Here is a 115343-nt window from a genome sequence, read left to right as displayed (position 1 = left end):
TCAGCCTCCGCAGATCGCGGGGTGGGGTCCTTTTTGTTGCCTGGCCAGGATATGAATTCTAACGCTTGCCACAGGTCTTATTTGGGCCAAAATCGCCGTATTGAGATTCTAACGCTTGGGACAGCGCTTATTCTCTCATTTCGTGGCCGAAAACTGTAGTTTTGACCGCAATAGCGTTGCTCATCGTCGTTAGAATCTCAACTTAGTCAGATTTGCCCAAATAACGTTCGTCATCAGCGTTACAGCCGGAATTGGATGCGGCTATTCGATGGGGCGCGCTAAATGGGAAAAGACGACGCAGGATATATTTCCCTACGTCGTCTTTGTGCTGTTTTAATCGAGTTCCTTGGCCGACATATCGCGGCGACGGAACTTCATCAGGAATTCGTAGACGATTGGCACGATGACCAGCGTGAGCAGCGTCGAGCTGATCAAACCGCCGATGACGGTGATGCCGAGGCCGCGCGAGATAATCCCTGCGCTGCGTTCCCAGCCGAAGACCAGCGGCAGCAGTGCGCCGATCGTCGCCAAGGCGGTCATCAGAATCGGACGAAGCCGGGTTGTTCCCGCTTCGAGCAAGGCTTCGCGGGTGGACAAGCCTTCGCGTTCCTTATGGATGACACGGTCAATCAAGACAATCGCGTTGGTCACGACGATCCCGATGAGCATGAGCACGCCCATCAATGCCGAGACGTTTAGTGTCTCTCCGCCGATCAGAAGGCCTACCATGGCACCGATCACGATGAACGGTAAGGAGAAGAGAATCGTAAATGGAGCCAAGCCTCCGCCGAAGGTGACGACGAGAACAAAATAGACGATGGCGATGGCCGCCAACATGGCGAGGCCGAGCTGGCCAAACGTATCGTTGATTTGTTCGGTGACGCCGCCGAATTTGACGGTAACGCCGTCCGGCAGATCCAGCTTGTCGATTTTCTCCTGCAGGCTGGTCGATGCCTTTTGTACGTCGGTAGAGGTGATTTTTGCGCTGACTTCAACGACCATCTTCCCGTCGATCCGCATGATGGAATCCGGGGAGGTGCCTTTTTCCACCTTCGCCACGTCCTTGATCGGGACTTGAATGCCCAGCGGCGAAGTCAGCGTTGCATTTTCGATATCGGTAATGCTGTGATAAGTCTCGCTGTCGGCTTCAATATATACATTGTATTTCTTGCCGTCGATGGCGACCTCGGTCAGAACCGGACGTTCCCGAACCGGGCTCAGCTTCATTGCCAGTTGGCCCGGCGTCAAGCCAAGGGAGCTCAACTTCTGTTGATCCGCAACCAAAGTGTATTGCTCATAGGTTTTGGATAGGCTGGTGTCGCCTTTTTCAAAGTTCTTCGTATCCTCTTGAATCAGGGAGAGGATTTGATCCGATACCGGCTTGATCTGCTCCAGCTCGTCTCCAAAGACATTAACGCTTAGCGTGCTGCCGCCCAGACCGCCGGTCATGAGCTCGGACATATCGTTCCATTCACCCTTCGGAAGCTCGGTCCGCAGGCCTTCGATCAGCTCTTCTTTGACATCGTTAAATTGTTTGGTATCTGGATCATAGGCGATATAGAACAAAGCTGAGTTCGAGGAACCCATCCCCAGCGGATTGTCGCCGCCAACGGAATATTGCATTCGATCGACGTTCGGCTGCTCCAGGATATATTTCTCAACTTGCAGCATATCCCTTTCCACATCCTCCAGTCGAGCTCCGGGTTCAGGGGAGTAGGTAACCATCACATATTTATCCTCTTGTTCCGGCAGGAAGCTGACGCCGACCAGCGGGTACAAGAACAAGCTGCCGATCAGCAGGACGACCGCAAGTCCGAAGGTGATCAGCTTATGGGACAGCGACCATTCTAGGATGCGGCGATAGCCGCGGGCCATGCCTCTTGGCTTCTCATCGTGGTCATGCTTCTTGTTAAGACCTTTGCGGAACAGCGTATGCGCCAGCGCTGGTACGAGGGTAATGGCGACCAGCAGCGACGCCAGCAGCGAGAAGACCATCGTGAGCGCAAACGGCTGGAACAATTCCCCGACCATCCCGCTGACGAAAGCGAGCGGCAGGAACACGGCGATCGTGACGATCGTCGAGGACATAATCGGGATGAACATCTCCCGTGTTGCTTCGATAATCAGCTTGCTTCCCTTTAGCTTCTCGCCCGTCAGGGACAAGCGCCGGTAAATGTTCTCGATGACGACGATTGAGTCGTCGACCACGCGGCCGATGGCAACGGTCATGGCACCCAGCGTCATCATGTTCAGTGTAATATCCATCTGCTTCAAAGCCAAAATGGCGATCAGCAGCGATAACGGGATCGAGATAATGGAAATGATCGTCGAACGAATGTTACGCAGGAAGATCAGGATGATCAACACGGCGAACAAGGCGCCAAACAACGCTTTGGACAGCATCGTGTTCACCGAGTCGGTGATCGGCTGACCTTGGTCCAGCAGGACCGTAAAGTTGATATGGTCGTATTGTTTGCTCAGCTCTTTGGCGGCTTCCTTGACCTTGTTGACAACGTCAACGGTGTTGGCATCGTTGGATTTGACGATCTGAATGCCGATCGATTCCTCCCCATTGGTCCGGGAGATCGATTCGGCTTTACCAACTGTTTCGATGTCAGCGATGTCGCCAAGTTTGACGGTCGGGAGGCCGGTTGGAACAGCTCCCATCGCTCCTCCAGCGTTAGCGCCGGCTGCTGCACCCGCACCGCCAGCCGCATCCGCACCACCAGCACCACCAGCTGCGCCAGCAGCAGTACCAGCCGCTGTACCAGCGCCACTAGCCGCAGCCATACCTCCTGCGGCATTGGCGCCAGCAGAGCTAGGTACGATCGGAATAGCTAAGTTTTTCAAATCATCTACGGTTGTGATGTTCCCGTCAACAACGACGGCCTTCTCGGATTCCTCAAGGCTAAACAACCCCAGCGGCACGCGGAGCGCGGAACCTTGCACGATTCCTTTTACGGTATCTTCCGTCAGGCCGAGCTCCTTCAGCTTGGCTTCGTCAAATTTCAAACTGACCTCACGGACGAACTGGCCGGCGATTTGCACGGAAGCGACGCCGTCCAAATCCTCGAGCACAGGTTTGATGTCGTTCTCCGTAATCCGGGTCAAATCTTCGAGACTGCCGGATTCCTTATCCGACAAGCTGAGGGAAACGACCGGCATGGAATTCAGACTAAACCGGGTGATCTGCGGCTTCTGGGCATCATCCGGAAGCTGCACATCGTTTAATGCCTCGCGAACCGCCGCGGTGGCATTGTCCAAGTTGGTGTCGTAATCAAATTCAATAATGAGCGAGGCAGCGTTCTCCATCGAAGTGGAGGTAATTGTCTTTACACCGTCGACATTATGCAGCCGCGTTTCCAGCGGCTTGGTGATCTCCTCGACTACGCCTTCCGGCGCAGCGCCTGGATAGACCGCGGTTACGCTAAGGTAAGGCACGTTAATGTTTGGAATGGTCTCCTGCTTCATCGTTAGACCGCTGTACAATCCCATGGCAGTCACGATGACCGTCAGAAGCCAAATCGCGAACTTATTGCGCAGGGAAAACTGGATGATACTCTTCATATGCGGGTTTCTGCTCCTCTCTTTCCTATGGGTACTTCCTCATTTACGTGTGCTGGATATAAACCTGCAGCAGCTGCTTTAAATCAGCAGAATGCTGAGCCAGCTCCGGGATGGCGGCCAAATTGGCCAGCATGCCCTTAATAATGGCGCGGCGCGGACGAAGCTCCAAAATTTCACGCTCCAGAATTTGCAGGGTTTCCAGCGCTTCCTGCTGTCTGTCTGCATCGGTGATGGCACTAAGGTGATCACGGAGGCGTTTGACTGCGATGATCGGATGCTGCTGCAAATCCAGGCTGCCTGGAGCCCCTTCGGTCATGAGCCGCAACGCTTCTTCAGAAATCAACGGCTCAGGACGGTTGCTTAACTGATGTTGGGCTGCCAAGTCGAGCAGATCCATCAAGTGGCTCGCCATCTGTTCCGGCGAGGCGGAAACATGGGGCTCGAACAGTAACCGGATGTACATGCCGACCATGCCGTAAGCGATCGTTAACAGATCGCCCGTGTACGGCTCGATCATCGGCCCGTAGATGGCCTCCAGCTTGTTCTTCCCGTGACGTAACAGCTTGGAATTGTGCGCCTTGACCGAAGCAGGTTCTTTGTAGGGCGTACCGTTTTTGTGCCAGTCCTGAAACTGCATGATCAAGAATTCACGCAGCTCAAGCACCAGTTCGAGCATGACAATGATCTGGCGCCACAGTTTCTCTCTTGGCGTCAATCCCTGCTGCAGTTCCACCTGCGTCAGATGGTCAAGCAGCATCTGGTAGCAGTAGTCGAACAAGCTCTGCTCCAGTTCCTCTTTCGATTTAAAGTGAAGGTAGAGACTGCCCTTGGACATCCCGCAAGCTTCGGCGATCTCCTGCATCGACGTGGCGGACGAGCCCTTGGTCGAAAATAGCTGCATGGCCGCACGTAAAATCAGCTTCTTTTTGTCGATGGATGGATGAGACAAATAAAAACTGAACCCCCTTCCTCTGACTCATGGGTTCTCGTTCTGACTCCATGGTCATTATCGATTATAGTATAAAGCCCAGGCGGATACAAATGAGCGTATGTACATTTTTCCTCCCACCAGTAGGAAGAATTCGAGCGTTCATGTAGAATATAATCACATGCATCAATAGGTAAAGAGGGAGTATAACATGAGACGGGGACTTCAAATCATTATCATCGCCGCAATATTATTTGCTTTCTATTATTTTGGATTTGGCGTCTTCGGTAAATTTGGGGGTACGCTCGTTAGTATCTTCCAAACGCTGACCGTCATTACGATCGGCTTCGCCATTTTTATGGAGAACCGCAATCCTTCCAGCACGGTGGCCTGGATTCTCGTGCTTGCTTTGCTGCCGGTCGTCGGGCTGGTGCTTTATTTTCTGCTGGGCCAAAATTACTTTAAGCGGCGTAAATTCGATAAAAAAGCGGAGCAGGATCGCCTCAGCTATGAGCGGATCGACCGCAGCGCTCACCCGCTGCCTCGGGATTTGTCGCAGTTTAGTCCCAGTCAACAGCGCTTGCTGCATCTGTCCCAGCGGCTGGCTCGCACGCCATTCTCAATGGCAACCCGCACGTACGTGTTGACCAACGGGGAAGAGACGTTTACGAACCTGCTGCGCGAGCTAAAGAAAGCCAAGCATCATATCCATATGGAATACTATATCTACCGTGCCGACGACATCGGACGGGAAATTCAGAAAACGCTGATAGAAAAGGCACGGGCCGGGGTTGAGGTCCGTTTTATGTTTGACGCGGTAGGCAGCATCGGCTTGCCCAAATCGTTTATCGCGGAGCTGCGCGCTGCAGGAGTGAAGGTTGGGATTTACGGGCCGATGCGTTTTTTGTCTTTGTCGAGCCGGGTGAATTATCGCAACCACCGCAAGATCGTCGTGATCGACGGCAATACTGGATTTATCGGCGGTCTCAACGTCGGCGACGAATATTTGAGCCGCAGCAAGACGTACGGCTTCTGGCGAGATACCCACATGCTGGTTAAAGGGGAGGCGGTCCGGTCGTTGCAAATCATTTTCCTGCAAGACTGGCAGTACGTCACCGGGGAGAAAATTATGGATCTCGCCTACCTGTCTCCTGAGCTGGAGCAGGGCTGCAGCGGCGCGGTGCAGATCGTGCCAAGCGGGCCTGACAACGAAAGCCGGACGCTCAAGAACATCTTCTTTGCGATGATCACATCAGCGAAGAAGTCGGTATGGCTGGCGACGCCGTACTTTATTCCGGATGAGGATATCCTGACCGCGCTGCGCGTGGCCGGCTTATCGGGGATCGACGTGCGTATCCTGTTCCCGGCCAGACCGGACAAATGGCTGCCGTTCCTGGCATCCCATTCGTACTTCCCATCGCTGCTGGAGGTTGGGGTGAAAATCTTCGAATACGAAAAAGGCTTTCTGCATTCCAAGCTGCTGATCGTTGACGGGGAAGTAGCCACGATCGGAACAGCGAACATGGATATGCGCAGCTTCCATTTGAATTTTGAGGTGAACGCACTCCTGGTGCAAAACGAAAGCGTAACTAAGGTTGTCAACAATTTCGAACGCGATCTTCTGTCGGCGAAGCTGATCGACAAGGACGAATTTATGAATAAGAAAATCCCGGTACGTCTGGCGGAATCCGCGGCCCGGCTATTATCTCCGCTGTTGTAACAGGGGTAATCCCTGTGTATTTCGCGGAAAAGGAGAGTGTACGGCATGGAACCCACATCGGAACGCAAAACCGAGCATATCCGGCTCTGTCTGGAGGAGCAAGTGAATGCGGAGGGCATCCTGAACGGCTTTGAAAAATACCGCTTTCGCCATAACGCCTTGCCAGAGCTGGATTTCGCCGAGATCAGCCTAAAGACGGCGTTTCTCGGCGCATCGTTGCGAACGCCGCTCCTGATCAGCTCGATGACCGGCGGCAGCCGGCTGGCCGGCGAGATCAATGCGCGCCTGGCCGAAGCGGCGGAGCGGCGCGGTTGGGCCATGGGCGTCGGCTCGGTCCGGGCCGCCGTTGAGCGGGACGAGCTAGCGCATACGTTTGCCGTGCGTCGGTTTGCGCCGACCATCCCGATCATCGCCAACTTAGGCGCGGTGCAGCTCAATTACGGCTACGGGCCGGAGGATTGCAAGCGGGCGGTGGAGATCGCCGGAGCGGACATGCTGGTGCTGCATCTGAACAGCCTGCAGGAGGTGTTCCAGCCGGAGGGAGATACGAACTTCGGCGGACTGCTGCGGCGGATCGAGGAGGTGTGCCGAGAGCTGCCGATTCCAGTTGGCGTAAAGGAGGTCGGCTGGGGCATCGACGGCGCTACGGCAAAACGGCTGCGCGAAGCAGGCGTCGCCTTCATCGACGTCGCAGGCGCCGGCGGCACCTCGTGGAGCCAGGTCGAGAAGTTCCGCGGCAGCGACCCCGTGCGCCGCGCGGCCGCGGAGGCATTCGCGGATTGGGGAATCCCCACCGCCGAATGCATCCGCGAGGTGCGGGCGGCGGTGCCCGACGCCGCCCTGATTGGCAGCGGCGGCCTGAACACCGGCGTGGACGCTGCCAAAGCGCTGGCGCTTGGCGCGGACCTGGCCGGGTTCGGCCGGGCGCTGCTCGAACCGGCAGTGCAGTCGGAGGAGCAGCTGGACGCGCTTCTGGAGCGCGTTGAGCTGGAGCTCCGCACTGCCATGTTCGGCATCGGCGCCGGGAGCATTCCGGCGCTGCGGAACACATCGCGGCTCGTGCGCCGCGAGTAGTGGGGGTGCATCGCGACCTTGAGGAAAGGGATGTTGGCCGATCGGCCGTTTTAATGGATTATCCCCCTTATTCAGGTATCCCTCTCATTCAGCTAGAAGTTGGTAGGGGATTACTTATCCCATGGGGTTCCGATTTGAACCGTGTGGGGTATCTTTGGGGGCTTTTTACGTAATTATCCCTTTCTGTCAGGGACGCCAGGAACATGGGAACCAAGGTTAAAACCCGCAACCCGACCGGCCCGACCAGTTAATGGTATCAAAAGAACGAATCTGATGTTCCGTGATGAGCGTTCCCTTCCTGAAGTTGTTTGCTCCCCTCTGGCTGATTCAGAGGGATAATGGTGAGAGGTCGGCCCAGGCAGGGGGCGTCCGCTGAACGGAGCTGGCCCGTCATGTTTCAAATCGTCCAAGATCATATTCCATCATCCCGTTTCATAATTCCAACTAATCTAGTAAGAATTTGTTGCAATCGGACGGAATCCCTATTATATTGAAGGAAACACCGGTCTGCGTGACGGCAACCTGACATCTTCCTTCGATAGGGAAACGGCGACCGGTAAATACATATCTGCTGCAAACCTGGGTTTGTTGCGGGCTTTGATGTAAAGGAGAGGGAGATGGATATGAAACCTTCATTGTGGAAGTGGAGCACGAGAACGGTGGTAACCATCGGGATTGGCGCTGCGCTCTATGGAGCGACCAGTTGGATTGGCATCCCGATTGCGCCGGATACGCAGCTTCGGCCGGCGATCGCTTTGCTGGCGATTTTCGGTGCGTTGTTTGGGCCGGTTGTTGGCTTTATCGCCGGATTTATCGGACACGTGATCAACGATTTGATTACAAGCGGCACCGTTTGGTGGGGCTGGGCACTTGGCTCAGGCATTACTGCGGCGTTTATGGGCCTGATTTATTTGGCTAAGGATTTCAACGCTCAGGAAGGGCAGATGAAGAAGAACCACGTGGCCTGGTTTGTGGTGTATGGGATTGTGGGGATCTTCGTTTCCCTGGCGTTTTCCGGGTATTTTGATATCTTCGTGATGGGGGAACCCAACGATAAAATTTTGGTTCAGGTCATTTCCGCTGGGCTGGCCAACTTAGCCGTGTTTCTCATTCTGGGATTACCGGCGGTGCTGGCTTATGTGAGACGCAACCGCAGCAACTCGAATTTAAGCGTGGATAGATAGGAGTTTACTGAAAAAATGCAGCCTGTCATAACTTTCCGACATTTCAGTTTTCGGTACAAAAATCAAAGCGAACCTACGCTAAAGAACATCCACTTAGAGATCGCACGCGGGGAGAAAATATGGATCGCCGGCCCCAGCGGCTCCGGCAAGTCGACGTTAGCCCATTGTATCAATGGGCTAATTCCCTTTTCATACGGCGGTGAAATTTCGGGGCAGCTGCTGCTGGAAGGCCAAGATGCTTCGGCGATGACGATCTTCGAGCGCAGCCGCCGGGTCGGTACGATCCTGCAAAATCCGGATGCCCAGTTCGTTGGTCAGACGGTTGGCGAGGATGTGGCGTTCCAACTGGAAAACGAGGTGACTCCGCAGGATGTGATGAAGGAGGCTGTTTTTTCGGCGCTGGATCTGGTGGGCATGCGAGCCTTTGAAGCCCGTGGACCTCATGAGCTTTCCGGCGGGCAAAAACAGCAGGTATCGCTGGCCGGTGTATTGTCGACGCAAGCGGATATTTTGCTGTTTGACGAGCCGCTCGCGAATTTGGACCCAGCCAGCGGCGCCAAAGCGATGCGGCTGATTGACGAGATTCACCGCAACCAAGGAAAAACGGTCATCCTTATCGAGCATCGCGCCGAGGATGTGCTGCTGGAGCATATCGACCGCGTCATTGTCATGAACGAGGGGGAGATCGCGGCGATTGGCATGCCGGACGAGCTGCTCGCTGCGGGGATCCTCCCTCAGTACGGCCTGCGCCAGCCGCTGTACTTGGACGCGCTGTGTCATGCGGGGCTGTCGTTGTCGAACTTCACCGGCTTGACTGACCCGGCGGCATTACGGCTCCAAGAACATGTGGTGATGCTGGATGGTAAGGGTGAAGGGAACGAGCAGGACGACAGTGAGCGGATGAAGGATGACAGACAGCGGACGGGTGGGAGTGAGCCTCAACTGCGGGAGCGGCTCGAGAGCTGGGCGGCTTCGGTTCCGCTGGTTGTACGGGGCGGCGTCGGAGAGCCGCTGCTTGAGTTGCGGGGTGTGTCGTTTGCCTACGAGCCGGGCACGAATGCGGTGGAGGACGTCTCGCTGACCGTCCGTGCAGGTGAGACTGTGGCTCTGCTTGGCAGCAACGGGGCTGGCAAATCGACGCTGTCAGGGTTGATCACCGGCTTGCTTAAGCCGAATAAGGGCGAGATGCGCCTGTCCGGCGAGGTGATCAATGACTGGTCGATTCGCCGACGCGGCGAAGCGATCGGCTATGTGATGCAACACCCGCATCACATGCTGACCCAGCACATCGTGCGGGACGAGGTTCGAATTGGCCTCGCGGCACGCGGTGTACCCGAACCTGAGCGAGGGCGGCGGGCGGATGAGGCGCTGCGGATTTGCGGGCTGTACCCGTACCGCAACTGGCCGGTTTCCGCGCTGAGCTTCGGGCAGAAGAAACGGCTGAGCATCGCGGCCATCCTGGCGCTTCAGCCGAAGCTCATGATCTTGGACGAGCCGACGGCGGGACAGGATTATCGGCATTATACCGAATTTATGGAATTTATTGCCCGGCTGGCCGCGGAGGGAATGGCGTTCTTGTTCATCACGCACGATATGCATTTGGCGTTGGAATATGCGGATCGGGCAGCAGTGATGGCCGGGGGCCGGATTATCGCAGAGGATACAGTGGCACGGATTCTCGCAGATGGAGATCTAACCGCTAGGGCGAACCTGCGGGAGACGAGTCTGGCCCGCTTCGCGAAGGCTCAGGGGCTCACCTCGCCTTCGCGCTTTGTGGAAGCTTTTATCGCAGCGGAAAAGAAGGTGAAACGAGCATGAACCAAACGAGCGGATTATACGTTGCCGGGGAATCTTTCTTTCATCGGATGGATGCCGCCGTTAAGCTGATCCTACTCTTGACCTGGACTGTCGTTACCTTCCTGTTCATGGATTTGCGTGTATTTGTCGTCATGCTGGCCGGCGGGGTTACGATGCTGTTGCTCGCCCGGGTTCCTTTCCGAAAAATGGCGCTTTTGTTTTGGGCTCTGATGGTTTTTACTGTGATTAACAGCATTTTTATTCTGCTGATTACGCCTCGCTTCGGCACGACGCTGACCGGAAGTGATACGCCGTTCATCCCGCTGGGCTATGATACGATTAATGCAGAAACGTTGTTTTACGTGTTGACGCTGTCGCTGAAATATCTCACGCTGCTGCCGATCACGCTGCTATTTATATTTACGACACACCCCAGCCGTTTTGCAGCCAGCTTAAACAAGTTAGGCGTGCCTTACAAGCTGGCATATGCGGTCAGCATTGCTTTTCGCTACATTCCCGATTTGACAAAGGAATTCCGCACGATTCTCAATGCGCTGCAGATGCGCGGGCTCGGCATCTCCCGCGGCGATGGCACACTGCTGCAACGGGCGCGGAATTTAACGCAGGCGGTTGTGCCGCTGCTGCAATCTTCGCTGCAGCGGATCGAATCGGTGTCCGATGCCATGGACCTGCGCGGGTTCGGCACGAAGCCGCGGCGAACCTGGTACATGGGCACCGTTATGACGGGAAGCGATAAGCTGATCGCGCTGCTGTGCGTCGTGTTGCTGGCGACCGGCGTAGGTCTGAAGCAAAGCTTGCTTCAAGGCTTTTGGTATCCGTTTGGATAGATGATCGTGAGTGAATTAGGGTTCGGATGATTTGGAGACGGAGGGGGCCTATCTGTTCAGTGTGAAGGAGAAAGAACAGCAAACGCCTGTGGGCCATCTTTGGTTTAATGTGCTGGAGCAGGAAAAAGGTCCGGTAGCTTTTATCCTCGATATCTTGATCTATGATGAATTCCAGGGCCAAGGTTACGGCCAAGCGGCGATGACCGTGCTGGAGGAAAAGGTGCGCGAATTGAGGTTGAATAGGATTGGCCTTCATGTGTTCGGACATAACCAACGGGCGTTTCGTTTGTATCAAAAGATGGGTTACACGGTCACGGACATACAGATGTTCAAAACCTTGGAGCGTTATCCTTGAAATATTCCCGGCGTATCGTTACTATGGTTGAAGGAAGTTGAGCAATTACACGAATGAGGAGTTGTCAATGATATGGCTTTGAAAGCAGGCATTGTGGGTTTGCCGAACGTGGGGAAGTCCACACTGTTTAACGCGATAACCCAGGCGGGGGCGGAATCCGCCAACTATCCGTTTTGTACGATCGATCCGAACGTCGGCGTCGTGGAAGTGCCGGACGAGCGGCTCGACAAGCTGACCGAACTGGTGGTTCCGAATCGGACGGTTCCGACAGCTTTTGAATTTGTGGATATCGCCGGGTTGGTCCGCGGTGCGAGCAAGGGGGAGGGACTTGGCAACAAGTTCTTGGCCCATATCCGCGAGGTGGACGCGATCGTTCACGTGGTTCGCTGCTTCGAGGACGAGAACATTACGCACGTGGACGGCAAAATCAACCCGATCAGCGACATCCAAACGATTAACCTGGAATTGATCTTGGCTGACGTGGAGAGCGTGGAGAAACGGATCGAACGCGCCAAGAAAAATATGAAGGGCGGCAACAAGCAATACGCACAGGAAGTTGAGGTTCTGGAACGGATCAAGGAGGCGCTGTATAACGATCAGCCGGCGCGCAGCGTAGAGCTGACGGACGAAGAGAAGTTGATCGTGCGCGATTTGCACCTGCTGACGTTGAAGCCGGTGCTGTATGCTGCTAACGTTAGCGAGGATGGCGTAAGCGATGCGGACAACAATCCTTTTGTGCAGCAGGTCAAAGAATTTGCTGCGGCTGAAGGCGCCGAAGTCGTTCCGATCAGCGCCAAGGTGGAGGCGGAGATCGCGGAGTTGGAAGGCGAAGACAAGAAGATGTTCCTGGAGGAGCTTGGTCTGAACGCTTCCGGTTTGGATCGCTTAATCCAGGCAGCATACCGTCTGCTTGGCCTGTATACGTATTTCACGGCTGGCGTTCAAGAAGTTCGCGCCTGGACGATCCGCAAAGGCACGAAAGCGCCGCAAGCCGCCGGCGTGATTCACTCCGATTTCGAGCGCGGTTTTATCCGTGCGGAGGTTGTCTCTTATGAAGACCTCGTTGCTGCCGGTTCGATGAGCGCGGCGCGCGAACGCGGCCAGCTGCGGCTGGAAGGGAAAGACTACGTCGTCCAGGACGGCGATATCATGCATTTCCGCTTTAACGTATAGTGCAACTCGAGTAACAGCGAAGGATCACTGCCTCAGGGGCGCAGAATTTATGCGAACCCTGGGGCAGTTTTTTTATTTGCATTTTTTTACTTTCGAATAGTAAGTGATTCACGAGGGAGTGTACGGTATACCTTCATAATAGAAAATGAATATATGGGAGAAAATTGCATTGTTTTCATAGATTGGGCCCTGTTTTTGCTTATCCCCGTCATATTGTTTGGGTTGGCGCTGACCGTGTGGGTCATTGTCGATGCTTGCTTGCTGCCTGGCATGGTCCGGAATTGGAACGCAAAGCTGGAGCAGTCGCTGATCGAACAAATCGCTGCCCTTCGCTCGCCGGCAGGCTTTACGAAGCCCGGCGCGGATGGGTTAGGGGAGGGCAGCCGCCCGCTTGACATCTAGGAAGCGGCGTTTCATCCATTTCATGAAAAGGCGCCCTTGCGGCGTCTTTTTTTGAGATGGAAAGTTCCAAATTGGAAGTTGGAGGTCTGGGCGAATGTGATCTAGCCAAAACATGACCTCCATGATATAATAAAAAGTCGTCTATCCCTGAAATAATAATCAGTGGATAAGCGGCTTTTTATAAGATCTTGTGATCGAATGAAGAGAGGTGATATCCCTTGTTGGACCGACTACAATCCTTGGCTGACCGTTACGAGAAGTTAAGTGAGCTGCTTTGCGATCCAGACGTGGCGAACGACTCGAAACGACTGCGGGATTACTCCAAAGAACAATCGGATTTACAGCCGGCTTATGAGGCGTACACCGAATATAAGAATGTAATCGGAGAGCTGGAAGCGGCCAAAGCGATGCAGGCCGAGAAGCTGGATGATGAAATGCGCGAAATGGTGAAGATGGAAATCGAGGAACTGACCGCGCGCCAGCAGGCTTTGGAAGAAAAAATTCGCATTTTGTTGCTGCCGAAGGACCCGAATGACGATAAAAACGTAATCGTGGAAATTCGCGGCGCGGCCGGAGGAGACGAAGCGGCTCTGTTTGCTGCCGACTTGTACCGGATGTACACACGGTATGCCGATTCTCAAGGCTGGCGCGTCGAAGTGATGGATATGAACGAAAGCGACCTGGGCGGATTCAAAGAGGTTATCTTTATGATTAACGGCAAGGGCGCTTACAGCAAGCTGAAATACGAGAGCGGCGCGCATCGCGTGCAGCGCATTCCGGCGACGGAATCCGGCGGACGGATTCATACATCGACCTCGACGGTTGCGGTGTTGCCGGAGGTTGAGGAAGTGGATATCGAGATTTTGGATAAGGATATCCGTGTTGATACGTTCTGCTCGAGCGGCGCGGGCGGCCAATCGGTTAACACGACCAAATCCGCCGTGCGGGTTACCCACATCCCGACCGGTATCGTGGCCACTTGCCAAGACGGCAAATCGCAGAACTCCAACAAAGAGAAGGCACTACAGGTACTGCGTGCCCGGATCTATGATATGAAGCGTCAGGAAGAGGAAGCGAAATACGCCGGCGAACGGAAAAGCAAGGTGGGTACTGGGGACCGCAGCGAACGGATCCGGACTTACAACTTCCCGCAAAGCCGGGTAACCGACCACCGGATCGGCCTGACCCTGCATAAGCTGGATCAGGTGATGAACGGCGAGCTGGAAGAGATCGTATCGGCGTTGACGATTGCTGAGCAAGCTGAACTGATGGAAAAAGGAGAATAACGTGTTGCACAATGAAGGATACCGGATGTCCGGTGCAATGACGATATGGGAAGCCCGTAAAGAGGCTTCTTCTTTTTTAGCGGCGGCGGGCGTGCGGGAGCCCGGGTCGAATGCGGAGCTGCTGCTCCGCCATGTGCTGGGCCTGACGGGCGCGGCGTATTTGGCCGCGCTGCGTGACCCGTTCCCGGCGGACAAGCGGGACGCCTGGGAAGCGGTGATCCGCCGCAAAGCGGCGGGTGAGCCAGCGCAGTATATTATCGGGGAGCAGGAGTTCTACGGATTGACCTTCCGGGTCAATCCGGCGGTACTGATCCCCCGCCCAGAAACGGAGCTGCTGGTGGAGCGCATCGCGTTGGAAGGCGATGCGCTGTGGCCCGGCGGCGCGCCGTACGCCGCCGACATCGGCACGGGCAGCGGCGCGATTGCCGCAGCCCTGGCCCACCTGCGCCCAGCATGGCGCGTCGCGGCGAGCGATATCTCGCCGGACGCCCTGACGGTGGCGCAGGACAATGTCCGGCGGCTCGGCCTCGCGGTGACATTCAAGCAGGGGGACCTGCTTGAACCTTTTGCCGGCGAGCCGCTGGACATCGTGGTGTCGAATCCGCCGTATATACCGGCGGAGGACATCCCGCACCTGCAGCCAGAGGTGCGGGACTATGAGCCGCGCGGCGCGCTGGATGGCGGTCCGGACGGGCTCGCGCCCTACCGGACCATGATGGCGCAGCTCGCGCTGCTGCCGCGGCCGCCTCGCCTGATCGGCTTTGAGCTCGGCCAAGGCCAAGCGGCCGACGTCGCGGCCCTGCTCCGCGCCGCCGGCCATTGGGACGAGATCGTGACCGTCCCCGATCTCGCCGGCATCGACCGCCACGTGCTGGGGATCGCACGAGGGTAATCCTCTTTGCCGCAACGTTGCGACGTGATGGCGGCCGCACCCGGGCGTTACCCTCTTCCGCTGATTCTATGAAAATGGGTGAATCTCCTCAACCAAAAGCCGCTGATTTTGGAAGGATAGTTTCATAGAATGTGGTATCTCAAGCCGAAAGGAGGGAGATATCACATGGCGTTTACTTTGACGTTTCCGTACGCGCAAACTGCCGGCGTCGGCCAAGGGTATTTCGTGGCCGCCGACCCGCTGGGCCCAACCGGGATCGTAACGGTTCAGGCTACAGTGGGTAACGTCGAACTCCGGATTACCCGGTATAACGCACCCGACTTTATCCAGACTGTAACGCAAGGCAGCACATTTTCCGTTCAGCTGAGTAACATTCAAACGATCGGTATTTATGCGCTGACGGCAGTGACGGGGACGATCACCTTGATCACTCCCGTATAACCTGCTCCCCCCTCCATTCCCTTTCTTATCCCGACCCCACTTGGGCGCCGGCGCACGCGTCGGCGCTCATTTTTTTGCGACATGTCTATCCGCCGCCCTCTTTTTAAGGATTATCCCGTTGCATCAGATCGTTGGGGACGCGAAACAATAGAGGCTGCGAGGAAAAAAAGGTTCGCTTCCTCTTTCTGAACGAGAGGGATAATCGTGCAGAGAGGCGTAAGGAAGAGTCCTCCTTTCTGAAGAAAAGGGATAATGGTACAAAGCGAGGCGAGGAAAATCTCTCCTATCTGAACGAAAGGGATAATCATGCAAAAAGGTGCCAGAAATGTACATAGGGGTACAATATAAGAGCCAGATTGGTGCTGGAGCCGGTTTAACCTGTGCGACGGCGTGTGCGTCGAGCTTTTGTGGCAAATGTGTCTATCTGCGCCCTCTTTTTATGGATTATCCCGTTGCATCAGATCGTTGGGGAACGCGTAACAATAATGACGACGAGGAAAACAACGCGTAACAATGGACGAAGAAAAAAATGTTTGGACCCCTCATTTCTGAGCGAAAGGGATAATTGGGCTAAGAGGAGCGAGAAAGAATCCTCCTTTCTGAACGAAAGGGATAATGATTCAAAGAGGAGGCGAGAAGGTGCAAAAGGGCAGGAGGAGACGTGAGAAATGCCGCCGCGGGGCAAAGTAAGTCTAAAAAGGTAACCTTTTGACGCTGTGACCCGTTATTTGGGTCGAAGGGCTCATTTGTAGTTGGGCCGGGTTTCTTTTAAAGTAAAGGTACGGGGTTTCTAGATCAAGAAAAGAGGATGTTCATGCTGAGCAAACTGAAAAAAATCGATTACTCCATCGTCGTGATCCTGCTGCTGCTCATGGCCATCAGCATCGCGGTGTTGTACAGCGCTACGTCAAACACCCAATATCATGGTTATCACCTTCGCATGCTTGTTTACTATGCGCTGGGGTTTGTTGCCTTTTTTGGAGTTTCGATTCTCGACTATCGGCTGCTTGTCAAATATGCGCCTTACTTGTACCTGTTTGGCTTCGGGCTGTTGATCGTCGTGATGTTCATTGGCAATACCTACTATAACGCAACTGGTTGGTTGACGATTCCGGTCATTAATCAGAGCTTTCAGCCGGCGGAGTTTTTTAAGCTGCTGCTGGTTCTTTTTCTTGGGTTTATGCTGCTGCGCAAGCGCAAACTTCGGTTAGCTTTCTGGCGGGACGTTGTGCCGATCTGCTTGCTGACCTTTATCCCGTTTGTTGCGGTAATGGCTCAAAATGACTTAGGAAATGCGCTCAGCTATGTCGTGATTTTGGCGGGCATGTTATGGATTGGGAATATTAAATATTGGCATGCGCTGATCGCGCTTGCGATCTTCGCCGGTTCGGTGATCGGAGGCATCACGGCGTACAAAGCGTATCATGATCAGGTGTATAACTTCTTTGTAGATATCGGCCGGGAGCACTGGATCAACCGGATCGATCCGTGGCTTATGCCGGAGAAAGCGTCCGAAGACGCCTCCTACCACACTCGGAACGCCAAGCTGGCGATTGCCTCCGGGGGCATGACCGGGGAAGGGTACATGAAAGGGGAGACGGTGCAGTCGGAACGGGTACCGCTCACCTACTCGGACTCGATCTTTGTGGTGATCGCTGAGGAGTTTGGTTTTATCGGGAGCTCGGCGTTGCTGCTGTTGTATTTTGTACTGATTCACCGGCTCATTCTGATCTCGCTTGAGACCCGCGAAACCAGCGGGCCGTACTTAATCGTGGGGATTGTGGCGATGCTGTTGTATCAGATTTTTGAAAATATCGGCATGTTCATTGGTCTCATGCCTTTGACAGGGATTACTTTGCCCTTCATCAGCTATGGCGGTACCTCGCTGCTGATTAATATGGCGAGCATCGGCGTGGCGATGAGCATCCGGATCTACGGGCAAGAGAAGGAAGAAGAGAAGCCCCCTGTGGCTTCGTCGGCACCTACGTCGCGTTATGCCTTGCTCAGATCTAAACGCCAGTCGGAAAATCGGGGATAACATTTTTACTAGATTCCTAGGTTTAGAAGTCTCTTAACCGGACATACTGATAGACATCAGCGGCTGAAATACCGGTTTGGTTAGGAGCAAGGAATCATGGGTAGACGTTCATTTTCCCGTAAGAAAATCGCACTTATCTTTTTTTCGATTGTTATGTTGATGATGTCCTGGGAAGGACAAATGGTTGATACAGCCGCGGCGGCGGGGTCGCAAGCGGTGATTTCTCAGATTCCGCAGGAATCGATTCGGCTGCGCATTCTTGCAAATTCGGATGGAGCTGCGGATCAACTCGTCAAACGTCGTGTTCGCGATGCTGTCGTTGAGCAAATGAACGGCTGGGTTGCACAGCTGGAGAATCCGCAGAGTCTGGAGGAAGCGCGCCAGGTGATCCGCGAGCATCTGCCGGCTATCGAGGAGCAAGTTGGTCAAACGCTTAAGCAATATGGCAAAAACTACGACTATCAAGTTGAGCTCGGCACCGTGCCGTTTCCGACCAAAATGTACGGCGGTGCCGTTTATCCAGCGGGCGACTACGAAGCGCTGCGCGTGACGCTGGGCGAAGGGAAAGGGAAAAACTGGTGGTGTGTGTTGTTTCCGCCGCTTTGCTTCATCGACGCCGGGAGCGGGGACGCGTTGGCTAAGGACGCGGGGGCGGTAACCACTGCAACAACAAAGGCCTCGGCTGCCGGGGCTGCGGGAGATGCCGTTCAGGTTGAACCGGAGGAGACGGAAGTGCGTTTCTTCCTGTGGGATATGCTGGTGAAGCTCTGGAACTGGATTGCCAGTCTATTTGCTTAGTGATTTATATATTGAGAACTGTTTAACCGTTCGGGGATGCCGGGCGGTTTTTTTTGCGGCTATGCGCATGGCTTGGTTCGGGTATAATAGTAGAATATATTATTGAACAGTTTGGGATGAACGAGAATGAGCCGACAGGAATCTATGAAACCAAATCAAGCGGAACACAGCGGGGATCTTCCTGCTTTAAAAGAAGTGGCCTCCAAAACGACACGTTGGTGGCATGTCCAGCCTGGAACTGGAGCTGGGGCTGGAGTGCCGGATGATGTGGATGCGGAGGAAGCGGCGGCGCTGAAAGAAGCCGCCGCTGTACTAGCCTCCGGCGGGACGGTGGCGTTCCCGACGGAGACGGTGTATGGGCTTGGGGCGGATGCGCGGAATACGGCGGCGGTGGAGGCGATTTTTGCCGCTAAGGGCCGCCCGTCCGATAATCCGCTCATCGTGCACATCGCCGACGTGAGCCAGCTGGACGGACTCGTCACGGAAGTGAACGAGACGGCACGGCGGCTCATGGAGGCGTTTTGGCCCGGGCCGCTCACGCTGGTGCTGCCCGTGTCCGAAGGCGCCGTCTCACCGCGCGTGACGGCGGGGTTGTCCACCGTGGGCGTGCGCATGCCCGCCCACGACGTGGCGCTGCGGCTGATCGCCGCAGCGGGGTGCCCGGTGGCGGCGCCTAGCGCCAACCGGTCGGGCCGCCCGAGCCCCACGCTGGCGAGCCACGTGGGCGAGGACTTGTCCGGCCGCATTGACGGCATCGTCGACGGCGGGCCCACCGGGGTGGGCCTGGAGTCGACGGTCGTAGAAGCCGGCCGGGACGGGGTTGTCACCGTGCTCCGCCCTGGCGGGATCACGGTGGAGCAGCTCGCCCGCGTGGCTGGCGCGGGCGTGCGGCTGGACGCCGCCCTGCAGCCGAAGGCGAAGGCGGGCGGCGAAGCGGCCCCTGGCCCGGCGGCTGCGCCTCGCGCGCCGGGCATGAAGTACACGCACTATGCGCCGCAGGGCGTGTTGCATATTGTGCGCGGGTCCGCCGACCGGGTGGCGGACCGCATCCGGGCCGAGCTCGCGGCGGCCACGGCGCGCGGGGAGAAGACGGGCGTGCTCGCCTTCGACGAGCGCCTCCCGTCCTACCGCGCCGACTGCGCGCTCTCGCTCGGCCGCGAGGATGAGCTGGAGACGGCGGCGCACCGTCTCTACGCTGCGCTCCGCCGCTTCGACGAATGCGGCGTCACCTATATCCTCGCCGAAGCCTGCCCCGAGGAAGGGCTCGGCTCGGCGGTGATGAACCGGCTGCTGAAAGCCGCCGGTCACCGGGTGATTGACGCCGGCGGAGATTCGGAAGAGGGCAGGGGGTGAGGTCATGATCCGCATCGGCCTGGCCGGCTGGGGCGATCATGACGATTTATACCCTGCCCGAACGCCGGCCAAAGACAAGCTCGCTTGGTACGCGAAGTATTTTAACGTGGTAGAGGTGGACAGTTCGTTTTACGCCGTACTGGGGAAGAGGTCTATCGCCGCTGGTTGGCGGAGACGCCGTCCGATTTCACGTTTATCATCAAAGCGTACCAAGGGATGACCGGACATAGCCGGGGGAAATCGCCGTTTGGCGGTCCGGGGGACATGTTCCAGGCGTATCTGGATTCGATTCGCCCGGTGGTGGAGGCGGGCCGGCTCAAGGCCGTGATGTTCCAATTCCCGCCCTGGTTCGACTGCACGGCGGAGCATGTCCGGCAGCTGCGCGCGATCCGCAAATGGATGGGGAACCTGCCGCTAGCGCTGGAGTTTCGCCATCAAAGCTGGTTCACGCCCGCTAACCGAGAGCGCACATTGGAGTTCATGCGCCAGGAGGGCTGGATCCATATCGTTTGCGATGAGCCCCAGATCGGACGAGGCTCGGTTCCCACGGTGCTGGAACCCACCGACGCCGAGTTAACGATCGTCCGCATGCATGGGCGAAATGCTGCAGGTTGGAGTCAAGCCAGCGCACCCAATTGGCGGGAGATTCGTACGTTGTACCGCTATTCGCTGGAGGAGTTGCAGGACTGGGTTGGAATGCTGGACCAGTTGTTCAGCCAAGGGACGAAGGAGATTTGTATGATCTTCAACAACAATTCCGGCGGAGATGCAGCGTCAAACGCTCTGGACATGATGGGCCTGCTGGGCCAATCGCCGCGCGAGCTTCCGCCGCGTCAGATCGATTTGTTCGGCGGTTGGGAAGATTAGTGGAATGAACGCTTCACCTGCTGAACTAAAGGGCGAGCTTAAGTACGATTCGTACCGTAAGAGGCTCGTTCGGCGCTTTTGGCAATGATTAGCGGTAAAAACTGGCGTTATTTTTAGAGGTAAGGCCTTGTTTTGCGCAAATAGCGGTAAATCGTGGTGTTATTTTTGCGGATATCGGGAGAACGGCCGACTAGAGGGCGAATTAGCGACACAAAATACCGTTAATTGTCCGATCACCCCCAAATGTTGAGAAAATAACGCCATCTTTTACCGTTAATTCCACGTTGGTGGGGGATCCGCGCCCCTCGATTCCCCCTTCTCACCCAAAGCCCCACGTGCCCCTTAAGTCATGAACCGGGACCTGTCCGCATATGGTTGTACAAAAGACGGAACAAAGGGGACTAACGGTTATGACAGAGGCTTATGAGCGGCTGGGAGAGCTGGTGACGATCCTGCTGATGGCGATTGCGCTGGGGCTGGATGCTTTATCGCTGGGCGTCGGCATCGGGATGAAGGGAGTCCGGCGGAAAGATGCGTTCCGTATCGGGACGATGGTGGCTCTCTTTCACGTGCTAATGCCTCTGTTGGGGATCGCGGCGGGACAGTATGTCGGCGCGCTGCTCGGAAGCTTGGCACGATACGTGGCAGGCGGGCTCCTGTTCCTGCTTGGCGCGCATATGATCGTCAGCTCGGTCAAAGGCAGCGGTGTACAGTCGATCAACCACCGGACCTGGTTAGGTGCGTTGCTGTTTTCACTGAGCGTCAGCATCGATTCGTTTTCCGTTGGCGTGTCGCTAGGCATGTTCCAAGGGGACTGGCTCCTGACGGTGCTGGCCTTTGGATTTTTTGGCGGCTTGATGTCCTTGGTTGGGCTGGCGATGGGGCGAGGGGTGGGGCGTTCGCTGGGCGATTACGGGGAGGCGGCCGGCGGCGCGATCTTGCTCGCGTTTGGACTATTGTTTATCTTTTGAAACCGAGGTCTTTCGTGATAAAATAAGGTCCAAACGCGGGTAAGCCTTCCCGCTGAATATGGAGGTGAAAGGGCATGCGCATCTTGTTTGTGTGTACCGGAAATACCTGCCGCAGCCCGATGGCCGAAGGTATGCTGCGCAAGCTGGCGCGGGACCGGGGGCTGGACGTGGAAGTCCGCTCGGCTGGCGTAGCCGCCATGAAAGGGGCCTCCATTTCCCGTCATGCGGAAGCCGTGCTGCGGGACCGGGGGATTAAGGATACTTTTGAATCTACCCCTCTCTATGCCGAACTGGCGGAGTGGGCCGATCTGATTCTGACGCTGACGCAAGGGCATAAGCGCCAGGTGATTCATTCATTTCCGGAGACAGCCGATAAAATATTTACATTAAAAGAATACGTGGAAGAAGACGCCTCCATATTAGCTGCCTTGGAGGAGTTTCGACAACTCGCGGCGGACCGGGAGCTGGCGCGGGCGCTGGGCAAAGAGTGGCCGGCGGAGCAGCAACGGCGTCTGGATGAGCTGCATCTTCGGCTGCCCACTTTCGATATTTCCGATCCGTTTGGCGGTTCGCGAGCAGACTATGACCGAACGGCGGCGGAGATCAGCGCAGCGCTGGAGAAGCTGATCGCCAAGCTGGAACGCGGCGAGGGGCATTAAACCAGTTGCATTTGCTTCGCGGATGCTTTATTCTAATAGCAGAAGTTTTAGCTCCGATGTAACTGGCGACAAGAGTGGATCAAACCACGATGGAGCATCGGAGAATACGGCCGGTCGCCTGGGCAAAGAGCACGACGCACGTAAGTTGCGTTATGCTCTTTTTTTGTTGGTTGGTTTTGAGTGAAGCGGACGGACATCCGTTTGCGGTGCGCCTTTCTCTGATATAATAAGGACAGTCTTTGTGACATGTTTTATGGTTTACGGAGAAAGGAGCTGGCATCACATGGAACGTGAAAAGCTCGGAACCCTGCGGACACAGGTAGCAACGATTGCGGAGGAAGTGGCCGCTGCAGCTCATCTGGGTCCGGGGAAGCTGCTGGTCATCGGGGCCAGCACCAGTGAAGTGGCGGGCAAACGAATCGGCACAAGCGGAGCTGAGGACATCGCGGCCGAGCTGTGGGCCGGGATCGAACAGGTTCGGGCCAAATACGGCTTTGACGTCGCGTTTCAATGCTGCGAGCATTTAAACCGTGCGCTGGTGGTCGAACGGGCGGTGCTGGAGCGGCTTTCCTTGACGGAGGTGGCTGCGGTTCCCGTGCCGAAGGCGGGCGGATCGATGGCCGCTGCAGCCTATCGGCGTTTGTCGGCCCCGTGCTTGGCAGAAACGCTGGAAGCCCACGCCGGGATCGATATCGGCGAAACGCTGATCGGCATGCATTTGCGGCGGGTGGCTGTGCCGTTTCGTCCTTCACTGCGCCAGGTTGGGCAAGCGCGCGTTACGGCAGCGACGACCCGTCCGAAGCTGATCGGCGGGGAACGGGCGGTTTATACGCTACCGCCGGATTCGGATTTCACGCTTTGCGATGAAGAATAGGCTTTGATTCTAAGGAGGATAACGGAAGATGGAAAATTTGAGAAAGCAAGATCCGGCTGTGCTGGAGGCCATGAATCTGGAGCTGAAGCGTCAGCGCAACAACATTGAGCTGATCGCTTCCGAGAACATCGTCAGCGAGGCGGTCATGGAAGCGATGGGATCCGTACTCACGAACAAATACGCCGAAGGATACCCGGGCAAACGGTATTATGGCGGCTGCGAACGTGTGGACATTGTGGAAAATATCGCCCGCGACCGGGCGAAAGAATTGTTTGGCGCTGAGCACGCCAACGTTCAACCGCATTCCGGTGCGCAAGCGAACCTTGCGGTTTACCTGGCTGCCCTCAAAACCGGTGACACCGTGTTGGGGATGAACCTGGCGCATGGCGGCCACTTGACCCACGGCAGCCCGGTTAACGCTTCCGGATTGTACTATAATTTCGTGGCTTACGGTGTACAAGAAGATACGTTCCTGATCGATTACGATGAAGTGCGCAAAGCAGCGTTTAAACATCGTCCGCGTCTGATCGTTGCCGGGGCGAGCGCTTATCCGCGCATTATCGATTTCGAGAAGCTGGCTTCGATCGCAAGCGACGTAGGTGCGCTGTTCATGGTCGACATGGCGCATATCGCTGGTCTTGTGGCTGCAGGCTTGCATCCGAACCCGGTGCCGCATGCTCATTTTGTGACGACAACGACCCACAAGACGTTGCGCGGACCGCGCGGCGGGATGATTCTGTGCAAACAGCCATGGGCAGCTGCCATCGACAAAGCGGTATTCCCAGGTACACAAGGCGGCCCGCTGATGCATGTGATTGCTTCTAAAGCAGTTGCATTGGGCGAAGCGCTTCAGCCTTCTTTTAAAACCTATGCCGAAAACGTCGTGAAAAACGCCAAGGTCCTGGCGGAAACGCTGATGGCCGAAGGCCTGAACATCGTGTCTGGCGGCACGGATAACCATCTGATGCTGGTGGATACGCGCAACCTGAACATCACGGGGAAAGACGCTGAGCATGTGCTGGATTCGATTGGGATCACGGTGAACAAAAACGCGATTCCGTTTGACCCGACCAGCCCATTCATCACCAGCGGTATCCGTATCGGTACGCCGGCTGCCACTTCCCGCGGCATGGATGAGGAAGCGATGAAGGAAATCGGGCAGATCATCGCTGCCGTGCTGAAATCGCCGAAGGACGAAGCAGTGCTGGATAAAGCACGCAAACAGGTGTCGGAATTAACGGATCGGTACCCGCTGTATCCGAACTTGCAGTATTAATTTGATCAACGACAACGGCAGGCCGTTAGGCCTCATAACAAAGCCGGGAGCGTCTGCTCCCGGCTTATTGGCGTTTCACTTCTGGTACGTGGGGAATCTTCCGGCTGGAATGGCAGCATTGGAAGGGTGGGAATTTTTTCCAAATTGTCAAGAATGCCTGAGAGGAGAAGTGGGGCTTTTGGGCGTCAGACGGCTTATTTATGGGGGTGAGTGACGTTTTTATGACGGCTTTCTGACAAGTTGGCTTGAGGGTGAAAATGCCATCTTGGAGTGATATAATAGACAAGATTTGTGGAGCGTTCGAAGAATGGGAACGAACAAGCAAGTAAAGACTTAGCATTAAAACCGGAGGGACGAACGAAATATGAGAAAATTGGTGGTATGTGATCACCCTTTGATTCAACACAAACTGACTTTTATCCGCGACATGCGCACGAACACAAAGGATTTTCGTGAACTGGTAGATGAGGTGGCGACGTTGATGGCTTATGAAATTACGCGGGACATTCCGCTCGAGTCGATCAAAGTGCAGACGCCGGTCGCTGAGGCCGAGTCGAAGGTCATCTCTGGGCGGATGCTGGGGCTGATTCCGATTCTCCGCGCCGGGCTGGGTATGCTTGACGGAGTGTTGAAGCTGCTTCCTGCGGCAAAGGTGGGACATGTCGGCCTGTTCCGTGACCCGGATACACTGCAGCCGGTTGAGTATTACATCAAGCTTCCTACCGATGTTCAGGAACGCGAGCTGATCGTCATCGACCCGATGCTGGCCACCGGGGGATCCGCTATTGCAGCGATCACCGCGTTGAAGAATCGCGGCTGCACGCAGATCAAAATGATGAACCTGATCGCCGCGCCGGAAGGGGTTAAGGCGGTGCATGATGAGCATCCGGACGTAGACATTTATGTAGCGGCTTTGGACAGCCATCTGAACGAACACGGCTATATCATTCCGGGCTTGGGCGATGCCGGTGACCGGTTGTACGGCACGAAGTAAGTCAAACGTCTGAATAGGAACTCCAACGTCTTAGGAGATGGTTGGGGCGAAGGCGTAGGGCATAGGGCCGGTTTAACGGCAAATTGTACCGTTAATTTTCTATTATTTGCGCAATGAAGAGAAATAACAGTAAATCCTACCTCTAATTTGGCCGATCTCAGCGAAAATGCGGAATTGCGCCGAAATTAACGGTAGCTTTTACAGCTAATCGAGGCACTTATGCCGGATATCCCAAAATTAACGGTAGCTTTTACAGTTAGTTGCTGCGAGACAGGCAGACGACAACAACTTATTTTGATTACCTCTATATGGAAGGAATTGAGTAGGGTGGGCAAGATTAAAGTAATGACGATCTTCGGCGTCAGACCCGAAGCGATTAAGATGGCGCCGCTGATTCTGGAATTGCAGAAGCATCCCGAACAAATCGAATCGGTGGTGTGTGTGACGGCGCAGCACCGCGAAATGCTTGATCAGGTGCTGGACGTCTTTAAGATCGTTCCGGATTACGATCTGGACGTCATGAAGCCAAACCAGACACTAAACGAAATTACGATTCGTGTATTGCAAGGATTGGAAGGCGTCCTTAAGGAAGCCAAACCCGACATTGTGCTTGTACACGGCGATACTTTAACGACTTTCTTGGCAAGTTACGCCGCTTTCCTGCAGCAAATTAAGGTGGGGCATGTCGAGGCCGGGTTGCGGACGTGGAACAAGCTTTCCCCTTATCCGGAAGAGATGAATCGTCAGCTGACCGGCGTTTTGGCCGATCTTCATTTTGCTCCGACGGAATGGTCGGCTGGAAATTTACGTAAGGAAAATAAACCGGAGTCAGCTATATATGTCACAGGCAACACGGTGACGGATGTGTTTCAATATACAGTACAGCCGAATTACACAAATTCTGTGCTGGACTGGGCCGCTGGAAAGCGGCTTATTCTCATGACGGCGCACCGCCGCGAGTCGCAAGGCGAACCGCATCTGAATATTTTCCGCGCCGTAAGAAGAATTGCCGATGAGTTTGAGGATGTAGCCATCGTGTATCCGGTTCACCCCAGCCCTGCGGTAAGGGAACCGGCCTATGCAACGTTGGGCGATCATCCCCGTATTAAACTTATTGATCCATTAGATGTGGTGGATTTGCACAACTTCTACCCTCATACGCATTTGATACTTACGGATTCGGGCGGTTTGCAGGAAGAAGCACCTTCCTTTGGTGTTCCGGTGCTGGTGCTTCGCGATACGACGGAGCGTCCCGAAGGGATCGAAGCGGGGACGCTGGAGTTGGTCGGCACAAATGAGGAGATGGTTTATGAACGGACAAAGGCGTTGCTTAGCGATCAGAAGCTATACGAATCAATGAGCCGGGCAGCGAATCCGTATGGTGATGGACAAGCATCTCAAAGAATTGTCAATGCGATTTGTCACCATTTTGGATTTTTGAAGGATCGTCCGGAGGAATTTCACAGAAAGTTCACAAACTAGCGAAAATTTGTTTTGATCGCGAGCCCAAAAAAGTATACAGTATTACTGTACGCTGTATGCGTTTTATTCAGGATTGCAAGGGCAAATTTAGCATTTCATGGCTTTAAATCACTAAAAAACCTCAATTGACAATAACTCTTCACAATTAGTAAAATAAATTGGGATTATTAGGGTGATTTGAGATGAAAGACCCGATTAAACCTGATAAAAACAACAACAGCGTATGGAAGGCTGTCGCTGTGGTAACCGCTTTAGGAACGAACTTTGCCGTGTGCGCTGTGGGAGGTTACTTCCTTGGCGCCTGGTTGGATAAGCTGTGGTTCAAGAATGGACTGGGCATCGGCCTTGGGGTTCTGATCGGCATTGCAGCGGGAATTATCGGCATTGTCGCTCTGATTAAGTCGGTTGTGGGAGGAAATGATGGATGAGCTCTCGAAATACAACCGCGCTCTGACAGCCGGAACCCTAGGTTTCTTGGCCCTGTGTTTTCTGGGAGGCGCTTTATTGCCGGAGTATCAAAGCATTATGCTTGGCATCGCGCTCGGCTCAGCAGTAAGCTGGATTAACGCGGTTTACTTAGGCCGCAAGGTCCGGCAGGTACTGGATGCCGCGGTTAACGGCGGTTCGAAGCGGTTGAACATGGGATTTCTGACCCGTGCAGCACTGGCGGTTCTAGCGGTATTTGCCGCGATGAAATATCCGCAGCATCTAAACGTGTATGCGGTTGCCGGCAGTCTGGTTTTTGCGCAATTTTTTCTTCTTTTTATAGGTATTCGTTTTTCTCGTAAGCCTTAAAGCTTGGTAGCATTTCAACTTGGAATGGGGGTGAGAAAACATGCATGAAGCTCCGGTCATAGAGTTGGGCGGTCTGCATTTGGACTTGTCCATCATCTTGATGCTGGTGGTGACCTGCACCATCGTGTTCGTCATCGCGCGTCTAGCGACTCGGAATCTATCCGTAGAGAATCCCGGCAAGCTGCAGAATTTCATGGAGTGGGCGGCTGAGTTCGTTCAGAACTTGATCTCCAGCACCATGGATCTGAAGAAGGGAAGACCTTTTCTCTCTCTGGCCATGACGATGATTATGTTTATCTTTGTCGCCAACATGCTAGGGCTTCTGTTTGGGGTCGTAACGGAGTATGATGATCCGGCGAAAGCGAAAATTTTCGGTCAGGAAATCACTTCGGTTACGAAGGTGCTTGCGGAAGAGCATGAGAAGCATCCGGGTGAGGAAGCTCACGCCGAGGTGGCATGGTGGAAATCACCTACGGCTGACCTCAGCGTAACGATGGGTCTGGCCTTGCTCGTATTCGTATTGTCCCACGGTTTGGGGATGGTAAGAAACACGAGAAATTATTTTAAGCATTACGTTCAGCCCTATCCTTTCTTTCTGCCAATTAACTTGATTGAGCAGCTCTCGAAGCTGTTAACGCATGGCGTTCGTCTTTACGCGAATATCTTCGCGGGCGAGGTACTGATCTCCACCATTATGACTTTGGCCAAAGCGAGCGTGGTTGGTGCAATCTTCTCCGTTCCGCTGTTGATGGTTTGGGATGGATTCAGTATTTTCGTTGGTGCTATCCAGGCTTTCGTCTTTGTCATCTTGATGATGGTTTATATCTCGCAAAACCTGGAAAGTCACGAAGAGCATTAACCGGCAATGTTTGAAGCCCACTATAGCTAGTCTAAGTTTCAAGTTACGGATTGGAGAAAGACTTCAACCTGACTGAACTATAAAATTTGATTTTACTTAAGGAGGATATACAAAATGGGAGCAATGGCATTATTAGCAGCAGCTATCGTAGCAGGTTTGGGCGCATTCGGCGCAGCGCTGGGTAACGGTATGGTTATCAGCAAAACAGTTGAAGGGATCGCTCGTCAACCTGAAGCGAAGTCCACTCTGCAAACAACGATGTTTATCGGCGTAGGTTTGATCGAGGTACTTCCGATCATCGGCGTGGTCCTGGCATTTATGTTCTTTGGTCAGGCTTAATAAGATCTTTAGAAAAGAATTGGCGGGGAAGGCCACAGACGTCCTCGCCTTCTTTTTAGCCCAGGGCGGGCGATACGCGATATGCGGATAGGCTTCGGAAAGGAGTGACTTGAGTTTGGAATTCGTATGGGAAAACACCGTCCTCGCATTGATTGCGATCGGGATTTTATACTTCTTGTTGAACAAATACGCATTTGGTCCGCTGTTTTCCGTGATGGAGAAGCGTCGTGAACTCGTTCAGCAGCAGCTGAGTGAAGCGGCGCAAACACGTGAACAGGCAAATGCTTATGTGGAGGAGCAAAAAGCTGCCCTTCAGCAAGCGCGCAAAGAGGCGTATGAAATTATTGAACAATCCAAGCAAACGAGCAGCAAGCAAGCCGCTCAAATGCTTGAGGAAGCCAAGAACGAGGCGGCCCGCTTGAAAGAAGAAGCGGTACGCGACATTCAGAACGAGAAGAACCGCGCGGTGGAACAACTTCGCAGCGAAGTGGGCGCAGTGTCGGTGAAGATCGCATCCAAGCTGATCGAGAAGGAAGTCAGCGAAGAAGGCGTTCAAGGCGAACTGGTTGACAAGTACCTTAAAGAGGTCGGTGGCCGCTCATGAGCCGCGAGACCGTAGCCGCAAAACGGTATGCCAAAGCATTGTATGAGATCGCTGCGGCGGAAAGCCGGACGCTGGAGGTTGAAGAAGAACTGAAGGCGCTGGCGGCAGCTTTTCGGGCAGGGGATGACATTGAGCATTTTCTTGCCTCGCCGAAGATTACGGAATCGGCCAAATGGGAAGCGATCTCCAATGCGATTGAAGGCAAACTGTCCAAACCTGTAGTTTCGACGGTGAAGCTTCTGGTAGAACGCGGAAGAATCGGGCTCCTGCCGGAGCTGGTAGACGCTTACGTGAGCATTTCCAGCGAAGCGCTTGGACTTGCCAACGCGTTGGTGACGACGACTTATCCGCTCAGCGAAGAGGAGAAGCAGCAGGTTGCTGCGGAGTTCGGCGCCCTCTTAAATAAGAAGATTCGCGTCGAGAACGTGATTGACAAATCGTTGCTTGGCGGGATGAAAGTACGAATTGGCGACACGTTGTACGATGGAAGCTTGGCCGGGAAATTGGAACGGCTCGAAAAGTCTTTTCGAAGACAAGCACTGTAGATAGGGGTGAAACACTTGAGTATCAGACCTGAAGAGATCAGTACACTGATTAAAAGTCAGATCGAACAATATAAATCGGAAATCGAAGTAGCTGAAGTCGGCACCGTTATTCAAGTTGGTGACGGTATCGCCCGTGTTCACGGGCTTGAGAACGCTATGGCGAACGAGCTGCTCGAGTTTGAAAATGGCATTTTTGGTCTTGCTCTTAACCTGGAAGAGAGCAATGTGGGTGTCGTAATCCTTGGCCCTTACAGCGAAATCCGCGAAGGCGATCAAGTGAAACGGACCGGCCAAATCATGCAGGTTCCTGTAGGCGAAGCTTTGCTGGGTCGCGTTGTGAACCCGCTGGGTCAACCGATCGACGGTAAAGGACCGATTGAAACGACGGAATTCCGTCCAGTAGAAAATAACGCTCCGGGCGTTATCGACCGGAAATCGGTTCATGAACCGATGCAAACCGGGATTAAAGCAATCGACTCGATGGTTCCGATCGGCCGCGGCCAACGGGAGCTCATCATCGGTGACCGTCAAACCGGTAAAACGGCGATTGCCATCGATACGATCATCAACCAAAAAGGCAACGGTGTGAAATGTATTTACGTTGCCATCGGTCAGAAGCAATCAACGGTTGTTAGCGTTGTTGAAACGCTTCGTCGCCATGGTGCACTCGATTATACAATCGTGGTATCGGCTTCTGCTTCGGAACCGGCACCGCTTCTGTACATTGCCCCTTATGCTGGCGTAGCGATGGCCGAGTACTTCATGTACAAAGGCGAGCATGTCCTGATTATCTATGACGATTTGTCGAAACAAGCAGCAGCTTACCGCGAACTTTCCTTGCTGCTCCGTCGTCCTCCGGGCCGCGAAGCGTATCCGGGTGACGTCTTCTACTTGCACTCCCGTCTGCTGGAACGTGCAGCCAAACTGAGCGACGAGCTTGGCGGCGGATCGATCACGGCGCTTCCGTTTATCGAAACGCAAGCTTCCGACGTATCGGCGTACATTCCAACGAACGTCATTTCCATTACCGACGGTCAGATCTTCCTGGAGTCCGACCTGTTCTACTCCGGTCAACGTCCAGCGGTTAACGTGGGTATCTCCGTATCCCGGGTCGGCGGCTCCGCGCAAATCAAGGCAATGAAGAAGGTTGCCGGTACCCTGCGTCTGGACCTCGCCCAATACCGCGAGCTTCAAGCGTTCTCCCAGTTCGGTTCCGATCTGGACAAATCGACGCAAGCCCGGTTGACCCGCGGTTCGCGCATGATGGAAATCCTGAAGCAAGGCGTCAACCAACCGTTGGCTGTTGAGTTGCAAGTAGTCAGCTTGTATACCGCAGTCAAAGGTTATCTGGATGATATTCCATTGGCGGACGTTCGCCGCTTCGAAGCGGAATTCCTGTCCTTTATCCAAAATCAGCATGACGACGTTCTGCAGTCGATCCGCGACACCAAGGATCTGACGCCAGAGAACGAAACGAAGCTGAAAGAAGTTATTGAGCAATTCAAACGCGGTTTCGCGACTACGGCATAAGAATGTTCTTGCGGCAAACCGGCCTTGGCTAAGCGCAATGCCGGTTTACGCCTTTGTGTAAAAATACTTTGGCTCTGCCAAAGTTAAGCAAATGCTTACGAAGTTAGTTTTGGCTTCGCCAAAACTAAGCACATGCTTACGAAGTAACTTTGGCTCTGCCAAAGTTTTAAGGTGGTGAAATCATGGCAAAAGGGATGCGCGAAATCAAGCGTCAGATTAAAAGCGTTCAGAACACCCGGCAAATCACCAAAGCGATGGAAATGGTAGCCTCGGCGAAGCTGCGGAAAGCGCAGGAGAGAGCGCAGGCGGCTCGGCCATACTCGGAGAAGCTGAAAGAGGTTGTATCCAGCATCGCGGCTGCCTCTCAAGGCGTCAGCCATCCGATGCTCGTGTCGCGTCCGGTTAAGCGGACCGCTTATATCGTGATCACGTCCGACGGTGGTTTGGTTGGCGGATATAACGCAAATATTTTGCGGAAAGTCACGGATTTGATCCGTTCTCGCCACACCTCGACTTCGGAATACGAACTGTTTGTCATCGGCCGCAAAGGCAGAGACTATTTCAAACGCCGCAATTATCCGGTTGTTCATGAAGTAACTGAGCTTTCGGACTCTCCGAGATTTGCGGATATTAAGTCGTTGACCTATGCAGCGGTGCAAGGCTTCGAAACCGAACGATTCGACGAAATTTACGTTTGCTATAACCGGTTCATCAATGCGATTACCCAACTGCCAACCGTGGAGCGTCTTCTCCCCTTTGATTCGGTGGAGAGCGAGGGCCCGGTCAGCAGCTATGAGTATGAACCTTCGCCGGAGGGCGTATTAGAAGTACTTCTTCCGAAATATGCCGAAACGTTGATCTTTGGTGCGCTTCTTGACGGTAAAGCCAGTGAGCTTGGTGCGAAAATGACTGCGATGGGCAGCGCGACCAAAAACGCGACGAAGATGATTAATGAACTTACCCTGACGTACAACCGCGCTCGTCAAGCGGCGATTACGCAAGAAATTACGGAGATCGTGGCCGGAGCTAACGCACAAGGCTGATCGTTCCGGGCAGCAATTTTAGGAGGGAAACGAAGATGAACAAAGGACGCGTTGTCAGCGTAATGGGTCCGGTTGTTGACATCGAATTTGAGCGCGGTCAACTTCCGGAAATCTATAACGCAATTAAAATTGAGAAGCAAGACGGCCAGTCTGCTTTGGTTCTGGAAGCTTCCAATCATCTGGGCGATAACCTCGTTCGTTGTATCGCGATGGCCTCGACGGACGGCCTTGTGCGCGGTACGGAAGCAATCGACTTAGGAGCGCCGATTTCGGTTCCAGTTGGTTCGGCAACATTGAGCCGCGTATTTAACGTGCTGGGTGAGCCGATTGATAACAAAGGTGAAACGAACAGCGAATTGAGATACCCCATCCACCGCGAACCGCCGAAGTTCGAAGATCTGTCGACGCAAGCGGAAATGCTGGAAACCGGGATCAAGGTTATCGACCTGTTGGCGCCATATGCCAAAGGCGGTAAGATCGGTCTGTTTGGCGGTGCCGGCGTAGGTAAAACCGTTACGATTCAGGAACTGATCCACAACATCGCGCACGAACACGGCGGGATTTCCGTATTTGCCGGTGTAGGGGAACGTACCCGTGAAGGGAACGACCTTTACATGGAAATGACGGAATCCGGCGTTATTGAGAAAACGGCGATGGTCTTCGGACAAATGAACGAACCGCCAGGTGCACGTCTGCGCGTTGCCTTGACGGGTCTGACGATGGCGGAGTACTTCCGCGACCAAGAAGGCCGCGACGTATTGCTCTTCATCGACAACATCTTCCGGTTTACGCAAGCGGGTTCTGAGGTATCCGCGTTGCTCGGACGGATGCCTTCCGCAGTAGGTTACCAGCCGACGCTGGCAACGGAAATGGGTCAACTGCAAGAACGGATCACTTCGACGAAGAAAGGTTCCGTTACCTCGATTCAAGCGATCTACGTCCCTGCGGACGACTATACGGACCCGGCTCCAGCTACGACGTTTGCTCACTTGGACGCAACGACGAACTTGGAGCGGAAAATTTCCGAGAAAGGGATCTTCCCGGCCGTGGACCCGCTGGCTTCCAGCTCGCGGATTCTGACGCCGGAGATCGTGGGCGAAGAGCACTATGCCGTAGCCCAAGGCGTAAAACAAATCTTGGCTCGTTATAAAGAACTGCAGGATATTATCGCGATCCTTGGTATGGATGAATTGTCCGACGACGATAAAACGCTTGTTGCCCGTGCCCGGAAAATCGAACGCTTCCTGTCGCAGCCATTCCACGTGGCTGAGCAGTTTACGGGGATTAAAGGGAAATATGTGCCGATCGCCGAGACGGTCCGCAGCTTCAAAGAAATTTTGGAAGGCAAGCATGACGATCTTCCGGAAGCGGCGTTCCTGTTCGTAGGAACGATTGAAGAAGCTGTCGAAAAGGCCAAAACGCTGTAATTCGAAGCCGAATCCGGATGCTTCAGAAATGAACTGTCCCACGAACAGGAGGGATAATACTTGAGCACCTTTTTATTGGAAATCGTTACGCCGGAGCATGTGGTGTTCTCGAAAGAGGTTGACAGCTTAACGGTTCGCGGTCTTGAAGGGGAGTTTGGCGTTTTGCGGGGCCATATTCCGCTCGTGACTCCGCTGCAAGTGGCTCCGGTCGTTGCGAAAAAAGGCAAGGAAGAGACGTATATCGCCGTACACGGTGGATTTATCGAAGTACAGGGCGATAAGGTGATCGTGCTTGCCGAAAGCGCAGAGCTGCCGGAAGAGATCGACCTGGAGCGGGCCATCGCGGCACGTGAGCGTGCGGAACGCCGTTTGGCGAATCGCAGCAACCAGGACCGTATCGATCATCGCCGCGCAGAGCTGGCGCTGCAACGGGCGGTGACCCGGATTAACGTGGTCAGCAGCCGCAAACAGCAATAGACTGCAAAATAACGGGCACCTCTTGAGGTGCCTGTTTTTTCTTTCAGAATGACGCCAGAATGATATTTTGGTAATAGATGCCGTTGGAAGCCTTTGCATTACAAAGAAAAGCTGGATTATTACGGCGATGCCAAGTATGATATATAAGGTCTATATTTTTACAGGATAGTAACCGATATATAAATACGTCCCTGTGCAACTTGGATTGATGTGTCAGCGTCAAAGGGGAAGATTAACCGTTTAGGTACTTGCTGCATAAATATAAACGTGATGGAGGATTTATTATGAATCCCGTCGACCAGGTAGCGGCTTCGGTTGGTGTAAACGGCTTGACAGCGATCCTCGTCTCCTTGGCCTGTGTGGTGCTGTCATGGTGGGCGCTGCAGAACTTGAAGCTGGATTTATTGATCCGGCACCCTAAGAGCCCGCAGGGCAAGCTGCTGCACCTGCTGTTGGCGATCGTATTAGGCCGTTTCGTAGCCGCTTTTATTATGGATTATTGGCAATATACCCAAATGCTGAAGTATATGTTTTGAGCATTAAACTGAGTGTTTGTGGGGTTCGTCTACAGACAGATCAGGAAGGAAATTGTCGAATAACATCATTTCATTGTGTCAACAATGGTGAATAAGGACTACAACTCGAGAGCATGTCCATAATCGGGGCAAGAAGCGATTTCTGTGCCAAAACACGCTTTTTCGACAAGATTGGAGCCTTGTGTGCCTTAAATGACCGGTGATATGATGAAATTTAGGGAATGAACCAGGTAAATCTTTTTCCAAATCGGGAAAAAAAGTGAAAATGAACGCGCGGAGGGAACCATGATGAGCAAATTTATCGTCCGCGGTGGCAATGTTTTGGCCGGGAACGTAAAAGTCAGCGGTGCTAAAAATTCAGTGCTACCGATCATTGCAGCGTCTTTACTGGGTGAAGAAGGAGTCAGCGTCATTCGCGATGCGCCCCCTCTTGACGATGTAATGACCATTAATAAAGTGTTAGAGTCGCTAGGAGCAGCCGTTACCTATGACCGAGAGGTCATTACTGTTGATGCGCGGCAAATCGCTTCTTGCGAGGCGCCTTATGAATGGGTGCGAAAGATGCGGGCGTCTTTTCTTGTCATGGGTCCGTTGTTAACAAGAATGGGATTCACCCGGATTTCCCTCCCGGGTGGCTGCGCGATCGGGACCAGACCGATTGACCAGCATCTGAAGGGCTTCGAAGCGATGGGTGCAGAGATCACCCTCGGCCACGGGTTTATCGAAGCCAAGACGAACGGCCGCCTCCGCGGAGCCAAGATTTATTTGGACGTTGCCAGCGTAGGTGCAACGGAGAACATTATGATGGCGGCAACCTTGGCGGAAGGCACGACCATTATTGAAAATGCGGCCAAAGAGCCGGAAATCGTTGATTTGGCGAACTACTTGAACAGTATGGGAGCCGTTGTCCGCGGAGCGGGAACGGGCATGATTCGGATTGAAGGCGTCGAACGGTTGCGTGGATGCGAGCATACGGTGATCCCGGACCGGATCGAGGCGGGTACGTTTATGGTCGCTGCGGCCATTACCGGTGGGAACGTCTTTGTTGAAGGTGCGATTGCCGATCACTTGGGACCGGTCATTTCCAAGCTTGAGGAAATGGGCGTTACCGTGGAAGTACAGGAGAACGGAGTACGTGTGATTGCAGACAAACCGCTGAAAGCTGTGGATGTTAAAACGTTGCCGTATCCGGGCTTCCCGACCGACATGCAAGCGCAAATGATGGCGTTGCTGCTCGTATCCGAAGGGGCTAGTGTCATTACCGAGACGGTATTTGAAAACCGCTTTATGCACGTGGATCAGTTCCGTTTAATGAATGCCGACATTAAGGTGGAAGGACGCAGCGCGATTATCTCCGGGAGCAATAAGCTCAGCGGAGCTAAGGTTTGCGCCACCGACCTTCGTGCCGGAGCGGCACTGATCTTAGCTGGATTGGCAGCGGACGGAACGACGGAAGTCAGCGGGACGCATCATATCGACCGGGGATACGTGGATTTGGCCGAGAAGCTGTCCGGCCTGGGCGCGGACATTTGGCGCATTTCGGTCGAAGAGACCGCTCCGGAAACCGAGAAAGTATCGGCTGCTGCCAAAGAGGAAATCCCGGTATTGAAAATTCAGCCCTCTTGGGCTTAAGGTGAAGTTCATAGATGTAAGATAAACCATGCCGTCGGCATGGTTTTTTCTTTAGCTGAAATGCTCCAGCACCACTTTGCCAATCGTTCTTCCGGTCTCGATGAGCGCATGGGCTTTGCGGAGATTGGCGGCGTTGATGGGGGATAGCTTTTCTGCTGCAACAGGGTGATGCCGCCCCCATGTTCTTCCAGTGTTTTTCTACGGTATTCAAGCAAAAGATATAGTCAACATGTTCATACCCCAGCGCTTGGAGTTGGGGAACAAAAGGTTCAAAGTGATTGATGACCTCATCGGCACCAAGCTCCTTCACCCATTTCACCGATTCAGGACGGGAAGCCGTGCCGATCACCGTAAGTCCGGCATGCTTGGCGAGTTGCGTCGCGATAGAACCAACTCCTCCGGCGGCGCCAATGATCAAGAGCGTTTTTCCGGCATTCCTTTTTCTATAAATATAGAAGTACTTGCAGAGGATTCGAGAAATCGGGTCCTTTTTTTGTGTTCTATCAATTCCTCAAAACTCATATCTATAAGTATAGCGGGCAAACGATATAAGGGCAGAAAGCTAGGTTACTAGCTCGCTAGCACGGCAGCATGATGAGGGCGGGGGGGAATCAATCGATGCAGGAACGATCTCAGGCAGTAAAAATCAATGTGGCACCTCGCCGAGAGGTAAAGCAAAATCAAGAAGAAAGCAGCAACCTTCAGATAGACAATAAGGCAGCGATCCGCCCTTTAGGGCATGACGAAGCGAAAACAACCACAGTGTCGGCACCCGTATCCATGATGAAGGTTCGTCCAAAATCGGAACAAGCAGTTGAATTGAAGCAGGAACTAGGGCAGGGAGGAGTCGCGAAGCAAGGAAGTGGGGGAAGCGAGAGGCCGGCAGATGCAGAATATGCGAGGGCTGGGCTAGAGGGTGCCCGCGGGGTACCTTTGGCGGCACAACCGCTGCGAGCAGTGCCGCCGGAGACCCGCGTGCGCGTAAGCGTCCGCACGCGGCCGGGCCGAACCATCTCCCGCCTGGGCAGGAGATGGTTCGGCGGCACCGGCGCCGCCCCTGTGGCGGCGGCGCTGATCGCGCTGGCGCTGCTGCTGCCAGCGCTGATCGCGTGGCGCACGGCGCAGGCGCCCGCCGTGCGCCACGACCCGGCGGCGGCGCAGACGCCGTCTGCCGCCGTGCCGCCGGCAGCGGAGCCGCGCCCGCAGGACGCGGCTCGCGCGGAGGCTCCGCCCGCGCAGCCGGACGCCGCTGACGCGGCGGCCGCGGGCGGGCCGCCGGTGCGCGTCTATCTCACGCGCACCGGCGTGGTCGAGACCGTGCCGCTCGAGCAATACGTCACCGGCGTGCTCGCCGCCGAGATGCCGGCGGACTTCGAGCTCGCGGCACTCAAAGCGCAGGCCATCGCGGCGCGCACCTTTATCGTCCAGCGGCTGGCCGCTGGAGAACCCTCAGGCACCGGGAGCAAAGATGCGGATGTCAACGACACCATTGAACATCAAGTCTATCTCCCCCGTGCGGAATTGGAAGAGTGGCCAAGCCGGGGGAAGGGCGCAGAGCTGGAGAAGCTGCGTCAAGCCGTCCGGCAGACCGCAGGAATCGTCATGACGTTCCGCGGACAGCCGATCACCGCTTCCTTCTTCTCTTCCAGCGGCGGATACACGGAGAACTCCGAGGAATATTGGTCGCTGAAAATTCCTTATTTGCGCAGCGTGCCTAGCCCATGGGATGCGGCGATCAATCCGAACAACCGCGAAACCGTGGAAATGCCGCTCACCCAGCTTTACGCCAAGCTGGGACAGAAAGTGCCGGAACCGGTGCAGACCGCATTAGCTGCGCTGGATCAGGGGGAAGCCCAAGCCAAAGCGGCGGCGTCGAAGCTGAGTGCCGACAAGCTGTTTAAGATCCTCTCTTGGACCACCGGGCGTCGGGTGAAAGAAATTCGCATCGGCGATAAGGTGTACACCGGCCGGGAAGTTAGGGAGAAGCTGGACCTTCGCTCCAGCCAGTTTACGCTGGCGGTGGCCGGCGATACCGTGAAGATCACCACCTATGGCTACGGCCACGGCGTTGGCATGAGCCAGTGGGGAGCGAACGGGATGGCGAAAGAGGGTTATACAACCACGCAAATCCTCAAACACTACTACACGGGAATCTCGTTTCAGCAGGTCTCCCATTTTCTCAAGTAGTGGCTTGAATGCGAAGTTTCTCTTTTTTCTGAAAAAAAAGTATATAGACGAAGTATAAAAGAGTTCACCCCGGTAACACTGGTTACTGAGGTGATGAGCAAATGAATGAAAACCAGAAAAAAACAAGTCACGAGGAATCTCCTAAAATGGGACTGGGAGAACCGGTGAAGCCGGTATCCGCGTGGAAGAGATTATTGTCAAAGAGATGGGTTTACCCGGCAGCGTATGTGGCGGCAGCGGCAATTATACTAACCTTAGTGTGGGTCTACCAGGATGCGAGCAACAAGCCGATGGACTCGACCCCCGCCAGCGTGACCGACACCGTAAACCTGTCTGGCGAAGAGGAAGCCGCAACGGGAGAGGGAACGACAGAGGAAGAAGCAACCGAAGTCATCGCCTCCTCCGAAGATCTCGCTTGGCCGGTAGTGAATGCCGCCGAAGTTAGTGTGGTGAAGCCGTTCTATGAGAAGGATGGCACGGCCGAAGAACATCAAGCCGCCCTGGTGCAGTACAACGATACGTTTACGCCAAACACCGGGATCGACTTGGCGCGCGAAGACCGTAAGCCTTTCGAAGTCACGGCTGCCATGAGCGGGAAAGTGACGCGGGTTGAAGAAGTGCCGCTCCTCGGGTACGTGGTGGAAATTACGCACGCTAACAACCTGAAGACGGTATACGAAAGCTTAGGCGAAGTTAAGGTGAAGAAGGATGCCGAAGTGAAGCAAGGCGACATTATCGGCAGCGCCGGCCGCAACGAAGTGGAGAAGGATCTCGACAACCACGTCCATTTTGCAATTTATGAAAATGGCGAGCTGGTGAATCCGGAATCCGTACTTCCGAAAAACTAACGTTTTGCAATAACCCATCCATCCCATGTAAGGCACTGCCAGCCGATCCAAACATCGAGGACTACGGCAGCAGGCCTGACGGAGAGCGAAGAGCTCTCCGTTTTTTTGTCCTCATTCGCAATAAGGGTACAAAAAGGCCTTATTTACCGGAAATTCCGGCTTCCCGAGTAAATAAGGGAAAATATTGGCCTTATTTTTTTGATCCAAGCCTCATAAGGCTTGTTTTCCTGAGGATCGAGACAAATAAGAGCCTATTTTGTCCTTATCTCGTGCAGATCAAGCTCGAACGCCCAAATAAGGCCAAAAAAGTCCTTTATGAAGCATGAAGATGGTAACTCCATTACTCCGTTTTACGCACTTCACTTCACTTGTCCAACCGAGCTGCAGCTACTCCCTTAGTAACCAACGGTAAAATAAAAGGCCCCGCAAAGGCTTGTCACGCTTGGAAACAAAGAATATCTAAGCCCGCCCCTCATATAATGTACCAAACTATCTCGAGTTGAGGGAGGCGGGAGCGTGCACGATTACATCAAGGAACGGACGATAAAGATTGGACGGTGCATCGTGGAGACACGGCACACAGTTCGGACGATCGCCAAGGAATTCGGCGTTTCGAAAAGCACGGTGCACAAGGATTTAACCGAACGTTTGCCGGAGATTAATCCGGATTTAGCGGATCAGGTGAAGCACATTCTCGAATATCACAAATCGATTAGACACTTGCGCGGCGGTGAAGCAACGAAGATCAAGTATAAGAAAAAAGGTCAATCCAAACGTGAGGTGATTAGCTCCGTTAATTAATGAGTAATGAATTTATTTAGTTCACTCATCGAACGATAATCATTGAATCAATCCCCTAAAGTATGGTATTTTTAAATATGGTATAAGATGATGTGGATTTTCATCCATTTATCCCGAAATTTCGCGATATTCTTCGACTTTTGTCGATAAACAACACCTAGTCAGCGGGACGCTTCTGCCATATCACATGAGGTAGGACCGCTACGTCCTTTCCGTGATTTACAAAAATACGCTTTGGGGGATCGAATGATGGGCAAGGATATTGGGATTGATTTAGGCACGGCCAATGTGCTAATTCATATCAAGGGGAAGGGAGTCGTACTTGACGAACCTTCCGTTGTCGCCATTGACAGCGACGGGAAACGGGTACTGGCCGTCGGTGAGGAAGCTAGACGGATGGTAGGTCGTACGCCTGGAAATATCACTGCAATTCGTCCCTTGAAGGACGGAGTCATTGCCGATTTTGAAATTACGGAAACGATGTTGAAGTATTTTATTGACCGGGTGGGCGGGCGAAGCTGGTACAGCCATCCGAGAATTCTGATCTGCGCGCCAACGAACATTACGTCGGTCGAGCAGAAATCGATTCGCGAAGCCGCCGAACACAGCGGTGCCAAAGAAGTGTATTTAGAAGAAGAACCTAAAGCGGCTGCAATTGGGGCTGGCATGGATATTTTCGAACCGAGCGGCAACATGGTTGTCGATATCGGCGGCGGGACGACGGATGTGGCGGTGCTCTCCATGGGAGACATCGTCACGGCCTCGTCACTTAAAGTCGCTGGGGACAAGTTTGATGCTGCCATCATTAAATATATTAAAACGAAGTACAAGCTGTTGATCGGGGAACGGACAGCAGAGGATATCAAAATTGGAATCGGAACGGTGCACCCGAACGGACGGCAGGCGGAGATGGATATCCGCGGACGGGACATGGTGTCCGGACTGCCGCTGACCGTGACGATCACGGCGAAAGAAATCCAGGAGGCCCTGGCTGATCCGGTATCCTCCATTGTTGCCACTGCCAAATCGGTGCTGGAGCGCACTCCGCCGGAATTGTCCGCCGACATCATTGACCGCGGCGTGATTTTGACCGGAGGAGGCGCTCTGCTGAACGGGTTGGACGAGCTGCTTGCCGAAGAGCTTCACGTACCGGTGCTCATTGCGGAAGATCCGATGCACTGTGTGGTAAAGGGTACGGGGATTATGCTCGATAATTTGGACAAGGTGCTAAGAAGAAAGTTCTGATCGTCCGATAAAATAAAGAAGGAATGAATTGCCCGAGGAATAGGGCATTTAGAATACATAGCGTTTGGAGGTAAGTCATGCTAAGAGGTCTCTATACCGCAGCATCCGGCATGATCGCCGAACAACGGCGGCATGATACAGTTACGCAGAATATCGCCAATCTCAACACACCGGGCTACAAATCGGTGAATACCGTAGCGCGCTCTTTTCCCGAAATGCTGATTTCCTTGATGGGGGACAAGCAGTCCGGGAACAACAAGCAAATCGGGAAGCTGGTAACCGGGGTGTTTGCGGAAGAGAGCCTGCCGGCGTTTACACAAGGGGATTTGAAGGAAACCGGAAAGAATACCGATTTTGCCTTGATCTCGCAGCTTAGCTTGAATGACCCGGCAACGGGTGAGCCTTATGCGTTTGACGCTTCCGGTAAATTCGTCACAGAGGACGGCGAAGTGATCTATCAGCCGCAGGCCTTTTTCGCCGTTGCGGATAACGAGGGGAATGTACGATATACCCGGGACGGCAGCTTTACGGTGAATGCGGCGGGAGAGCTGAGAACGTCCACCGGTTATCGGGTGCTGGACACTGACGGCAATCCGATCATCCTGAATGCAGGCTTGTCCGTGGACACGTTGTCCAGCGATGAAGCCGGAAATTTAACGGCAGTGGATAATACCGGTGCCCTGGTGAATCTGGGTGCCTTGGGAATTACAGTGGTAGAACAGCCTTACCAGCTTGTCCGTGAAGGCAACGGCGTCTTCCGGGTGGCGGATGAAGAGGCGGCGGGAGTACGTGAGCTGGTGGCTGGAGCGGATGGGGCTGTGGTACGCCAAGGCTATCTTGAGGTATCCAATGTCGATACCGCCCAATCCATGGTGGATTTGCTGGCTGCGCAACGAGCTTATGAATCCAACCAAAAAATCATTCAATATTATGATAGAAGCTTGGATAAAGCGGTTAATGAAATTGGCAAAGTACAATGATCATGTGCGGTTGCTTTTGCTTAATACAGGAGGTGCGGCATGAATAACACCGTCATCAGCGCGATGGTATCGATGAGCGGCATTCAACAGCGTTTGGACTTGCTGGCCGATAATATCGCCAATGCGAACACAGTAGGGTATAAACGAAAAGAAGCCAACTTTGAAGACACGCTGACCCGGGTGCAGAACCAGACTTCCGATCTGAATCTGCCGGGCCGGGCTACACCGTCCGGGTTCACCCTTGGTTTTGGCTCCAGAATGTCGCAGGTCACCGTCAATTATGCCCAGGGCTCGATTCAAGAGACCGGCAATTTGACGGATTTGGCCATTCAAGGCAATGCGATGTTTAGTGTGTTGACGCCGGAAGGTGTCGTTGCCTATACCCGGGGCGGGGATTTTCACATTCAACCGGATCCGGATGATGCCGAGTCAGCCTTCTTGGTGAATCAACTAGGGTATGTGGTCTTAAACGCTGAAGGGGATCCGATCACGTTCCCATCCGATGCCAAGCTGAGCATTGACGCTGACGGGAATATCCTGGCCACCAATGGGGAAGGCACAACGGAAGTGGGACGAATCGCCTTGTTGAAGGCTGAGAAGCCGGAGTCACTCGTTCAGAAGGACGGGAACCTCTTTATCCTGGCCAATGGTGTTACCCCTGCCGACGTGATGGTGGACAACCTCACCCTGCCGACGGGACAACGGGCCAGCTTGCGCCAAGGGGCGCTGGAAGCCTCTAACGTTGATATGACGGAAGCGATGGCGGAAATGCTTCAGGTGCAGCGCGCCTACCAATTGACAGCTCGCGCGCTAACCTCGGGTGAAACGATGATGGGTCTAGCCAACAACTTGCGCGGATAGGTGGGATGCTTCATGAGTGAAGACAGTCAACCGGTGAGCAAACGGCCGGCCTGGATCGTCATCCTGAAGATCGTGCTCGTGTTGCTCGTTCTTGTTGCGGCTCTGGCGGCAGGTATGGTCGTTGGGTATGTTGTGTTCGGCAAACAAGAGATGTCCGATATATGGCACTGGGCAACTTGGAAGCATGTATTTGATCTGGTCTTTGCTCCATAAAGGGCATCCAGATGGCCGCTATTATATAGTAGAAACTGAGCAAAAATAACAAAAATGTCCACAAACTCTCGGCTGACGGGAGTTTTCTTTTTGTAGGCGAAAAATGTATAATGATGGGGGACTTAGGTGAGGAAAAACGTCAAAAGGGCTTTATCCGTAATCGACCGGGAGGTCGTTTGCGGATAAGCCCCTTATCTTAACCTTCGCTTCTGCAGAGGCGAAGGATAACTACAGTGTGACCGGATACCCGCATTTTTATTCAAGATGGGATGCGCACAATCCGAAACTTATGCCATAGATCGAAAGGAGACTTACATATGTTGAACACAAACCAAATTCAGGAGATTCTGCCGCACCGTCCTCCGTTTTTGCTAGTGGACCGTATTATTGAGCTGGAGGAAGGCAAACGTGCCGTTGGGATTAAGAATGTCACGATTAATGAGCCGTTCTTTACCGGGCATTTTCCGGGATACCCTGTCATGCCGGGCGTATTGATTACGGAAGCGCTGGCCCAGGTTGGGGCTGTTGCGATTCTTAACGTCGAGGAGAACCGCGGGAAGATCGGCTTCTTGGCTGGACTCGATGGATTCCGCTTCCGCGGGCAGGTCGTTCCGGGAGATACGCTGCGCTTGGAGGTCGAAGTGACCCGGATGAAGGGCTCCATCGGTAAAGGCCATGCCATTGCGAAAGTGGACGATAAAATTGTTGCCGAGGGAGACATCATGTTCGCCTTGTCTTAATCGGGCGTAATCGTAATCACTAAGGAGGAGAACCTATCATGACTGAAATCAGTAATGCCGTCCGTGAGAAGTTGGCGAGCTGGCTGCAAGACCCAACGATTGATGAAGCAACCAAACAGGAATTGCGTGATTTGGAAAATAACCCGGCCGAACTCGAGGACCGTTTCTATCGCGACCTGGAGTTTGGGACAGGCGGGTTGCGCGGCGTGATCGGCGCGGGGAGCAACCGCATGAACCGTTATACGGTAGCCCGTGCTTCGCAAGGGTTTGCCGAATATATTCTGGAAGCGCATGCGGGCCAAGCCGGGGCACCTTCGGTCGTCATTGCGCATGATTGCCGTCACTTCTCGCCGGAGTTTGCGTTGGAAGCTGCTTTGGTGCTGGCCGGCAACGGCATCGTAGCCAAGCTGTTCCCATCGTTGCGCCCAACGCCGCAGCTCTCCTACTCTGTACGCGCTCAGAAGGCCACCGGGGGTATCGTCATCACAGCAAGTCATAATCCGCCAGAGTACAACGGCTATAAAGTATATAACTCGACGGGCGGCCAGCTCGTTCCGCATGAAGCGGAGCAGGTTATTGCTCGCATTCAGAAAGTGGCATCCTTCGCTCAAGTCAAACGGTTAAGCCGGGAAGAAGCAGAAGCGAAGGGATTGCTCGTATGGCTGGGTGCCGATGAGGATGAAGCTTTTGCGGATACCGTGGCGAATACGAGTGTCAATCGTGAGCTTATGACTTCCGGCGCCGCTAAGGATTTGGTCGTTGTCTTTACGCCGCTGCATGGCACAGGGAACCTTCCGGTTCGCCGCGCATTGGAGAAGCTTGGTTTTACCCAAGTACACATTGTGAAGGAACAAGAATTGCCGAATGGTGATTTCCCAACGGTGAAGTCTCCCAACCCGGAAGAGCGGGAAGCGTTCACGATGGCGATCGAGCTCGGCAAGCAAGTGGGAGCGGATATCTTGATTGGTACGGACCCTGATGCCGACCGGATGGGGGCGGTTGTACGCACGCGGGACGGCGAATATGAAATTCTTACCGGTAACCAATCGGGTTCCTTGCTCGTTCATTATGTATTGAGCCAAATGAAGGAAAGGGGAACGCTTCCGAACAACGGCGCGGTCGTCAAGACGATCGTAACCAGCGAATTTGGCGCCGCGATTGCCCGTCATTATGGGGCTGCGGTATTTAACACGCTGACCGGCTTCAAATATATCGGGGAGAAAATGAACGAATTTGAAGCATCCGGCGAGTATACTTATTTGTTTGGTTATGAGGAAAGCTACGGATATCTGGCGGGCAACTATGCGCGCGATAAGGATGCCGTTGTGGCTTCGATGTTGATCTGTGAAGCGGCAGCGTATTACAAGCGTCAAGGAAAGACCTTGATCGACGTATTGGAGGAGCTGTACCAACAATTCGGCTACTACCGCGAAGCGTTGGCTTCCCGTACATTGAAAGGCAAGGACGGACTGGCCCAAATCCAGGCGCTGATGGAAGCCTTCCGCAGCAATCCGCCGAAGGAAATTGGCGGCGTGCGTGTATCCGAGGTGCTGGATTACTCGAAAGGCCTGGACGGATTGCCGAAGGAGAACGTGCTGAAATTCTTGCTGGATGACGGTTCGTGGTTCTGCCTGCGCCCTTCGGGTACAGAACCGAAGATCAAATTCTATTTTGGCGTTTGCGGCACTTCTGCGGAAGATGCCAAGTCGCGTCTGAATCGCATTCAGGACGACGTTCTCGCCCGTGTCGATCAATAATCGGCAAGCGGGTTGGGATACAAATAACAGATGTGGATTCATGCATTTTTGAGGAGGTACCTTAGTGATTCGAAGTTGGCAGCGGTGGAATAACGCTTCCCGAAAATTGTTGTGGGTTTTGGTGATTGTCGGAATCCTGGCTTCTGTGCCGGTGATCGCGCAGCGGGTTCAGACGGAATCCTCCGCGAACAAAGTGGAGTTCGTCTTCAATTACCGAGGATTGTTGGATATCGCCTCGTATCAGGCGAATCCGCAGGCGTATTTGGATGAGCAGCTGGATCGTCTGAAAGAAGCTGGCGTAGGTACCATGGCGATGTTTGAAAGCACGCTGGACGAATTGTCTAAAGCGCGCCGGATTATGGTGTTTAGTTCGCTTGAACTGGCGAAGCTGAACGGTACCGTCGTGACGAACAGCGGGAATTACACCTATTTGGCGTTTACAAGTGCGGAGAACGAAGCGCAGTTGAAGCCGATGATCGAAGCGGCATTCCGCAAGCTGGACGTGCCGGTGGCGAACTGGCAGTATCAGGATCATGGCGGGCTGGCGATTGGAATGGGCATGGAAGAGGCGATGATGAAGCCGATGCCGCTCGATCCGATGGCGTTTGAGATGCTGCGGGAGAAAGGCTTTACGATTTTGCCGCGGCTTTCGGACAATATCCCTTATGATCAGGAAGAGATGGATCAACTGCTGGCCTTTTTCGCTGAAAACGGGGTCAATCGCATTCTGTTCGAAGGCGAAGCGGTGAAAGGCTTTAACGAAGATGAATCGAAGCATAGTCTTCAGGGCTTTGCGGATTTGCTGAAAAAATACAACATCGGCATCGCAGCCATCGAGAATTTGAAGGCGCCGCAAAAAGGCTTCAACAAGCTGGCTTACCTGATCGACTACAACGTGGTGCGCCTGCATTCCTTGTCGGATGCGGAAGCTTCCCAAGATAAGATGACGTTGGCCGACCGGTTCGTCTTGGCGACCAAAGACCGGAACATCCGGATGGTGTACCTGAACGCTTCGGCTTCCAAAGATGTGGCGAAAGCGGCGATTACGAATCCCATCGATAATCTGATCGGCTCGCTGCAAGCTCCAGGGAATGCGTTGCAGCGAATCGAAAACAACGGATTTGAGCTGGGACAAGCCGAAGCCTTCACAATTCACGATGCCAGCTGGCAAAGATATCTGAAGGCGCTGGTTGTGCTTGGGGGCGTAGCGTTTGTGGCGCTGCTGATTTCTTGTTTCCTGCCGTCGCTTACGCTGGCAGCTTTTGTGATCGGTTTGGTGGGTTCGGCTGGATTGTACGTGCTGAAGCCAGTATTGCTTGAACAGGCATTAGCTCTGTTCGTCGCCATCAGCGCGCCAACGATTGCGATGGTGCTGGCGATCCGCAAGGTGCAGGAGCTTCGCGAGAAGCATCCGAACCTTTCGGGCGGTCGGCGGCTGACGCATACGATTGTGTTGTATATCAAAACATCGTTGCTGTCCCTATTCGCTGTACCGTTCGTGATCGCACTCTTGAACAACATTACGTATAGTTTGGTGCTAAATCAATTCCGTGGCGTCAGCCTGCTGCATTTGGCGCCGATCCTGCTGATCGCCGTGTATGTCTTCTTATACCGGGGCAACTCGGTTTGGGAGGAATTGCGCAAATGGCTTAGCATGCGAATTACGGTGCTTTGGGTAGTCGTTGCTGCTGTACTTGGAGTGGCGGCGCTGTACTACCTGTCCCGTACTGGGAATTCTGGAACGTTGCTTCCGGGTGAAGCAGCCTTCCGTTCTTTCCTGGAGAACACCTTTGGTGTTCGGCCGCGGAACAAAGAATTTTTGCTGGCGCATCCGCTCTTTATCGTTGGTCTGTTTGCCGCGTTCCGCTATCGCTGGGCGATGTTCGCGATGATTATCGCGGTGATGGGCCAATTGTCGATGGTCGACACGTTCGCACATATTCACACGCCGGCCGTGCTTTCGTTGATCCGCGATGTTCTGGGTCTCGGACTTGGTCTTGTGATCGGTTTGATTGCCGTTCTGGTTTGGCAAATCATTGAAAGGTGCTGGGATAAATGGTCGCCACGACTGCTAAAACCATAGTTCTGTCGGGGTATTACGGGTTTCGCAACAGCGGGGATGAAGCGGTGCTTCAATCCATCCTGACCGCGTTGGAAGAAGAAGGACTTACCTCGGGCGTGGACATTAAGCCGGTTGTGCTGTCCATCGATCCGGAGTGGACAAGCCGCACGTATGGTGTGGAAGCTGTACACCGGATGAAACTCGGAGAGGTAAGGAAGGCTATAAAGAGCAGCGACGGATTGATCAGCGGAGGCGGCAGCTTGCTGCAGGATGCGACGGGGATCAAGTCGATCCCGTATTATCTGGGTATCATCAAGCTGGCGCAATGGCTCGGCAAGCCGACCTTCGTGTATGCTCAGGGCATCGGACCGGTGAACCGCAAGCTGTTCCGGCCTTTGATCGCTTCGGTGTTCCGGCGCTGCGACTATATTTCCGTGCGCGATACGGAATCGGCCAGCCTGCTCCGGGACATGGGGCTGCGCGGCAAAGACGCCATCCAGGTCGTGCCCGACCCCGTGATGGGGCTGACGCTTCGGGAGCCTGCGGATCGCTCCTCGGAAGGGCACCGCGAGGAAGGCGAGTCCGCTTCCGAGCTGCCGGTCGTTGGCGTATCGGTTCGCTTCTGGAACCCATCGCGAACCGATCTCACGCAGCTGGCCGAGGGGCTCTCGCTGCTCTGCCGCCGCAAGCCGGTGCATATCCGCTTCCTGCCCTTCCATTTCCCTGGCGACGACGAAGCTTCACGTTTCGTGATGGAACGGCTGGGAAATGTGGCGGAACGCGGCTGCACCGTGAGCATCGCGCCAGAGGCGGAGCACCCGCAGGATATGCTGCGGGAGGTCAGCCAGTGCAGCCTGCTGATCGGCATGCGGCTGCACAGCTTGATCTACGCCGCCTCGCAGAACGTACCGCTGCTCGGCGTCTCGTATGACCCGAAGATCGACCATTTCTTAGGTCGCATCGGAAGCGTCCCGGTCGGGACCGCGGAGGAGCTGGATCCGCGGATCTTGGCCGCGGAAGGGGAGCGCCTCCTGCAGGAAGCCGGGACATGGCGCAAGACCCACGCCGCGCAAATTGCCGAACTGAAGCGGGAGGCACGGGTGCCCGCGCGGCGGATCGTTGAATTTTTACGAAAGTGATGGGTGAACAGGTGATGACGATGATCAAGGAAGGTATCCCGACGGTTTCGGTCTTTGGCGTTCCCGTCTGCAAATGGGGGATGAAGGAGACGGTCGCTTATTTGACGGAGGTGGTCGCCGCCAAGACGCCGCACCATGTGATTACGGCCAATCCGATCATGATGATGGCGGCGATTGAGAATCCGGAATATAAAGCGATGATGAAAACCGCCGAATTGATTGTGCCGGACGGAACGGGCCTGGTCTGGGCCGCGCAAAAAGGCGGCGATCCGGTGACAGAACGCGTGCCAGGGTACGATCTGCTGCACGAATTGATGAAGCAAGGGGAGCGCCGCGGTTGGAAGGTGTACCTGCTCGGTGCAGCGCCGGACGTCGTGAAGGAAACGGCTCGCCGATTGGCCCTGCAATATCCCGGAACGAAGATCGCGGGATATCGCGACGGCTACTTCGGTCCGGATCAAGACCAGGAAGTGATTGATGAGATCGTCAAAGCCGCGCCCGATCTGCTGTTTGTCGCCCGGGGGGCAGACACGCAGGAGCCTTGGATCGCCAAGTACAAAGATGTTCTGCGCGTCCCCGTCATGATGGGTGTCGGCGGCAGCTTCGACGTGATTTCCGGGCGAACCAAACGAGCTCCTATGGCCTTCCGGAAGCTTCGGCTGGAATGGCTGTACCGGTTGTTGAAGGAACCTACCCGCTTCCGCAGAATGCTGGCGCTGCCGAAATTCGCCGTACGTGTGCTGCGGGAGAAAGAAAACCTTACGAAAATGGGCTAAAATTCTCGATTTCCATGAATTACTGTGATTTTTTGCGCAAATGCGGGGTTGGTGTTTCTCCTTAATCGGAGTATAATCATTCCGGTGCAGAACAATTGGAGGTCGAAATTGAATGTTGATGATCTATATCATCGGGTTTATCGTTTCACTTGGCTTGGCTTTGGGCCTAACGCCGCTCGTAAAGAAATTCGCTGTTAAGGTCGGCGCCGTGGATGTGCCCAATGCGCGCAAAGTGCATACACGAATTATGCCGAGACTCGGTGGTTTAGGGATATTTTTATCTTTTGTCATCGCGTTTTTTCTGCTTCTTCCATTCTTACCTGACGTATTCACGGTACGCGAAGTGAACTTCATCAAAGCTTTCCTGGTAGGCGGAACGATTACCGTGTTGCTGGGCGCTTTGGACGATCGCTTCGATTTGCCGGCGAAACTGAAATTTCTGATTCAAATCGCGACGGCCTGCGTGGTCGTGTTCGTGTTCGATATCCGGATTGAATTTGCGAATATTCCGTTTCACACGTATGCTGCAGTGGAGACGTGGGTGGCCATTCCGTTCACCATTCTGTGGATCGTTGGCGTGACGAATGCCATTAACCTGATTGACGGATTGGACGGATTGGCTGCAGGGGTCTCTGCCATCGCGATCGGGACGATTGCGGTTATGGCGTTCCTGATGGGCAATGTGATGGTGGCGCTGCTCTGCTTGCTGCTTCTCGGCAGCATTATCGGATTTCTGTACTTTAACTTCCACCCGGCCAAAATCTTCATGGGCGACTCGGGCGCCCTGTTCCTGGGCTTTAGCTTAGCGCTGTTATCGTTGCTCGGCTTTAAGCAGATTGCGATCGTGTCGTTCCTGACGCCGCTCATCCTGATCGGCGTGCCGCTCTCGGACACGATGTTCGCCATCGTGCGCCGCTGGATGCAGAAGAAGCCGATCTTCTCGCCGGACAAGGGTCACTTGCACCATTGCCTGCGTGAGCTCGGATTCAGCCACCGCCAGACGGTGCTGATCATTTACGGTATCGCCGCCTTCTTCGGCGTGCTGGCCGTGATCCAGTCGTCGGCTGCGATGTACAACGCGAACTGGGTGACGTTTGTCGTCATCTGCGTCATGGTCTTCTTCCTGCAAATCGGTGCCGAAGTCATCGGCCTGATTGGCAAAACGAAGCGCCCCGTGCTCGACTTCCTCGCCCGCCTTCGCATGAAGGTGTCGGAGGAGCGCGGTACGAAATAATAGCATTCCTAAATGCAGGGCAATTATGCATTTCTTTACTTGATGATAGGACAACCCTTGACGGTGATGAGCCGCAGGGGTTTTTTTTTTGTGCTTGATTCAGCCGGGTACCCTCCCTGTTCGGCCCGAAGCACCTTCAACCGCTCTGCACCTCTTATAGTCCCCTGATCTAGCGGACTCCAGAGCCGTTATTTGCGCTTGGCTGCTGCTGTTTGGATTCTAACGGACCGTGGAGACCTTATTTCGTGCTGCTTCGGAAGTTTTACGTCAGAATGAGCTCAATAAGGTCTCTGTAGTCCGTTAGGACGGGAAATGAGTGGGAAATCGACGAATAAGGTCATTACGGTCCGTTAGCGAGACGGATGAGGGTTGCCGAGGCAGTGCGCTGAGGAGGAAGGTTACTATTCCTGAAAGGCAGACTGAGCGAACGGGATAATCTAAGAGCGATCTATGCCGGAGCAAGCCACGCCGAAACGGCATCTTTTTGTGCCCCAGGATTTTCGTTGGATTCTCTTTCAAGTTTTCCTAAAATTCTTCCAACTTTCGACCGATAACATATGTAAGTGACGCTTTTGGGCAGTCCCTGCAGAACTTTGACGGGGACATCAACACACACTACACGACAAAGGAGAGATTAATCCATGCAACGCTTGAAGAAGCCCTTCATATGGTTGATGCTTACAGCATTGATCATCACATTGTTGCCATTGGGGTTCGTTCCTACGGCCAATGCTGCTCAGGGCAACTATTTTATTCCGGATGACTTAACTCTGAGAAATACGACTACGTTAACACTCACTCCCGGTCCAGACCAAGTCGCTCGGGATAGCCGAATGTATACAACAACGCTTCCTACGATGACTTTTACCGGTACTTATTCTCAGGTTACTGAGGACTCCCTAAAGGTTAAAGTTGAACGTTTGACCTTTAAAGTTACAAATCAGGCTACGGGTGAGGGGGTCTGGGAGACAGATAGCTCCCAATTTAAGAACGGGAACATCTCTCGAGATACTTCGTCCTCTTTTCAGGATAAATTTAAAGTTACCAACTTGCCGTTATTCCCGGGGTTTAACCGGATCACGTTGTCGGGTTCCCAAAATGGGATAACACGCGAATCTACTTTCTATGCTTTATTTGATCAAGTTCCTTACGTACAAGATTTGAAATTGTTAGGATCCAGTTATGGAACCATTTACTTAAACGAGGGTTCGGAGGTTGTTGCAGATAAAGAAAACGTCTCGATCTCCGGTGAAGTGAAGAACGCGACGGAAGTAACCGTTAGTGTGAATGGGGGCACGGGTTTAGTCACTACATTAACACAAACGGGCAAATTCTTTTCGCCGGCCCTAAATTTGAAACCGGGCCTTAACAAAATCACGATTACTGTTAAAAGCGGCGCGGATTCTGTTACAATTGAGCGCTCCGTTTATTACTTTGATAAAAATAAACCGTTCGATACGATTGCCGTCCAGTATAACGGTGCTGAATATGATGTGAACAATAAAGTGGCAACCATCACAGAAGCCACAACACCGGCACTGCCTGTGTCTGGAACACTCAAGTTCTCGATGTTATTAAATGATACTGGTAATGCCTTTGGTGCATCGCAAGGTGCTGGAAAAGGCAATGTGACACTGACGGATTTCTTCAACACGACAAATCCACCGTTCACGGCATTTACTGCCACAGAAACGGAAATTCCTGCACCAGACGGTGTATCCCGTGCATACAGATTAGTTGAAGTTAGTGTGCCATTCACCTTTGGAAGTGGGGACCAAAAATTTAATCTTAGTGTTCAATATGATGGAACTTATTCGGCGTCTCTGAATATCAACTTTAAATACCTTCCAGGCGAGATTGGTGTTACCGGATTGAAATATATGAAGGACAGTTCAACGCCGCCAGTCAACATCAATGATCTTCCAGATTTGGATGGTACTCAAGCCGATAAAGATAATTTTTACATTTTGGTTACGGCAGACCAAGCGTTTAACAGTAGTGATCTTAAAGCAGTCTACTTGCCAAGAGGGACTACTGGACCAACAATTACTCCTGTAACTACGGGGACAGCAACACAGCATGTTTTCCAAATCACAGGATTTTCCAGTGGTACGCAACAAGTGAAATTTAGCATTGGTACCTCCAGTGCATCCAAAATTGCTACTATTACGTATGCAACGAAAAACTACATCTATGTTGAAGGCTTGTATGATGGTCAAACGATTTCGGTAGATTCAAGTAAAGCGAACCTTTACGTAGATATTAATGGGGAGTACCGCGACTTTGAAAACCTGTCAAATCCACAGTTTTTTGTGAATGGGGTTTCTAATGATAAGTTGACGCCTCCTATTGCCTTTAATCCAACGACGGCTGCGCCTACTTTCTCGATTCAACTGCCGATCGATGTTAACGGCCCCTTGTATTATGGTGAGAACCGTATTAAATTCAGCGGGGTATCCATGGATGGTAAGGGGAATTCCAGAACGGTTGTTAAAGAGTTGAGACTGTACATTCTGGACACAAATGTCTCGAACATCACTGTATTCCGTCCGAAGATTTTTGATCCTGCAGTAACGTTTACAGGTCTGGATCTGAATGATACGAGCGGAGCTAACACACAGCTGACCCAAATCCTTGCGGGCTCGCCTGAGTTTAAGTTGGTTGGAGAGATTTATGAAACTAGCGCCAAGAATTATGATCTGATCATTCAAGGGGCAGGAGCCAAAATTATTAACTTAATGCGGGGCTCCGAGAGCGTCTTTAATTCCCAAACAGATGCACCTACTGCGGATCTGACTTCAACGGCGATGACAAGCACTCAAATTATTACAGGAACCATTGTTCGGAGCGGTAAACCGGACGTTGGTTATGATATGGCTGTATTTAACGGCAAGTTTGTATTGAGAATTAAGGATATTGCACTGGATTCGTTGGGAAGTCAGGTATATAATCTGGAGCTTATCAATTCTACGGGAGCCCGGACTTTGCAAAGGCTGGAGATTTCTCGCGTATTGGCACCATATCGGATTCTATCTCCTGTCCCGACGGTAGGTGATCAGATCATCGTTAACAAGAACTTTGTTCGGTTCGATATTGAGGCTGAAGGTGCAACCCGAGTCATTATTGATAAAGGGGAAGCCATTCGTCGTACGGACCTGCCTGAAAATGCACCGGCAAGATTTATCTATGATTTTGTAGGGCTCAAACCGGATAAGACGACCAAGATCAAAATTCAAATTATACGTGGAACCGAAACGCTTAATGACACTATAGAGGTTTATTATACGAGTGCTGTTGCTGTGGATTCGCAGTATATGACGGAGAAACCGGCCACGAAGTATTCGGCGTTTAATAAAGCGTTGGAGTTAACTTTCCCTAAAGGTACCGTATTAAAAACAGCAAATGTACCTGAGGGTAGCGTAACTAAATTTTATCCGGACAATAAGTTGTTATTTGGGATTGCAGATCCTAAGAACGGGATCTTGGAGCGCCGGAACGATTACGGAAACTTCTTTAACATTGATAAGGACGAAAGAACACCAAATGGCTTAGCAACCTTGACTTTGCCAGAGGACTTGTCCGAGTTGTTCAACTCAACGGCCAAAACAAGCAATTTCACTAGAGTTTCTGATGTTTACTGGATTAACGGTGGTTACGGCGAGTATGGAAGCGGAGATTCGTATAAGCCGGCGACAAATGGTTTGCCGCCATATTCGATTTTGCCGCAGTACTCCGATTCCCAAAACTTCCGGGATCTCTTGCTACGAGAACCAGAAAGAAAGCTTGTACCTTCCCAACGCGGCACGTTGAAGCTAGCCTTCAACAAGAGCGTCGTGGATGAGGCAGGAACTACGGTAACGGTATTCCGATTCACCGAAAATTCGGAATGGGAGAATATCGGCGGGACTGTCGATACAAAGAACAATACCATTACCGTGCCTTTTGATGATTTTGGCTACTATGTTGTCATGAAGCAAAGCCGTGGATTCAGCGATATCACGAACCATCCATGGGCACGGAATATGCTGAATGCTCTGTATTCGAAGGGAATTATGGCAAATCTGCAGCCGAATACGTTCGGAGCCGACGATCTGACGACTCGCGGGGAATTTGCTACATTGCTGGTCAAAGGCCTTAATATCCCATTGAATTATGACAATAAAGTTCAAACTTATTTTGACGTTGTACCAAATGCCAAAACAGATACCTGGGAGTTCAAGTATATTGAAACGGCCTCCCGTGCAGGGATCATTACAGGTATTACTGAAGGATACTTTGGGGTTGAGGAGCCGATCACGAGAGAACAGGCAGCCATGATGATTGCTCGTGCACTCAAACTGAAGCTTCCGGCTAATGATAGTAAGTTGAATGCAACGTTGGCTAAGCAATTCCTGGATTCGGGAAGAATTGATCCTTATGCACGTCCAGCCGTGCAAGCTGTTTACAAAGCGAAAATCATGGATGGACAAAGTGTTACGACGGCAGGCAGCAAGAAAGCATCCGTCAATTTCAATCCAAAAAACAACATGACGAGAGCTGAGGCAGGGAAAGTTGCGGTTGAACTTTTGAAGAAAAGCTCGTCTATCTTCCCTAAAAACCTAAGCTAATAGGCGTTCAATGACTGGAGGCGGCCAAGGTTAACCAAGGCCGTCTCTTTATTTCCAATTACATCTTTTTGTGTTTTCCAGAGCTTTACGTTAAAATAAGCAGAGTAATAGACAATTTGCAAAAGGGTGAACTTGAACAGATGAAACCGATCCTATCGAAACCGCAGTTGGGTTATTCCAAAGCTAAGCGCAAATTTGAGGATAGATCCAAAGTATTGGAGAAGCGCATTGAAGAAACGGCTAAGCTTCAAGAAGTAACCCAAGAGGTTATGGAGAGCCTTGTAATTGAGACGGGCTTCCATGACGCATTCACCGAGCTGCGTGCAGCCGAAAACGAACTGATTGAATGGTCTCATAACACGATGAAGCATGAGAAGACATACAAAGATAACAAAAAAGCCATCGACGAGATGTATGAGAAACTGAATACCGATCCGCAAATGCGGGCTCGTATTATCCAATTGGCCATGAGAGTAAGGTAACTTGCGGCCGCTTGGGTACGAGATTTACCCATAAGGCGTCCAAAATTGGACGTCTTATTTGTCGTGCGCTCACATACAATGGAGATAGCGCGAAAATGGGAAAAGTTGCTTAATGACTGACATATTTCGGCATGTTATACTAATTTCCGTCAGGCGGTAAGGGAGTAAAAAAGGCGTAACTAAGGGGAATCTTAGAAAAGTTACAATCTCGCAATTTTTTTTAAATCCCCCGCAACTTTTTGAAACCTGCTGCGTTTAAGATGTAGAGCATTGGCAATGGCGACTGTTTTAGACATGGCAAGGTCTCCCTCATAGGGAAACTTGTCTATCTATTAGAAAAATTAGCTTTACGGCTCTAGGGACCCATTGTATAATGTTTAGGTAGGATTAGGAAACTAGTCTATTTCTACATTCTATTCATTCTCGTTTACAAGTTTCTGCAGTTCTGCTGCAGACCTAATTTATAGGAAACCTGCTCAAGCTCTGGAAAGGGGGTGCAATGGCTAATGAGTAACACGAGCTATTCATTTAAAGAAAATTCTCATGTGATAGTTAATCAAGGAGGAGAAAAAAAGGTTATGAAGAAAATTTTGTCCGTAGCTTTGTCTACAGCAATGGCATTCTCCATGTTTGCTTCCGTAGCATTCGGTGCTGATGCCAAACTGACTCCAGAGCAACAATTTAACGCTCTGAAAGAAGCAGGTATCGTATCTGGCTTCCCAGACGGCCTGTCCCACTTGGAAAGAACGTTGACTCGCGCTGAACTCGCGAAAATCATCGTTAACTCCCTGAGCCTGGAACCAGTTGACGCTACTTCTTACAACGATAAGAACTATGCGAACCACTGGGGCCGTCCTTACATTGAAGCTGCTACACAAGCTGGCATCCTCAATGGTAAAGACGCAGTTAAGAAACTGTTCGATCCGAACGGCGCAGTAACTGTACAAGAACTGGCTAAAGTTCTGGTAACTGCTCTGAAACTGGAAGTTCCTGCTGACGCAAACAACACAGCATCCGCATGGGCTAAAGGTTATGTAGCAGCAGCTGTTAACGCTGGTTACCTGGCTGACGGCATCAACTACCAAGCTCAAGCGACTCGCTCCCAAGCAGTTGTAGCAGCATACGCTATCTACGAAGCTGCTCAAGTTCCAACAGTTAAATCCTACAACGTTGTAGACAGCAAGAACGTTGAGTTCACGCTTTCTAACGGCGAAGTAGTGAAAGTAGCACTGGAAAAAGCTTTGGAACCAAACAAAGCAACTGAAGTTACTTTCAAAACTGCTGACGGTAAGGAAATCAAAACTACAGTAACTTGGGTTGTAACGGCAGCTCAAAAAATCGTTTCTGCTTCCGCATCTAACTATAAAGAAGTGGTAGTTGAATTTGATGGCGAGGTTGATGCTGCAAGCGCAACAGCTATTGAAAACTACAAAATTGACGGTGTGACTTTTGACAGTGCTTCTTTGTCCAGTGACAAGAAAACTGTTACTTTGCTGATTGCTGAAAGCAGCGCAAACCTGTCTCAACAAAATGAAACAACTTTGAAAGTTAGCAATGTTAAAAACAGTGATAAGTCTAAAACTTTGAGCGGTGAAGTGAAGTTCAAAGCGGTAGACGTTACTCTTCCTGAAGCAACAAAGGTTGAGGCTTTGGGTACTAAGGCTTTCAAAGTGACTTTCTCTGAGCCTGTTACAGCAGCTTCTGTAAGTGCTACTTCGCATTTCCGTGTGGATGATAAAGCGATCGCTGGATATGTAACTTTCTCTTACCCGAACGTTGCTATTATCACTACGGATCTTGCTGTTGGTACACATACTTTGAAGATTAGCGATGTAGTTGATTTCGCTGGATTCAAAGTAGCAGATAAAACTTATGATTTCACTGTTGCAGAAGACAATGCAGCTCCTGAAGTTACATCTGTTAAAACTACAGATGTGAAAAAAGTTGAAATCGAGTTGAATGAACCTGTTAAATCTGTCTCCAAGGTGTACCACACTTCTTCCGGTAAAACTGGTGTTGCAGAAGTAAAAGACAACAAAATCATTGTTGACTTTACTGCTAATCCGCTTAGCCTGGGAGAAAACACCATTTATTTGCAATCTGTAACTGACTACAGCAATAACTCTGCTGATCGTGAAGTGAAAGTAACACCTCAATTGGATACTACTCGTCCTGAAGTTGTTTCCGTTAAGGTGGAATCGGCTTCTTCCAACAACAATAAATTTACAGTTGAGTACTCCAAAGATGTTCTGTCTACAGATGCCGAAAATCCAGACAACTATGTTCTGAAGAATAGTAAGGGTGAAGTTGTTACTGGCAAAGGTTTCTCCAGCAAAGGTCATCCGTACAGTGTTAAGTTTGTTCGCGATGGTAGCAGAATCGTTGGTAACAAAGTAGAGTTCTATTCTATCGGTGCGCTTAGCGAGGGGACATACACTTTGGAAATTTCGGGTATCCGCGATACTTCGACAATTGCAAACACGTTGTACCCTTACAGCACAACTGTAACTGTTAGCGATGTATCTAAACCGGAAGTTGCAGCTAGCTGGTATGAAGAAATTCAATCTGGCGGCAAGTACACTCTGGAAGTGTTTATTCAGTTCTCTAAGAACATCGCAGTTGAGGGAACTGGTACAGCAATCGATGTGAACAAATATAACTATGATATTGTTGCGACAGGTGTTACTACTGCTAACACTCCGATCCCAACAAATTCTAAAGTTGAACTCGTAAATGCTAATACAGTTCGCATCACGTTCCCTGCGAAAGATACAACATATTTCCCTACTGGTACTCCGCGCCTTAACCTTCGTGTTACGAATGTAGCGGATACACAAGGTAACTACATTGCTAATAACTTCTACACAATTCAAGACGTTAAGAGTAAGGCAACTTCTCAAATCACTTTGAATAAAGTAGAAGTTACGGCTAAAGACGTTGTTAAAGCAACATTTAATGGTATTCTCTCCTACGTATATGCAGATGACTTCAAATTGACTGATGGTACTACAGATATTGGTCTGCAATTTGTTTCGCAGGAGTATGATGGATCTAAGACAATTGTTACTTTCAAACCAGTTGATGATCTGTCTACTGATCCTACCGACTTTGACTTTGTTGTAAGTGCAACTACACCAAGATCCGTGAATGCTTATGGAATTTCTGTTCTGTCTGGCGACACTGTTACTTTGACAGACAAAGTTGCTCCTGAGTACGTAGCAAACAGCTTCACTGGTGCTGATGCAACGGGTACTACAGGTCGATACACTGCAACATTGAAGTTCTCTGAAGATCTGGGCCCAGTACTCAATGTTCCTGGGGCATTCAGTGTATACGTTAACGGTGTCAAGGCTACAGTTAATAGCATCGCAAATCATGCAACAGATGCTGACAAATTGGTAATTACATTTACAACAGATGGCTCTGTTGTAATCAATTCTAATGATCTTGTTGAAATCTACCTGAATGAGTCTGTTAACACGGCTGCAAAAGCTGTAACCGACGCTTCGGCAGGTAAAAACGCTGTTACTTCTGTATCTGTATCCAAACGTCAACCATAATAACATATGTGGTAATTGCTATTTATGGGAAAGAGAGGTTGCCATTAAGGCAACCTCTCTTTTTAGTGTGGCGTGCCCAGCTAAGCACGCATCGTCTAGCCGGTGAAAGTCCGGTCGCGGGAAGGGCCAAGCCCCCGCGTAGCTAGGATACCTACGTATGGCGAAATCTGTACGTAGAAGCGTATCGACGAAAGTACCTGTCAGAGGCAGGGCGAGCAACATACCAGGCCGTAACATGAAAGTGAATCCTGCCGCGTCGTCAAAAAGGCCTCGCAAGAGGGAAAAGAGGAAGCCGAGTCCCGCGTACATGGACGAAGGCCATGGAAGCTGCCTAGAACTTGGAGCGGCAGTGAAGAATCCTCCGGCGTAGAGGGAACGGCATGGTATGAAAGAGGATGCAGTGAACTGGGGAGGCCCTCCCCTGCACGGTCGCAGAAACCGTAAAGAGGCCTTCTATAAGCCCCAGAGGTGAAGTGAACGGTCTGCAGGAAGGGAGTCCGAGGGGCTCATAGTACCGTGGAACGCAGGACAACACAACCTGCGGGAGGGAAGGAGCCCTGCTTTGTTCAAGTTTCTTGAGGAGGTACGAGTCAGTGAATGCCAAACGGCTAACAACACCAGAGGAAAACGTTCAAGAACTCCAAGGGAAACTCGGTCATGCGGCCAAGGAGAACAAGAAGCGAAGATTTCACGCGCTGTACGACAAGGTCTATCGGGTAGACATCTTATGGGAAGCGTGGCGAAGGGTACGAGCCAACGAGGGCTCGGCAGGAGTGGATGGAGAGACGTTGGCAGACATCGAGAAACAGGGAGAAATGCGTTTTGTGCTTGAATGTCAACGGCTACTGAAAGAAGGGAAGTACCATCCACAACCCGTTAGACGCCACTACATCCCGAAGAAAGATGGCAAACTGCGACCGCTGGGGATCCCGACGGTGAGAGACCGCGTCATCCAGATGGCGACCAAACTCGTCATGGAACCCATTTTCGAGGCGGATTTTCAGGACACGTCTTTCGGTTTTCGGCCTAAGCGGAGCGCGAAACAGGCGTTGGAGCGAATCCGGAAAGCATGCAACCGCAAAGGAAATTGGGTGGTCGACGTCGACATCCAAGGCTACTTCGACAACATCAATCAGGAGAAACTGATGAAGCTGATCGAAATGCGGATCAGTGACAGGCGAATCTTGAAGTTGGTGAGGAAGTGGTTAGGTGCGGGAGTGATGGAAGAAGGAAACATCCGACGCTCAGACTTGGGTACACCGCAAGGGGGAGTGATCTCACCACTGCTGGCGAACATCTACCTGAATTACTTTGATCTTCTGTGGGAACGACATGGCGGTAAGCTTGGGGAACTGACGCGTTATGCAGATGATCTGGTGATCATCTGCAAGACGAAGAAGGACGCACAGCGGGCCTATGAACTCATACGAGCGATTATGGAACGCCTGGAATTAACCCTGCACCCCACGAAAACGCGCATCGTTGGACTTTGGACTGGGGAAGAAGGCTTCGATTTTCTGGGCATGCATCATCGAAAGACGAAGGCCGAAACATCCAAAGGCCAAGTGTACTACACAACCCAGCAGTGGTTGTGCCGGAAGGCGGAAGAGCGAATACGGGAAGGGGTAAAAGAGCGATTAGCTCCGCCAGGTATGCGACGCCTGAGTTTCGAAGAGCACGTGGAGTACCTGAATCCAAAGATTCAAGGCTGGCGCAATTACTACTACACAGCTTACAGCCAGAGGAAGATGGCGAAGTTGGATTGGTATATCCGGCAGCGGTTTGCGAAGTGGTATGCTAAGAAACACAAACGCAGACGATGGTTGAGTTCGCTGCGCGAAGTGAAGTCTTTGTCTATTCAATATGGACTTAAAACGCTCTTGTAATCTGCATGCTCATGATGACGAACATCGGAAAGCCGTATGAGGGAAAACCTCACGTACGGTTTGATGAGGAGGGGCTGGGCCCCGCCCAGCCTTTCACTCTAGCCACGCATGGCGATTAACTAGGTGGTGAAAGTCCACTGTGGGGGTTTGTAGTTACCAACCACTAGCCAAGAGCAAGGGTGTCCACCGCGAGGTGGAATCCAAAGGAAGCTGGAGGCAAACTTCCGGCCCAAGGAACACGAACATCATCAGGCATAGGATACGGGATGAGTCTGCTAAACAAGACGAAGTCCAATTAACTACACGGACGTACCAATGTAAATGATGTGGGTATATGGAAGGAAAGTGAATCGTCTTACCGTGGGAGGTCTCATGGACGTGAGGAGATGCACTTCGAATCACGGTTGAAACAAGATTTATCATGAGAAGTCAGCAGAGGCCATAGTGCGTGCGTGGCAGCACGATCATCAGGCGGGTTCAAGTCCCGCTGAGCCTCGGACTAGGGGGCTCATATCCAAACCCGGGGGTAACGCCTCGGGGGCCGGCAAATTAGCTTTGCCGGAAGGCAGGGCGTCTGCCGCGAGGCAGAGTCTGAAGGGCTTGAGGAGAAGTACCAGGCCGTAGTGAAACGGGGCTACCCGAATTGCGAACCGGTCGGCCAAAGATGGGGCAAGGTCGAGTCTGCACTATGGAGACGAAGGCGTTCTAGTCCACCCATCGCACCAAGGTGTGTGCGGGCGGCATGGTACGGAAGATGACGATGTGACCCACGGAGATCTCGTCATGTCTGAAACAAATGCACTTTCAGGACGAGTGGGTAAATAAAGTCGAAGCGGTCGTGCCGCGCCCGCCGCTTCCAAAGAACGCGCGGCAGTTTCAGTAACGGATGCTATAAGGAAACCCCGAAGTGCATACCGGAAGCATGGCGAGAAGTCGGAGAGCTGCGTATTACTTTGGAACGGACGAACAACAGAAACGTCCGGATCAGCCGCTCTGGTGCGGTTGGCTTCTGCTCGCTCAAAAGGAGAGTCAGAAGGGGAAGGCGGCTCGCTTTATGGAGACCGGAACTGGAGTGCGTTTCGCAAGTAGGCGGCAAGAGACGGACAGTTCCCTTTGTGAAAGACCCATAACTTGCAGGCGGAGGATACGAAACGCATGAAAGCAGAAGGCACAGAACGGAAGGTTCATTCATTAATCGACAAAGTGTATCACCGAACAAACTTGGAGATGGCATGGGAGTCGGTGAGAGCAAACGGAGGCAGTGGGGGCATCGACAAGGTCGCCATCCCGGCATTTGAAGCAGTAGCCGAGATGGAGTTGGAACGCCTGCACGAAGAACTGAAACAGGGGACGTACCGACCGATGCCGGTCAGACGGATTCTCATCCCCAAGAAAGGGAAACCGGGTGAAAAGCGACCGCTGGGCATTCCGGCGATACGGGACAGGGTATGTCAACAGGCTTTGAAAAACAGGCTGGAGCCTATCTTCGAACCTCTGTTCAGCGAGTGCAGCTTCGGATACCGACCGGGTAGATCGACACATCAAGCGATGCGGAAGATTTATAGCGAACTCATGGATGGATGCGAATGGATCGTGGACGCGGACTTGCGGGATTTCTTCGGGACGGTCCATCACGAACCGCTCATCGATATGATTGCGGAGCAAGTCAGCGACGGCAGAATCCTCAAACTAATCAGGCAAATGCTCGAAGCCGGGTATATGGAAAGCGGAAAGAAATACGCTACGCCAAGCGGAACACCGCAAGGCGGCTTATGCAAAGCTTAGCATAACCCTCCTTATGAGAAGTAACTCATTATGCAAAGTAAATTGCTAGAACCCTTGTAACCTAAATGATCCTAGTCCAATTTACTTTGCATAATATCGATTTTGGTTAGAGACTGGAAAGCCAGTTTATGAGATCTTCATCTTGGTTCCATTGCGGCAGTCCCTCCGAAACCATGTTCGGATAGGCCTGCTCCAATGCCTTTCGTTTCAACTCCGTATCCGCACGCGCATAAACCTCCGTTGTTGCAATATCGACATGCCCAAGCAGATCCCGGATGTAGATTAAATTAACGCCGGCCTGTAGTAGATGCATTGCTTTCGTGTGCCTCAAAACGTGCGGAGTCACTTTTTCAGGAATGGCTGAAGATACGGTACGCGCAAGGGAAACGTATTTATTCAAAATAAATGCCACGCCTTCTCGCGTCATTTTCCTTCGCTGTCGGTTACAAAATAACGGCCGATCCTGCTTGCCGTTCTGGAGCAAATGGTTTTCGGTCATGTACTGTCTGAGCACCGCCTCCGTGTTAGACATAAGAGGAACATGCCTTGTTTTCTGTCCTTTACCAGTAAGGCTTAGAACCGGAGGTGGGTCTAAACGAACGTCCCGAACACGAAGATCAACTAATTCCTGAACCCTTGCCCCCGTATCGTACAAGACGGATAGCAGTGTCGCATCCCTTCGACCTCCGGACGTTGTTAGGTCTGGCTGCGCCAGTATGAGTTGCAATGCGTCCGGTGTAAGGTGGTTCACTATCGGCTTCGGTGCCTTTTTCATCGGAATGGCAAGGATCTTTTGGTAAGTGACTAAACCGACAGGATGCTCCGTCTGAACGTAACGAAAAAACGCATGAACGCAAGCTAGACGTTGGTTTCGCGTAGAGATGCCGTTTTTTCTTTCCTCTTCGAGCCACTTTAGAAAGGCGAGTATGAGTGTCTCGTCTACTTGTGCAAAAGTGAGTCGTTCGATCGAGAGACCGCTCTGTTTGCAGTAGGTGAGAAACAACTTAAACGTGTCACGGTAAGAAGAAATCGTATTAGGACTCACGTTCCGTTGCCCAGGAAGATAAGCAGATAAATATTGGGATAAAGCTTTGGCAAAGTCAGTCGGCTTCAAAACCCTCGCCTCCCATGGCGGGGATCACGTGACCGAAGACATGTTCCACCTTTGCTGTAATATCCGGATATAGCTCTGCGGTAAGCCGCAAATATTGGGATGTGTCGCTGAATGAATGGTGTCCCAAGTAAGTTTTAAGGATAGGCAGATAAGCGGTTAGATCCTTTCCTTCCAGAACCCATCGGCGCAGGCAATGTACAGCAATGTATGACGGAAGTCGTGGATTCGCGGCCCCTTTCCCCAACCGCCGTGGGAAATTCGGGCCTTCCATAGGAATTTTCTGAAGTTCTTGTACACATTGTTATGGGTGACTGCTTCTCCGTTTGGAGCCGGGAAAAAATATGCTTCGGTACCCGAAAACATGTGAACCTGCTTCACATAGGCACGGCAGCGCTGAAGGAGCTCATGGGAGATAGGGACGAGTCGGTCCTTATTGAACTTCCCATCCAAAATGGTTAGCACACCGCTGTCCAAGTCCACATCCCGCATTTTCAGTTGAAGGGCTTCAGAAATTCGCAGACCGCAACCATAGAGCATACGAAACAAGAGCGGCATAATCCACTGTCTGTTAGGGACTTCGGGACGGTAATGACAAGCGTCTGTCTGTTTAAAAAGCACCGCGAGCTCTTCACTGCTGAAAATGTACGGGATGTATCGGGGCCCCTTTGGCATGATGTTCTTCGGCACTACATAAGCTTGAACGCCAAGACGGCTCATAAACATAGCCAGTTGCCGTACGGCAACAATCCGGTTTTGCTGGGTAGCCTGGGCTTCATTCGGTTGCTTTTGAATCCACGCCTGGACCAGTTCCTTGGATAGATGTGGTTCTGTACAGCCATGCGCCACACAGAACTGATCAAACTTAAAGAGCACCTTCGCACTGCTGTCATACTTGTAGCCAAGCGATTGTTTTTGGCGAATCATAGCTTGGATATGCTCTTGGAAAGGGCTGTGGAAGAAGAATTCAGACATGAAGAAGTACCCCCTCAGGGTTCAACGCGCATTCGCGCAACATGTCTACGTCCACCTTAAAATAAACAGAAGTCGAATCCGAACTGACATGCCCCAGTATGTCCGAAATAACGGATAAAGGCGTATTCTCTTGAAGAAGCTTGCTTGCTAATGTGTGCCGCAAAGAATGCATACCTTTCTTCTTCTGAGGGGAGATCGGAATTTTCGCCAGCCTCATGTATTTAACGATGATCTGGTGTAACCTGTCCTCATCCGCGAAAGGCTCCAATGGCGCAAGATGACGTAAGAATACATAAGGGGATTCTACCTTAGGACGGCCATTCTTGAGATAGTCAATGATCGCCCAGCCGACATCTGGCAGAAGCGGCAAGTTCAGCTCCCTGGAGGTTTTCGACTGTATAAGCGAAATACGATTCTCTTGCCAATTCAGATTCTCCAGTTTCAAGCGTTTGAGATCTATTGTCCGTAGACCTAAGCGTGCAACTAAGAGGATCATGGCGTAATCCCTTTTTCCAGCCGGATTGCCCCTGTCAATCGCTTCGAGCAATTTGGTGACATGGTCTGGCGTCCATACGGACGGAATACGGTTCTGCTTCCTGGCCTTTATGGATGGAATGGTTTCGGTCAGATCTTGCGGGTGAAGTTGGTTGCTGTGAAGGTAACGTAGAAATGACCGTAGCGCACAAAGTTGCTGCTCGACCGTTTTGTAGCTGTATCCAAGCAGGGTATTGATGTAGTCATTCAGATCGCGAGCGGAGATATCTGCACAATTTCGGACGCCTTTGGACTCCAGAAAGCTCAAAAATTTCTCGGCGATCTTTCTGTAATGATCCTGTGTTACCTTTGAATATTCTTTCATTTCGCAGTGTATGACGTAATGATGGAGCCTTTCTTCAAATGTCTTGCTCTGTAGAAGTTTCCTTTGCTTGTAATACCTGCGGAGGATACAGCCGTGTTGCTGAAAATCCCCAAGCATTCTGACCACTCGAAAGACGTTGATGATCGATTGCGTGAGTTTTCCCGTTTTCTCAAGTTCGAGGAAGTTGTACTCACGTTCAAGAAAACGGAGCCCAGCTTCCTCAGTGAATCGAGCGGTTTTTTCTGATTCTAGAAATGTGGCGACTCGTCGCCACATCGACCTGTAATACCTGATCGTTTGCTCGTTGTAATGCAGACGGTAAAGCTCTTTCTCGAGTCGAGCAGTTAATTCCGAAAATGGTACTTCCATGATGCTACCTCCGAATTGTATAGTGAGAAGTTACTTCTCCTACTAAACATTTCGGAATATTATGCAAAGTAATTTTGGTTGAGATCCTTTGCTGGCCTGGATTTGTAGGTTTTACTATGCATAATAAGTTACTTCACATAAGGAGGGAACCTAAGTCCGATTCTCAGCAATATCATGCTGAATGAATTGGACAAGGAACTGGAAGCAAGAGGACATCGATTCGTGCGATACGCAGACGATATGCTCATATTCTGCCGGAGCAGGAGGAGTGCGGAGCGTACCCTGACGAAAATTCTCCCTTACATCGAGAAGAAGTTGTTTCTCAAGGTAAACCGGGAGAAAACGATTGTGGACGATGCGACAAAAGTTAAATTTCTTGGCTTCTCATTCTACCAGAGCAAAGGGGAAACGCGGGTCAGAATCCATCCCAAATCCGTATCCAAGATGAAAGCTAAAGTGAAAGAGCTAACGTCGAGAAGCAACGGAATGGGCAACACCGACCGGGCGCTGAAGCTTAGGCGCTACATCATGGGATGGGTAAATTATTTCAAGCTTGCTGACATGAAACAACTACTCCAAACCACTGATAAATGGATGAGAAGGCGTATCCGAATGGTCTTCTGGAAGCAATGGAAACGAGTGAGGACGAAACTCGAAAGGCTTATATCGCTCGGAATTCATGAACAGAAGGCGTGGGAATACGCAAACACAAGAAAGGGCTATTGGAGAATCTCCAATAGCCCAATCCTCTCGAAGTCCCTCGGTAACAATAGGCTGAAGAACCTCGGATTCCTTTTCTTTTCTGATTATTATCGACAAGTTACTGCGCATTCCTAATGGAACCGCCGTATACCGAACGGTACGTACGGTGGTGTGGGAGGTCGGCTGCCCAATTAATGGGTAGCCTCCTACCCGATTCTCTCCAATGCAGATTTTTCGATTAGAAGTCGAAACATTTCTTGGCAGAATACGTTATATCTTATAAGAAACTTTCTGCATGGGAGGAAATCAATTGAAAAAGATACCAGCTCTGGCAGCAGCACTAGGTGTCACTTTATTACTAACAAGTGCACAAGGAGCTTTTGCAGCTACTGCGACCAAAATATCAAAAACTCCTGTACAGGAGAAAACGGTTGTCCATACCTTAGCTAATTTGAATCCTATTAAAATTGGGAATAAGAGCACAGTTCGGTTAACAGATGTTAATATCCTTACTCAAGATGAAGAAAATATTCTAACCTACACATTAACAATTACAAATGGTGAGGGTAAAACATTGGATCTGTTGGATTACTGGTCCAAAGTTAAAACCACCAGTGGAACGACGTACAGCACATCTCTTATGACTAAGGACAAGTCTAAGAAAACACTTTCTGCAGGATCTTCTACAACTTTGACCTATGTTGCTAAGGTCGGTAAGAATGTCACCATTAGCAACTTGGTGTTCCAGGTGATTAAGTGGGATTTTAACCAGGCAAATTATGAAAGTTTAAAAGGGCAGTTTAAGATCCCTGCTACATATTTAACATCAACACCGTCCAATCAATCGAAGACATTAAAAATGTTCGATACACCAGTTAAGGCAAAGGTAAGCCAATTTGCTTCCTTTACCTCTGGTGATTATAACTATGTCAGCGTAGGGTTAAATCTACAAAACATTGGCTATAACCTGTTCCAAGATCCTAAAATTAAGTTTGTGATCAAAACAGCAAATGGGGCAAGCTATCCGATGTCCGCCGATCCAACCAGCTCGGATTATAAGATTCAACCTCAGGACAATAAGACCTTGAATTTGATGGCTGAAATTCCTAAGAGCATTAAACTCACGAACTTGGAATTGCAACTGATTCAAGAGGATGAAACGTCGAAGCTCAACTTGCCGATTGCGACCATGCAATTACCGAATGCATCAAGTCAAGCCTTAGCCGTTCAACCTAACATCGAGAAGTTTATCGCCTTGGGGAGTGGCAAAATTGCCGTTAAGGTTAGCAGCGTAACGTTGTTGCAGAGCTTTGATGAACATAGTTTATCGATTCGTTTTAACTTTAGAAATACCACAGGAACGACCGTAACCATCCCTAAGTATCAGTTCCAGCTTCAAACCAAGGATGGCTACCGTCTTCCGATCACCACTCAGGTGCCGGACAATTATGTACTTGAGCCTCTTGAAGAGAAGACCATGAACTTAAGCGTAAGCATACCTGCAAATGTGAATGCACAGAATGCGCAGCTCTTTATGAATCTGCCTGTTGCATCGGATTCTAAGGATAACTTTAGTTATCCAGCCGGGATTTTTGCTTTGCCCGAAGTTCAACCTCTTCAGAATATGATTGGCCAAAAACAATTTATTCAGACTCAAAACGGCATTTTAGGCGTCACGCTTAGTTCGATTCAAAGATTGCCGTGGAGTGATGGCGACTTGGTTTCTGCTAAAATCACAATTAACAACACCGGATTTAAAACCATCTTGCTTCCGGAATTGTCAGGACAAGTGAAGCTTGATAGTGCTACCCTTACTACAGGCACAAACTTCATTACCTCACAGAGCGTAGGTTTATTGGGGCCAAATACTTCAACGGATGTTTACGTGGTGACTAAGGTACCAAGTTATTTGAGTTTCAGCCAGTTGCAAATTGCTCTATTGGAGAAGCTGGGTGAAAATAGCACTTCTGAGTGGGTGCAATTTGTCAATGGGGGTTCGTTGCCAGAACTTCCAACCATCGCAACCGGATCAAGCTATAGTTTGGATACTCCTGGGCGTAATGAAGAATTAAGGGTGCTTCGTTCACTTGTTTATAGCGGTACCTCATCCAATCTAGTTTACACTGAGCTGGAAGCCCAAAATAAGGAGGATCGTCAAATCGATCTGTCTCAATTTGCGGGTGCTTTCATAGGATCTGAGGGACAGACATATAAGGCAACGGTGAGCCAGATTGAAACCTCTGCGGGTCCTGGAGAGAAGAGCATCGTGGCATTCTGGGCTAAAGTACCAAGAAACATTTCGACTTCAGATATGAAGTTGGTCGTTGGTGAAGGTATCACAGATAATAAAATGACGCCAATTAAAGGTGAACCAACAGGCTATGTCAACGCAGCTGCGTTGGAGCTTCAGTTAACTACTCCGAGTATCAAAACAAATTTAACTAACTTGGACTTGTTCCCATACTCGTTAACTGTTAAAAATGTAAGAGCCACCTTGACTGGTTCAACTTCTGTGAACGTTGTATTTGATTACAACATGACGAGAAACATGGACTATGCGATTGGTGAATTTGGCCATAAATACTTAATCGAACTCGTCGATTCTTCAGGTCGGGCCTTCGAGAAAGAATTTGTGCCAGAAACTGACCTTAAAGTGACCAATGGTGGAAGTGCAAGCTTCTCTTTTGATGATGCTGCCTTCCAAGATAGAACTTCTGGAAGCTTCCAATTTAATGTGTACGATGTATTCCAGGGACAAAAACTTAAATTAGGCAGCCAAGCCTTTTATTATATCTCTTCTTTATACCGCTAATAGCAATTCGAAACAAGCCCAAATCCGGAGGGATTTGGGCTTGTTCCTTTCTACCAAAACCTCTATCATAGACATAACAGAGTCATAGAGGAGGAACATGATGAAGACGGGTTGGAAAATCGCAACGGCCGTGGTATTGATTGGCGGCAGTGTTTGGGCAGGATCGCTGCTGAATATGCAGGCGGAAGGGGCAGGGACGACGCCAGGAACCGCAGATGACCCCGTGGTTACGAAGAGCTATGTGGATCAAGCGATTCAACAAGCCCTTGGTGGTGGAAGCTCCAGTACACCTAACGCACCATCAACTGGAGATTCTGACAGCAGTTCCAGCAACGAAGGAATTAAAATCGTGGAAGTCAAACCAGGCAAGATCCTTATTGCCTCTGCAGGGGCGGAGTTTATTGTTCGCGCCGGTAAAGCTGTAGTATATAGTGCGGATGCTAATGGTGTCGCAGACCTCACTGACGGGAAGGATATTCCGAACGGTGGAACAGTTACGAACAACCATCTGTTGTCTTTCCCAAGAGAAGGCAGAGGGATTCAAGTTCAAGAAGGCGATACCCACAACCTAACGGTCATGGTACGGGGCGGATACCAAATTAAATAGCCCGAGAATGCCCGGACACGCGGTTGCTTGGAAGGATTGGGCAGCACAGACAATACTTCCTGAGCGTAACGAAGGTAAAGTGAGGCGATGCTACTCCTGAAACCAATTTCTCAGGAGGTGTCTGGATTATGGCAAGAGGTAATCGGAAAATCGTACCGGAAAGTCGTCAAGTCTTACAACAGTGGAAATATGAAATCGCCGCTGAGTTTGGTTTGCCCGTAGGATATGGTGCGACAGGAGCGGGAGCGGATACAGAATTCGCCGGTGAACTGGGGGCCATTGGCAGCGGGCAAACCTATAGTGGAGGCTGGGGACATTTAACTTCCCGCGAAAACGGCTCTGTCGGCGGAGAAATTACGAAACGCCTCATCGCCCATGCTGAACGGAACTTTATCCTATAAATTATTCCACAAAAGTCATGAATTATTTTGACATGACTTGGCAAATGCGATACTATTTGCTTTGAGGATGTTAATCCAACCTTTTCCGATTTGGGAAAGGTTCATTTTTTGATTGGGCTTTATATTGTATTGGATAGACAGGCTGTAGCCATACTATCCAAGGGAGGTTGAAACTATGTCCGTACAAGGGCGACACCTATTTACTTCCGAGTCTGTCACTGAAGGGCACCCGGATAAAATTTGCGACCAAATTTCCGATGCGGTACTTGATGCTTTTTTGGCAAATGACCCTTATGCTCGGGTAGCCTGCGAAGTGTCTGTAGCCACTGGGTTGGTGCTGGTAATCGGGGAGATCAGTACGAAATCCGAGTATGTCGATATTCCAGCGATCGTTCGTAAGACGGTTAAGGAAATCGGCTATACGCGTGCTAAATATGGTTTTGACTACAGTACCTGCGCCGTTCTGACATCGCTGAATGAACAGTCAGCTGATATCGCGCAAGGCGTAAACGCCGCTCTGGAAAGTCGCGACCAAGCTCAAGTCGATAAAGAGACAGAAAATATCGGGGCTGGCGACCAGGGCTTAATGTTCGGGTTTGCTACAAACGAAACACCGGAGTTAATGCCGTTACCGATAGCCCTTTCGCATCGGATTGCACGCCGCCTTTCCGAAGTGCGTAAAGACGGAACGCTAGATTATCTTCGTCCCGACGGTAAAACCCAGGTGACGATTGAATATATTGACGGCAAGCCGAAACGTGTAGACACGATTGTCGTATCTACGCAGCATGCTGAGGAAATTACTTTGGATCAAATTCAAAGAGATATTAAGCAGCATGTTATCCTCCCTGTCGTTCCCGCGGAGCTGCTGGACGGGGATACGAAATATTTTATTAACCCGACAGGGCGTTTTGTTATTGGCGGACCTCAAGGGGATGCCGGCCTAACGGGACGCAAAATCATTGTAGATACGTATGGCGGTTATGCTCGTCATGGCGGCGGGGCTTTCTCGGGGAAAGACCCGACAAAGGTAGACCGATCCGCAGCGTATGCCGCTCGTTACGTAGCGAAAAACCTGGTTGCTGCAGGGCTGGCTGATAAAGTGGAAATCCAATTGGCATATGCGATTGGCGTTGCCAACCCGGTCTCCATCAACGTCGATACGTATGGAACTGGTAAAGTACCGGAAGAGAAGCTGGTGGAGCTCGTGCGGGAGAACTTCGACCTGCGCCCAGCGGGAATCATTCGTATGCTGGATCTGCGTCGCCCGATTTATCGTCAAACTGCTGCTTATGGTCATTTTGGCCGTACGGACATCGATCTGCCCTGGGAAAGAGTGGACAAGGCCGAGTTGTTGAAGGCACAAGCAGGGCTGTAATTGTATATTGTTTAAGACAAGGATATTCATCTATTTGGGTGAGTATCCTTTTTTTATTCTCTGAATTCTAAACTCGCTGCTACCTTTTGCCGTTATTAATTATAGGTATGTCTTGAACTCGTATCATTTTTTACTTTACATATAGGATTGCAACCGGGGAAGGGGAAAGGAAATGAAAAAGAAACTCTCGTTATGGATTGTTATTGCGATGATATTTAACATGTTCATAGGAGTATGGGGAGAGGACGTTGCGAGCGCGGCAAGTGCCACTGCACCATCACCTACAGTGGTTCCCGCGAACGGTTTTACGGATGTTCCAGTCGATACCAAACTGCAGATCAGCGTTCCTGGGGCGAGAATCAAGACGAACGGAACGCAGATGTATACGATATCTACAAGTTTGGGCGGGGTGACAGATAAAAAAGAAATTACCGTTACGGAATCTACTTATAGAGATTCTATTGTACTGACGCCGCCAACTTTATTGCAATATAACACATCATACACCGTTACATTACCTGCAGGTGCATTTATCCTCGAAGGAAGCGGTAAAACGACTGCGGCATATAGTTGGTCATTTAAAACCGTAAACTCATCAACGACGGCACTATCTGCATCCTTTAGTCCGGGTAATGGGAGTACGAATGTCAGCATTAACACCAAACCAACGATTACGTTTAACCGAAATATTAGATTGAATCCTGGCGTTGCAAATGGCGGAATAACCCTTAAAAAAACTAGCAATAATGCAATCGTACCTATTACCGTCTCAGCGAACTCCAATCTTGTGACAATTTATCCAAGTAGTTCAACGCTGGAGGCAGGGACAAGTTATTACATCGAAATTGCGGGGAACGGGATTTACGATGCTCAGAATGCATTAATTTATTATGCAGGAATAAGTGGAAGTAATCGTTGGAGCTTCCAAACTGCTGCTCCTGATAAAACTGCACCCGTACTCCAAAGCGCAACGATGTATAGCAACACAGCTATTCGGTTATTGTACAATGAGCCATTGCTGTCCACTTCAAATTTGCCCACTTCCTATTTCACAGTGACAGTGAATGGAGAAACACGTCGGATTAGTTATGTTACCGTATCCGGGGATGCTGTATATGTAAACCTAGAGACTGGCGTAGCTGTCGGGCAGGATGTGAAAATCAGTTATACGGCTAGCACTTCGGGGATTCGGGATGTGGCCGGAAATGCTGCGGCTGCCTTCACCGGAAAAGTAGTTACTAACGGGATTGACTCGGTTATGCCGAAGCCAAAAGACGGGTATGCAACAAGCAATACGGTCACGTTGTATTTTAGTGATTCACTTAAGAGCCCTTCGAGTTATGCTTATCAACAATTCACGGTTACGGCTAATGGAAGTTCCAGGGGGATAAGTAGTCTATCCCATAGCGGCTCAACCATTACGCTGTATTTGTCCAGCTTGATTTCGAATGGTGATGTTGTCAAAGTATCCTATACACCAGGGTCTTATCCACTGCAGGATTACCGCGGTTTTGATATCGCGGGCTTCACCGATTACTTTGTTCGCAACACATATGATTCAGTGGCACCTGTATTTCAAGGGGTTGAGGGTTCTGGCAACAAAGTGATCTTAACGTATAATGAAGCATTGCGTACCAGCCCGACACCGTTAAAAAGCCAATTTTCGATACTGGTTAATAATGCACCGGTATATGTCACAGGTGTTGAAATTGTATCCAACCAAGTGATCCTAACCTTGGCTTCGTCATTTACAAAAGATCAGAACGTAACGTTATCTTATATATCGGGTACAGGTGGCATCGCGGATCTAAATGGAAACCTGGCGGGTTACATCAACCTGCAGCCGGTAACATACAGTACCGTAGTTGAGGGGGTTCGTTCAGCCACGGTCACGGGAGATACGCTAACCATAACGTTCAATTCTACATTGAAGTCGGCGTCATATGTTCCGGTTAATCAATTCTACGTAAATGTGGATAACGTGAACCGTGGGGTTCAATCCGCGACTATTAGTGGCAATACGGTCATCCTGAAACTGAGCTCTGCTGTAACAGCCGGGCAGGTCGTAACATTGTCCTATCTGACAGGTGCGGCACCTTTATATGATAATCTGGGCAACATGATAAAAAGCTTTAATAATTTATCGGTACAAAACTTAATGGGTGGTCAGTCTACAACGCCAAACGGGGTCCAACCGGATTATCTGACCGTCATGAGTAATGCTCAGTTCGGAGTTAGTGGATATCTGTTAAACGTGAATACGGCCCAAGCTACTGACAGCCGGTCGCGTTTAGGCGCAGGAACAAAAAAATATACAATCGATAATACCAAGCTGCAGACGGCCTTTAGATATTTAGTAGACAGCAACGCTTTAGTCCGCAAAGTGGTATTTGAGGTACCTTCTACCGAGAAAGCAGCAGAAGTGGCTGTTCCACTTAGTGCACTGATGGATGTTTATAGTAGAGGAAAAACGGCTTCGTTTATGGTCAAATATAATCATGTGATGTATGAATTGCCGGTGGAAAAGATTCCGTTTACCGAAATTTCCAGGTTGCTTAATGTCAGTGCATTAAACTCAGCTTATCTTACCATTCAACTGGAGACGGTCACGAAAGCACAATTACCGGGGACGAACTACAGTAATGGCGTCACAACAACCCCGATGACGGACCCGGTGCAAATCTATGTGTCAGCATTTAACGGAGTGAATTCGCAAAACGCGGTAGAGGTGTCCCACAACGGACAACTTTACTTCCGAGCGACAAATACTTCGCCTAATGGTCAATTTTTGCTTATGAAATATGACGTAAATACACAAACCGTATCTTTTGTTCCGTCTAAAACAACAACTAGCGGCAGTGCAATCATCTTTAACGGGAAGATTAACGGCAATGCTGTAGTTGGTCCGGCGGTGGGCTACAGTTACTTCTCTGACACGACCAAGCATTGGGCTCGTGCGGACATTAATGAGTTGGCCAGTCGCTTGATCGTAACGGCTGCTTCGGGGTCGAAGTTTGAACCGGAGAAAAAAATCACCCGTGCTGAATTTGCGGTCTACATTGCAAAAGGCCTCGGACTGACTGGAGATGAATCCTATGCCCGTCGCTTCCCGGACGTTTCTTCTGGGACGACAGCGGCGTACATCGGGGCGGCGGCGAAGGCCGGGATTATTAACGGCAATACCGACGGCACGTTTAAGCCGAACAGCAACATCACGCGGGAGCAAATGGCGCTGATGATGGTGCGGGCGATGGAATACGCCGGTTACAATACGTCGATGAACGGAGCCAGTGCGGCAACGTTGACGAAATTCAAGGATGCGGCGAAGATCCAGTCCAAGGACACGGTGGCTAAAGCCGTGAAGGAAGGCATCATTCAGGGCATAACGACAAATACGTTCCAGCCGCAAGGCAATGCGACCCGCGCGCAAGCGGCGGTTATGCTGAAACGTGTATTGGATAAACTGAACTACATTTAATCCACAATGTTTCCCGGCACTAGGGGAGGAACCCAGGTGTCGGGATTTTTTTTGACTGAGGAGGGGAATGTGGGCAGCCAGATCTCTTTGGAGGATTATCCCGTTGCATCAGGTTGTGGAAAAGGGCTAAAAAGGTGTTCGGTAAGAGAGGACTTATCAACCGTTACATTGAGGGGCGATCCGCACGGTAACTAAATTAAGGTCCCACCGCTCTGAACGAAAGGGGTCATCGTGCAAAAGAGCCGTGAAAAGGGGCGTATAGGCGTAAGCGGCTGAGCGGGTAAGTGATTAAGTGATTAATTGAATTAGTGACAAATGAGTAAGTGAGCAATTGTATAAGTGCATAAGTTTGGTGTTCGGAGTTGAGCAAGGCGGAGCGAGGCCTTCCTTCGGGGAAAGTTTTGCTCACAAGTTATCTACCAAATCCACATTATCCACAGAAGTTAAGCACATCCGATAGGAGTAACAAACAAAAGTTATCCTAGTTTTCCACAGAATTTATCCCCAATATCCACATTACCCACATAGATATTCCATAAAAGTTAAAGAAATTGATAGGTTCCTTTAACAATCTTGCTAAATTTCGTAACTTTTCGGCATAAAAGTAGTCTATTAATAAGGGACTAGCTTTATAGAAGCACGTTAGAAGCATGAACAGATGGGAGAGTTGTCTAACAAAATGGTAGTCAGAAGAGACGAAACCGGAACGAAACAAACCCAAGTGAATACGGATCTGGAAGTTGTCGTACGTCAAAACTCGAAATTGGCCCACCTGGTGGCAAAGGGCGGTAAGCGCATCGCCTTAGTCACGCTGGCGGGATTGATATGGATTCAGCCTGTGATTGGCATTGGACCGATCGCGGGACCGGCTTTGACTGCGGAAGCAGCCGCAAGTCAAACGGTGAAGCTTAGTGAAGAAATGATCACGTCGGGAGCCAAGCTCGTGAAATACGAGTACACGGTAACCCGTTCGGGCAAACCGGTGAAGGTGCTGACCGATGTTATTGAGGTGGATTTGACGAATCCTTACGTCCAACTGGACGTGATGACCGGCAAAGGAGGACAAGTAACGACGAGACAAAGCGTGGAAGGAATGGCCAAGGAAACCGGGGCAGTCGCCGGGGTAAACGGCGATTTCTTTGCGACCGGCGGGCAAGGCGTTCCGATGGGGCCGGCGGTGTCGAAAGGGACGGTTGTGACCAGCCCAGCTCAGCTGCAAGGGATGTATGCTTTTGCCGTGCGGAATGACGGGACTCCGCTGATCGACCGTTTTGGCTTCAGCGGTACGGTGTTCGCGGAGGATGGTTCGACGTTCCCGCTCGCGGGCATCAACCAGGAATCCTATATGACCGAGCCAGATAAGGCCTACAGCCACGTGAATAAAATGTTTATTTATACGAGTGCCTGGAAATCGGAGGAACGTCCGGCAGCCAGCTCGACAACGCCAACCGAAGTGCTGGTGCAAGGCGGCGTGATTACACAAATCTCCATCAAAGCGGCGATTCCGGGACCGGTGCCGGCAGATGGGTATATTTTGCGGGCGCATGGTACGGCGGCGGATTATGTAGCCGCTCACCTGCAAGTAGGTCAGCGCGTAGATGCAGTCTATCAGCTGCAATCTTTGACTGACGGGCAACTCGTAGATCCGGCGGATCTGAAAATGATGATTGGCGGCCACACGCTATTGGTCGATCAAGGCAAAGCATCGGCGTTTACCCGTTCAACGACATCGATCAGCGGAGGCAGCGCCGTGGCACGGACCGCAGTAGGTTACTCCAAAGACGGGAAAACGGCCTATATCATTACCGCCGAGAAAAACAGCAACAGCACCGGCCTCACCCTGAAAGAGCTGCAAGGCTTCATGACGGGAATCGGTGTCTGGAAAGGCTTGAACCTGGACGGCGGCGGCTCCACGACAATGGTCACGCGACCGCTGGCGGAAACGACACCGCAGCTCACGTTTACGACGTCCAACGGGGCGGCGGGGCAGCGCGCGGTTGCCAACGGGCTTGGCGTATTTACGAGGGCACCGCAAGGTTCGCTGCTTGGTCTCAAAGTCAGCGGCTCCTCCACGTTGTTCATCGGGCAAACTGTGCCGTACGCTTTGAAAGGATATGATACGTATTACAATCCGATCGATACGAGCGGCATCCAAGCTTCGTGGCAAGCCAGCAACGGCAACGTGGTATGGACCGACAGCGGCTTTAAAGGCGTGAAGGCGGGCACCGCCAAAATTACCGCCACCAGCGGGCAAGCCAAAACCAGCATGGACGTGAAGGTGCTGGGCGGCACGGATCTGGAAAGCCTGATGCCGGGCACAACGTTTGCTCCGCTGCAAGCAGGAACCAGCGTAACGGTCGCCGTAACCGCCAAGCTGAAGGATGGACGTACGGTTGACGTTCCAGCGGAATCGGTGAAATGGACGTTCAGCGGTATGAAAGCCAGCGTACAAGGCGGTGTGCTTACAGTGCAGTCCGTGAACAATGGGGCGAAGTTTGCGTATGCGACGCCCGTCTATGACGGCTTTAATGGAACACCGATCGTGCTGTCAGCTTCCACTGAAACGATCTGGGAAAGCTTCGAAAACATGACTTACCCGATCTCCTTCACCGGCCTTCCGGCTGAAGCCAAAGGAACCGTGAGCATTGTGCAAGGAACCGGAGAGCGCGCAAACTCCAAAGTGTTGAAGCTCGATTACGATTTGACCGGCGGTACCGGAAGCAAGTTTGCTTATGCCCAATTTAACGGCACAAGCGGCAGAGCGATTCCGGATAATGCAACGACTTTGACGGTGGATGTGTTAGGTGATGCGAGTCTGAACTGGGTACGCGCCGAATTGTCTGACGCGGATGGCAAGCCAGTTTATATCGACCTTGCTCGTCCGATGGATTACACCGGTTGGAAGACGCTGACGGCGGATCTGACTGCGGGTAACATCAAGTTCCCGGCGAAGCTGAAACGCCTTTATGTTGTAAACGTCGAAGAAGGCCAGGACGAACGGGCGCTGACGGGCAGCGTTTCTTTTGACAATGTTCGCTTTACGGCTCCTGCAGCCGGCGGCAGCGACCAAGACTTCCCAAGCGCGAAGGCGGTCATGGTGATCGGTCAGAAGTCGATGACGGTGAACGGGAAGAAGCAAAACCTGGAAGTTGCGCCATTGCTCAAAGACAACACAACCTACGTTCCGATCAAGTACGTGTTGGACGTCTTTGGCGGGAATGCAGCTTGGAACGGGACGGCCAAAAAAATCACGGTAACCCGCGGTTCTACGGTATTGGAGCTGACGGTGGGACAGAAGACATTTTTGATTAACGGGGTTTCTTCTAAAGCGGAGGTATCTCCAATTATTGTTAACGGAAGGACTTTAGTCCCATTACGTTTGGTCTCTGAACAGCTTGGAATTGGCGTAAATTGGGAGAAGAAAACCAAATCCATTACCCTCGAATCATGATATGATTAGTCTGGGACTATTTGGACTAAGAAACGGAGAAGGATTGTGTGGATTTTCAAGCAGATGCCATAGATCGCGTTATTAATAACGCCGTAAGCGTATTGAAAGACAGCAAGCTGCAGATCCTGGAAATACTAGATTCGGCCCGCAATGAGCTGAAGATGCTCAACAACGAGCTGCAAAATGTCATGAAGGAAACGGCGGAAACGGTAGAGAAGGTAGACCAGCTCGAGATCAACTACCGGAAATCCCGCATCCGGCTGACGGAAGTCAGCCGGGACTTCGTGCGTTATACCGAGGAAGATATTAAGCAAGCCTATGAAAAAGCAACTCAGCTCCAGCTCGACCTGCTCATCTACCGGGAGAAGGAGATGTATCTGAAGGCTCGCCGCGATGAACTGCAGAAGCGTGCACGTAACGTGGAGAAGTCGGTGGAGCGCGCCGAAACGATCAGCTCGCAGATGAGCGTTGTGCTGGAGTATTTTTCCGGTGAATTGGGACAAGTGACCCGGATTTTGGAATCTGCGAAGAACCGTCAATTGATCGGATTGAAGATTATTTTGGCTCAGGAAGAGGAACGGAAACGGATCTCCCGCGAGATTCACGACGGTCCTGCCCAGCTTCTGGCCAATCTAGTGCTAAGGACGGAAATTGTAGAAAGAATGCTTGCTAAGCAGGAATTTAAACTGGTGCAGGACGAAATAGTAGATTTGAAAGCGCAGGTCCGCTCGAGTCTGGAAGAGATGCGGAAGGTTATTTTCAACCTGCGGCCGATGGCATTGGATGATCTGGGATTGATTCCGACGCTGCGGAAGTATGTACATGACTATGAAGAAAAAACGAAGATAAGAGCAACCTTCGAAACCCGTGGCAAAGAGCACCGGTTGTCCTCTCCGATGGAGACGGCGATCTTCCGACTGGTGCAGGAAGCGTTGACCAATGCGGCGAAGCATGCTTTTCCAACTTATGTGGGCGTTGAAATTACGTACCAGGCACAAATGATCCGTATTGTGGTAACCGACAACGGGTTAGGCTTCAAAGTGGATCAATTGGAACAGAAGACGAAAGAGCATACACACTTTGGATTAATAGGCATGCGGGAGAGAGTGGAGCTGCTCGAAGGCCGGATGGAAATTGAATCGGCGGCCAACTTGGGCACGAAAATCATCATTCATATCCCAACCAACTCAGATAAGAGAAAGGAGTACCAGGATGGATAGTCTTACTAGTGGAACCAGACAAGTGATTAAAGTTCTCCTGGCGGACGATCACCAGTTATTTCGTGAGGGTCTGAAGCGGATTTTGAATATGGAGGAAGACATCGAAGTCGTTGGCGAATGCGGCGACGGCGCCCAGGTGCTGGAAAGCTGCTTGCAGCTTCAGCCGGAAATCGTACTGATGGACATTAACATGCCATTGCTGAACGGCGTGGACGCTACGGCCGAGTTGCGCGAGGCGCTGCCGGACGTAAAGGTCATCATTCTGTCGATTCATGACGATGAGAGCTATGTTTTTGAAACGTTGCGCAAAGGTGCGACAGGTTACCTGCTCAAGGATATGGAGGCGGAGTCCCTGATCAATGCGATTCGCACGGTGGCAGAGGGCAATGCGTTCATTCACCCGAAGGTGACGGGCAAATTGATTCAGCAGCTGCGCCGGATGGAATACCTGAGCGAAACGGGAGCGATTGCCGAGGATACCGCGATCCGCGAAGCAGGCGTGAAATTCGTAGCCGGCGACGACAACCCGCTGACCCGCCGGGAGGCCGAAGTGCTTCGCTTGATGGCGGAAGGCCGCAGCAACAAGATGATTGGCGAACATTTGTTTATTAGTGAGAAGACGGTTAAGAATCATGTCAGCAGTATTTTGCAAAAAATGGACGTCGACGATCGCACCCAAGCGGTTATTAATGCGATTAAGTTCGGCTGGGTAACCCTATAAGATAGCTGGGCTGGGTCACTCGAAATTGCCTAACCGTCCCGTGGCTGGTTTTGAAGGGCTTGGCGGGATTCGGGCGGGAGGCTCTTGCGGCCGGGGTTACCATTTTATTCATGATCTTGAAAAGTGAGGCGATGTTGCCGTTACATCCGGAGTCTGGGCAGCATTTGGTGTCCCGGTTGCATCATTAACGCCTCTCGAACGAACGGCACCGGCCAATATACATAGTGGGTGAAAGGCTAACGGATTTGTTGATATACCTTGCTCTGCGGCTCCTTCCGTGCGAGCCCAGTAACCGACCTCTTGGCGGCGGCATATATTGTCGCTATAAGGGAGGTGGTACGGTGGTTTCTTATATTGGCTGGATCCTTCTCAGTTACGGCTTGGCTGCGGCGTTGGTCCATGTTTTGCACGGAATAGTTCAGCAAGGAAAACGGAGAAATCGCAGGGTTCATTATATTTTGGTGACGAGCAATCATGAGAACCAAATGGAATGGTATTTGCGAGCGCTCTCGTGGTATGCGCGGCTGCGTGGTTTATCCCTGCAGGTCACGGTGTTGGACGAAAGCTCGCAGGACGATACGCTGGCAATCTTGCGGAAGCTCGAAAAGCAAGGCGGGATAGAGCTCACCGTCATCGGTTTGGCGGTGGTGCAGCAAGAGGATGTGGAAGCGCATGCGGCCATGGTGGCCGAGGACGCGCCGGTCTGCATCGACCTTCGCGTACCGCGGGAGGCGGACAAAATTCCATATGTCCATGTGTAATCCCTTGTCTGGAATCGATGGTTCCGGAACTCAAGAACGACAGTGGCTGCAGGAAGGACAACAACATATGACCAGGCAGGCGCACAGCAATGCGCAGGTTAAAGTGTGAAGCACACTCTTTATGGCGAGTAGCCGAGGAGTGTGCTTTTTTGCATTTTTAGGCGAGATGGGGCGGCGGGGAGCTCTGAGGTCCAGATTGATGTGGATGGAGAGAAGGATGCGGTTGGGGGGGATTGAGGAGGTTGGGTGTGAAGGTGAGTAAATAAGGTGACGGGAAGTGGGAGGCAGAGCAGTAACAAGAGGTTGTAATAGGAAAATCAGAAAGTGGCATTGGAGGTGGACGGTGGTGGTCAGCGGTGTGAGGCGGCTTGGTTGGGGGTAATGAGCACGACTGAGAATGAGGGCTACGAGCAGTGCCTAGAAGACATGAGCTAACTGGTATATGCGAAGTGCAATGTGCACCTGGGCTCGAAGTGGTGGCCGTTCTAACGGAACTCAGAGGCGTTATTTGCCTGGGATTGCAAGAATGGGGATTTTAACGGAACGAGGAGACCTTATTTGCACCATGTGTGGGAGTTTTACCTTCTTTTTGGCCGGATAAGGTCTGTAGGTTCCGTTATCCCGGGAAATAGCCGGGAAATAGGCAAATAAGGTCACTCAGTTCCGTTACGTGAAGCCAATTCTATTGTGGGGCGATAGGTATCTCGGGGTCATTAGGGTACCTCAATATGGGCGCTTTATTGAGTTCAAGATGCGACATGAGGTGTGAGGATTTTGGTGAAAGAAGTCGAAGCAACGGAGATATTTTGAAATTGAAAAAAACTAAGATCAGAAAAAGAGGAATTATCCGAAAACTGTTGAAATATGGATAAAGATGTTAGAAATTAGGAGGACGGTGGAAATTGTGAGAGGGAGTCTGTATGCCGTACGCACTAAGTCAGGATGGCAGCTTCGTGCGAGTTTGGATTTGCACGTTGACTTGTTGTGGTGGATAGATAGGGAGGCGCACGCAATCTATTTATTATCGGAAGGGTTACCGTTCGGTTGGGCGGTTGAGGCTAGAGATTCCTTCAAGGCGTTCAGTGAGATGGATCGGTGGGCAAAGCGGGAATGGGATCATTTTTTGATGCGGACCTTGCAGGAGGAAATCAAAGCGGAGGCTAGGCTGATTCATCCGGCTGAGCCGTTAGATGAGGGTGCCCTGGTAGGTCGGCACCGGGGGTGGCTGGTGAAGGATGGCCAAGTCACGGCATGGGGACGGATGTTTATACATAGCGGGAATAGCGGGGATCCCAGGATGGGAATGAGGTTGACGGGACGGATTGAGGACACATTGGAATTAGAAAAGGATACGGAAAGGGAGATGAGGACGGGAATGTGGATGGAGAAAAAGGTCGGGGCCACGGGAAAAAGAGCCTTATCGAGCATTAATAGAGGTTTGGGTGCTAAAGCGGAGGTGTGCGATCAGGGGCAATACTCCATGCAGATGGATGGAGTAGGCGGGCCGACCGTGAGGGAGTGGGACGACGAGCATGACTCTCGGCGCGGGGGATCGGGTAGCGAGATGGCTGAGCTCGCCGATGCGGCGCAGCGCCTTGCCGCTGCGCTGGAGGGCCGCTCGCTGCTGGAGGCGGAGCTCCAGCAGCTGCTGGCGGAACGCCTGCCGGGCCTTGCCCCGGTCTGGCGTTCCGCCCTCCAGCACGCGCACCTGCAAGGGCGCGTGCAGCTCACGGCGGGCGTGGCCTCCGCCCGCCAAGATCCGGGCCCGCGCTGGCGCCGGGCCCGAACCCCCCGCTGCCGGCGCTGCGGCAGCGGGGTGCATCGCCGCACGCCCTGCGGGTCGTGCGGCTCCCGCGGCTGCGCCTACTGCGAGGCGTGCCTCGCGCTCGGGCGCAGCCGCTCCTGCGCGCTGCTGCTGCGCGGCAGCAGCGCGGGCATCGTGCCGCCGCGTGCCGGAGGCGGCACGGCCGCGGGCCTGGCCCCCACCGAGTCCCTGCTGGACCGGTGGGGGCTGAGCCCCGCCCAGCGCAGCGCGGCGGGGCAGGCGCTGCGCTTCCTGGCGCAAGCGCAGGAAGCGGCTCCGCAGCGGCAAGTGGCAGCAACGGCTCACGGAAGGCCGGCTCTTCTTCTGGCCTCGCGGCGTTCCCCCTTGCGCCGGAACGAAAACGCAGCCCGTCCGCCACGCTTCCTACTCTGGGCCGTGACCGGCGCCGGCAAAACCGAGATGATCTTTCCCTTACCTGTTCAGGCCGCTATATCATTGGTTTTTTGGTTATAATATAATCAATTTGCCCACATTTTGCCCACGGATGTAGCATTATTTTAGGCCGCCCATCAACTCTTCAAATTTTTGGGAAGCCTCTCGTTTGAGTTCTTTTGTCACATGCAGATATACCGATCTGGTCATGTCGTCATTTTTATGCCCAAGTCGATCTTGGATGGTTTCGAGTGAGACTCTAGCGGCAGCCAGCAGGGACGTATGGGTGTGACGCAAAGAGTGTGGAGATAGCGTAGTATTTAAACCTGCGATCTTGAGCAAGCGCTTCATTCGTGATCCGATGTCCTTTTGCATAAATGGATATCCATAGTAACCATATCGAGCGTTATTTTTGGTAAATATAAAATCCGCGTCGTGGTATGTATCTCGGTGCTCCATTTTCATAAGATTTTGCTTTTTCCGTTGTTCGTTTAACGCCTGTAACACTGTGTCGCTAATCTCGACTACACGTATGGATGATTTGGTTTTTGGTGGTACAAGCTTGTATTCTCGTGTGTTATTTTTTTCATTGTCTATTGTTTTTGTGATGGATAATGTTTTTTCTTCTCTATCTAAGTCCGACCACTTCAGGGCGCATAACTCGCCGACGCGAATACCGGTATAGGCGAGTGTCACGAAAATCGGATAATCTTGAAAGTCCAAACCATGATCGGAGGTTATATTCAGGAATTTGGCGAGTTCGTCTTTTTCCATGAATTCAGGTAATTGTTCCACGGACTCGATTTCCTCGACGGTCTGTTGCTTGCGGGGAATCTCCGCGCCTACAGTTGGGTTCAACTTGATGATACCGAGATCATGCGCTTTTTGAAAAAGCATTCTCCCAGTCGCGTGAATGGACGTTATGGTCTCTTTTGAATATTTTTCCCCAAGTTCTATCAACATGTCCTGATACATCTTTTTTGTGATATCTTTCATTTTGATGTTTTGGAAATGATTCTGAAGATTATTGCAACATCGCTTTCTGACTCTCACCGAGCCGGGCTTCACTTTACCGGAAGTTTCATACAATTTCAAAAACTCCGGCACAAATTCTGCGAAAGTGATATTTTTCTCATCCACATAGATACCTTTTTCAATTTCTGCAAGTATTCGCTTTGCTTCGGCCTCTGCCTCCGCTTTTGTCTCGAATCCACGCGTTTCTTTTTGCTTACGCTTTCCTGTGACAGGGTCAATAATGTGATACCGGTATGTCCATTTTGAGCCGCACGTGCAACGTTTCTTTTTGCACGTGCAACCGCGACGACGAAACGATCCCAACATAATTTATACCTCCCTTAAAGTAATTGCGTAACTTGTACCGCGCGCCCGATGATACGAGCAGGATTATCTGGTGTAATGACGATCGGCTCATATTCGGGATTATCCGGCATCAAAATAAGCAAATTCCCTTGTTTTTTAATCCGTTTCAACGTCGCTTCGGTATCTCCGTTAACGAGTACGGCCGCAATTGCGCCTGGTTCAACCTCTGGTTGCTCTTTAAACAAAACGAGCGCACCATCAGGGATTGTCGGTTCCATACTAGAGCCTTTTGCGCGAAGGTAGAACAGTTTCCCGCCCGGGATGCGGTCGGACGGCATATATATGTATTCCGATATATTTTCTTCGGCGAGTATTGGTTCGCCGCAAGCGATTGCCCCTAACACAGGGATACGAACGAAGTCAGGTGTAACAGGTTCGACATTTGTTGGAGATGGGAACAAATCGTTGATCGATACCCCAAGGACATCGGCGATCGCAAAAAGAATATTTTGTTCCGGCTCATTGGTTCCATTTTCATAACTGGAAATAGTATTGTGCTTCACTCCAATTCTAAATCCAAGTTCTTTTTGAGTTAGGCCCTTTAGTTTGCGATATTTTCTAATTTGAGACCCAACGTATTTGGTAACGTCATTTTCAAACTTCATGAAATTTCACTCCTTTATATCTATGATTATACGCATATTCATGCGAATGTAAACATATTTCTTCATGATGTATGAAATAATATGTTGACTCAACAACAAAATTCATATATCATGAAGTCATCAGCGAGAGGAGGTGATAAAGATGCAGGAAAAATTAGCTGCTCTTCGCCGCTATCATAATATTTCTCAAAAAGAGATGGCCAGTCTCATCGGCGTTGATCTCCGAACCTATGTAAATAAGGAAAGCGGTCAATCTCAGTTTAAAGCGAATGAGATGTTCGCAATAGCAAAGATATTTCAAAAGCCAGTGGATGAAATTTTTTTGCCTACAAACTTCACGAAACATGAAGTTTCGTAATTAGGAGGTGACAACGTGAACACCAAAACCGAAAACTGGAACGGTCACGAAATCCGCTTCGTTGAGCGGACGCCGGGAGACTGGTGGGCGGTATTGGCGGACATCGCGAAAGCTCTGAATCTGAAAGCAAAGCGAATTCGTGAGCGTTTGGACGACGAGGTCGTTTCAACCGTCCACATCCCGGATGCACTAGGCAGAATGCAAGAAATGCTCATCGTGAACGAATTTGGGATATATGACGCTGTTTTCGAGAGCCGCAAGTCGGAAGCAAAAGCGTTCAAGCGCTGGGTATTCGACATGATTAAGACCCTCCGCCAATTTTCCGGCCTTGAAGGCTTCCAAATCTTCCGGATGCTCGACAAAGAGCACCAGAAGGAGGCTATGGCGAAGCTGAAAGCCGGCTTGCGACAACCGGCGCGGGTGGACTTTATCAAGGCCAACACGATCGCGAACAAAGCGGTGTCGACGAGATACGGATATCCGAAAATGCTCAATAAAGGCGAGATGACACCTGAGATGCTCGTTGATCGGGAGCCAATTCTGGACGACACAGTTGAATTGATGCGCGTGGTCGATAGATTCAGTCTGCCGGTCAGAGTCAGCGAAGCGATTTATCAAAAATACGCGCAGTGAAAGGAGGCGAACCTATGAATAAAAAGGCTATTCAAGCAAAGGCGAAAGATATAAGAGAGCGGGTTGGAGGAACAATATTCGGCTTCCCAATCAAGGAGGACGATCCTTTCTCAGAATATGCAGTGGTTTTGTTCGCAGGCGGGAAATACCACTTATACCCGAAAGCGGGCGACATTTCCCACGCTGCAATTGGGGTGTTGACCCTATTCGAGTCTCTTAAGGAAGCCGGATTGACAACAAGTTTTGAAAAAGACGTTCGGCTCGTTTCATATGACGCTCAATTAAACGCCCCGGACGTTAGGATGCGGCGTCTGAAAAACACATCTGGTGCTTACCGCACTATTTGATTCATTTAGAAAACGGAAAATTCCGTTCTCAGGATTTCTTCATTAAATCAGCCTATAAGGGGGAGAAAGGAGTAAACACGCCATGACCACCGAAACACTGCCACCTATCCTCACTGTGAAGCAAGTGGCTGAGTTAATGGGTTGGCATCCGAATACGGTGTATCTCCGTTGCACTAGCGGTGAACTACCAAGCTTTAAGAGTGGTAATAGCCGTCGAATTCGTCGGGAAGCATTTATCGAATGGGTGAAGCAACTAGAATCTGAGGCGGTAACGCCATGATCCAGATCCACGTACCCCCACCACTCCGGCGTCTGGCCGAACTGACCGAAAAGGCGCATCGTATCGGTGGCTACCCGCAGCTAAGCCCTATGGAGCTTTACGAGCTGTTTGAATGCCTGGACGCCAACCTGATCCAGATCAGAAAGATCGATGAGTTGAATGGTTTGTTCACGGCGGCTTGGGCGGCCGGTGATATGCGGTGGCTGGCTGAACTAGAACAGCGGGCTGTAAGAACACTAAAAGGAGGAAGACCATGAAAGCATCTGAGTTAGTCGAAATGCTGCAGCATCTTGTTGATCAATACGGTGACCGTGAGATTATGTTTATCAATTATACAGAGAGCGCAGGAAGGGAGGATGATCAGGATGAGCCAAAACACTTGGGGACTTGGCTTTACAAGAATTAATACCGAAGCTAATACCTTCGAAACTTTTTTGGGATTGATCATTGGAAATGAAGAGAAAACCAGAAAATTGTTCGAACAGATAAAAGATGAGTTTGTTCGGAACGATGGAGAACCAGATTGCCTTATCGACCTGCTTGACGAAGATGACAATATCGTAGACGACTATCCAATCACCTTAGATCAAGCTAAGGCGATTGCCGACAAATTGGGGCATAAACTCAAATTTATAAGCCGTAACTGTATTGACTGCGGGCATTCGTCGAGTGATGATGAGGACAACTTACATTGCTCGATTCATCAAACGATTGTTGCTGATAACGACAGTTGTAACAATTTCAATTAATGCACATTCCGACACTGGAGCGCACATGAAAGGTGGTGATGAAACTGGGAGATCAGGAACGGTTATACCGCAAATTCGAGCTGATGCGGATCCGCTGGGGCATCCGTAACGGTCGCATTAAGTGCTGCGACGAGGCAACACGGGACGGAGCGCTGTGGTGGCTCGATCGGGAAATTGAAGCCCTGGAAAACGAAAATGCAGCCTGATCGGGGTAGGAGCCGACCGGCTGCACAAATCAAACCATCTTACCGCCAGTATATGCTGGCAGAAAGGAAAATGCAATGAAAAATCGGTATGAAGTTGATGGTGACGTCACCCGAATTTTCTTGATACGCCGCGACGGTAGGGTGCTTGTCACCCTCATAGATACAGAAGACCTTGAGGCCGTTTCGAGTTGCAACTGGTACGCCTATTGGTCGAAACTCGGAAAATCGTTCTATGCGTACAATCAAAATCTATTAATGCATCGACTTATCATGAAAGCTCCGCGCGGTAAGCAGGTTGACCACATTAATCATAACACACTGGATAATCGCAAGAACAATTTAAGAGTTGTTACGTCAGCCCAGAACAATCAGAACAGAAGTGGAGCTCGTTCAGATAATCGTTCTTCCGGAATTCGTGGGGTTACTTGGAGCAGGCAACAGAAAAAATGGAGAGCCCGATATATGCTCAACGGAATTGATTACCATGTCGGATTTTTCGATGACCTAATTGAAGCGGCTCAGGCGGTTAAACAAGCCCGAGCAAAACATATGCCCTATTCCTATGAAGCTTATGAAAGGAGCTATCAAAATGCTTAAATCTACTGGAATTGTACGTCGTATCGACGATTTGGGCCGTGTGGTTATCCCGATGGAGCTTCGACGGACCCTTGGGATTGCTGAGGGCGATCCGCTCGAAATCTTCGTGGACGGGGATAGGATTGTTCTTCGTAAGTATGCACCTGGTTGCTACCTTTGCGGAGATGTAGAGGGCCATATGCATGACTTCTTTGGTAAAGCGATTTGCACCAAATGCGTCAAGCAGGTCGCCCGCTACAGCGAAAAGATTGAAGCCAGTATTAAAGCCTAATTCATTTTATAGGAGGACTCATACATGTCTAATCTCGTACCGATTCAAATCACCCTGCAGGCTGCTACGGCAGCTGATGCAAAACAACTTGTGCAGGATCTAGCCAGCACTATGTCCGGCATGGCTGACACCCGTATTCCGGCATCGACTGAGGTTTCTACGCTCACTCCTGCCGCGCCAGCAACCGTGTCACAACAGCCACAGCAGTTCACGCTGCCACAAACCCCGCAGCAAGGATATACAGCTCCAACCGTGCCTACTGCTCAGCCAAACCCGGCCGCGCCGCCTGCGCCCTCGGCAGGAGCTGTGCCTACATCTGCCCCGAGCTATACGATGGAGCAACTTGGCGTAGCTGCTCAGCCGTTGGTTGATGCCGGCAGAGGGTCAGAGTTGGTAGGCTGGCTGCAACAACATGGCGTCTCTGCATTGACTCAGCTTCCAAAAGAGAAATACGGGGAGTTTGCGACGTTCCTCCGGAGCTTGGGGGCGTCGATATGATCGAAATCGCACACGCCGAGCGAGCTCACGCCCTGCTGTCTCCCAGCGGGGCCCACCGCTGGCTCCACTGTACGCCGAGCGCCCGCCTGGAAGAGACGCTGCCGGATACCGAGAGCGAAGCGGCAAAGCGCGGAACGTTGGCCCACGAAATCGCCGAGTTGAAGCTTCGGAAGGCGCTCACGGATAAGATGCCGACACGGAGCTACAACACAGCGCTGAAAAAGTTCAAGGCTCATGAGCTGTATGAGCCGATCATGGACGATCACACTGACGCCTATCTCGAATACGTCCAGAAGGTGGTTCACGCGTTCCCTTCGCCGCCTTTCGTTGCGATCGAACGCCGCGTCGATATCTCCGACTATGTGCCGGAATGCTCCGGTACCAGTGACTGCATCGTGATCGGGGGCGGCCATCTGCATGTGATTGATTACAAAAACGGACAAGGCGTACCGGTGAGCGCGGAGAACAACCCTCAGATGAAACTTTACGCGTTAGGGGCGGTGAAAGAATTTTCCTTGCTGTTCCCGATCGAAACGGTCCACCTTGCAATCGTGCAACCAAAGGTATGGGATCAACCTTCCGAGTGGACATTGTCGGCGTCCGATCTGCTTGCCTGGGGCGAGTCGATTAAGCCGATCGCTCAGGCCGCCTTTAAAGGAGAGGGCGAGTACACGATCGGCGAGCATTGCGGCTTCTGCCGGGCGAAGGCGACCTGCCGGGCTCGTGTTGAGCACATGCTGGAAGCCGGTAGCAGAGCCCCGCTCAAGCCACCGCTAATCGGGTGGGATGAAGTGGGCGACGTACTCCGGCAGGCTGAAGGGATCGTCAGTTGGTATACCGATCTTAAGAAGCAGGCCCTTGCCGAAGTACTTAAAGGCGGCCGGGTCGCTGGCTGGAAAGCTGTCGAAGGCCGAGGGGGTCGAGATTATGCCGACTTGGATGCTGCTTTCGCTCACCTGAAGGAAAACGGTATTGACGAAGCTGTTCTGTATGAGCGGAAGCCGTTGACTCCTCCGCAGCTTGAAAAAGCCCTATCCAAGCCGGTCTACAAGAAGCTGCTCGAAGAACCAGGTCACGTTATCAACCGGTCGGGGGCTCCGACGTTGGTGCCTGAATCAGACAAACGACCGGCAATCACCGACCAAGTTAAGCCGGAGGACGTGTTCCAGAAGGAGGCATAGGCGGTGGGCGAAATCGCTGAGTACTACACTGACATGATGGCGTCTGGCCGCTGGTCAAGCGGCACAATTAATCGAGAAAAGGGGAAACGACAAATGGCAAATGAAGCGACAAACGTAACGACGGGACAAGTTAGACTGAGCTTTGTGCATCTTTTTCAACCGCATGCAAACCAACCAGGGCAGGAGCCCAAGTACAGCACGACCATCTTGATTCCAAAATCTGACGTGGCAACGATGCAGCGAATCAACGCGGCTATCGAGGCGGCGGCCCAGAAGGGCGTGGCCGGTATTTGGAACGGTGCGCGTCCTCCGCAGTTGAAGACGCCAATCTGGGATGGTGACGGTGTACGACAAAACGGGGAGCCGTTTGGACCTGAGTGCAAAGGCCATTGGGTTCTGACGGCCAGCAGCAAACAACAACAGGCGATTGTTGACGTGAATCTTAACCCTATCATTAACCAATCCGAAGTGTACAGCGGAATGTATGCTCGTGTGAATATTAATTTCTTCCCGTTTTCCAACAGCGGTAACCGCGGGATCGGTGCTGGACTCGGTCCGGTACAGAAGCTGGCCGACGGAGAGCCGCTCGGCGGTCGAGTTACGGCAGAGCAGGCTTTTGGTGGAAATGGTGGAGGCGTAGGGTACGCCCCGGCGCCGGCACCGCAGGGTTGGGAGCAGGCCGCGCCGCCACAACAGTTTGGTCAACAGCCGCCGGTTGCTCCGCCGACGTATCAGCAACCTCCGCAAGCGGGATATGGTCAAGCGCCGCAGCCTTACGGCCAACCTGGCTTTGCTACGCCGCAGCCTCCGGCTCAGCCGCCACAACCAATTGATCCTATTACTGGCAAGCCAATCAACGGCGGAGTATGGGGCATCTAAGAGTAGACAGAGGGGTTCTTTTAGAGCCCCTTTCTCTTTCTCAGAAGGGAGGTTGCCATGGGGCATTTATCGATTGACCTTGAAACTTACAGCAGCGTAGATATCAAGAAATCAGGCCTTTATAAATACGTTCAGTCTCCGGACTTTGAAATACTGCTATTCGCTTACTCTTGGGATGGGCAACCTGTGCGGATCGTCGATCTGAAGCGCGGAGAGACCATACCGGAGGAAGTATGCAGGGCTTTGTTTGATCCTTGGGTAGTGAAACACGCTTATAACGCTGCTTTTGAATGGTATTGCTTGAGCAAACACTTTGCTGTATCCGATCCATTCAGCTGGCTTGCACAATGGCGTTGTACTCAGATCCACGGTCTATATCTCGGTTATCCAGCCGGATTGGCTGCCTTGGGTGAGGCGCTTGGGATCCCGCAGGACAAACGAAAGATGGGCGTCGGTGGCTCACTGATCCGAACGTTCTGCGTGCCATGTAAACCGACAAAGGCAAACGGAGGGCGCACCCGAACGCTCCCGCACCACGAACCGGATAAGTGGGATCTGTTCAAGCAGTACTGCGTCGGTGACGTCGTGGCTGAGATGGAGATCCTTAAGCGGCTGTCTGTATTCCCGGTACCTGAAAAGGAATGGCGGCTTTGGCAGCTCGACCAAAAGATCAATGTTCGGGGCATTGCTTGCGATCTGGAACTTGTGGAGGGTGCGTTGGCTGTTGACGAGCAGATCACTTCGGAACTGAGGGCCGAAGCGGTGCAGCTTTCCGGTCTTGATAACCCGAAATCCGTTCAGCAGCTCAAGAAATGGATGACTGAGGAAATCGGGGAGGAGGTTGAGGATCTGCGAAAGGACACTGTTTCAGGCTTAATTAAGACAGTGGACGTGGGTAAGGCCCGACGTATGCTGGAGATTCGCCAGGAGCTCAGCAAGACCAGCGTTAAGAAGTATCAGGCTATGCGGACAGTTGCTTGTGAGGATGGCCGGGTGCGCGGGTTGCTCCAATTTTACGGGGCGAACCGGACGGGGCGCTGGGCCGGCCGACTGGTGCAGGTGCATAACTTGACTAAAAACAAAATGGCTTTGGAATTGCTGAAGCTTGCCCGGCAACTTGTTCGGGAGCGTAAGGTCGAAATGCTCAAGTTGATTTTTGGAAGTGTGCCCGATACGCTTTCTCAGCTTATTCGCACCGCGTTTGTAGCGCCAGAGGGTAAGCAGCTCCTTGTGGCCGACTTCAACGCGATCGAGGCCCGCGTCATCGCCTGGGTGGCTGGAGAACAATGGAGGCTCGACGTATTCGCTTCTCATGGCAAGATTTATGAAGCATCAGCATCTCAGATGTTCGGCGTGCCAATCGAGTCTATTGGCAAGGACAGCGACCTGAGACAAAAAGGGAAGGTTTCGGAGCTGGCGCTAGGGTACCAAGGCTCTGCTGGCGCGCTTATCAACATGGGTGCCCTCGACATGGGCCTGAAGGAAGAAGAGCTGCCGGAGATCGTCATGCGGTGGCGTAACGCGAACCGGCGTATCGTCGATCTGTGGTTCAGCTTTGAAGCTGCGGCGATTGAGGTCATGGAAACCGGGCAGCCGGTAGGCGTGCGTGGGATCATCTTCGCAAGAGAGAGTCATCACGAAAGTGGTCTGGATTTCTTCACGATCCAGTTGCCAAGTGGACGGAAACTCTACTATGTGAAGCCGTCACTTGCACAAAATGACTTCGGAAAGCAGGCGCTTCACTATATGGGGCCGGATCAAAAGACTGGCAAATGGACGAAGATCAGCACCTACGGGGGCAAGCTCGTCGAGAACGTGGTGCAGGCGATCGCCCGGGACTGTCTGGCTGAGTCACTGCTTCGCGCGGATCAGGCGGGGTATGAGACGGTACTGCACGTACACGACGAGATTGGTGTTGAGTCCGCTAAGGGAGAGGAGCTGGACCGCGTGCTGGATTTGATGGCCCAGCCGATCGAATGGGCGCCGGGACTACCGCTAAAGGCTGCGGGTTTCGTAACGCCATTTTATATGAAGGATTAAGGGAGGATATGGAGATGTCTAAATTGGTTTCTACTCTTTACAATACGGACGCTGATCGAGAAGTAATACTCTTCGCGGAACAAAGAAAATACATGTACGGAAGAATGATGGGGATCATTAGCAAGCTCTGGCACGAGAAGGACCCGGTTGGGGCATTTACCGTAGGGCCTTGCTACGCGCAAGTCGAGGCTTATGGTAACTACTTTGATCTCGTTGATAAATTAGCTCATCTTAGTTCGGCCATTCAAGATGTACTTACTGAACGTGCTCGCCAGGACGCCAAATGGGGTCAGCAGGATCATGAGCCTATGGCTTGGATGGGAATTCTCGGAGAAGAATTCGGCGAACTTTGTGAGGCGGTTAATGAAACGTATTTCAACAACGGACCAGAAGCGCGAGCGAAAGGCGGATACGAAAATATGCGCACCGAAGCGGTACAGGTTGCGGCTGTGGCAATCTCCTTCATCGAGGCTTTAGACCGTCGATATGGGGAGTGACACCCGTGGATTATTCGATAAATGAAAAAGCGCGTGACGCATTAAGCCGTCTCGCCGCGATGCCGGGTATGGCTCAGGTTAAGGAGCAAGTCGAACAAATGGTCCAATACCGCCGGATCGCAGAGCTTCGTAAACAGAACCGGCTTAAGGCTCAACCCCAAACGAATCATATGGTCTTTTTAGGAAATCCAGGAACGGGAAAATCTACAGCGGCTCGTCTGATCGGAGAAGCCTTTGCCGAAATCGGCCTGTTGAAACGCCAGAATGGTAGCGTCCCATTTGTTGAAATCAGCCACGGAATCATAACTGACTCCCTTGTTGGCGCTTCTGAAAAGAAGGTGGCCAGCAAATTTAAGGAAGCCCGGGGTGGTGTCTTGTTTATCGATGAAGCCTATGCCTTTATCGGCAAAGCAGAACACCGGCATGATGACAAAGTGATCGCAACAATGGTGCAACTCATCGAGGATATGCGCGACGAGATCGTCGTGATCGCAGCTGGCTACCCAAAGAATATGGCTGAATTCCTTTCATTTAACCCCGGGTTAGCTTCTAGGTTCCCGACGACGATTCATTTTCCGGATTATGACGTGCCTGATTTGATCAGAATCGCTCAGCAGATGTTGCTGGAGCAGGAGTATCAACCGTCGTCGGACTACTTGGAGGCGTTGGCTAGCGTTCTATGGATAGAGAAGTCCCGACCGGACTTCGGTAACGCTCGAACGGTTCGGAATCATGTCGAGCGATCGATCCGCCGGCAGGCAATAAGGGTTTCGAAGCTGCAGCAGCCCTCGCGTAAGGACCTGGCCTCGCTAACCGCACAGGATCTTGTGGCCTCTCCTCATGGTCTCGCTGACTCCGAACGCGAAGCCCTGATTAAGATAATTCGAGAAGCCCAAAGCCGACTACTGAAATTGGATCTAAACGCAATCATAAGCGCTAATTAGGTGGTGAAAAGCGTGAAACATTTCGCTCAATGCCCCCGATGTAACCAGAAATTCGAGATAGCAGAACCGCCAAAGGATCGCATCAAATGCGAATGCGGCGCGACTATGCAAGTATACACCAGCTACACCATGACACCGGAGGAGCTGGCTAGATATCAAGCATTGCCGGCCCCAGACAAAACTGAGAAGCGACCCGTAGGGGTTCACCTAGCAACTCAGGAGTTGCGAAGAAACCGAGAAAAACCAAAGGAGGCTAAGTTCATGGCACCAATAAAAGAAGGACCAAAATGCGGACTGACAAGGGAAATCCTGATTGAACAAGTAGCAAAGGGAGAAACCTTATCCAGCATCGAACGGGCTTGGGGTATGAAATACAACACGATCCACAACTGGGTGAGAAAATGGGGGCTGAAAGGAATCACGGCGGAAAAGGCGCAGGCTCTTCTTGACCAAACTAAACAGCCCGCTCCAATGGAACCCGAGCCGGAACTGCTCCGGGAGAAAAATACGGCTACACGTCCAACAGCTGAGGTGGAGATGCTTAATAAAGCTGAACGGGAGATCGAGCGGCTTACCGGGGAAGTGGAGAAGCTGACAACAGAGCACGACCGACTATTGAAGTGTCAAGCTGACTGGAATGAGCGTGAGGAAGCCTTGCTCCAGTATATCGATGAGTTGGAGGCTGAGCGAACGGATAGAATGGCTCCAGTCACAGCGACTCTTGAGGACGATAGTTCGTCAACGCAACCCGTGCACACCATCGAGTGCATTGAAGCGATTGAAGCGGTGACGGTCGGACTTGAAGGGGCGGAAGCGTACAGTACGGGCGCCGTCATCGAGAGCCTGTGGAGATGGAAATGGAAGAACGGTATCGAGGACCTCAAAAAGGCGCGGTGGTATCTGGACCGGCTGATTGGTGAGCGAGAGCACGGCTAATTTGTTCGCAGGAGGCAGGCGTCATGCAATTTAACAGACAATTAACCATATCCGCCGCCGGCAGCCGGCACAGCACGAATTGGCAGCCGCAGATGATCTACTGGTCCGAGCTGGTGGAGCGCCTGCGGACGGCGACACGCGGCACCGAGACGCTGGCGCAGTACCTGGCGATGCCAAAGAGCCAGCAGGACGATCTGAAGGACGTCGGGGGCTTCGTCGCCGGGGCCCTCGCCGGCGGCCGGCGGAAGGCCGGAGCGGTGACGGGGCGCGACGTGATCACGCTCGACCTGGACAACATCCCCGCGGGCGGTACGGCGGACGTGCTGCGCCGGCTGGACGCCCTGGGCTGCGCCTACGCGGTGTACTCGACGCGCAAGCACGAGGAGGCGAAGCCACGGCTGCGGGTACTGGTGCCGCTCGATCGGACTGTCACAGCGGACGAATACGAGCCGCTAGCCCGCAAGCTTGCGGCAATCATCGGGATTGAGCTGTGCGACCCGACGACGTTTCAAGTGGCCCGCCTGATGTACTGGCCGAGTTGCTGCGCCGACAGCCAATATGTCTTTACTTATGGTGATAAACCGTTCCTATCCGCTGATGGCGTGCTGGCTATGTACGCGGACTGGCGCAACATCGCTGAGTGGCCGCAGGTACCCGGGACTAACCAGTCACATGTCCGGATGGCTGCGAAGCAAGGCGACCCAACAACAAAGCCTGGTGTCGTCGGCGCGTTCTGTCGAGTCTACGACATCTACGGGGCCATGGAAACTTTTCTTCCTGGTATCTACATCCCGACTGATGACGGCAGTGGCCGTTATACGTACGTCGGCGGCTCCACCACGGGCGGCGCGATCGTGTACGATGACGGGCAATTTTTGTACAGTCACCATGCGACGGATCCGTGCAGCGGTCGCCTTGTCAATGCCTTTGACCTGGTCCGGCTGCATAAATTTGGCGACCAGGACGACGAAGCGAAGCCCGGGACGCCGACGAATAAGCTCCCCAGCTACGCAGCCATGACGGCGTTTGCGATGGAGCAGGAGGCGGTTGCCGGGCTGCTGATGGCCGAGCGATACGAAAAGGCCGTCGCGGGGTTCCAGGATGCCGCTGCGGCGGAGGCATTGGTGCCGCCAGATGATCTGGACTGGATGAAGCGACTGGAGATCAACAGCAATGGCATGTACCTCAAAACGGTCGACAACGTGCTGATCATACTGGAGAATGATCCCGCGCTGAAGGGCAAAATCGCTTTTGACGAGTTTGCGAATCGCGGCCTTGTGCTCGGTTCATTGCCTTGGGACGCGCGGACAGATCGGCGACCGTGGGCAACCAGTGATGATGCCGGCATTTATCACTACATCGAGAAAGTATACGGCATCGCCGTTGAATCAAAGATCGACAACGCCCTAACGCTCGTCTCTCATAAACACCGCTTTAATGACGTAAGGCAATACCTAGAAGGCCTGAAATGGGATGGAGTGCCTCGTCTTGATACGGTATTAACAGACTATCTAGGCGCAGAGGACAACGTTTACACGCGGGCAGTGGCCCGCAAATCGCTGACGGCTGCTGTCGCTCGTGCCATGCAGCCCGGAATCAAATATGACTATATGCCGATCTTGGCCGGTCCGCAGGGGCTTGGAAAATCAACTTTCTTGCGGCTGCTGGGAAAAAACTGGTACAGCGATAGCCTGACGACCTTTGAGGGGAAAGAGGCCTGTGAGATGATTCAGGGCATTTGGATCAACGAGGTCGGCGAGCTGACGGGGATGAGTAAATCCGAGAGTAACGCCGTTAAGCAGTTCCTCAGCCGGACGGAGGACATTTACCGGGAAGCCTACGGCAAGCGTACCATGCCGTACCCGAGGCGCTGCGTATTCTTCGGTACCACAAACGACAGCGAATTTCTGCGAGACCGGACCGGGAACCGGCGCTTTTGGCCGGTGGACGTAGGGATATTAAAGCCGACAAAGAGCGTGTTTCGGGATCTGGAGGGCGAAGTTGACCAAATTTATGCGGAGGCCTTTGTACGTTGGCAACTTGGCGAGGCTCTATATTTGACCGGAGAGGCTGAAGAGCTCAGCAAACATCAGCAGGAGGCTCACAGGGAAAGCAGCGCTAAAGAGGGGATCATCCGGGCATTCGTAGAGCGGCCAGTTCCGGACGACTGGCAAAAACGTGATATCCCTTCGAGACTGATGTACTGGAGCGGAGAGTTTGGGAAGCCCCATGAAGGGGAGGCAGGGCCCCGGGACCGGATATGCGCCGCAGAGATTTGGTGTGAATGCTTCCGATCGGACATTAAATTTATGAAGCAGACGGACACCCGGGAGATAAATGGTATTTTGGCCTCGATACCCGGGTGGGAAGAGTACCGAGGAAGGTTTGGGCCTTATGAATTCCAGCGGGGATTTAAACGGAAATCGAGTTGACAATGTTGACAAGCAGGGCGTGACACTTTGAGAAGTGGCAACAAAGGCAATGTGACAGTTCCGATAAGTGACAACATCAGTGTCAACTTAAGTGTCAAAGCCAATAGGTCTTATAAAATCTATATTTACATTACTTAATTGACACTGTTGACACTTAATTAACTAAATAAGAATAACAAAGAGAATATAGAATTTAGGGACTTATATATAACGCCTAATCCGCCTAATTTATAAAAAAGTTACGCGTGTACGGGCGCGCACGCGTAACACATCTTGAGGAGGTTTGTCAAGTGAGAGAACGAGACATAGAAGCTTATTTGCGGGAGAGGGTCAAAGCGGTGGGAGGTTGGGCCCCGAAGTGGACATCCCCTGGGAACAGCGGAGTGCCCGACAGGATCGTGTTCTTTCCCGGGGGGTGTATCGTATTCGTTGAGCTGAAAGCCCCGGGAGAAAGACCGCGACCGCTGCAGCTGGCGCAGCATAAACGAATCAAGTCGTACCAGCAGGATGTCCGGGTGATCGATAGCCGGGAGCAAGTAGATGCTTTGATCCAGGAGTGTATGGATTTATGGATGCATTGAGCGAGAAAAAGAAGTTTGTCCCGCATGATTATCAGCGGTATTGCATTAACCGGCTATTGGCTGACGAGGCCCTAGGGTTATTTTTGGACATGGGCCTGGGCAAGACCGTCATCACCCTTACAGCTATCAATGATTTGAAGTATAACCGTTTTGCTATCCGCCGGGCTTTGGTGGTGGCGCCGAAGAAAGTGGCAGAGGCCACCTGGAGCAACGAGGCGGCTAAGTGGCAGCATCTGCAGCATCTTCGGATTATTCCGGTGCTGGGAAACCAGCAGAAACGGATCCGAGCACTGAATACGCCCGGTGATATCTGGGTCATCAATAGGGACAACGTGGCTTGGCTGGTGGAATATTACCGGAACGCTTGGCCGTTTGACATGGTAGTTCTGGATGAACTCTCTAGCTTTAAAAACCATCAGGCGAAGCGGTTTAAGGTGCTGACCTGGGTACGGCCTCACATTCGCCGGATCGTCGGTCTGACCGGGACGCCGGCACCAAACGGATTACTTGACCTGTGGGCGCAGATCAATCTACTGGATCAAGGAGAGCGGCTGGAAAAACGGATCACGCACTATCGCGAAAAGTATTTCGAGCGGAATTATAACGGATTTGGGTATACCGCCAAGCCAGGAGCTGACGAAGTCATTCAACGCAAGATCGCAGACCTTTGCATCAGCATGAAAGCAGAGGATTACCTGGAGCTGCCGGACGCTATCACGAATGTGATTCCGGTTGTCTTGGACGACAAGGCACAAAAACAGTACAAGCAGATGGAGAAGGAACTACTGTTGGAGATCGACGAGGAAACTGAGATCACCGCAACGAGTGCAGCTGTGTTAACAGGTAAGCTGCTACAGCTTTGTAACGGAGCGTTGTATGACGGCGATCGAAACGTCCATGAAATTCACGATTGCAAAATCGAGGCATTCATGGAGCTGATCGAGCAGTTGAACGGAAAGCCGGCGCTGGTGTTTTACAGTTATCAGCATGACCGGGATCGGATCCATAAGGCGCTGGAGAAATCAGGACTCCGGATCCGCGACTTAAAAACACCAGAGGATCAGTTGGATTGGAACGCTGGAAAGATCGATATTCTCTTGGCGCACCCGGCCAGCGCGGCCTATGGGCTTAACTTACAGGACGGTGGAAATCACGTTGTTTGGTTTGGTTTAACTTGGTCGCTAGAGCTGTATGAGCAGGCAAATGGTCGTCTACATCGCCAAGGCCAAAAGCAAAAAGTAATTCTGCATCACCTGGTCGTTCAGGGAGGAGCGGATGAGGACGTGATGGCGGCATTGGAAGCTAAGGCAACGACGCAGGATAAACTTTTGGAAGCCCTGAAAGTCCGAGCCGAGAAGATCAAGGCTGAAGGGAGATGATCCGGACATGAACAGAGCTGAAAAACGCAAAGCAGCCAAAGAGCTTAAGCGGCTAAAGCCTAAAGACTTTTGGGCAGCCCAGAATGAGATTCACACCCGGGCCTACGCCATGGCTGAGCGACATTACGGCGAAGCGATGGACATCGTTCTGACTCCGAAACAAAAAGCGGCTGTCGTGGCGAAAGCCAGGGAAATCAGGGAACTGTGGGACGGGATCCACGCGGTGACGGTGGATGTTACGGAGTCGGAAGTGTTTGATTCGGGGAAGGGGTGACAGCCAGTGGACTTTATCCAAACTTATAACGACATCACTAAAGAGATTGAGATCCTGGAGCTGCGGCTGATCGATCTTGAAGCAGAACTGAAAGAGGCGAGAAAGCTGTGTTTTTCCGGCCAGCTTCCCTCTGATCCTCTGCCGGTTCACGTCCCTTTGGATAAGGCGTTGGAATATTATGACGCAGTGGTCCTTAAGATTGGGGAAACATCAAATCGATTGGCTGCCAAGAAGCTGATACGGCAAAAGATTGAGGATAATATCCGGGATTTTCAGGGAATTGAATATCAAGTGGCGTATATGCGGGATATTGAGCGGAAGCCCTTGTACAAGATCGCCGACGAGCTTGGGTACTCATACGATTGGATTCGAAAAGTCAGCAGCCGTATTAAGGCACAAAAAAGGCACAAAAAGATTGATTTTTCCTGATATACTGGGATTGTGAAAATGTATCGAGACGCGGCTGGCAATGATCAAGGTCGTTCGGCAGCCGCGTCACTAACCGGATGTGGTGTAGCTGGGTAGCACGCTTGCCTTGGGAGCAAGATGGTGCAGGTTCAAATCCTGCCGTTCGGATTATTCGCCTTTTTGGATCCTCCTCCTGCCTTGCCGGCATCTTCGGGTGTCGGTATTTTATCTTGAAAGGGTGGTATTGATGAATCCGGTAATCGAAAACAATTTCAAGTATCACGCGCCGCAGCCGGGGCAGCCTGAAATTTATCAGGAGATCCGCGACAAAGCGAAAGAACTGGCGTACTTGATCGACGAAAAGGCGCCGAACAGCCGTGAGAAGTCATTGGCTATGACTAAGTTGGAAGAAGCCGTTATGTGGGCAAATGCCGGAATAGCGAGAAATTAAAAAGCAGCCGTTTGGCTGCTTTTCGATTAAGGCGTGTATTTTGTTTCTGAGCATCTTGGGCACGGTGGCAACGTGTCGGTGTGATCATCAAGCGTAACCTTAGCTCCGCAGTTATCGCAGGTATAAGTTCCTTTGCCTGGTTTTTCTCCTGTAGTTGACATTTTTAAACACCTCCTTTCGGGGAATTAATCTTGTTTACTTTTTGTGCTTTGTTTTATCAACTTGAACCCAAGAGTTACCGGGCTTACTTGTAGGAGGCAAAGGCTTGTTTTCGATGCCAGTGATCTCAAGGTTGTTTACCTTACCGCCGCGAGGACCCACTTCTATGAATTGACCTGAGTTTGAGGGTTTTTGACCCGGTTTATACCGTTCTGACATATTCTTTCACCTCCTTCTATGTACCTATCTATCAATACGAGATTATAGGTTAATAGTTTCATAAAATATTCCAATGCAGGAAAGAAGGTGTGTTTGTGAATCAAGTCAAGATAGGTTATACGGTTTACCAGGTTGTTGAAGTAGATTGTGTTAATAAATTCGAACCCAGAAAAGGCGAGATAGACTACTTTAAGCGACAGATACGCATCGATAAAGATATGACACCGCAAGACAAGAAAGAGACCTTAATACATGAGATCATTCATGGTATCGATGAATTCATGGGGATTGAGCTGGAGGAATCACAGGTAAAAAAACTCGGTGCGGGATTGGCAATGGTTTTGGAAGATAACCGTGAACTGTTAGGCACTTGATAGGGTGCCTTTTACTTTTTGAAAGGAGCTGAGCGCGATGGCGGGAGGACGGAAAAGTAAATATCACACGCACGTTGAACCCAAGCTCCTGCTGATCGAGGCTTGGGCACGAGACGGGTTGACTCTGGAGGATATCGCCAAGAAAAAAGAAAAGAGACCCTCATTTTCGAGAGTCTCGGTATTCTTCGATCTGTTGACGCGTCCAGACAGGACCGTTGCTAAGTCTTTGGATGGGTTCTGGGAACGCCCCTCGGCTAAGATAAGTTTGGACACGGCGACGATCCCAACCGAGGACCTCCGCCGCATCTGATAATCCAACCAGGGGCGGTATTACTTTGATGCTTTGGACAACAGCACTTGGCCTGTGGTCGATGATAAGCGCGGTGTTTTACCGTAAGCATCTAATTCGCAATGTTCGTTTTTGTAATCGAAAATGGCGACTTCGCCAGTTACCGTCTTGCCAACAGAATAACCTTCTGGCAATACATAATCCTCGGCATCGTGGACGAAAGAAAACTGTGATACGCTGTAATCAGAATCAGCAATTACGAATGTGTCTTTAGTCATTGGATCGTTCTTTTGCGTTTCAACAAATTGCAGTTTGATAGTTTTCATTCAAATCATCCTTTCGACCTCATCCGGTATCTCCGGCTTGTTGGTTGTGAGTTGTTATCTTTTGTATGACTATATCATACATCGGTTGTATGACGATGTCAACACCTTTTTTTTAATTTTCCTGAAAGGAGCTGAGCGCGATGGCATTGACGCCGAAGCAGCAGTTATTTGTCAAAGAGTACCTGATCGACCTCAATGCCACACAGGCGGCGATCCGCGCAGGTTATAGCAAAAAAACAGCCAACGAGCAGGGTGCCAGATTGTTAGCAAAAGCTAGTATCCAAGATGCCCTGCAAGAAGCCATGAATAAGCGAGCTGAGAAAGTGGAGATTACGGCGGAGCAGGTGCTGCAGCGCTGGATCGATATCGCGTATGCTGACCCGAACGAAATTGCGCATTTCCGGCGCGTCTGCTGTCGGTATTGCTTTGGTATCGAACACCAGTACCAATGGATCGATCAGGAGGAGTATGAGGCTGCAGTGGAGGCTATCAAGGAAGAGGCAGCGAACAGCAAGAAGAAAAAGCCGGTGAAGATTCCTTCCGCCGCAGGAGGTTATGGATTTGATCCGCAACTGCGGCCGCATCCGAAATGCCCGAAGTGTCACGGGGAGGGAATTGGGCAGCTGCACATCAACGATACGCGCGATCTGAGCCCGCGGGCAAAGGCGTTGTTTGCCGGCATCAAGGCAACAACTGCGGGGATCGAAATCAAGTTCCACGATCAGGATAAGGCGCTGGAGAATATCGCCCGGCATCTCGGTATGTTTAAGGACAAGCTGGAGATCGGCGGAGAAGGTGGCGGCCCGCTTCAAGTAGTTTTTGACGGAGGGATGACGAAAAATGGGTAATACGATTGTCATTCCGTACAAGCCGCAACCCAGGCAGCAGCTTTACCATCAGACCAATGACATAGACGAGCTTTTATATGGTGGAGCTGCTGGCGGCGGTAAGTCTGAGGCTACTATCTGGGACGCGCTCAAATACGCTATGCAATATCCTGGCAGTAGGCAGATCATCTTCCGGCGCACATTCCCAGACCTCCAGCGGTCTATTATCGCTCGGACGATTGTTGCTTACCCAAAAGAGCTGGGTAAATACAATGCGTCCAAGCATGAGTGGGTATTTATAAACGGCAGCGTCATCGAGCTTGCTTACTTTGACAGCGACTCGCACAAGGCTAATTATGCCGGTGCGGAGTATGACGTTATACGCTGGGAGGAGCTGACGCACTTTGAGGAGGGCTGGTACACTTTTATGTTGTCCCGGCTGCGCGGATCGACTCCGTATCCTCGGTATGTTAAAAGCACGACAAACCCGGGCAGCGTTGGCCATGCGTGGGTCAAAAAGAGATTTATTGATATCGGGGCGTGGGAACAGGTGCATGAGGTACAGGAGACGGACGATAACGGCGCGCCGCTTTATCACCCTGATACCGGCGAGCCGATCATCTCCCGGCGTATTTTTATCCCGGCCAAGGTGCAGGACAACCCTAAACTGCTGGAAGCTGACCCCAACTATATCGTCCGGCTGATGCAGCTGCCTGAGCAGGAGCGCAAACAATTGCTTGATGGCGATTGGGACACGTTCGCTGGGCAGTATTTTAGTGAGTTTAGCCGCGCACTGCACGTGGTCGAGCCCTTTGACATCCCACGCGAATGGAAGCGGTATAGAGCGCTGGATGAGGGCTACACAGACCCGTTCGTTTGCCTCTGGATCGCGTTGGCTCCGGATGGTACGGGGTATCTGTACAGAGAGTTGGTACAGACAAAGTTGCTGACATCTGAGCAAGTGGAGCTGGTGCGCCTTAACAGCCCGGTGTCCGAGCGCTACGAATACAACGTTGCGGATACGTCCTTTTGGAATAAGGCAAAGACGGAAAACATCACGCCAGCCGAGATATTCGCCCAAAAGTCCGTCCCGCTCATTCAAGCGAAAAAGGAGCGGGTGAACGGCTGGAAGCGGCTGCGGGAGTGGCTGCATCCGTATGACGCGATTGATCATGTGACGGGTAAGACGTACCGGACGGCCAAGCTTAAGATATTCAGCACCTGTATCAAGGCTATTGAGGCGATCCCGGCCATGGTGCACGATGACAAGCACGTTGAGGACGTGGCTGCACACCCGCTAGACCACATACCCGATGCGCTGCGGTACTGGGTCATGAGTCAGCCGACACCAGGACGAGGTGAGGGGGCTTGGAGCGCTAACCCCGAATCGCTACCAGATCGGAGAGCAGATTTTGATATTGACGATGACGACGACCAGCCGATCATACGAGGTTTTTGGTAAATACACAATCTTGGATGAGGAGGTTTAAGATGATCACGGCTTTTACTTTACTGGCGATGCTTGTCATCGCTTTTTTGTGTTGGCGCATCTATGACCAGGACAAGACAATCCGTCAGCTGACGGATAAACTGATGGCTCGTAGTTTTAAGGATTATGTGGTCGGTGTTAGGGCTAGGGAAGACCCGCCGCCTGACATCACCAGCCGCAAGCCCATGAGCTGGTACGATGATCCAAACATACTGGACGGTGATAGCTCATGAGTGTGATTGATAAGATCAAGGGAATTTTTACGGATAGTTCCGCCGACCAGAAAGGTGACGCTAGTCCGAACACACCGGAACAGCAGCACATCTGGGACACTGTGTACCAGGATTACCAAATATTCAAGTCAGCCAGACAGCCCATGGAGGCGATCTGGCGACAGGAACAACGATTCTATATGGGAGATCACTGGCGCGGTCTCCGGTCTGAGGCTGTGTCAAAGCTCCGTCCGGACGCCGTTGAGAATATCGTATTTAGCCAAATTGAGTCTATCGTGGGCAAATTGACGGGGTGGATGCCTTATCCCGATTACGTGGCCGTCGAACCAAGTGATGAGGCAAAGGCGCGGGATCTTAACGATTTCATGCCGTATGAGCTGCGTCAAATCAAGTTTCGCCATAAACATGTTCGCGCGGTCCGCCGCTGCGTGATCCACGGCCCACTGATTTACAAAACGATATTTGATCCGACGGTAGAGGGCGGACGCGGACTGCGGCGGTATACCGGGCGTAACGACATATTGCCGGTTGATCTAGGGAGCTTCTTTCCTGATCCGCGCGTTTCGGATTTTATCTATCTGCAGGATATGTCCGCAATCATTATCCATACTCGTAAGCCGCTGGAATACTTCAAAAAACGCTGGCCGAAACAAGGCGCAAAGGTGATGCAGGATAATACGGCCTCCGATACTGAGATTTTCAGCACGGATGTTTACGATGCCACGCGGGGAGACTCTTCTTTCAACACTCGCGTGAATGAGCAGACTGCCGGGCTGATAGAGTACTGGTATCGCGGACTGCCAAAGCTGGTAAGCGACGAGGATAAAGAACTCTTCCGCGAGCTTGCGGACGAGAAGCTGGCGCAAGGGATTGACCCATCTGAAGCTCTGGCGAAAGCATCCGGCAGCATGGAGGGAGTGCATTGCATTTACGTTTCGACATCTGGCGTTTTCCTTGAACATAAGGCATATGTCTACGATCACGGCATGTATCCATTCACGGCCCGTACGCTGTATCCGGAGGAGGGTAACCTTTGGGGCAAAGGATTCATGCGGGACCTGATTAAGCCTCAAATCTTCAAGAACAAGTATGCGGAGCTTGCGATTGAGACGATGGCCAAACAGGGCGGATCTGGCATCATGTACGAAGAGGGGGCCATCTCGAAGCCTCGTACATGGCAAGAACAGCGGAGCCTTCCTGGCGCGATGCTTCCGGTTGCTCCTGGACGAATGAATGATATTAAAGAGCTGCAGGGTGTGAACGTCCCCGGCACGATCTTTAATAGCCTCAACTATTACGACGAAGTGTTGCAGAAGATCCCGGGAATGTTTGATTCAGCGAACGGGGCGGCGAACAGCAATGTGACGTCTGGTGAACAAGCCAAGGCGCTTATCGCAGCCGCCGGAACCCGGCTGAATACAGTATCGGATCTCATCTCTGAGGCGTTGGAGGATGTATTCAGCCAATATGTCGAGCTGATTGCTCAGTTTTACACAGAGGAGCGGATCGCGAGAGTTACGGGGCGTGAAGTAAGCATTAGTCGTGGTTCTTTGATCTCCACGGTTCCGTCTCAGTTTGATACGGGCGAGCAACTCATCGATCCGGAGACAGGCGAAGCCATCCCGGATATTCGACCGGTTCAAGAGGAGTTTGTTCCGGAGTTTGATTTGCGCGTGCAAATTGGCGTGGATAAACCACAGGACCGGGAGTATTGGCTGCAGTTGGCGTTTAATCTGCTTAAGATGCAAGACCCACTGACAGGGTTGCCAATGATCGACGCAGAAGGTATCCGATACGTCATCCAGACGGGGCGGATGGAGTCCATGGATGTCATTAAGCGCCGGATCGAGGAGGCTGCTGGCAGAGAGCAGCAGTTTAAGCAGGCTATTCAGGCGGCGCAACAACTCCAGCAGGAGAACCAGCAGATGCAAGCAGCGCTGCAGCAGTTAACCGATCAGCGCGTCCAGCACGAGATGCAGCAACAACAGGCGGAACAAGACCTGAAGCGGCAACGTTTGGAGCTGGATGCGGCCAAAACAGCGAATGACATTATGAAATCGAATAGAGGGAGCTTTCCGCTATGAACATTGAACAAATAGCGAGAATATGCCACGAAGTAAACCGGGCATATTGCAAAAGTATCGGAGATGGCAGCCAGCCAGCTTGGGATGATGCCCCTGAATGGCAAAAGGAAAGTGCTGTAAATGGAGTACACTTTCATCTTACCAACGAAACGACACCCGAGAAGTCGCATGAAAATTGGCTGAAAGAGAAGATTTCGACCGGATGGGTGTATGGCCCTGTAAAAGATACGGAGAAGAAAGAGCACCCCTGTATGGTTCCGTATGATCAGCTTCCAATTGAGCAAAGGACCAAGGATTATCTGTTCAAAGCTGTTGTAGATTGCTTTAAGTAAACGGGCTTGCGCTGAGACTGCGTAAGCCTATTTTATTTCAGCCGCCACCCATAGCGGATTAGGAGGATAACCATGAAAGATGATGTGATTCAACCCGCCACCCATAGCGAGGAAGTCACGACACCGCCGGCCAACCCACAGGCCGACGAGGCCCATATTGCGGCCATGAAAGATGTTTACGCTTCGTTCGGTCTTGAATATCCGGCTGAGAACGAAGACAAAGAAGGCAATGAAGATGACGCTCAGGAAGGCCAAGAATCCGATCCACCCACAGACGGAGATGCAGGCCAGGAAGAGCCGAAAAAGGGAATCACGGTCAAGTACAACGGCCAGGACGTCTTTATCCCGGAGGAAGATGTCGCCGCTCATGCCCGAAAGGGCCTGAACTACGACAAGATCGAGGGAAGAGCGAAGCAGTACGAATCGGCCCTGGACAGACTGGCACGTCAACAAGGCTTCAAGGATCATGCCGAGCTGCTTGCGAATTTGGACGCAATCGAGCAAAAACAGCTACAGCAGCAGCGCGACCAATTTGACGCCTTGAAAAAGCAGCTTCGTGATGATGCGGAGGCTGCCGGTATCGATCCAAACATCCTGGACCAGTATCTGGATAATCACCCGCTCCTGAAGCAGGCCCGCGACGTTGTGACGCGAAGCGAGCAGGAACAGCAGCTCCGTCAACAAGAGCTGTTACAGCAGCAAATTCGTCAGGGCTGGGAGAATTTGTTCCGGAAGTACCCGCAGCTCGCTGAACAGGTTGACGCTGAAACGGGATCGGCCACGTGGTACACCCCGGAGATGCAGGACAGAATCCAGCGCGGATATGATCCCGTCGATGCGTACGAGCTGGTACACCGGGACAGCATCATTGCGGATGAGCGGAAACGTACCGAGCAAGCGGTTTTGAAGAACCAGCGCCTAAATAAACGGGCACAGGTCGAGAAGGCTGGTGGATCTGATTTGGAGCCGAGCGCGCCGGAAGAACTCACATCCGCGTTTGTCATGTTCGGGCTCGATCCCAAAAACGCGCAGAAATATGCGAAGAATTTTGAGAAATAGGAGGCGTTAGATTATGCCAGGATTCAAGTACGTTTACAACGATTACGGGAAGGACCCGACCAGGATCACTGAATTTATGATGAAAGACAACGAAGCCGGCACAGCGGGCGAGGCTGTGAAACTGGATGGCGGTCGATGGACGAAGGCCAGCGGTACGGACGCTATTGGTGGTTTTTTGACGTCCAACGTCGCAGCAGGAACTAACCAGCCTTGCGAGGTGATCTTGGCTAGAGAAGGGGATTGGTACGACGTGCCTTATACGGGAACAGCTGATACTGACTTTGTAGAAGGTGCAAATGCTGTAGCGCTGGCTACGAGCGGTTTGGCTCTGGACGCCGCGACGGTTGAAGGTGGCTCCGTAGCCGTGTTGTCCCTCAATACCAGCAAGAAGACGGCGCGGGTCAAAGTGAAGAACCGGCAGTTCTCGTAATCAGCCTATAAAGGATAAGGAGGATTTTTCCTATGCAAACAAAACTTCGTTGGGATCCGCGAGTACTGGAGCCTGTCTTTAAGGAGCTCTACTCGCTTGAAATGAAAAACAAAAAGGACTTTATTCCGCTGCTCTATAACGACACTCCATCGACCAAGGATATGGAGTCCTATGAAGGGATCGGCGGAGAGGGCCTGATGGAAGAATGGGGCCGCTCGAACAACCAGGTCTACTATGAGGACATCGATGAGTTGTGGCAGAAGGTCATCAAAAACCGTAAGTTCTCCGATGGCCGCATCATTGACCGCGACTTCATTGATGATCTGAAACTGACTGAAATCAAACGCCGTATTGCTTCGCTGGCTGACGCTGTGTATAAGACGCAGCAGCTGCAAGCAGTTGAGTTCCTGAACAACGCGTTCTCGACCACAGGGACGAACTGGCGCGGCCGCACGGAAAACTATGCGGGGCCGGATGGTAAGGCGTTGTGCGCGTCGGATCATCCGTATAGCCCTACAAACAGTGTAGACGTACAGTCCAACCTTGGAGATAAGCCGTTGACGATTGACAGCTGGGATGAGACAGCGGTGGCTATGCAGGAGTGGGTTGACGACAAGGGGAATCCGATGGCTGTAATTCCAGATACGCTTATCGTGGCCCCTTACAACGCTCGCGCGGCCTTTAAAATCGCAGGCTTGCCGGATGCGGATCTGCCTAAGTATGAACCGGGTAGCAATAACTTTGATGCTAACATGTACATGGGCAACATCAAAGTTATTGTCAATCCGTTTATCAGCCCGGCTAAGCGTAAAAACTGGTTTGCGGTCGATTCGGCGCGCCTTCGTCAACTCAACATTTGGCAGTGGAGACGTAAGGTAGAAAACGGTTCGATTACCGATTTCGATACTGAGGTCACCAAGTATAAAGCCGTTGGCCGTTGGGGCTATGGATTCATTAACTATTCGTTCATCTACGGCCATGAGGTCACAGATTAAGATCAAATATCAAGGAGATCAGAGGGGGCTACAGGCTCCCTTTCCTTGTTTTAAGCATTCACCAACTGAGTTTTTAAAAGAGGGAAGGTGGAGTCATGTTTCGAGATGAACTGGATGCGCTGAACGCGATTTATCAAGAACAGCGTAGAACAAACGAATTACTTGAAAAGTTAGCCGAAGGCAGCCTATCAGCGAAGGAGGGAAATCAAGATGCTTCTAAAGGACGTGGTCGAGGAAATCGCCGAAAAGGTGCCGAACCATCTGACACCGCAGTCGATCATCCGGAAAGTAACACAGGTGCGGGATCGGATTCTTAGGGAGTTTGGCTCCGCCTTGCAGCAGGCCGAAACAGTTTGTACGGCTATCGATCTTAAGGCTGGTCAAGATCAATACTTTTTACCGTGTCCCGCGGGGAACGTGGTGGATGTCGATATCCTCATCGACGGCGATTGGTGCCGGTTAACTCTCCGGCAATTCAATCAGGATTCAATCAAACCGTATTACTACTTCCAGGCAGGTGTAATTGGGCTTGTTCCGACCCCGGAGGAGGATGTTACACAGGGGCTTAAGCTTTTCCATATTCCCGTTCTTCCGCCGCTAACCATCGAGGATATGAACCGTATGACAGGATTCGATCCAGATTACGATATGGTTCTCGTTTACGGCGTCCTCCGGGAGCTTGCGCCGGGTTACGATGATCTGTACCAGCAGTTGCTGAACGATTGGAGAACCGCGAATAGTGGATTTGAAAAATACGCCGTGAAGGAAAGATGGTGAGAAGATGGACCGATACCCATGGAGAAATACGAGTGAAGATATCGCGGAGCAAACCCCATCGCAGTGGGAAACTCCTGAGGGGGCCCAAGAGAAAGTAGATGCGGGGATTGCGGATCACGTGGCGCACGGTACGCATCCAGCGTCCCGCATTATTGAGAATCCCGATAGACGATTCGTATCCGATCAAGATAAGGTGTATTGGAACGAAAAGGCCGATGGCACCTTGGCTACGCAAACCGTAAAAGGTATGATGTCTCCCGAAGACAAGACAAAGCTGGATTCGGCTACAAGCGATAAACTTGCAGGGACGTTGATGAGACGCGACGCAAGTGGACGAGTGAAAGTGGTTGCCCCCGTAGCAGCGGACGACGTTGCGCGAAAACAGGAAGTTGATACCGTACAGGGAAACCTTAATGCCCATGAAGGGAATACCAATATTCATATTACTCCTGCTGAGCATGCCAAACTAGCAGGTATTGAGGCTGGCGCACAAGTTAACCAAAATGCATTTGGACAAATCAACGGGATAGCAGCGACATCCGAAAGCGATTCGTTCACTCTAGTGGCGGGTACCGGTATATCGATTGGAGCAGATCCAATCGAAAAGACACTTACGATCAACAATCAAGGCGAATCCCTTCCTGGGCCACACGCGATGTCACACGTAGACGGGACGGACCAAATACCAAACGCAGTCACAGGCGGGCGCAGTGGGCTTATGAGCGGTGCTGATGCGCAATTTGTGCGAGTTGATGGGGAGACGAGAACAGGTGCCCAAGCGAAAGCAGATGCTGCTAGAGATGAGGCCAAGGAATACGCCGATTTACTGGTTGAGGGAATAACGCCAGCAAGCATTGGAGCAGAAACACCAGCGGGGGCGCAAGCTAAAGTCGATGCTCTGGCAGGTGAGGGAAACACCAAAACGGTCAAGCAGTTGGACGACGAAGTTACTGCACATTTGGCGGATTTTGCGGCGCATGAAGCGGATTACGTGCGGCAACCAGCTTTTGCGGTAACAAGCGGTACAAGCACGGCGTATACCGTCGCATTAGACCCGGCGCCAGTGAATTTGCCGGAAGGCTTCGGCATTACGATCGTACCGCATATTGACTGCGGCGATGAGCCAACGTTGGAGATAAACGGACTTGGGGCTGTAACACTTAAAGATCAAAAAGGCTCTCCATATGGCGCAGGTAAACTAGTCGCAGGCAAACCGTACACCTTTAGATTGGTTGGTACGGATTTTTTAGCAGATAGCGGATCGGGAGGGGGTGAACAGGTTAAAGGTCAGACTGAGGAGATTATTGCTTTCGGAGAAGAAATAGCGGAGCTAGATCCTGTGGTTGTTAAAACATCTTTTTATAAACTCCCCAATCCTAGTGTTCTTCCCACGGCAACCGGAACTGCAGTCTCATTTACCTCTGACGCACTGTATCTGGCTATTGGATTTGCTGGAAGTTCAGGACAAAACCTTTATATCTATAAAAGAAGCGGAGATAATTATGAAAAATTAAAAACTCCTGGAATTAACATTACAGACCTGGTTTACGCGGTTTTATTTAGCCCAGATGATAATTATCTCTATGTTGGATGCGCCTCAACGCCTTTCATTGTTATTTACAAACGTGCAGGCGATTCTTTTACGAAATTGGCCAATCCGGTGGTGTTGCCTACTGGAGGGGTGAATAATTTATCTTGTGATCAAAGCAACACATATGTATGCGTAGGACACGTCAACAGCCCGTATATAACTATTTACAAGCGTGATGGCGACTCATTTACTAAATTGAGCAACCCATCAACGTTACCCGCATCAAACGCCACAGACGTGACGTTTAGCGATGATGGTATATATTTAGCTGTTGCGCACGACACAACTCCGTATGTCACTATCTACAAACGAAGCGGGGATGTATTCTCTAAGTTAGCAAATCCGGCTAGTTTACCGATAAGTAGTGCGGCTGGTGTTGCGTTTAACGCGGATGCCTCGTATTTGGTTGTTGTGTCTAACTTAGGAAGCATGCCAATAACTATTTACAAACGTGACGGTGACACATATAACAAGATTGATCCGCCTGACTATATACCGGTCGGATCATTAGAAAAAGTAAAATTTACGCTCGATCAAAAATATGTAGTCGTCACCACATCCGTGAACCCGTTCGTTGTTATTTACAGACGGGTAGGGGATACGCTGATTAAAGTGACTAACCCTGCGCTTCTGCCAACTGGCGGAGCAAACAGAATTGGAACGGTAAACGGTTATTTGGGAATCACTCACAGCACATCGCCATTTTTCACAGTTTATAAAACACCTATTGAGGCGGTTAATAGTAACCCTGCAATTTGGGGCGACGCGCTAAAGATTGGATATGCCGAAGAAAGTGGACAGGCCGGGGAATCGAAAAAGGTAATCATTACGCATCACTAAAGGAGCGGTGGCTGTGAGAGATTTTTATTTTTTACTTGATGGCGATATCGTCCGCGATGTCGTCGAATATCATGCCGAGGGGTACGTAAAGGTAACTATGCAACAAAATGAATTGCCTCCTGGAGTAAATGCTGGTTACTATCGATTGTTGGATGGTTTATTGTTTCTTGACGAAGCACTGAAAGAGGAGCTAGAAGCGCAACCAGAAACGGAGCTGTCAGATGTAACAATACTCGGTATGGAGCACGTTAAGATGGACCTTGCTGTCCTGGATTTAAAACGCCAAGTAGCTACCTTGACAATCGAGATGAATAAGAAGAAATCTGAGATCGCGGAACTGACACAACAAAACCAAATACTCGGATCATTGCTAAGCTCGCTACAACTGCAAGTATTGGCGACAAAAGGAGGTACAGATGCTA

107 protein-coding genes, 1 tRNA gene, 3 pseudogenes and 1 riboswitch (1 of these 112 only partly in view) are annotated in these 115343 nt (G+C 51.6%); of the genes and pseudogenes, 100 read left to right on the top strand and 11 right to left on the bottom strand.

All coding sequences use genetic code 11. From position 1 onward, the window contains the following. Positions 1 to 333: 333 nt before the first annotated feature. Positions 334 to 3567: an efflux RND transporter permease subunit gene (locus ACL02P_RS15880; RefSeq protein WP_412837696.1), complete on the bottom strand. Its 3234-nt coding sequence runs from the start codon at positions 3565 to 3567 to the stop codon at positions 334 to 336. 43 nt (positions 3568 to 3610) lie between these two features. Beyond that, a complete protein-coding gene (locus tag ACL02P_RS15875; protein WP_009223711.1) occupies positions 3611 to 4516 on the bottom strand; it encodes a TetR/AcrR family transcriptional regulator in 906 nt (301 codons plus the stop codon). Between the two features lie 190 nt (positions 4517 to 4706). Between ACL02P_RS15875 and cls the strand changes: the two genes are divergently transcribed. From cls to murA, 33 genes and pseudogenes are all read left to right on the top strand, one after another. Beyond that, positions 4707 to 6215: a cardiolipin synthase gene (gene cls, locus ACL02P_RS15870; RefSeq protein ID WP_009223712.1), complete on the top strand. Its 1509-nt coding sequence runs from the start codon at positions 4707 to 4709 to the stop codon at positions 6213 to 6215. Positions 6216 to 6260: 45 nt separating this feature from the next. Continuing rightward, the gene (gene fni, locus ACL02P_RS15865; protein ID WP_260071028.1) at positions 6261 to 7289 is read left to right on the top strand and encodes a type 2 isopentenyl-diphosphate Delta-isomerase; all 1029 of its coding nucleotides are present in this window, start codon (positions 6261 to 6263) and stop codon (positions 7287 to 7289) included. A 623-nt stretch (positions 7290 to 7912) separates the two neighbouring features. Beyond that, positions 7913 to 8473, top strand: a complete 561-nt coding sequence (locus ACL02P_RS15860) for an ECF-type riboflavin transporter substrate-binding protein (protein ID WP_311202278.1) — start codon at positions 7913 to 7915, stop codon at positions 8471 to 8473. 15 nt (positions 8474 to 8488) lie between these two features. Then, positions 8489 to 10291 carry an ABC transporter ATP-binding protein gene (locus ACL02P_RS15855; protein WP_412837695.1) on the top strand — a complete coding sequence of 601 codons (1803 nt, stop codon included), beginning with the start codon at positions 8489 to 8491 and terminating at the stop codon, positions 10289 to 10291. Further along, a complete protein-coding gene (locus ACL02P_RS15850; RefSeq protein ID WP_009223717.1) occupies positions 10288 to 11118 on the top strand; it encodes an energy-coupling factor transporter transmembrane component T family protein in 831 nt (276 codons plus the stop codon). Before ACL02P_RS15855 ends, ACL02P_RS15850 begins: the two co-directional genes overlap by 4 nt. A gap of 31 nt (positions 11119 to 11149) precedes the next feature. Beyond that, the gene (locus ACL02P_RS15845) at positions 11150 to 11473 is read left to right on the top strand and encodes a GNAT family N-acetyltransferase (protein WP_412837694.1); all 324 of its coding nucleotides are present in this window, start codon (positions 11150 to 11152) and stop codon (positions 11471 to 11473) included. A gap of 72 nt (positions 11474 to 11545) precedes the next feature. Then, positions 11546 to 12646, top strand: a complete 1101-nt coding sequence (ychF, locus tag ACL02P_RS15840; protein ID WP_009223719.1) for a redox-regulated ATPase YchF — start codon at positions 11546 to 11548, stop codon at positions 12644 to 12646. A gap of 195 nt (positions 12647 to 12841) precedes the next feature. Continuing rightward, positions 12842 to 13048: a hypothetical protein gene (locus tag ACL02P_RS15835; protein WP_412837693.1), complete on the top strand. Its 207-nt coding sequence runs from the start codon at positions 12842 to 12844 to the stop codon at positions 13046 to 13048. 218 nt (positions 13049 to 13266) lie between these two features. Next, on the top strand, positions 13267 to 14334 hold the full coding sequence (gene prfA, locus ACL02P_RS15830; RefSeq protein ID WP_009223721.1) for a peptide chain release factor 1: 1068 nt from the start codon (positions 13267 to 13269) through the stop codon (positions 14332 to 14334). Positions 14335 to 14359: 25 nt separating this feature from the next. Beyond that, on the top strand, positions 14360 to 15226 hold the full coding sequence (gene prmC / locus ACL02P_RS15825) for a peptide chain release factor N(5)-glutamine methyltransferase (RefSeq protein ID WP_260071047.1): 867 nt from the start codon (positions 14360 to 14362) through the stop codon (positions 15224 to 15226). A gap of 165 nt (positions 15227 to 15391) precedes the next feature. After that, positions 15392 to 15667 (top strand): hypothetical protein, encoded by a 276-nt coding sequence (locus tag ACL02P_RS15820; RefSeq protein WP_412837692.1) that lies wholly within the window; start codon positions 15392 to 15394, stop codon positions 15665 to 15667. A gap of 814 nt (positions 15668 to 16481) precedes the next feature. After that, positions 16482 to 17705 (top strand): FtsW/RodA/SpoVE family cell cycle protein, encoded by a 1224-nt coding sequence (locus tag ACL02P_RS15815; RefSeq protein ID WP_260071021.1) that lies wholly within the window; start codon positions 16482 to 16484, stop codon positions 17703 to 17705. Positions 17706 to 17801: 96 nt separating this feature from the next. Then, positions 17802 to 18503 (top strand): stage II sporulation protein R, encoded by a 702-nt coding sequence (spoIIR, locus tag ACL02P_RS15810; protein WP_260071020.1) that lies wholly within the window; start codon positions 17802 to 17804, stop codon positions 18501 to 18503. Positions 18504 to 18647: 144 nt separating this feature from the next. After that, positions 18648 to 19856, top strand: coding sequence for an L-threonylcarbamoyladenylate synthase (locus ACL02P_RS15805; RefSeq protein ID WP_412838255.1), 1209 nt, complete (start codon positions 18648 to 18650; stop codon positions 19854 to 19856). A 4-nt stretch (positions 19857 to 19860) separates the two neighbouring features. Next, a pseudogene (locus tag ACL02P_RS15800) lies at positions 19861 to 20723 on the top strand (DUF72 domain-containing protein). Between the two features lie 410 nt (positions 20724 to 21133). Beyond that, on the top strand, positions 21134 to 21694 hold the full coding sequence (locus ACL02P_RS15795) for a manganese efflux pump MntP family protein (protein ID WP_412837691.1): 561 nt from the start codon (positions 21134 to 21136) through the stop codon (positions 21692 to 21694). Positions 21695 to 21768: 74 nt separating this feature from the next. Continuing rightward, complete coding sequence (locus ACL02P_RS15790; protein ID WP_412837690.1) at positions 21769 to 22353, top strand: low molecular weight protein arginine phosphatase; 585 nt, start codon at positions 21769 to 21771, stop codon at positions 22351 to 22353. A 48-nt stretch (positions 22354 to 22401) separates the two neighbouring features. Beyond that, positions 22402 to 22484: riboswitch (ZMP/ZTP riboswitch) on the top strand. 152 nt (positions 22485 to 22636) lie between these two features. Further along, positions 22637 to 23227 (top strand): TIGR01440 family protein, encoded by a 591-nt coding sequence (locus ACL02P_RS15785; protein ID WP_412837689.1) that lies wholly within the window; start codon positions 22637 to 22639, stop codon positions 23225 to 23227. Between the two features lie 28 nt (positions 23228 to 23255). Further along, positions 23256 to 24503 (top strand): serine hydroxymethyltransferase, encoded by a 1248-nt coding sequence (gene glyA, locus ACL02P_RS15780; protein WP_009223733.1) that lies wholly within the window; start codon positions 23256 to 23258, stop codon positions 24501 to 24503. Between the two features lie 364 nt (positions 24504 to 24867). Further along, complete coding sequence (gene upp / locus ACL02P_RS15775) at positions 24868 to 25497, top strand: uracil phosphoribosyltransferase (protein WP_260071016.1); 630 nt, start codon at positions 24868 to 24870, stop codon at positions 25495 to 25497. Between the two features lie 327 nt (positions 25498 to 25824). Next, positions 25825 to 26979 carry a non-hydrolyzing UDP-N-acetylglucosamine 2-epimerase gene (gene wecB / locus ACL02P_RS15770; protein ID WP_311202277.1) on the top strand — a complete coding sequence of 385 codons (1155 nt, stop codon included), beginning with the start codon at positions 25825 to 25827 and terminating at the stop codon, positions 26977 to 26979. A gap of 182 nt (positions 26980 to 27161) precedes the next feature. Next, positions 27162 to 27407 carry an AtpZ/AtpI family protein gene (locus ACL02P_RS15765; protein ID WP_260071015.1) on the top strand — a complete coding sequence of 82 codons (246 nt, stop codon included), beginning with the start codon at positions 27162 to 27164 and terminating at the stop codon, positions 27405 to 27407. After that, on the top strand, positions 27397 to 27774 hold the full coding sequence (locus ACL02P_RS15760; protein WP_412837688.1) for an ATP synthase subunit I: 378 nt from the start codon (positions 27397 to 27399) through the stop codon (positions 27772 to 27774). Before ACL02P_RS15765 ends, ACL02P_RS15760 begins: the two co-directional genes overlap by 11 nt. Before the next feature lie 40 nt (positions 27775 to 27814). Continuing rightward, positions 27815 to 28633: a F0F1 ATP synthase subunit A gene (gene atpB, locus ACL02P_RS15755; protein WP_260071013.1), complete on the top strand. Its 819-nt coding sequence runs from the start codon at positions 27815 to 27817 to the stop codon at positions 28631 to 28633. 114 nt (positions 28634 to 28747) lie between these two features. Further along, complete coding sequence (gene atpE, locus ACL02P_RS15750) at positions 28748 to 28972, top strand: F0F1 ATP synthase subunit C (RefSeq protein WP_009223739.1); 225 nt, start codon at positions 28748 to 28750, stop codon at positions 28970 to 28972. Positions 28973 to 29087: 115 nt separating this feature from the next. Continuing rightward, positions 29088 to 29576 carry a F0F1 ATP synthase subunit B gene (gene atpF, locus ACL02P_RS15745; RefSeq protein ID WP_260071011.1) on the top strand — a complete coding sequence of 163 codons (489 nt, stop codon included), beginning with the start codon at positions 29088 to 29090 and terminating at the stop codon, positions 29574 to 29576. Beyond that, the gene (locus tag ACL02P_RS15740) at positions 29573 to 30121 is read left to right on the top strand and encodes a F0F1 ATP synthase subunit delta (protein WP_260071010.1); all 549 of its coding nucleotides are present in this window, start codon (positions 29573 to 29575) and stop codon (positions 30119 to 30121) included. The genes atpF and ACL02P_RS15740 overlap by 4 nt, the downstream gene beginning before the upstream one ends. 15 nt (positions 30122 to 30136) lie before the next feature. Next, positions 30137 to 31651, top strand: a complete 1515-nt coding sequence (atpA, locus tag ACL02P_RS15735) for a F0F1 ATP synthase subunit alpha (RefSeq protein ID WP_260071009.1) — start codon at positions 30137 to 30139, stop codon at positions 31649 to 31651. Between the two features lie 182 nt (positions 31652 to 31833). Further along, positions 31834 to 32694: an ATP synthase F1 subunit gamma gene (atpG, locus tag ACL02P_RS15730; protein WP_028538170.1), complete on the top strand. Its 861-nt coding sequence runs from the start codon at positions 31834 to 31836 to the stop codon at positions 32692 to 32694. 35 nt (positions 32695 to 32729) lie between these two features. Continuing rightward, entirely contained in the window at positions 32730 to 34121 is a 1392-nt protein-coding gene (gene atpD / locus ACL02P_RS15725; protein ID WP_016314169.1) for a F0F1 ATP synthase subunit beta, read from the top strand. Between the two features lie 60 nt (positions 34122 to 34181). Next, positions 34182 to 34598, top strand: a complete 417-nt coding sequence (locus ACL02P_RS15720) for a F0F1 ATP synthase subunit epsilon (protein WP_412837687.1) — start codon at positions 34182 to 34184, stop codon at positions 34596 to 34598. A gap of 284 nt (positions 34599 to 34882) precedes the next feature. Next, complete coding sequence (locus tag ACL02P_RS15715) at positions 34883 to 35134, top strand: DUF1146 family protein (protein WP_009223746.1); 252 nt, start codon at positions 34883 to 34885, stop codon at positions 35132 to 35134. Between the two features lie 288 nt (positions 35135 to 35422). Next, a complete protein-coding gene (gene murA, locus ACL02P_RS15710; protein ID WP_036644207.1) occupies positions 35423 to 36766 on the top strand; it encodes a UDP-N-acetylglucosamine 1-carboxyvinyltransferase in 1344 nt (447 codons plus the stop codon). 51 nt (positions 36767 to 36817) lie between these two features. Here the strand turns inward: murA and ACL02P_RS15705 are convergent. Next, positions 36818 to 37202, bottom strand: a pseudogene (locus tag ACL02P_RS15705) (zinc-binding dehydrogenase); the annotation flags it as partial. A gap of 182 nt (positions 37203 to 37384) precedes the next feature. Here ACL02P_RS15705 and spoIID point away from each other — a divergent pair. From spoIID to ACL02P_RS15615, 18 genes are all read left to right on the top strand, one after another. Continuing rightward, complete coding sequence (gene spoIID / locus ACL02P_RS15700; RefSeq protein ID WP_412837686.1) at positions 37385 to 38953, top strand: stage II sporulation protein D; 1569 nt, start codon at positions 37385 to 37387, stop codon at positions 38951 to 38953. 101 nt (positions 38954 to 39054) lie between these two features. Continuing rightward, positions 39055 to 39801: a M23 family metallopeptidase gene (locus ACL02P_RS15695; RefSeq protein WP_009223750.1), complete on the top strand. Its 747-nt coding sequence runs from the start codon at positions 39055 to 39057 to the stop codon at positions 39799 to 39801. 516 nt (positions 39802 to 40317) lie between these two features. Continuing rightward, positions 40318 to 40602: a sporulation transcriptional regulator SpoIIID gene (gene spoIIID / locus ACL02P_RS15690; protein ID WP_009223751.1), complete on the top strand. Its 285-nt coding sequence runs from the start codon at positions 40318 to 40320 to the stop codon at positions 40600 to 40602. A gap of 246 nt (positions 40603 to 40848) precedes the next feature. Further along, positions 40849 to 41847 (top strand): rod shape-determining protein, encoded by a 999-nt coding sequence (locus ACL02P_RS15685; protein ID WP_009223752.1) that lies wholly within the window; start codon positions 40849 to 40851, stop codon positions 41845 to 41847. Between the two features lie 77 nt (positions 41848 to 41924). After that, positions 41925 to 42827 carry a flagellar hook-basal body protein gene (locus tag ACL02P_RS15680; protein WP_412837685.1) on the top strand — a complete coding sequence of 301 codons (903 nt, stop codon included), beginning with the start codon at positions 41925 to 41927 and terminating at the stop codon, positions 42825 to 42827. A gap of 39 nt (positions 42828 to 42866) precedes the next feature. After that, entirely contained in the window at positions 42867 to 43688 is an 822-nt protein-coding gene (locus tag ACL02P_RS15675; protein WP_412837684.1) for a flagellar hook-basal body protein, read from the top strand. 12 nt (positions 43689 to 43700) lie between these two features. After that, positions 43701 to 43901, top strand: a complete 201-nt coding sequence (locus tag ACL02P_RS15670; RefSeq protein ID WP_260071706.1) for a DNA-directed RNA polymerase subunit beta — start codon at positions 43701 to 43703, stop codon at positions 43899 to 43901. A 317-nt stretch (positions 43902 to 44218) separates the two neighbouring features. After that, positions 44219 to 44641, top strand: a complete 423-nt coding sequence (gene fabZ / locus ACL02P_RS15665) for a 3-hydroxyacyl-ACP dehydratase FabZ (RefSeq protein WP_260071705.1) — start codon at positions 44219 to 44221, stop codon at positions 44639 to 44641. A 38-nt stretch (positions 44642 to 44679) separates the two neighbouring features. Then, entirely contained in the window at positions 44680 to 46398 is a 1719-nt protein-coding gene (locus ACL02P_RS15660; RefSeq protein ID WP_412837683.1) for a phospho-sugar mutase, read from the top strand. Positions 46399 to 46462: 64 nt separating this feature from the next. After that, the gene (locus ACL02P_RS15655; protein ID WP_412837682.1) at positions 46463 to 48481 is read left to right on the top strand and encodes a DUF5693 family protein; all 2019 of its coding nucleotides are present in this window, start codon (positions 46463 to 46465) and stop codon (positions 48479 to 48481) included. After that, positions 48454 to 49599 carry a polysaccharide pyruvyl transferase CsaB gene (gene csaB / locus ACL02P_RS15650; protein WP_339300483.1) on the top strand — a complete coding sequence of 382 codons (1146 nt, stop codon included), beginning with the start codon at positions 48454 to 48456 and terminating at the stop codon, positions 49597 to 49599. Before ACL02P_RS15655 ends, csaB begins: the two co-directional genes overlap by 28 nt. Before the next feature lie 14 nt (positions 49600 to 49613). Then, positions 49614 to 50375, top strand: coding sequence for a WecB/TagA/CpsF family glycosyltransferase (locus tag ACL02P_RS15645; protein ID WP_412837681.1), 762 nt, complete (start codon positions 49614 to 49616; stop codon positions 50373 to 50375). A 112-nt stretch (positions 50376 to 50487) separates the two neighbouring features. Continuing rightward, positions 50488 to 51609 carry a glycosyltransferase family 4 protein gene (locus tag ACL02P_RS15640; RefSeq protein WP_260071700.1) on the top strand — a complete coding sequence of 374 codons (1122 nt, stop codon included), beginning with the start codon at positions 50488 to 50490 and terminating at the stop codon, positions 51607 to 51609. Positions 51610 to 52250: 641 nt separating this feature from the next. Beyond that, the gene (locus ACL02P_RS15635) at positions 52251 to 56216 is read left to right on the top strand and encodes an S-layer homology domain-containing protein (RefSeq protein ID WP_412837680.1); all 3966 of its coding nucleotides are present in this window, start codon (positions 52251 to 52253) and stop codon (positions 56214 to 56216) included. A gap of 140 nt (positions 56217 to 56356) precedes the next feature. Then, positions 56357 to 56698, top strand: coding sequence for a hypothetical protein (locus ACL02P_RS15630; RefSeq protein ID WP_028538158.1), 342 nt, complete (start codon positions 56357 to 56359; stop codon positions 56696 to 56698). 506 nt (positions 56699 to 57204) lie between these two features. Beyond that, positions 57205 to 60258 (top strand): S-layer homology domain-containing protein, encoded by a 3054-nt coding sequence (locus ACL02P_RS15625; RefSeq protein ID WP_412837679.1) that lies wholly within the window; start codon positions 57205 to 57207, stop codon positions 60256 to 60258. 593 nt (positions 60259 to 60851) lie between these two features. Next, complete coding sequence (ltrA, locus tag ACL02P_RS15620; protein ID WP_009226730.1) at positions 60852 to 62144, top strand: group II intron reverse transcriptase/maturase; 1293 nt, start codon at positions 60852 to 60854, stop codon at positions 62142 to 62144. A gap of 1155 nt (positions 62145 to 63299) precedes the next feature. Beyond that, positions 63300 to 63929, top strand: coding sequence for a reverse transcriptase domain-containing protein (locus ACL02P_RS15615; protein ID WP_412837678.1), 630 nt, complete (start codon positions 63300 to 63302; stop codon positions 63927 to 63929). A gap of 106 nt (positions 63930 to 64035) precedes the next feature. Here ACL02P_RS15615 and ACL02P_RS15610 read toward each other — a convergent pair whose 3' ends face one another. The 3 genes from ACL02P_RS15610 to ACL02P_RS15600 form a co-directional block, all read right to left on the bottom strand. Next, entirely contained in the window at positions 64036 to 65043 is a 1008-nt protein-coding gene (locus ACL02P_RS15610) for a site-specific integrase (protein ID WP_412837677.1), read from the bottom strand. A gap of 156 nt (positions 65044 to 65199) precedes the next feature. Further along, positions 65200 to 66015 (bottom strand): tyrosine-type recombinase/integrase, encoded by an 816-nt coding sequence (locus ACL02P_RS15605; protein WP_412837676.1) that lies wholly within the window; start codon positions 66013 to 66015, stop codon positions 65200 to 65202. Further along, a complete protein-coding gene (locus ACL02P_RS15600; protein ID WP_412837675.1) occupies positions 66008 to 67243 on the bottom strand; it encodes a tyrosine-type recombinase/integrase in 1236 nt (411 codons plus the stop codon). The genes ACL02P_RS15605 and ACL02P_RS15600 overlap by 8 nt, the downstream gene beginning before the upstream one ends. A gap of 153 nt (positions 67244 to 67396) precedes the next feature. Here ACL02P_RS15600 and ACL02P_RS15595 point away from each other — a divergent pair. The 12 genes and pseudogenes from ACL02P_RS15595 to ACL02P_RS15540 all read left to right on the top strand — a co-directional run. Then, positions 67397 to 67618: pseudogene (locus ACL02P_RS15595) on the top strand (reverse transcriptase domain-containing protein); the annotation flags it as partial. Between the two features lie 69 nt (positions 67619 to 67687). Beyond that, positions 67688 to 68080 carry a group II intron maturase-specific domain-containing protein gene (locus ACL02P_RS15590; protein ID WP_412838254.1) on the top strand — a complete coding sequence of 131 codons (393 nt, stop codon included), beginning with the start codon at positions 67688 to 67690 and terminating at the stop codon, positions 68078 to 68080. 175 nt (positions 68081 to 68255) lie between these two features. Then, positions 68256 to 70757, top strand: coding sequence for a hypothetical protein (locus tag ACL02P_RS15585; protein WP_412837674.1), 2502 nt, complete (start codon positions 68256 to 68258; stop codon positions 70755 to 70757). Between the two features lie 100 nt (positions 70758 to 70857). Further along, complete coding sequence (locus ACL02P_RS15580) at positions 70858 to 71364, top strand: hypothetical protein (RefSeq protein ID WP_316009570.1); 507 nt, start codon at positions 70858 to 70860, stop codon at positions 71362 to 71364. Between the two features lie 128 nt (positions 71365 to 71492). Beyond that, entirely contained in the window at positions 71493 to 71765 is a 273-nt protein-coding gene (locus tag ACL02P_RS15575) for an alpha/beta-type small acid-soluble spore protein (protein ID WP_127576576.1), read from the top strand. A 175-nt stretch (positions 71766 to 71940) separates the two neighbouring features. Beyond that, a complete protein-coding gene (metK, locus tag ACL02P_RS15570; RefSeq protein ID WP_028538154.1) occupies positions 71941 to 73143 on the top strand; it encodes a methionine adenosyltransferase in 1203 nt (400 codons plus the stop codon). A 172-nt stretch (positions 73144 to 73315) separates the two neighbouring features. Then, a complete protein-coding gene (locus ACL02P_RS15565) occupies positions 73316 to 76621 on the top strand; it encodes a SwmB domain-containing protein (protein WP_412837673.1) in 3306 nt (1101 codons plus the stop codon). A 679-nt stretch (positions 76622 to 77300) separates the two neighbouring features. Beyond that, on the top strand, positions 77301 to 80072 hold the full coding sequence (locus ACL02P_RS15560) for a stalk domain-containing protein (protein WP_412837672.1): 2772 nt from the start codon (positions 77301 to 77303) through the stop codon (positions 80070 to 80072). Between the two features lie 47 nt (positions 80073 to 80119). Continuing rightward, positions 80120 to 81292, top strand: a complete 1173-nt coding sequence (locus tag ACL02P_RS15555) for a sensor histidine kinase (RefSeq protein WP_412837671.1) — start codon at positions 80120 to 80122, stop codon at positions 81290 to 81292. Further along, on the top strand, positions 81285 to 82013 hold the full coding sequence (locus ACL02P_RS15550) for a response regulator (RefSeq protein ID WP_009225330.1): 729 nt from the start codon (positions 81285 to 81287) through the stop codon (positions 82011 to 82013). Before ACL02P_RS15555 ends, ACL02P_RS15550 begins: the two co-directional genes overlap by 8 nt. Before the next feature lie 341 nt (positions 82014 to 82354). Further along, the gene (locus ACL02P_RS15545; RefSeq protein ID WP_412837670.1) at positions 82355 to 82774 is read left to right on the top strand and encodes a hypothetical protein; all 420 of its coding nucleotides are present in this window, start codon (positions 82355 to 82357) and stop codon (positions 82772 to 82774) included. Positions 82775 to 83678: 904 nt separating this feature from the next. Beyond that, positions 83679 to 85052, top strand: coding sequence for a hypothetical protein (locus tag ACL02P_RS15540; RefSeq protein WP_412837669.1), 1374 nt, complete (start codon positions 83679 to 83681; stop codon positions 85050 to 85052). Between the two features lie 39 nt (positions 85053 to 85091). Here ACL02P_RS15540 and ACL02P_RS15535 read toward each other — a convergent pair whose 3' ends face one another. Together ACL02P_RS15535 and ACL02P_RS15530 are read right to left on the bottom strand one after the other, a co-directional pair. Beyond that, positions 85092 to 86312, bottom strand: a complete 1221-nt coding sequence (locus tag ACL02P_RS15535) for a tyrosine-type recombinase/integrase (protein WP_412837668.1) — start codon at positions 86310 to 86312, stop codon at positions 85092 to 85094. Positions 86313 to 86326: 14 nt separating this feature from the next. Next, complete coding sequence (locus ACL02P_RS15530) at positions 86327 to 86956, bottom strand: LexA family protein (protein ID WP_412837667.1); 630 nt, start codon at positions 86954 to 86956, stop codon at positions 86327 to 86329. A 142-nt stretch (positions 86957 to 87098) separates the two neighbouring features. On the opposite strand from ACL02P_RS15530, the gene ACL02P_RS15525 reads away from it, so the two are divergent. The 24 genes from ACL02P_RS15525 (at position 87099) to ACL02P_RS15410 (ending at position 102897) form a co-directional block, all read left to right on the top strand. After that, on the top strand, positions 87099 to 87314 hold the full coding sequence (locus ACL02P_RS15525) for a helix-turn-helix transcriptional regulator (protein WP_412837666.1): 216 nt from the start codon (positions 87099 to 87101) through the stop codon (positions 87312 to 87314). Between the two features lie 15 nt (positions 87315 to 87329). Next, the gene (locus ACL02P_RS15520) at positions 87330 to 87947 is read left to right on the top strand and encodes a Bro-N domain-containing protein (RefSeq protein WP_412837665.1); all 618 of its coding nucleotides are present in this window, start codon (positions 87330 to 87332) and stop codon (positions 87945 to 87947) included. A gap of 14 nt (positions 87948 to 87961) precedes the next feature. Continuing rightward, positions 87962 to 88294, top strand: a complete 333-nt coding sequence (locus tag ACL02P_RS15515) for a hypothetical protein (protein WP_412837664.1) — start codon at positions 87962 to 87964, stop codon at positions 88292 to 88294. An 82-nt stretch (positions 88295 to 88376) separates the two neighbouring features. Beyond that, positions 88377 to 88574, top strand: coding sequence for a helix-turn-helix domain-containing protein (locus ACL02P_RS15510; protein ID WP_412837663.1), 198 nt, complete (start codon positions 88377 to 88379; stop codon positions 88572 to 88574). After that, complete coding sequence (locus ACL02P_RS15505) at positions 88571 to 88831, top strand: hypothetical protein (protein WP_412837662.1); 261 nt, start codon at positions 88571 to 88573, stop codon at positions 88829 to 88831. The genes ACL02P_RS15510 and ACL02P_RS15505 overlap by 4 nt, the downstream gene beginning before the upstream one ends. Next, complete coding sequence (locus ACL02P_RS15500; RefSeq protein ID WP_412837661.1) at positions 88828 to 88980, top strand: hypothetical protein; 153 nt, start codon at positions 88828 to 88830, stop codon at positions 88978 to 88980. The genes ACL02P_RS15505 and ACL02P_RS15500 overlap by 4 nt, the downstream gene beginning before the upstream one ends. Beyond that, a complete protein-coding gene (locus ACL02P_RS15495; RefSeq protein WP_412837660.1) occupies positions 88940 to 89323 on the top strand; it encodes a hypothetical protein in 384 nt (127 codons plus the stop codon). Before ACL02P_RS15500 ends, ACL02P_RS15495 begins: the two co-directional genes overlap by 41 nt. Before the next feature lie 32 nt (positions 89324 to 89355). Beyond that, positions 89356 to 89529 (top strand): hypothetical protein, encoded by a 174-nt coding sequence (locus ACL02P_RS15490; protein WP_412837659.1) that lies wholly within the window; start codon positions 89356 to 89358, stop codon positions 89527 to 89529. 75 nt (positions 89530 to 89604) lie between these two features. Further along, positions 89605 to 90126 carry an HNH endonuclease gene (locus ACL02P_RS15485; RefSeq protein WP_412837658.1) on the top strand — a complete coding sequence of 174 codons (522 nt, stop codon included), beginning with the start codon at positions 89605 to 89607 and terminating at the stop codon, positions 90124 to 90126. After that, positions 90119 to 90397, top strand: a complete 279-nt coding sequence (locus tag ACL02P_RS15480; protein WP_412837657.1) for an AbrB/MazE/SpoVT family DNA-binding domain-containing protein — start codon at positions 90119 to 90121, stop codon at positions 90395 to 90397. The genes ACL02P_RS15485 and ACL02P_RS15480 overlap by 8 nt, the downstream gene beginning before the upstream one ends. Positions 90398 to 90421: 24 nt before the next feature. Then, entirely contained in the window at positions 90422 to 90895 is a 474-nt protein-coding gene (locus ACL02P_RS15475; RefSeq protein WP_412837656.1) for a hypothetical protein, read from the top strand. Beyond that, positions 90892 to 92076, top strand: a complete 1185-nt coding sequence (locus tag ACL02P_RS15470) for a DUF2800 domain-containing protein (RefSeq protein WP_412837655.1) — start codon at positions 90892 to 90894, stop codon at positions 92074 to 92076. The genes ACL02P_RS15475 and ACL02P_RS15470 overlap by 4 nt, the downstream gene beginning before the upstream one ends. A gap of 3 nt (positions 92077 to 92079) precedes the next feature. Next, complete coding sequence (locus ACL02P_RS15465) at positions 92080 to 92955, top strand: DUF2815 family protein (RefSeq protein WP_412837654.1); 876 nt, start codon at positions 92080 to 92082, stop codon at positions 92953 to 92955. A 57-nt stretch (positions 92956 to 93012) separates the two neighbouring features. Further along, entirely contained in the window at positions 93013 to 94995 is a 1983-nt protein-coding gene (locus tag ACL02P_RS15460; RefSeq protein ID WP_412837653.1) for a DNA polymerase, read from the top strand. Between the two features lie 14 nt (positions 94996 to 95009). Further along, complete coding sequence (locus ACL02P_RS15455) at positions 95010 to 95492, top strand: MazG-like family protein (protein WP_412837652.1); 483 nt, start codon at positions 95010 to 95012, stop codon at positions 95490 to 95492. A gap of 5 nt (positions 95493 to 95497) precedes the next feature. Further along, the gene (locus ACL02P_RS15450; RefSeq protein WP_412837651.1) at positions 95498 to 96436 is read left to right on the top strand and encodes an AAA family ATPase; all 939 of its coding nucleotides are present in this window, start codon (positions 95498 to 95500) and stop codon (positions 96434 to 96436) included. Positions 96437 to 96697: 261 nt separating this feature from the next. Further along, positions 96698 to 97372, top strand: coding sequence for a DUF3310 domain-containing protein (locus tag ACL02P_RS15445; protein WP_412837650.1), 675 nt, complete (start codon positions 96698 to 96700; stop codon positions 97370 to 97372). Positions 97373 to 97395: 23 nt separating this feature from the next. Beyond that, positions 97396 to 99804 (top strand): VapE domain-containing protein, encoded by a 2409-nt coding sequence (locus tag ACL02P_RS15440; RefSeq protein WP_412837649.1) that lies wholly within the window; start codon positions 97396 to 97398, stop codon positions 99802 to 99804. 290 nt (positions 99805 to 100094) lie between these two features. Beyond that, positions 100095 to 100385, top strand: a complete 291-nt coding sequence (locus tag ACL02P_RS15435; RefSeq protein ID WP_412837648.1) for a VRR-NUC domain-containing protein — start codon at positions 100095 to 100097, stop codon at positions 100383 to 100385. Further along, positions 100373 to 101764: a DEAD/DEAH box helicase gene (locus ACL02P_RS15430; protein ID WP_412837647.1), complete on the top strand. Its 1392-nt coding sequence runs from the start codon at positions 100373 to 100375 to the stop codon at positions 101762 to 101764. The genes ACL02P_RS15435 and ACL02P_RS15430 overlap by 13 nt, the downstream gene beginning before the upstream one ends. Before the next feature lie 7 nt (positions 101765 to 101771). Next, the gene (locus ACL02P_RS15425) at positions 101772 to 102038 is read left to right on the top strand and encodes a hypothetical protein (protein WP_412837646.1); all 267 of its coding nucleotides are present in this window, start codon (positions 101772 to 101774) and stop codon (positions 102036 to 102038) included. 6 nt (positions 102039 to 102044) lie between these two features. Further along, positions 102045 to 102467: a hypothetical protein gene (locus ACL02P_RS15420; protein WP_412837645.1), complete on the top strand. Its 423-nt coding sequence runs from the start codon at positions 102045 to 102047 to the stop codon at positions 102465 to 102467. Between the two features lie 73 nt (positions 102468 to 102540). Then, positions 102541 to 102614: transfer RNA gene (locus ACL02P_RS15415), tRNA-Pro, on the top strand. A gap of 79 nt (positions 102615 to 102693) precedes the next feature. Further along, positions 102694 to 102897 (top strand): hypothetical protein, encoded by a 204-nt coding sequence (locus tag ACL02P_RS15410; RefSeq protein WP_412837644.1) that lies wholly within the window; start codon positions 102694 to 102696, stop codon positions 102895 to 102897. 26 nt (positions 102898 to 102923) lie between these two features. On the opposite strand, the gene ACL02P_RS15405 is transcribed toward ACL02P_RS15410, so the two are convergent. Beyond that, positions 102924 to 103058: a zinc ribbon-containing protein gene (locus tag ACL02P_RS15405; protein ID WP_412837643.1), complete on the bottom strand. Its 135-nt coding sequence runs from the start codon at positions 103056 to 103058 to the stop codon at positions 102924 to 102926. A 34-nt stretch (positions 103059 to 103092) separates the two neighbouring features. Further along, positions 103093 to 103275 (bottom strand): YjzC family protein, encoded by a 183-nt coding sequence (locus tag ACL02P_RS15400; RefSeq protein ID WP_412837642.1) that lies wholly within the window; start codon positions 103273 to 103275, stop codon positions 103093 to 103095. 95 nt (positions 103276 to 103370) lie between these two features. On the opposite strand from ACL02P_RS15400, the gene ACL02P_RS15395 reads away from it, so the two are divergent. Together ACL02P_RS15395 and ACL02P_RS15390 are read left to right on the top strand one after the other, a co-directional pair. Next, positions 103371 to 103649: a hypothetical protein gene (locus tag ACL02P_RS15395; protein WP_412837641.1), complete on the top strand. Its 279-nt coding sequence runs from the start codon at positions 103371 to 103373 to the stop codon at positions 103647 to 103649. A 37-nt stretch (positions 103650 to 103686) separates the two neighbouring features. After that, positions 103687 to 103959 (top strand): hypothetical protein, encoded by a 273-nt coding sequence (locus tag ACL02P_RS15390; RefSeq protein ID WP_412837640.1) that lies wholly within the window; start codon positions 103687 to 103689, stop codon positions 103957 to 103959. Between the two features lie 20 nt (positions 103960 to 103979). Here the strand turns inward: ACL02P_RS15390 and ACL02P_RS15385 are convergent, their stop codons facing one another. Continuing rightward, positions 103980 to 104264, bottom strand: a complete 285-nt coding sequence (locus ACL02P_RS15385) for a hypothetical protein (RefSeq protein WP_412837639.1) — start codon at positions 104262 to 104264, stop codon at positions 103980 to 103982. A 140-nt stretch (positions 104265 to 104404) separates the two neighbouring features. Here ACL02P_RS15385 and ACL02P_RS15380 point away from each other — a divergent pair, with 140 nt between their 5' ends. The 11 genes from ACL02P_RS15380 to ACL02P_RS15330 all read left to right on the top strand — a co-directional run. Next, positions 104405 to 105112, top strand: a complete 708-nt coding sequence (locus ACL02P_RS15380; RefSeq protein ID WP_412837638.1) for a terminase small subunit — start codon at positions 104405 to 104407, stop codon at positions 105110 to 105112. Continuing rightward, positions 105105 to 106553: a terminase large subunit domain-containing protein gene (locus ACL02P_RS15375; RefSeq protein ID WP_412837637.1), complete on the top strand. Its 1449-nt coding sequence runs from the start codon at positions 105105 to 105107 to the stop codon at positions 106551 to 106553. Before ACL02P_RS15380 ends, ACL02P_RS15375 begins: the two co-directional genes overlap by 8 nt. A 29-nt stretch (positions 106554 to 106582) precedes the next feature. Further along, a complete protein-coding gene (locus ACL02P_RS15370) occupies positions 106583 to 106813 on the top strand; it encodes a hypothetical protein (protein WP_412837636.1) in 231 nt (76 codons plus the stop codon). Continuing rightward, positions 106810 to 108897, top strand: a complete 2088-nt coding sequence (locus ACL02P_RS15365; protein WP_412837635.1) for a hypothetical protein — start codon at positions 106810 to 106812, stop codon at positions 108895 to 108897. The genes ACL02P_RS15370 and ACL02P_RS15365 overlap by 4 nt, the downstream gene beginning before the upstream one ends. Further along, positions 108894 to 109229: a RyR domain-containing protein gene (locus tag ACL02P_RS15360; RefSeq protein ID WP_412837634.1), complete on the top strand. Its 336-nt coding sequence runs from the start codon at positions 108894 to 108896 to the stop codon at positions 109227 to 109229. Before ACL02P_RS15365 ends, ACL02P_RS15360 begins: the two co-directional genes overlap by 4 nt. A gap of 72 nt (positions 109230 to 109301) precedes the next feature. Then, the gene (locus tag ACL02P_RS15355; RefSeq protein ID WP_412837633.1) at positions 109302 to 110288 is read left to right on the top strand and encodes a hypothetical protein; all 987 of its coding nucleotides are present in this window, start codon (positions 109302 to 109304) and stop codon (positions 110286 to 110288) included. Positions 110289 to 110301: 13 nt separating this feature from the next. Next, the gene (locus tag ACL02P_RS15350; protein ID WP_412837632.1) at positions 110302 to 110718 is read left to right on the top strand and encodes a hypothetical protein; all 417 of its coding nucleotides are present in this window, start codon (positions 110302 to 110304) and stop codon (positions 110716 to 110718) included. 32 nt (positions 110719 to 110750) lie between these two features. Beyond that, on the top strand, positions 110751 to 111713 hold the full coding sequence (locus ACL02P_RS15345) for a Mu-like prophage major head subunit gpT family protein (RefSeq protein WP_412837631.1): 963 nt from the start codon (positions 110751 to 110753) through the stop codon (positions 111711 to 111713). Positions 111714 to 111923: 210 nt separating this feature from the next. Beyond that, the gene (locus ACL02P_RS15340; RefSeq protein WP_412837630.1) at positions 111924 to 112490 is read left to right on the top strand and encodes a hypothetical protein; all 567 of its coding nucleotides are present in this window, start codon (positions 111924 to 111926) and stop codon (positions 112488 to 112490) included. Positions 112491 to 112608: 118 nt separating this feature from the next. Next, positions 112609 to 114921 (top strand): hypothetical protein, encoded by a 2313-nt coding sequence (locus tag ACL02P_RS15335; protein WP_412837629.1) that lies wholly within the window; start codon positions 112609 to 112611, stop codon positions 114919 to 114921. A gap of 13 nt (positions 114922 to 114934) precedes the next feature. Further along, a protein-coding gene (locus ACL02P_RS15330) for a hypothetical protein (RefSeq protein ID WP_412837628.1) crosses the window boundary here: on the top strand, positions 114935 to 115343 show its 5' portion. Its footprint extends 8 nt past the window's final position; the window shows 409 of its 417 coding nt (coding positions 1–409); its start codon is at positions 114935 to 114937; its stop codon lies off the right edge, out of view.

Source organism: Paenibacillus sp. MB22_1 (assembly GCF_047200555.1).
Taxonomy (GTDB): Bacteria; Bacillota; Bacilli; order Paenibacillales; family Paenibacillaceae; genus Fontibacillus; species Fontibacillus phoenicis.
The sequence above is the reverse complement of the archived record's forward strand: the minus strand, read 5'-3'. Positions and strand labels throughout refer to the sequence as shown.

Excerpts from the sequence above, each read along its gene's own strand:
- ACL02P_RS15695 (WP_009223750.1), top strand. The coding sequence starts at position 39,055 with ATGAATGAAAACCAGAAAAAAACAAGTCACGAGGAATCTCCTAAAATG.
- ACL02P_RS15640 (WP_260071700.1), top strand. The coding sequence starts at position 50,488 with ATGTTGATGATCTATATCATCGGGTTTATCGTTTCACTTGGCTTGGCT.
- ACL02P_RS15660 (WP_412837683.1), top strand. The coding sequence starts at position 44,680 with ATGACTGAAATCAGTAATGCCGTCCGTGAGAAGTTGGCGAGCTGGCTG.
- ACL02P_RS15820 (WP_412837692.1), top strand. The coding sequence starts at position 15,392 with ATGGCGTTTACTTTGACGTTTCCGTACGCGCAAACTGCCGGCGTCGGC.
- ACL02P_RS15670 (WP_260071706.1), top strand. The coding sequence starts at position 43,701 with ATGAGTGAAGACAGTCAACCGGTGAGCAAACGGCCGGCCTGGATCGTC.
- ACL02P_RS15500 (WP_412837661.1), top strand. The coding sequence starts at position 88,828 with ATGAAAGCATCTGAGTTAGTCGAAATGCTGCAGCATCTTGTTGATCAA.
- ACL02P_RS15580 (WP_316009570.1), top strand. The coding sequence starts at position 70,858 with ATGAAGACGGGTTGGAAAATCGCAACGGCCGTGGTATTGATTGGCGGC.
- ACL02P_RS15505 (WP_412837662.1), top strand. The coding sequence starts at position 88,571 with ATGATCCAGATCCACGTACCCCCACCACTCCGGCGTCTGGCCGAACTG.
- spoIIR (WP_260071020.1), top strand. The coding sequence starts at position 17,802 with ATGGGTAGACGTTCATTTTCCCGTAAGAAAATCGCACTTATCTTTTTT.
- ACL02P_RS15430 (WP_412837647.1), top strand. The coding sequence starts at position 100,373 with ATGGATGCATTGAGCGAGAAAAAGAAGTTTGTCCCGCATGATTATCAG.
- ACL02P_RS15370 (WP_412837636.1), top strand. The coding sequence starts at position 106,583 with ATGATCACGGCTTTTACTTTACTGGCGATGCTTGTCATCGCTTTTTTG.
- atpG (WP_028538170.1), top strand. The coding sequence starts at position 31,834 with ATGGCAAAAGGGATGCGCGAAATCAAGCGTCAGATTAAAAGCGTTCAG.
- ACL02P_RS15515 (WP_412837664.1), top strand. The coding sequence starts at position 87,962 with ATGAATAAAAAGGCTATTCAAGCAAAGGCGAAAGATATAAGAGAGCGG.
- ACL02P_RS15535 (WP_412837668.1), bottom strand. The coding sequence starts at position 86,312 with ATGTTGGGATCGTTTCGTCGTCGCGGTTGCACGTGCAAAAAGAAACGT.
- ACL02P_RS15645 (WP_412837681.1), top strand. The coding sequence starts at position 49,614 with ATGACGATGATCAAGGAAGGTATCCCGACGGTTTCGGTCTTTGGCGTT.
- ACL02P_RS15715 (WP_009223746.1), top strand. The coding sequence starts at position 34,883 with ATGAATCCCGTCGACCAGGTAGCGGCTTCGGTTGGTGTAAACGGCTTG.
- ACL02P_RS15630 (WP_028538158.1), top strand. The coding sequence starts at position 56,357 with ATGAAACCGATCCTATCGAAACCGCAGTTGGGTTATTCCAAAGCTAAG.
- ACL02P_RS15805 (WP_412838255.1), top strand. The coding sequence starts at position 18,648 with ATGAAACCAAATCAAGCGGAACACAGCGGGGATCTTCCTGCTTTAAAA.
- ACL02P_RS15795 (WP_412837691.1), top strand. The coding sequence starts at position 21,134 with ATGACAGAGGCTTATGAGCGGCTGGGAGAGCTGGTGACGATCCTGCTG.
- prmC (WP_260071047.1), top strand. The coding sequence starts at position 14,360 with ATGTCCGGTGCAATGACGATATGGGAAGCCCGTAAAGAGGCTTCTTCT.
- ACL02P_RS15460 (WP_412837653.1), top strand. The coding sequence starts at position 93,013 with ATGGGGCATTTATCGATTGACCTTGAAACTTACAGCAGCGTAGATATC.
- ACL02P_RS15680 (WP_412837685.1), top strand. The coding sequence starts at position 41,925 with ATGCTAAGAGGTCTCTATACCGCAGCATCCGGCATGATCGCCGAACAA.
- glyA (WP_009223733.1), top strand. The coding sequence starts at position 23,256 with ATGGAAAATTTGAGAAAGCAAGATCCGGCTGTGCTGGAGGCCATGAAT.
- ACL02P_RS15760 (WP_412837688.1), top strand. The coding sequence starts at position 27,397 with ATGATGGATGAGCTCTCGAAATACAACCGCGCTCTGACAGCCGGAACC.
- atpB (WP_260071013.1), top strand. The coding sequence starts at position 27,815 with ATGCATGAAGCTCCGGTCATAGAGTTGGGCGGTCTGCATTTGGACTTG.
- ACL02P_RS15560 (WP_412837672.1), top strand. The coding sequence starts at position 77,301 with ATGGTAGTCAGAAGAGACGAAACCGGAACGAAACAAACCCAAGTGAAT.
- ACL02P_RS15440 (WP_412837649.1), top strand. The coding sequence starts at position 97,396 with ATGCAATTTAACAGACAATTAACCATATCCGCCGCCGGCAGCCGGCAC.
- ACL02P_RS15685 (WP_009223752.1), top strand. The coding sequence starts at position 40,849 with ATGATGGGCAAGGATATTGGGATTGATTTAGGCACGGCCAATGTGCTA.
- ACL02P_RS15615 (WP_412837678.1), top strand. The coding sequence starts at position 63,300 with ATGAAAGCAGAAGGCACAGAACGGAAGGTTCATTCATTAATCGACAAA.
- cls (WP_009223712.1), top strand. The coding sequence starts at position 4,707 with ATGAGACGGGGACTTCAAATCATTATCATCGCCGCAATATTATTTGCT.
- ACL02P_RS15740 (WP_260071010.1), top strand. The coding sequence starts at position 29,573 with ATGAGCCGCGAGACCGTAGCCGCAAAACGGTATGCCAAAGCATTGTAT.
- ACL02P_RS15575 (WP_127576576.1), top strand. The coding sequence starts at position 71,493 with ATGGCAAGAGGTAATCGGAAAATCGTACCGGAAAGTCGTCAAGTCTTA.
- ACL02P_RS15850 (WP_009223717.1), top strand. The coding sequence starts at position 10,288 with ATGAACCAAACGAGCGGATTATACGTTGCCGGGGAATCTTTCTTTCAT.
- ACL02P_RS15855 (WP_412837695.1), top strand. The coding sequence starts at position 8,489 with ATGCAGCCTGTCATAACTTTCCGACATTTCAGTTTTCGGTACAAAAAT.
- ACL02P_RS15565 (WP_412837673.1), top strand. The coding sequence starts at position 73,316 with ATGAAAAAGAAACTCTCGTTATGGATTGTTATTGCGATGATATTTAAC.
- ACL02P_RS15405 (WP_412837643.1), bottom strand. The coding sequence starts at position 103,058 with ATGTCAACTACAGGAGAAAAACCAGGCAAAGGAACTTATACCTGCGAT.
- ACL02P_RS15625 (WP_412837679.1), top strand. The coding sequence starts at position 57,205 with ATGAGTAACACGAGCTATTCATTTAAAGAAAATTCTCATGTGATAGTT.
- ACL02P_RS15470 (WP_412837655.1), top strand. The coding sequence starts at position 90,892 with ATGATCGAAATCGCACACGCCGAGCGAGCTCACGCCCTGCTGTCTCCC.
- ACL02P_RS15455 (WP_412837652.1), top strand. The coding sequence starts at position 95,010 with ATGTCTAAATTGGTTTCTACTCTTTACAATACGGACGCTGATCGAGAA.
- ACL02P_RS15815 (WP_260071021.1), top strand. The coding sequence starts at position 16,482 with ATGCTGAGCAAACTGAAAAAAATCGATTACTCCATCGTCGTGATCCTG.
- ACL02P_RS15355 (WP_412837633.1), top strand. The coding sequence starts at position 109,302 with ATGAAAGATGATGTGATTCAACCCGCCACCCATAGCGAGGAAGTCACG.
- ACL02P_RS15530 (WP_412837667.1), bottom strand. The coding sequence starts at position 86,956 with ATGAAGTTTGAAAATGACGTTACCAAATACGTTGGGTCTCAAATTAGA.
- ACL02P_RS15445 (WP_412837650.1), top strand. The coding sequence starts at position 96,698 with ATGGCACCAATAAAAGAAGGACCAAAATGCGGACTGACAAGGGAAATC.
- fni (WP_260071028.1), top strand. The coding sequence starts at position 6,261 with ATGGAACCCACATCGGAACGCAAAACCGAGCATATCCGGCTCTGTCTG.
- ACL02P_RS15350 (WP_412837632.1), top strand. The coding sequence starts at position 110,302 with ATGCCAGGATTCAAGTACGTTTACAACGATTACGGGAAGGACCCGACC.
- ACL02P_RS15880 (WP_412837696.1), bottom strand. The coding sequence starts at position 3,567 with ATGAAGAGTATCATCCAGTTTTCCCTGCGCAATAAGTTCGCGATTTGG.
- ACL02P_RS15635 (WP_412837680.1), top strand. The coding sequence starts at position 52,251 with ATGCAACGCTTGAAGAAGCCCTTCATATGGTTGATGCTTACAGCATTG.
- ACL02P_RS15400 (WP_412837642.1), bottom strand. The coding sequence starts at position 103,275 with ATGTCAGAACGGTATAAACCGGGTCAAAAACCCTCAAACTCAGGTCAA.
- ACL02P_RS15510 (WP_412837663.1), top strand. The coding sequence starts at position 88,377 with ATGACCACCGAAACACTGCCACCTATCCTCACTGTGAAGCAAGTGGCT.
- ACL02P_RS15605 (WP_412837676.1), bottom strand. The coding sequence starts at position 66,015 with ATGTCTGAATTCTTCTTCCACAGCCCTTTCCAAGAGCATATCCAAGCT.
- ACL02P_RS15425 (WP_412837646.1), top strand. The coding sequence starts at position 101,772 with ATGAACAGAGCTGAAAAACGCAAAGCAGCCAAAGAGCTTAAGCGGCTA.
- ACL02P_RS15785 (WP_412837689.1), top strand. The coding sequence starts at position 22,637 with ATGGAACGTGAAAAGCTCGGAACCCTGCGGACACAGGTAGCAACGATT.
- ACL02P_RS15525 (WP_412837666.1), top strand. The coding sequence starts at position 87,099 with ATGCAGGAAAAATTAGCTGCTCTTCGCCGCTATCATAATATTTCTCAA.
- atpD (WP_016314169.1), top strand. The coding sequence starts at position 32,730 with ATGAACAAAGGACGCGTTGTCAGCGTAATGGGTCCGGTTGTTGACATC.
- ACL02P_RS15365 (WP_412837635.1), top strand. The coding sequence starts at position 106,810 with ATGAGTGTGATTGATAAGATCAAGGGAATTTTTACGGATAGTTCCGCC.
- spoIID (WP_412837686.1), top strand. The coding sequence starts at position 37,385 with ATGCAGGAACGATCTCAGGCAGTAAAAATCAATGTGGCACCTCGCCGA.
- murA (WP_036644207.1), top strand. The coding sequence starts at position 35,423 with ATGAGCAAATTTATCGTCCGCGGTGGCAATGTTTTGGCCGGGAACGTA.
- csaB (WP_339300483.1), top strand. The coding sequence starts at position 48,454 with ATGGTCGCCACGACTGCTAAAACCATAGTTCTGTCGGGGTATTACGGG.
- ACL02P_RS15345 (WP_412837631.1), top strand. The coding sequence starts at position 110,751 with ATGCAAACAAAACTTCGTTGGGATCCGCGAGTACTGGAGCCTGTCTTT.
- ACL02P_RS15380 (WP_412837638.1), top strand. The coding sequence starts at position 104,405 with ATGGCATTGACGCCGAAGCAGCAGTTATTTGTCAAAGAGTACCTGATC.
- ACL02P_RS15675 (WP_412837684.1), top strand. The coding sequence starts at position 42,867 with ATGAATAACACCGTCATCAGCGCGATGGTATCGATGAGCGGCATTCAA.
- ACL02P_RS15600 (WP_412837675.1), bottom strand. The coding sequence starts at position 67,243 with ATGGAAGTACCATTTTCGGAATTAACTGCTCGACTCGAGAAAGAGCTT.
- ACL02P_RS15410 (WP_412837644.1), top strand. The coding sequence starts at position 102,694 with ATGAATCCGGTAATCGAAAACAATTTCAAGTATCACGCGCCGCAGCCG.
- ACL02P_RS15590 (WP_412838254.1), top strand. The coding sequence starts at position 67,688 with ATGAAAGCTAAAGTGAAAGAGCTAACGTCGAGAAGCAACGGAATGGGC.
- ACL02P_RS15790 (WP_412837690.1), top strand. The coding sequence starts at position 21,769 with ATGCGCATCTTGTTTGTGTGTACCGGAAATACCTGCCGCAGCCCGATG.
- ACL02P_RS15550 (WP_009225330.1), top strand. The coding sequence starts at position 81,285 with ATGGATAGTCTTACTAGTGGAACCAGACAAGTGATTAAAGTTCTCCTG.
- ychF (WP_009223719.1), top strand. The coding sequence starts at position 11,546 with ATGGCTTTGAAAGCAGGCATTGTGGGTTTGCCGAACGTGGGGAAGTCC.
- ACL02P_RS15480 (WP_412837657.1), top strand. The coding sequence starts at position 90,119 with ATGCTTAAATCTACTGGAATTGTACGTCGTATCGACGATTTGGGCCGT.
- ACL02P_RS15385 (WP_412837639.1), bottom strand. The coding sequence starts at position 104,264 with ATGAAAACTATCAAACTGCAATTTGTTGAAACGCAAAAGAACGATCCA.
- upp (WP_260071016.1), top strand. The coding sequence starts at position 24,868 with ATGAGAAAATTGGTGGTATGTGATCACCCTTTGATTCAACACAAACTG.
- metK (WP_028538154.1), top strand. The coding sequence starts at position 71,941 with ATGTCCGTACAAGGGCGACACCTATTTACTTCCGAGTCTGTCACTGAA.
- ACL02P_RS15360 (WP_412837634.1), top strand. The coding sequence starts at position 108,894 with ATGAACATTGAACAAATAGCGAGAATATGCCACGAAGTAAACCGGGCA.
- ACL02P_RS15340 (WP_412837630.1), top strand. The coding sequence starts at position 111,924 with ATGCTTCTAAAGGACGTGGTCGAGGAAATCGCCGAAAAGGTGCCGAAC.
- atpE (WP_009223739.1), top strand. The coding sequence starts at position 28,748 with ATGGGAGCAATGGCATTATTAGCAGCAGCTATCGTAGCAGGTTTGGGC.
- ACL02P_RS15390 (WP_412837640.1), top strand. The coding sequence starts at position 103,687 with ATGGCGGGAGGACGGAAAAGTAAATATCACACGCACGTTGAACCCAAG.
- ACL02P_RS15765 (WP_260071015.1), top strand. The coding sequence starts at position 27,162 with ATGAAAGACCCGATTAAACCTGATAAAAACAACAACAGCGTATGGAAG.
- fabZ (WP_260071705.1), top strand. The coding sequence starts at position 44,219 with ATGTTGAACACAAACCAAATTCAGGAGATTCTGCCGCACCGTCCTCCG.
- ACL02P_RS15485 (WP_412837658.1), top strand. The coding sequence starts at position 89,605 with ATGAAAAATCGGTATGAAGTTGATGGTGACGTCACCCGAATTTTCTTG.
- ACL02P_RS15475 (WP_412837656.1), top strand. The coding sequence starts at position 90,422 with ATGTCTAATCTCGTACCGATTCAAATCACCCTGCAGGCTGCTACGGCA.
- ACL02P_RS15375 (WP_412837637.1), top strand. The coding sequence starts at position 105,105 with ATGGGTAATACGATTGTCATTCCGTACAAGCCGCAACCCAGGCAGCAG.
- ACL02P_RS15860 (WP_311202278.1), top strand. The coding sequence starts at position 7,913 with ATGAAACCTTCATTGTGGAAGTGGAGCACGAGAACGGTGGTAACCATC.
- ACL02P_RS15495 (WP_412837660.1), top strand. The coding sequence starts at position 88,940 with ATGAGCCAAAACACTTGGGGACTTGGCTTTACAAGAATTAATACCGAA.